The sequence below is a fragment of the Neorhizobium sp. PAMB6630 genome (assembly GCF_058242775.1).
In genome coordinates this window covers 1,280,745-1,394,370 of the sequence record NZ_JBZAYV010000002.1, presented here as the reverse complement: position 1 = coordinate 1,394,370, position 113,626 = coordinate 1,280,745, and the positions used below count along the sequence as shown (strand labels likewise).

At 60.3% G+C, this 113,626-nt stretch carries 106 protein-coding genes and 2 pseudogenes (2 of these 108 only partly in view); 32 read left to right on the top strand and 76 right to left on the bottom strand.

What is annotated here, in order from left to right:
* A protein-coding gene (locus AC4CWF_RS25080) for a hypothetical protein (RefSeq protein WP_491286540.1) crosses the window boundary here: on the top strand, positions 1-1,511 show its 3' portion. The gene continues 1,405 nt to the left of window position 1, outside the view; 1,511 of the gene's 2,916 nt are visible here — the last part of the coding sequence; its start codon lies off the left edge, out of view; its stop codon occupies positions 1,509-1,511.
* Positions 1,511-4,285 carry a M16 family metallopeptidase gene (locus tag AC4CWF_RS25075; protein ID WP_491286538.1) on the top strand — a complete coding sequence of 925 codons (2,775 nt, stop codon included), beginning with the start codon at positions 1,511-1,513 and terminating at the stop codon, positions 4,283-4,285. Before AC4CWF_RS25080 ends, AC4CWF_RS25075 begins: the two co-directional genes overlap by 1 nt.
* 209 nt (positions 4,286-4,494) lie before the next feature.
* Here the strand turns inward: AC4CWF_RS25075 and dld are convergent, their stop codons facing one another.
* From dld to AC4CWF_RS25045, 6 genes are all read right to left on the bottom strand, one after another.
* On the bottom strand, positions 4,495-6,180 hold the full coding sequence (gene dld, locus AC4CWF_RS25070; protein ID WP_491286537.1) for a D-lactate dehydrogenase: 1,686 nt from the start codon (positions 6,178-6,180) through the stop codon (positions 4,495-4,497).
* 79 nt (positions 6,181-6,259) lie between these two features.
* Positions 6,260-7,537 carry a TRAP transporter large permease gene (locus tag AC4CWF_RS25065; protein WP_491286536.1) on the bottom strand — a complete coding sequence of 426 codons (1,278 nt, stop codon included), beginning with the start codon at positions 7,535-7,537 and terminating at the stop codon, positions 6,260-6,262.
* A complete protein-coding gene (locus AC4CWF_RS25060) occupies positions 7,534-8,025 on the bottom strand; it encodes a TRAP transporter small permease (RefSeq protein WP_491286534.1) in 492 nt (163 codons plus the stop codon). Before AC4CWF_RS25060 ends, AC4CWF_RS25065 begins: the two co-directional genes overlap by 4 nt.
* Positions 8,022-9,002, bottom strand: coding sequence for a TRAP transporter substrate-binding protein DctP (gene dctP, locus AC4CWF_RS25055; RefSeq protein ID WP_491286533.1), 981 nt, complete (start codon positions 9,000-9,002; stop codon positions 8,022-8,024). The genes AC4CWF_RS25060 and dctP overlap by 4 nt, the downstream gene beginning before the upstream one ends.
* Positions 9,003-9,080: 78 nt before the next feature.
* Positions 9,081-10,595 carry an aldehyde dehydrogenase (NADP(+)) gene (locus tag AC4CWF_RS25050; protein ID WP_491286532.1) on the bottom strand — a complete coding sequence of 505 codons (1,515 nt, stop codon included), beginning with the start codon at positions 10,593-10,595 and terminating at the stop codon, positions 9,081-9,083.
* A gap of 24 nt (positions 10,596-10,619) precedes the next feature.
* Complete coding sequence (locus AC4CWF_RS25045) at positions 10,620-11,756, bottom strand: iron-containing alcohol dehydrogenase (protein ID WP_491286530.1); 1,137 nt, start codon at positions 11,754-11,756, stop codon at positions 10,620-10,622.
* A 161-nt stretch (positions 11,757-11,917) separates the two neighbouring features.
* Here AC4CWF_RS25045 and AC4CWF_RS25040 point away from each other — a divergent pair, with 161 nt between their 5' ends.
* Positions 11,918-12,853, top strand: a complete 936-nt coding sequence (locus AC4CWF_RS25040) for a LysR family transcriptional regulator (RefSeq protein WP_491286528.1) — start codon at positions 11,918-11,920, stop codon at positions 12,851-12,853.
* Positions 12,854-12,996: 143 nt separating this feature from the next.
* Here AC4CWF_RS25040 and AC4CWF_RS25035 read toward each other — a convergent pair whose 3' ends face one another.
* Complete coding sequence (locus AC4CWF_RS25035) at positions 12,997-13,497, bottom strand: helix-turn-helix transcriptional regulator (protein ID WP_491286527.1); 501 nt, start codon at positions 13,495-13,497, stop codon at positions 12,997-12,999.
* 116 nt (positions 13,498-13,613) lie between these two features.
* Between AC4CWF_RS25035 and AC4CWF_RS25030 the strand changes: the two genes are divergently transcribed.
* The 6 genes from AC4CWF_RS25030 (at position 13,614) to AC4CWF_RS25005 (ending at position 20,229) form a co-directional block, all read left to right on the top strand.
* Positions 13,614-14,522: a LysR family transcriptional regulator gene (locus AC4CWF_RS25030; protein ID WP_491286526.1), complete on the top strand. Its 909-nt coding sequence runs from the start codon at positions 13,614-13,616 to the stop codon at positions 14,520-14,522.
* Positions 14,523-14,681: 159 nt separating this feature from the next.
* A complete protein-coding gene (locus AC4CWF_RS25025; protein ID WP_491286524.1) occupies positions 14,682-15,839 on the top strand; it encodes an ABC transporter substrate-binding protein in 1,158 nt (385 codons plus the stop codon).
* A gap of 192 nt (positions 15,840-16,031) precedes the next feature.
* Positions 16,032-17,021, top strand: coding sequence for an ABC transporter ATP-binding protein (locus AC4CWF_RS25020; RefSeq protein ID WP_491286522.1), 990 nt, complete (start codon positions 16,032-16,034; stop codon positions 17,019-17,021).
* A complete protein-coding gene (locus AC4CWF_RS25015) occupies positions 17,018-17,968 on the top strand; it encodes an ABC transporter permease (RefSeq protein WP_491286520.1) in 951 nt (316 codons plus the stop codon). Before AC4CWF_RS25020 ends, AC4CWF_RS25015 begins: the two co-directional genes overlap by 4 nt.
* Positions 17,958-18,773 (top strand): ABC transporter permease, encoded by an 816-nt coding sequence (locus AC4CWF_RS25010; RefSeq protein WP_491286518.1) that lies wholly within the window; start codon positions 17,958-17,960, stop codon positions 18,771-18,773. Before AC4CWF_RS25015 ends, AC4CWF_RS25010 begins: the two co-directional genes overlap by 11 nt.
* 28 nt (positions 18,774-18,801) lie before the next feature.
* Positions 18,802-20,229, top strand: a complete 1,428-nt coding sequence (locus AC4CWF_RS25005) for a gamma-aminobutyraldehyde dehydrogenase (protein ID WP_491286517.1) — start codon at positions 18,802-18,804, stop codon at positions 20,227-20,229.
* Between the two features lie 112 nt (positions 20,230-20,341).
* Here the strand turns inward: AC4CWF_RS25005 and eutC are convergent, their stop codons facing one another.
* The 18 genes from eutC to AC4CWF_RS24915 all read right to left on the bottom strand — a co-directional run bounded on the left by eutC (position 20,342) and on the right by AC4CWF_RS24915 (position 42,024).
* Positions 20,342-21,061, bottom strand: coding sequence for an ethanolamine ammonia-lyase subunit EutC (gene eutC / locus AC4CWF_RS25000; RefSeq protein WP_491287811.1), 720 nt, complete (start codon positions 21,059-21,061; stop codon positions 20,342-20,344).
* 85 nt (positions 21,062-21,146) lie between these two features.
* Positions 21,147-22,538 (bottom strand): ethanolamine ammonia-lyase subunit EutB, encoded by a 1,392-nt coding sequence (locus AC4CWF_RS24995; protein WP_491286515.1) that lies wholly within the window; start codon positions 22,536-22,538, stop codon positions 21,147-21,149.
* A gap of 8 nt (positions 22,539-22,546) precedes the next feature.
* Complete coding sequence (hisN, locus tag AC4CWF_RS24990) at positions 22,547-23,335, bottom strand: histidinol-phosphatase (protein WP_491286513.1); 789 nt, start codon at positions 23,333-23,335, stop codon at positions 22,547-22,549.
* Complete coding sequence (locus AC4CWF_RS24985; protein WP_491286511.1) at positions 23,335-24,270, bottom strand: phosphotransferase; 936 nt, start codon at positions 24,268-24,270, stop codon at positions 23,335-23,337. The genes hisN and AC4CWF_RS24985 overlap by 1 nt, the downstream gene beginning before the upstream one ends.
* A 26-nt stretch (positions 24,271-24,296) precedes the next feature.
* A complete protein-coding gene (locus tag AC4CWF_RS24980) occupies positions 24,297-25,262 on the bottom strand; it encodes a phosphotransferase (RefSeq protein WP_491286509.1) in 966 nt (321 codons plus the stop codon).
* Complete coding sequence (locus tag AC4CWF_RS24975; protein WP_491286507.1) at positions 25,259-26,548, bottom strand: Zn-dependent hydrolase; 1,290 nt, start codon at positions 26,546-26,548, stop codon at positions 25,259-25,261. The genes AC4CWF_RS24980 and AC4CWF_RS24975 overlap by 4 nt, the downstream gene beginning before the upstream one ends.
* Positions 26,541-27,302, bottom strand: coding sequence for a DeoR/GlpR family DNA-binding transcription regulator (locus tag AC4CWF_RS24970; RefSeq protein WP_491287809.1), 762 nt, complete (start codon positions 27,300-27,302; stop codon positions 26,541-26,543). The genes AC4CWF_RS24975 and AC4CWF_RS24970 overlap by 8 nt, the downstream gene beginning before the upstream one ends.
* 56 nt (positions 27,303-27,358) lie before the next feature.
* A complete protein-coding gene (locus tag AC4CWF_RS24965) occupies positions 27,359-29,200 on the bottom strand; it encodes a dipeptide ABC transporter ATP-binding protein (RefSeq protein ID WP_491286505.1) in 1,842 nt (613 codons plus the stop codon).
* Positions 29,197-30,117 carry an ABC transporter permease gene (locus AC4CWF_RS24960; RefSeq protein WP_491286504.1) on the bottom strand — a complete coding sequence of 307 codons (921 nt, stop codon included), beginning with the start codon at positions 30,115-30,117 and terminating at the stop codon, positions 29,197-29,199. Before AC4CWF_RS24960 ends, AC4CWF_RS24965 begins: the two co-directional genes overlap by 4 nt.
* On the bottom strand, positions 30,117-31,097 hold the full coding sequence (locus AC4CWF_RS24955) for an ABC transporter permease (protein ID WP_491286501.1): 981 nt from the start codon (positions 31,095-31,097) through the stop codon (positions 30,117-30,119). Before AC4CWF_RS24955 ends, AC4CWF_RS24960 begins: the two co-directional genes overlap by 1 nt.
* A 73-nt stretch (positions 31,098-31,170) precedes the next feature.
* Positions 31,171-32,754 (bottom strand): ABC transporter substrate-binding protein, encoded by a 1,584-nt coding sequence (locus tag AC4CWF_RS24950; RefSeq protein WP_491286499.1) that lies wholly within the window; start codon positions 32,752-32,754, stop codon positions 31,171-31,173.
* A gap of 602 nt (positions 32,755-33,356) precedes the next feature.
* Positions 33,357-34,811 carry an amidase gene (locus AC4CWF_RS24945; RefSeq protein ID WP_491286497.1) on the bottom strand — a complete coding sequence of 485 codons (1,455 nt, stop codon included), beginning with the start codon at positions 34,809-34,811 and terminating at the stop codon, positions 33,357-33,359.
* Positions 34,812-34,892: 81 nt separating this feature from the next.
* Entirely contained in the window at positions 34,893-36,119 is a 1,227-nt protein-coding gene (locus AC4CWF_RS24940; RefSeq protein ID WP_491286495.1) for an MFS transporter, read from the bottom strand.
* 11 nt (positions 36,120-36,130) lie between these two features.
* Positions 36,131-37,072, bottom strand: coding sequence for a SphA family protein (locus AC4CWF_RS24935; RefSeq protein ID WP_491287807.1), 942 nt, complete (start codon positions 37,070-37,072; stop codon positions 36,131-36,133).
* 109 nt (positions 37,073-37,181) lie between these two features.
* Positions 37,182-38,156, bottom strand: a complete 975-nt coding sequence (locus AC4CWF_RS24930; protein ID WP_491286493.1) for a helix-turn-helix domain-containing protein — start codon at positions 38,154-38,156, stop codon at positions 37,182-37,184.
* A 201-nt stretch (positions 38,157-38,357) separates the two neighbouring features.
* The gene (locus AC4CWF_RS24925) at positions 38,358-40,352 is read right to left on the bottom strand and encodes a primary-amine oxidase (RefSeq protein ID WP_491286491.1); all 1,995 of its coding nucleotides are present in this window, start codon (positions 40,350-40,352) and stop codon (positions 38,358-38,360) included.
* 65 nt (positions 40,353-40,417) lie between these two features.
* Positions 40,418-40,588 (bottom strand): hypothetical protein, encoded by a 171-nt coding sequence (locus AC4CWF_RS24920; protein WP_491286490.1) that lies wholly within the window; start codon positions 40,586-40,588, stop codon positions 40,418-40,420.
* Complete coding sequence (locus AC4CWF_RS24915) at positions 40,585-42,024, bottom strand: APC family permease (RefSeq protein WP_491286488.1); 1,440 nt, start codon at positions 42,022-42,024, stop codon at positions 40,585-40,587. Before AC4CWF_RS24915 ends, AC4CWF_RS24920 begins: the two co-directional genes overlap by 4 nt.
* A gap of 121 nt (positions 42,025-42,145) precedes the next feature.
* Here AC4CWF_RS24915 and AC4CWF_RS24910 point away from each other — a divergent pair, with 121 nt between their 5' ends.
* On the top strand, positions 42,146-43,159 hold the full coding sequence (locus AC4CWF_RS24910) for an AraC family transcriptional regulator (protein WP_491286487.1): 1,014 nt from the start codon (positions 42,146-42,148) through the stop codon (positions 43,157-43,159).
* A gap of 99 nt (positions 43,160-43,258) precedes the next feature.
* Here the strand turns inward: AC4CWF_RS24910 and AC4CWF_RS24905 are convergent.
* A pseudogene (locus AC4CWF_RS24905) lies at positions 43,259-43,495 on the bottom strand (GntR family transcriptional regulator); the annotation flags it as partial.
* Between the two features lie 444 nt (positions 43,496-43,939).
* Between AC4CWF_RS24905 and AC4CWF_RS24900 the strand changes: the two are divergent.
* The 3 genes and pseudogenes from AC4CWF_RS24900 to AC4CWF_RS24890 form a co-directional block, all read left to right on the top strand.
* Positions 43,940-44,776 (top strand): alpha/beta fold hydrolase, encoded by an 837-nt coding sequence (locus tag AC4CWF_RS24900; protein WP_491286486.1) that lies wholly within the window; start codon positions 43,940-43,942, stop codon positions 44,774-44,776.
* A 79-nt stretch (positions 44,777-44,855) separates the two neighbouring features.
* Complete coding sequence (locus AC4CWF_RS24895; protein ID WP_491287805.1) at positions 44,856-45,533, top strand: gamma-glutamylcyclotransferase; 678 nt, start codon at positions 44,856-44,858, stop codon at positions 45,531-45,533.
* A gap of 34 nt (positions 45,534-45,567) precedes the next feature.
* Positions 45,568-45,699, top strand: a pseudogene (locus tag AC4CWF_RS24890) (MFS transporter); the annotation flags it as partial.
* 5 nt (positions 45,700-45,704) lie between these two features.
* Here the strand turns inward: AC4CWF_RS24890 and AC4CWF_RS24885 are convergent.
* The gene (locus tag AC4CWF_RS24885; RefSeq protein ID WP_491286484.1) at positions 45,705-47,030 is read right to left on the bottom strand and encodes an NAD(P)/FAD-dependent oxidoreductase; all 1,326 of its coding nucleotides are present in this window, start codon (positions 47,028-47,030) and stop codon (positions 45,705-45,707) included.
* Positions 47,031-47,265: 235 nt separating this feature from the next.
* Between AC4CWF_RS24885 and AC4CWF_RS24880 the strand changes: the two genes are divergently transcribed.
* Positions 47,266-47,742, top strand: coding sequence for an Lrp/AsnC family transcriptional regulator (locus AC4CWF_RS24880; RefSeq protein ID WP_491286483.1), 477 nt, complete (start codon positions 47,266-47,268; stop codon positions 47,740-47,742).
* Positions 47,743-47,794: 52 nt separating this feature from the next.
* Here the strand turns inward: AC4CWF_RS24880 and AC4CWF_RS24875 are convergent, their stop codons facing one another.
* From AC4CWF_RS24875 to AC4CWF_RS24845, 7 genes are all read right to left on the bottom strand, one after another.
* The gene (locus tag AC4CWF_RS24875) at positions 47,795-49,447 is read right to left on the bottom strand and encodes an ABC transporter ATP-binding protein (RefSeq protein ID WP_491286481.1); all 1,653 of its coding nucleotides are present in this window, start codon (positions 49,445-49,447) and stop codon (positions 47,795-47,797) included.
* On the bottom strand, positions 49,448-50,290 hold the full coding sequence (locus AC4CWF_RS24870) for an ABC transporter permease (protein WP_491286479.1): 843 nt from the start codon (positions 50,288-50,290) through the stop codon (positions 49,448-49,450).
* Between the two features lie 2 nt (positions 50,291-50,292).
* Positions 50,293-51,276, bottom strand: coding sequence for an ABC transporter permease (locus AC4CWF_RS24865; protein WP_491286478.1), 984 nt, complete (start codon positions 51,274-51,276; stop codon positions 50,293-50,295).
* A 117-nt stretch (positions 51,277-51,393) separates the two neighbouring features.
* The gene (locus tag AC4CWF_RS24860) at positions 51,394-53,004 is read right to left on the bottom strand and encodes an ABC transporter substrate-binding protein (protein ID WP_491286476.1); all 1,611 of its coding nucleotides are present in this window, start codon (positions 53,002-53,004) and stop codon (positions 51,394-51,396) included.
* A gap of 80 nt (positions 53,005-53,084) precedes the next feature.
* Positions 53,085-53,798 (bottom strand): HAD-IA family hydrolase, encoded by a 714-nt coding sequence (locus tag AC4CWF_RS24855; protein WP_491286474.1) that lies wholly within the window; start codon positions 53,796-53,798, stop codon positions 53,085-53,087.
* Between the two features lie 249 nt (positions 53,799-54,047).
* The gene (locus tag AC4CWF_RS24850; protein ID WP_491286473.1) at positions 54,048-55,424 is read right to left on the bottom strand and encodes an aspartate aminotransferase family protein; all 1,377 of its coding nucleotides are present in this window, start codon (positions 55,422-55,424) and stop codon (positions 54,048-54,050) included.
* A gap of 13 nt (positions 55,425-55,437) precedes the next feature.
* Positions 55,438-56,277, bottom strand: a complete 840-nt coding sequence (locus tag AC4CWF_RS24845) for a GNAT family N-acetyltransferase (protein WP_491286471.1) — start codon at positions 56,275-56,277, stop codon at positions 55,438-55,440.
* A gap of 328 nt (positions 56,278-56,605) precedes the next feature.
* Between AC4CWF_RS24845 and AC4CWF_RS24840 the strand changes: the two genes are divergently transcribed.
* Both AC4CWF_RS24840 and AC4CWF_RS24835 read left to right on the top strand, forming a co-directional pair.
* Positions 56,606-57,274: a haloacid dehalogenase type II gene (locus tag AC4CWF_RS24840; protein WP_491286470.1), complete on the top strand. Its 669-nt coding sequence runs from the start codon at positions 56,606-56,608 to the stop codon at positions 57,272-57,274.
* Positions 57,275-57,288: 14 nt separating this feature from the next.
* A complete protein-coding gene (locus tag AC4CWF_RS24835; protein ID WP_491286468.1) occupies positions 57,289-58,563 on the top strand; it encodes an NAD(P)/FAD-dependent oxidoreductase in 1,275 nt (424 codons plus the stop codon).
* Between the two features lie 85 nt (positions 58,564-58,648).
* Here AC4CWF_RS24835 and AC4CWF_RS24830 read toward each other — a convergent pair whose 3' ends face one another.
* From AC4CWF_RS24830 to AC4CWF_RS24805, 6 genes are all read right to left on the bottom strand, one after another.
* Positions 58,649-60,106, bottom strand: a complete 1,458-nt coding sequence (locus AC4CWF_RS24830) for an NAD-dependent succinate-semialdehyde dehydrogenase (protein WP_491286466.1) — start codon at positions 60,104-60,106, stop codon at positions 58,649-58,651.
* 22 nt (positions 60,107-60,128) lie between these two features.
* A complete protein-coding gene (locus tag AC4CWF_RS24825; RefSeq protein ID WP_491286464.1) occupies positions 60,129-61,169 on the bottom strand; it encodes a tartrate dehydrogenase in 1,041 nt (346 codons plus the stop codon).
* Positions 61,170-61,182: 13 nt separating this feature from the next.
* The gene (locus AC4CWF_RS24820; RefSeq protein WP_491286463.1) at positions 61,183-62,646 is read right to left on the bottom strand and encodes an aldehyde dehydrogenase family protein; all 1,464 of its coding nucleotides are present in this window, start codon (positions 62,644-62,646) and stop codon (positions 61,183-61,185) included.
* Positions 62,647-62,820: 174 nt separating this feature from the next.
* A complete protein-coding gene (locus AC4CWF_RS24815) occupies positions 62,821-63,171 on the bottom strand; it encodes a cupin domain-containing protein (RefSeq protein ID WP_491286461.1) in 351 nt (116 codons plus the stop codon).
* A 23-nt stretch (positions 63,172-63,194) separates the two neighbouring features.
* Complete coding sequence (locus AC4CWF_RS24810; protein ID WP_491286459.1) at positions 63,195-64,118, bottom strand: 2-hydroxyacid dehydrogenase; 924 nt, start codon at positions 64,116-64,118, stop codon at positions 63,195-63,197.
* Positions 64,119-64,150: 32 nt separating this feature from the next.
* Positions 64,151-64,522: a hypothetical protein gene (locus tag AC4CWF_RS24805; RefSeq protein ID WP_491286457.1), complete on the bottom strand. Its 372-nt coding sequence runs from the start codon at positions 64,520-64,522 to the stop codon at positions 64,151-64,153.
* Between the two features lie 126 nt (positions 64,523-64,648).
* On the opposite strand from AC4CWF_RS24805, the gene AC4CWF_RS24800 reads away from it, so the two are divergent.
* Positions 64,649-65,548, top strand: coding sequence for a GNAT family N-acetyltransferase (locus AC4CWF_RS24800; protein WP_491286455.1), 900 nt, complete (start codon positions 64,649-64,651; stop codon positions 65,546-65,548).
* Positions 65,549-65,742: 194 nt separating this feature from the next.
* Here AC4CWF_RS24800 and AC4CWF_RS24795 read toward each other — a convergent pair whose 3' ends face one another.
* The 6 genes from AC4CWF_RS24795 to AC4CWF_RS24770 all read right to left on the bottom strand — a co-directional run bounded on the left by AC4CWF_RS24795 (position 65,743) and on the right by AC4CWF_RS24770 (position 69,875).
* Positions 65,743-66,339: an NADPH-dependent F420 reductase gene (locus AC4CWF_RS24795; protein ID WP_491286453.1), complete on the bottom strand. Its 597-nt coding sequence runs from the start codon at positions 66,337-66,339 to the stop codon at positions 65,743-65,745.
* A 68-nt stretch (positions 66,340-66,407) separates the two neighbouring features.
* Positions 66,408-67,370 (bottom strand): glutathione S-transferase family protein, encoded by a 963-nt coding sequence (locus tag AC4CWF_RS24790; protein WP_491286451.1) that lies wholly within the window; start codon positions 67,368-67,370, stop codon positions 66,408-66,410.
* Positions 67,363-68,412, bottom strand: coding sequence for an LLM class flavin-dependent oxidoreductase (locus tag AC4CWF_RS24785; protein ID WP_491286450.1), 1,050 nt, complete (start codon positions 68,410-68,412; stop codon positions 67,363-67,365). Before AC4CWF_RS24785 ends, AC4CWF_RS24790 begins: the two co-directional genes overlap by 8 nt.
* A gap of 81 nt (positions 68,413-68,493) precedes the next feature.
* Positions 68,494-68,889: a DoxX family protein gene (locus AC4CWF_RS24780; RefSeq protein ID WP_491286448.1), complete on the bottom strand. Its 396-nt coding sequence runs from the start codon at positions 68,887-68,889 to the stop codon at positions 68,494-68,496.
* Positions 68,890-68,954: 65 nt separating this feature from the next.
* The gene (locus AC4CWF_RS24775; RefSeq protein ID WP_491287803.1) at positions 68,955-69,566 is read right to left on the bottom strand and encodes an FMN-dependent NADH-azoreductase; all 612 of its coding nucleotides are present in this window, start codon (positions 69,564-69,566) and stop codon (positions 68,955-68,957) included.
* 135 nt (positions 69,567-69,701) lie between these two features.
* A complete protein-coding gene (locus AC4CWF_RS24770; protein ID WP_491286447.1) occupies positions 69,702-69,875 on the bottom strand; it encodes a hypothetical protein in 174 nt (57 codons plus the stop codon).
* 146 nt (positions 69,876-70,021) lie between these two features.
* On the opposite strand from AC4CWF_RS24770, the gene AC4CWF_RS24765 reads away from it, so the two are divergent.
* The 3 genes from AC4CWF_RS24765 (at position 70,022) to AC4CWF_RS24755 (ending at position 72,219) form a co-directional block, all read left to right on the top strand.
* Positions 70,022-70,936, top strand: a complete 915-nt coding sequence (locus AC4CWF_RS24765) for a LysR family transcriptional regulator (protein ID WP_491286445.1) — start codon at positions 70,022-70,024, stop codon at positions 70,934-70,936.
* Positions 70,937-70,986: 50 nt separating this feature from the next.
* Entirely contained in the window at positions 70,987-71,433 is a 447-nt protein-coding gene (locus AC4CWF_RS24760) for an Rrf2 family transcriptional regulator (RefSeq protein WP_491286443.1), read from the top strand.
* Between the two features lie 141 nt (positions 71,434-71,574).
* On the top strand, positions 71,575-72,219 hold the full coding sequence (locus AC4CWF_RS24755; protein WP_491286441.1) for an NADPH-dependent F420 reductase: 645 nt from the start codon (positions 71,575-71,577) through the stop codon (positions 72,217-72,219).
* An 87-nt stretch (positions 72,220-72,306) separates the two neighbouring features.
* On the opposite strand, the gene AC4CWF_RS24750 is transcribed toward AC4CWF_RS24755, so the two are convergent.
* On the bottom strand, positions 72,307-73,203 hold the full coding sequence (locus AC4CWF_RS24750) for a LysR family transcriptional regulator (RefSeq protein ID WP_491286438.1): 897 nt from the start codon (positions 73,201-73,203) through the stop codon (positions 72,307-72,309).
* 107 nt (positions 73,204-73,310) lie between these two features.
* On the opposite strand from AC4CWF_RS24750, the gene AC4CWF_RS24745 reads away from it, so the two are divergent.
* Genes AC4CWF_RS24745 through AC4CWF_RS24730 form a run of 4 tightly spaced genes read left to right on the top strand, consistent with a single transcriptional unit; the run spans position 73,311 to position 75,827 of the window.
* Positions 73,311-73,982, top strand: coding sequence for a DsbA family protein (locus tag AC4CWF_RS24745; RefSeq protein ID WP_491286437.1), 672 nt, complete (start codon positions 73,311-73,313; stop codon positions 73,980-73,982).
* A gap of 6 nt (positions 73,983-73,988) precedes the next feature.
* Positions 73,989-74,474 (top strand): GlcG/HbpS family heme-binding protein, encoded by a 486-nt coding sequence (locus AC4CWF_RS24740; RefSeq protein ID WP_491286435.1) that lies wholly within the window; start codon positions 73,989-73,991, stop codon positions 74,472-74,474.
* 52 nt (positions 74,475-74,526) lie between these two features.
* The gene (locus tag AC4CWF_RS24735) at positions 74,527-75,426 is read left to right on the top strand and encodes an MBL fold metallo-hydrolase (RefSeq protein ID WP_491286433.1); all 900 of its coding nucleotides are present in this window, start codon (positions 74,527-74,529) and stop codon (positions 75,424-75,426) included.
* Between the two features lie 5 nt (positions 75,427-75,431).
* On the top strand, positions 75,432-75,827 hold the full coding sequence (locus tag AC4CWF_RS24730) for a nuclear transport factor 2 family protein (protein WP_491286430.1): 396 nt from the start codon (positions 75,432-75,434) through the stop codon (positions 75,825-75,827).
* A gap of 101 nt (positions 75,828-75,928) precedes the next feature.
* Here the strand turns inward: AC4CWF_RS24730 and AC4CWF_RS24725 are convergent.
* The 8 genes from AC4CWF_RS24725 to AC4CWF_RS24690 all read right to left on the bottom strand — a co-directional run bounded on the left by AC4CWF_RS24725 (position 75,929) and on the right by AC4CWF_RS24690 (position 84,673).
* Positions 75,929-76,875, bottom strand: a protein-coding gene (locus tag AC4CWF_RS24725) for an IS630 family transposase (RefSeq protein WP_491285028.1) whose coding sequence is annotated in 2 segments (ribosomal slippage) — positions 75,929-76,536 and positions 76,536-76,875 — 948 coding nt in all. Because the reading frame shifts where the segments join, the coding sequence is not laid out codon by codon here.
* An 86-nt stretch (positions 76,876-76,961) separates the two neighbouring features.
* Entirely contained in the window at positions 76,962-77,378 is a 417-nt protein-coding gene (locus AC4CWF_RS24720; protein ID WP_491286429.1) for a cyclophilin-like fold protein, read from the bottom strand.
* A gap of 149 nt (positions 77,379-77,527) precedes the next feature.
* Positions 77,528-78,565, bottom strand: coding sequence for an alpha/beta hydrolase (locus AC4CWF_RS24715; RefSeq protein ID WP_491287801.1), 1,038 nt, complete (start codon positions 78,563-78,565; stop codon positions 77,528-77,530).
* Between the two features lie 145 nt (positions 78,566-78,710).
* The gene (locus tag AC4CWF_RS24710) at positions 78,711-79,946 is read right to left on the bottom strand and encodes an MFS transporter (RefSeq protein WP_491286427.1); all 1,236 of its coding nucleotides are present in this window, start codon (positions 79,944-79,946) and stop codon (positions 78,711-78,713) included.
* Between the two features lie 56 nt (positions 79,947-80,002).
* The gene (locus AC4CWF_RS24705; protein WP_491286425.1) at positions 80,003-81,433 is read right to left on the bottom strand and encodes an adenylate/guanylate cyclase domain-containing protein; all 1,431 of its coding nucleotides are present in this window, start codon (positions 81,431-81,433) and stop codon (positions 80,003-80,005) included.
* 164 nt (positions 81,434-81,597) lie between these two features.
* Entirely contained in the window at positions 81,598-81,969 is a 372-nt protein-coding gene (locus AC4CWF_RS24700) for a c-type cytochrome (RefSeq protein ID WP_491286423.1), read from the bottom strand.
* Positions 81,966-84,212 carry a xanthine dehydrogenase family protein molybdopterin-binding subunit gene (locus tag AC4CWF_RS24695; RefSeq protein WP_491286421.1) on the bottom strand — a complete coding sequence of 749 codons (2,247 nt, stop codon included), beginning with the start codon at positions 84,210-84,212 and terminating at the stop codon, positions 81,966-81,968. The genes AC4CWF_RS24700 and AC4CWF_RS24695 overlap by 4 nt, the downstream gene beginning before the upstream one ends.
* 14 nt (positions 84,213-84,226) lie before the next feature.
* Positions 84,227-84,673 (bottom strand): (2Fe-2S)-binding protein, encoded by a 447-nt coding sequence (locus tag AC4CWF_RS24690; RefSeq protein ID WP_491286419.1) that lies wholly within the window; start codon positions 84,671-84,673, stop codon positions 84,227-84,229.
* 156 nt (positions 84,674-84,829) lie between these two features.
* Here AC4CWF_RS24690 and AC4CWF_RS24685 point away from each other — a divergent pair, with 156 nt between their 5' ends.
* Positions 84,830-85,720, top strand: coding sequence for a LysR family transcriptional regulator (locus tag AC4CWF_RS24685; protein ID WP_491286418.1), 891 nt, complete (start codon positions 84,830-84,832; stop codon positions 85,718-85,720).
* Positions 85,721-85,889: 169 nt separating this feature from the next.
* A complete protein-coding gene (locus tag AC4CWF_RS24680) occupies positions 85,890-86,033 on the top strand; it encodes a hypothetical protein (protein ID WP_491286416.1) in 144 nt (47 codons plus the stop codon).
* Between the two features lie 295 nt (positions 86,034-86,328).
* Here AC4CWF_RS24680 and AC4CWF_RS24675 read toward each other — a convergent pair whose 3' ends face one another.
* A complete protein-coding gene (locus AC4CWF_RS24675) occupies positions 86,329-86,781 on the bottom strand; it encodes a toxin-activating lysine-acyltransferase (RefSeq protein ID WP_491286413.1) in 453 nt (150 codons plus the stop codon).
* Positions 86,782-86,984: 203 nt separating this feature from the next.
* On the opposite strand from AC4CWF_RS24675, the gene AC4CWF_RS24670 reads away from it, so the two are divergent.
* The 5 genes from AC4CWF_RS24670 (at position 86,985) to AC4CWF_RS24650 (ending at position 91,759) form a co-directional block, all read left to right on the top strand.
* Positions 86,985-87,236, top strand: coding sequence for a hypothetical protein (locus tag AC4CWF_RS24670; RefSeq protein ID WP_491286411.1), 252 nt, complete (start codon positions 86,985-86,987; stop codon positions 87,234-87,236).
* A gap of 216 nt (positions 87,237-87,452) precedes the next feature.
* Entirely contained in the window at positions 87,453-88,277 is an 825-nt protein-coding gene (locus AC4CWF_RS24665) for a hypothetical protein (protein WP_491286409.1), read from the top strand.
* A 41-nt stretch (positions 88,278-88,318) separates the two neighbouring features.
* The gene (locus tag AC4CWF_RS24660; protein ID WP_491286407.1) at positions 88,319-88,771 is read left to right on the top strand and encodes a hypothetical protein; all 453 of its coding nucleotides are present in this window, start codon (positions 88,319-88,321) and stop codon (positions 88,769-88,771) included.
* A gap of 2 nt (positions 88,772-88,773) precedes the next feature.
* The gene (locus tag AC4CWF_RS24655) at positions 88,774-90,429 is read left to right on the top strand and encodes a peptidase domain-containing ABC transporter (protein ID WP_491286405.1); all 1,656 of its coding nucleotides are present in this window, start codon (positions 88,774-88,776) and stop codon (positions 90,427-90,429) included.
* Positions 90,430-90,487: 58 nt separating this feature from the next.
* Complete coding sequence (locus AC4CWF_RS24650) at positions 90,488-91,759, top strand: HlyD family type I secretion periplasmic adaptor subunit (RefSeq protein WP_491286403.1); 1,272 nt, start codon at positions 90,488-90,490, stop codon at positions 91,757-91,759.
* A 221-nt stretch (positions 91,760-91,980) separates the two neighbouring features.
* On the opposite strand, the gene AC4CWF_RS24645 is transcribed toward AC4CWF_RS24650, so the two are convergent.
* The 15 genes from AC4CWF_RS24645 to AC4CWF_RS24575 all read right to left on the bottom strand — a co-directional run bounded on the left by AC4CWF_RS24645 (position 91,981) and on the right by AC4CWF_RS24575 (position 107,843).
* Positions 91,981-93,471, bottom strand: coding sequence for an amidohydrolase family protein (locus AC4CWF_RS24645; RefSeq protein ID WP_491286401.1), 1,491 nt, complete (start codon positions 93,469-93,471; stop codon positions 91,981-91,983).
* Positions 93,472-93,548: 77 nt separating this feature from the next.
* Positions 93,549-94,598, bottom strand: a complete 1,050-nt coding sequence (locus AC4CWF_RS24640; protein ID WP_491286399.1) for a questin oxidase family protein — start codon at positions 94,596-94,598, stop codon at positions 93,549-93,551.
* A gap of 41 nt (positions 94,599-94,639) precedes the next feature.
* A complete protein-coding gene (locus AC4CWF_RS24635; protein ID WP_491286397.1) occupies positions 94,640-95,122 on the bottom strand; it encodes a nucleoside deaminase in 483 nt (160 codons plus the stop codon).
* A complete protein-coding gene (locus AC4CWF_RS24630) occupies positions 95,112-96,800 on the bottom strand; it encodes a CocE/NonD family hydrolase (RefSeq protein ID WP_491286395.1) in 1,689 nt (562 codons plus the stop codon). Before AC4CWF_RS24630 ends, AC4CWF_RS24635 begins: the two co-directional genes overlap by 11 nt.
* Positions 96,801-96,802: 2 nt before the next feature.
* On the bottom strand, positions 96,803-97,621 hold the full coding sequence (locus AC4CWF_RS24625) for a creatininase family protein (RefSeq protein WP_491286393.1): 819 nt from the start codon (positions 97,619-97,621) through the stop codon (positions 96,803-96,805).
* Complete coding sequence (locus AC4CWF_RS24620; RefSeq protein ID WP_491286391.1) at positions 97,618-99,132, bottom strand: NAD(P)-binding domain-containing protein; 1,515 nt, start codon at positions 99,130-99,132, stop codon at positions 97,618-97,620. Before AC4CWF_RS24620 ends, AC4CWF_RS24625 begins: the two co-directional genes overlap by 4 nt.
* Positions 99,129-99,926, bottom strand: a complete 798-nt coding sequence (locus AC4CWF_RS24615; protein WP_491286389.1) for an ABC transporter permease — start codon at positions 99,924-99,926, stop codon at positions 99,129-99,131. Before AC4CWF_RS24615 ends, AC4CWF_RS24620 begins: the two co-directional genes overlap by 4 nt.
* On the bottom strand, positions 99,923-100,801 hold the full coding sequence (locus AC4CWF_RS24610; RefSeq protein WP_491286387.1) for an ABC transporter permease: 879 nt from the start codon (positions 100,799-100,801) through the stop codon (positions 99,923-99,925). Before AC4CWF_RS24610 ends, AC4CWF_RS24615 begins: the two co-directional genes overlap by 4 nt.
* Complete coding sequence (locus AC4CWF_RS24605) at positions 100,801-101,883, bottom strand: ABC transporter ATP-binding protein (RefSeq protein WP_491286385.1); 1,083 nt, start codon at positions 101,881-101,883, stop codon at positions 100,801-100,803. Before AC4CWF_RS24605 ends, AC4CWF_RS24610 begins: the two co-directional genes overlap by 1 nt.
* Before the next feature lie 2 nt (positions 101,884-101,885).
* On the bottom strand, positions 101,886-102,860 hold the full coding sequence (locus tag AC4CWF_RS24600; protein ID WP_491286383.1) for an ABC transporter substrate-binding protein: 975 nt from the start codon (positions 102,858-102,860) through the stop codon (positions 101,886-101,888).
* 249 nt (positions 102,861-103,109) lie between these two features.
* Complete coding sequence (locus tag AC4CWF_RS24595; RefSeq protein WP_491286381.1) at positions 103,110-104,099, bottom strand: LysR family transcriptional regulator; 990 nt, start codon at positions 104,097-104,099, stop codon at positions 103,110-103,112.
* Between the two features lie 694 nt (positions 104,100-104,793).
* Positions 104,794-105,546: an SDR family oxidoreductase gene (locus AC4CWF_RS24590; protein ID WP_491286379.1), complete on the bottom strand. Its 753-nt coding sequence runs from the start codon at positions 105,544-105,546 to the stop codon at positions 104,794-104,796.
* Positions 105,546-106,187: an isochorismatase family protein gene (locus AC4CWF_RS24585; protein WP_491286377.1), complete on the bottom strand. Its 642-nt coding sequence runs from the start codon at positions 106,185-106,187 to the stop codon at positions 105,546-105,548. Before AC4CWF_RS24585 ends, AC4CWF_RS24590 begins: the two co-directional genes overlap by 1 nt.
* Positions 106,188-106,197: 10 nt before the next feature.
* Positions 106,198-107,058 carry an isocitrate lyase/PEP mutase family protein gene (locus tag AC4CWF_RS24580; RefSeq protein WP_491286375.1) on the bottom strand — a complete coding sequence of 287 codons (861 nt, stop codon included), beginning with the start codon at positions 107,056-107,058 and terminating at the stop codon, positions 106,198-106,200.
* Positions 107,059-107,096: 38 nt separating this feature from the next.
* A complete protein-coding gene (locus AC4CWF_RS24575) occupies positions 107,097-107,843 on the bottom strand; it encodes a maleate cis-trans isomerase family protein (RefSeq protein ID WP_491286373.1) in 747 nt (248 codons plus the stop codon).
* A gap of 184 nt (positions 107,844-108,027) precedes the next feature.
* On the opposite strand from AC4CWF_RS24575, the gene AC4CWF_RS24570 reads away from it, so the two are divergent.
* Positions 108,028-108,804, top strand: a complete 777-nt coding sequence (locus tag AC4CWF_RS24570; RefSeq protein WP_491286372.1) for a GntR family transcriptional regulator — start codon at positions 108,028-108,030, stop codon at positions 108,802-108,804.
* Between the two features lie 89 nt (positions 108,805-108,893).
* Here AC4CWF_RS24570 and AC4CWF_RS24565 read toward each other — a convergent pair whose 3' ends face one another.
* The 5 genes in view from AC4CWF_RS24565 to AC4CWF_RS24545 are tightly spaced (at most 29 nt apart) and all read right to left on the bottom strand, a layout consistent with a single transcriptional unit that may run on beyond the window.
* Positions 108,894-109,772, bottom strand: coding sequence for an MBL fold metallo-hydrolase (locus AC4CWF_RS24565; RefSeq protein WP_491286371.1), 879 nt, complete (start codon positions 109,770-109,772; stop codon positions 108,894-108,896).
* Between the two features lie 13 nt (positions 109,773-109,785).
* Positions 109,786-110,622, bottom strand: a complete 837-nt coding sequence (locus AC4CWF_RS24560; RefSeq protein WP_491286369.1) for an SDR family NAD(P)-dependent oxidoreductase — start codon at positions 110,620-110,622, stop codon at positions 109,786-109,788.
* A 5-nt stretch (positions 110,623-110,627) separates the two neighbouring features.
* Complete coding sequence (locus AC4CWF_RS24555; protein ID WP_491286367.1) at positions 110,628-112,136, bottom strand: aldehyde dehydrogenase; 1,509 nt, start codon at positions 112,134-112,136, stop codon at positions 110,628-110,630.
* A 29-nt stretch (positions 112,137-112,165) separates the two neighbouring features.
* Positions 112,166-112,885, bottom strand: coding sequence for a GntR family transcriptional regulator (locus tag AC4CWF_RS24550; protein ID WP_491286365.1), 720 nt, complete (start codon positions 112,883-112,885; stop codon positions 112,166-112,168).
* Positions 112,882-113,626, bottom strand: partial view of a polysaccharide deacetylase family protein gene (locus AC4CWF_RS24545; protein WP_491286363.1) — the 3' portion only. It continues 170 nt past the right edge of the window; 745 of the gene's 915 nt are visible here — the last part of the coding sequence; the start codon falls outside the window, past its right edge; its stop codon occupies positions 112,882-112,884. The genes AC4CWF_RS24550 and AC4CWF_RS24545 overlap by 4 nt, the downstream gene beginning before the upstream one ends.

Genomic DNA, 113,626 nt, shown 5'->3' with positions numbered 1-113,626 from the left:
TGCAATCCAAGCTGGGCTTCAGCACCTCCAATTCGCTGAACGATAAAAGCAGCAATATTGGTTACGTATATGATCAGGCGCTCTGGCGCGCGGGGCAGTTGATATGGCAGGCAACCGAACAGTCCAGTTGGTGCCAGACGGGCCTTCCGATGACGAGCGGCACGCAGGTTTGTTATGAAGGTGCCACTGGCGGGGATCTGGAACAGGGGCAGGAGAGGTGGGACTGGTCACAGGAACTGAACGGGGATGTGGGGAACGGCACGTTTCTGCTAGGCGCCGACTATTCTCATGTGACAGCCCATCGCCGTCGACCGGAAGAAGCCGTCTACTTCTCCAATTACACCACGCTTGGCGAGGTGACGGGTATCTCCGCGTTCAACTGCGGGAATGCCGAAGCCTGCTCACCGGAGCAATTTGCTGTCAGCAAGACGATCTACAAGGCCTTCAACACCAAGGCTTCTCTGAACAGCTTTAACACCTACGGCGAAGTCGAGCAAAAATGGGACTGGTTCACACTGCGCGCCGGTGCCCGCCTTTCCTACGACGACTACATGAAAAATCTGGACATTGCGCCGCGTGTGGTCGCAACGGTCACGCCATGGCAGGATTTTGCGGTTTCTGCCGGTTACAACCGGTATTACGATGCAAAGTCGCTGGCTTTCGCCATTCGTGACGGACAACCGCGCCCGCAGACATTTACGCGCTCCCGCACCGGTGCGACGGTTCCGGATACCTGGAAGCCAACCACTGCCACCTATTACGTCAACAGCGCCTCCGGTCTCGACACCCCCTATACCGACGAGTTCACCCTGTCCCTATCCGGCACGGAACCGCTCCTGGATGGCGACTGGCGTATCCGCTATCTCGACCGACGAGCGAAGGACCAATACGCGACGCAAAACCCCACCTCGTCGGGTCCGGCTATTCTCACCAATGATGGAACCGGTGCCTATCAGTCTGTCTCGGCGGAATATACCAGGGAACTCGCGACGCCCGGCATTGCCGGTCTGGACGGGCTTTCCGTCAATGCGTCGGTGACGTGGTCGCAGCGCGAAGTGTCCAACAACAGTTATTTCGAGAGTGATCTGGACGACGATTATGTCTGGTACAAGAACCAGTCCTACACCAAGGAGGGGTTCAACGTCGTCACGGGCAACATGGATATTCCCGTGCGCCTGCAGGCGGGGCTTGCCAGTACCTGGCTTGAGGAGCGATTGAACGTCAATCTCTCCGCCAACTACAACTTTGCCTATAAGGGCGTGAAGACGACCAACCAGAACATCAACGTGAACGGAATTTCCCACGAAATCTACGAGGATTTCGACTTCGATGGTCTGGTTACCTTCGATCTGGCCGCCAGCTACATTGCCTATAAAAAGGACGACCGTAGCTTCTCGGTGAACATCAAGGTCGAGAACCTGTTCAACGAGATCGGCAATTCCACTGCGGATGAAGATCACCCGTGGATCATCGGTCGCACGGTCTGGGTCGGCGCGAAGGCGACCTTTTGATGAGTATTGTACGCTTCTTCGCCGGGCGAAACTTGTGTTTTCTGTTGATGGCAATCTTAACGGTTGCCACGGATGTGCCGGCCCATTGCAGTCCCGCGCATGAGCCTGAGTGGGATCCACGTCTGGTTCAAGGGCAGCTCCCCAATGGCCTGACGTATTACATTTACGATAGCGAGAAGCCGGCAGACCCATACAATATCCGCCTGATCGTTCGCGCGGGCTCGGTTGATGAGGAGCAGCCGAGCGGCATCGCTCACATCATCGAACACATGGTGTTTCAATCGACGGCATCCCATCCGGAAACTGTCCACCGCTATCTGGATCGGATCGGCTGGCGCACAGGGCGGGAGATCAATGCGATGACCCGCGAGACCGAGACCCAGTTCATGATCCGCACCCGCCCGGGCGATCGCAGCGGCGCAGACGTTGCGTTGTCGTTGCTGGCCGACATGGTTCTGTATCCAAGCTTCAAGCGGTCTGACTGGGAGAAGGAGCGGCTCGTCATTCTGGAAGAGTTGAGGCTTGGGGAAGGAGCGGCTGACCGTATCAATCGACAAAAGAAGGCCGTATTGCGGGCAGGTTCCCGCTATGTGGACAGACCGACGATCGGTACCCGCGAAGGGATCATGGCGGCAAGCGTGCACACGATGCAGGACTTCCATGATCGTTTCTATACCGCGTCGAACATGGTGTTGATCGTATCGGGTCGGGTTGATGCGCAAGCCGTCCGTTCCGCAATCGAACAGTCTTTCGGGCGCGCCCAAGCTCGTCCGAAACCGGACCGCAGCTATGTCGCCTTTCCCTTGAAAAACGAATTGAGTGGCGGCGTTGTCCAGAATGAAAAAGGTTCGACCTCGCAAGTCACTTACGCCTTTCGCCTGCCGATGCCGGACCGTGCCAGCAGTGCAGGTTCCAAGGCTTATCTCGAAAAATATCTGCTGGACCGGCTGATCCGCCAAAAGATCGGAAGGCTTGCCACCGCCTATTCTGACAAACTGGATGGCCTTAGCTTCGTACTCCAGGAGCCGACCGAAAATCGACTGATTCTTGCGCTCAACGGAAAGACCAAGGATCATCAAAACGCCGCTGAACTGCTCATGGACGTCGCCGAGCGCCTTCGGCGAGAGGGTATCGCGCAAGCGGATTTCGAGGCTGTGATGGCCGATGCCAAAGCCATCAATGCGCGCAATCCAGACGCTGCCCGAACGCGCACCTTCACCGAGTGGGAAGACCGCATCGCTTCGGCCGTTCTCATGCAAGGCATCCTGTCTGATCCGCAACGACGTACTGAGCGCACAGGCGAACTGCTTGAACAGATCAGCCTTCAGACAGTGAATGACAGACTGGCTTGGATGCTGGGCGCACCCGATCAGGTGATGCTCTATCAGTTTCCCGGCGCGCAGCGCGCCATCGCGCCTGATCTTGCCGTCCTGTCGGCACAACGCGAGCGTCTTGCGCGTCTGGCGCAGCTGCCGCCTCTGCCCATGCCTGATAAACCGCTGCCAGCGGCAATGCCGGCGGCCATTCCCGATTGGCCGCAGAAGGGGGCAGCGCTGCCCTCTGGCGGGGTGATCAGCGTCGAGCAAGATCCTCATTCGACGGTAACCGAGTGGCGTCTGTCAAATGGCGACCGCTTCGTCTGGCTGGATCATCAGACGCCCGCGTCAAAAATCTATCTGTCCGGGCGTTCGTCCGTCGGCTACCGCAACCAGCAATTCGGCAGCCTGCTGTCTCAGGCGGCACTCCAGCTGTGGACGCAGAGCGGTTTTGGCTTCTGGTCGCAGGCCGAGTATGACCGGTGGCAGGAAAAACAGACGCAAACCTGGTCCTGGGCCCTGCATGCCGGCCATCTGGATGTCGGCGCTGTGGTCGAGCCTCAGCACTTGCCGGACCTGATGAGGAACTATGCGGCCACGGTTGAGCACGGTCTGGTGCGTGATGCGGCCGTTCCTGCCTTTGCCGAGTCTAGAGCGAATCTCAGCGCGAGGACCGACGCCTTCAGCGATCTGGTCTATGGTCCCGATACTGACGAACAGGACGACACGCAGGCCGTCACGGGTGAAAGGCTGGAGGCGGCTGCACAGGCCTTGCTGCGTCAGCCCGTAATCTGGTTTGCAGTTGGCCCCAAACCGGATGATGCGGCTCTTGACAAGGTCTTTGCAATGGCAGGCGGCCTGGACAGGCGGGCCGTTCTGACGGCATCTGCACCCCAGCAGAAGAGCGATATCAAGTGGCAAAATCTTCACACGAAGGGCGATGATCGGGCGCAGGTTCGGATCAGCTTTTCCTCGCGACACGACTGGACGCCGGAGGCCGGTTTCATCCTGTCGACATTCAACCTGCCGACCCAACAAGCGCTGAAGGCAGAGCTGCGGCACCGCCTGAGTGGCGTCTATTCTGTCAACTTTGACCTGAAGCTCGATAAAGATACCGACCGTGTTGTGGGGGAGCTGTCTTTTTCCTGCGCTCCGCAGCGTGCCAACGAGTTAAGCCATGCAGCCCTTGAAACGCTGAAACGCATGCCGGAAATTCTTGGCGATGCTGATATAGCAGCTTTGCGCAAAGATATTGCCGATGCCGAGCAGCAGCGAAAGACCGATCCAGCCACCTTGTTGCGCAGACTGGCGCTCAGCTACGAGCGATACGGGGACGCTGGTTATCTGAGGCGCGTGCAAGCGCTGGGTGACAAGCTGACCGCCGATGGAATGAGCCGTCATGCCCGGCATGTTTTCGATCTCACCAACCTTGTGGTGCTTATCGAAACTCCGGAATAACGGATGCCATGACGCTGGGCGTGCCCTGATCTGGGTGCGCGCTCGGCAATCTCTGAGGTCTATGCCAGGGAGGTGGCAACGTGACTTTGGCCCATGACCGTCGCTATTGAACATCAAGTTCCAAATTCCGCTAAGTTGACGATGCCTGCGTGCGGCGGTCGACATGAGCTGCCTGTGGAAACTTGGGTTCAAGATTGCATTTTTCGGCTTCAGTGCCAGTGACGGCACTTGGAGGTTTTACCGATCCCGGGATTGAAGGTGTTTGTGGGATCAAGGCTGCGGTAGAAGTCTCGCAAGGCTGACTTTGCCTCATAGAGGTGGCCGACATTGTGTTCGGCGGGGTATTCCGCGCCGCGCGCATCCAGCAGGGCGCAAAGCTCATGTTCGAGCGCCTCGCAGTCCTCGCCTTTCCGGACCAGATATTCCTGATGCATCACGTGGCAGAGAAAATGCCCGACATAGATCTTCAGCATCATCTTGTCGCAAATCGATTGTGGCAGGGTCTCGAACCAGTCAAGCGTGTCGCGCGGCAGGGCAACGTCGAGAGCGACGATATCCTCGACGGTGCGCCGGTGAACGGCCCGATAACGCACCACGGCGCTGCCCACGGTGAAGCGATTGAGGAACGCAGCCTTGCCTTCGGCCTCGCTGCATTCGATGAAATTGCCGCGGGCGCTCGGAAAGATCGAGGAAAGGTAATGTCGCATCTCGGCGATGCAGGCATCTCCCGCCCGGATCATCAGGTGATGCGGATAGGTGTTCCGGTAGTCGATCAACCGTTTGGGCATGTGTTCAGGCAGCAGGCGGCTGGCGAACTGGAGCAGATGGTCGGAAATGGTCTTGCCCAGGCCAAAGCGCTCCGTCAGGCCGTCGAACCAGCTTTTGGCGGCAAAGGCGCGCGGCACGTTGAGGGTGCCGAACGCGCGAATGAAGAGATAGAGATCCTTGCCCCAGACCTGTGCTGCCCGGAAGGCATCGGCATGCATGTATTCTCCGGCAATCGGCAGATTCTGGAGGTTTGCCAGAATGTGCCTGCGGATTGCCTCCAGTTCGGCGGGATCGCTGGTGCCGATGTAGAAGACTTTTTCCTGCTCTGCCAAGGCAAACGTGTCCAGCCGCACGGCGAACACGCCGATTTTTCCCGCCGAGCCAGAGGCCTCGTAGTGGCGGCGCGGGTCTGCGTTGAAGCGGGCAGGGGTGGAGGCGCGAATGTCGCGCACGTGGTTCTTGTATTCGATGTCCGATGCCTGCGCCCCTTGGGGAAAGTCCACTTCGGCGGCAGTATAGGCACCACAATCAAGCCGCTCGAGGATTTCCGCCGGATTGCTGCCAAGGCGGATGCCGAGATGGTTTACCAGATGCAGACGGCCTTCGGCATCCACCTGGGCGAACAGGGAAAGTTCGGTATAGGCCGGGCCGCGCTGGACGAGCGAACCGCCGGAATTGTTGCAGATGCCGCCAGTGACGGAAGCGCCGATACAGCTTGAGCCGATGACGGAATGAGGCTCGCGGCCCAGCGGCTTCAGGCACCGTTCCAACTGGTCGAGTGTGGCCCCCGGCATGCAAAGCACCTGCCGTCCGTGATCCAGCAGATCGATCCGCTTGTTGCGAAGGGTGGAGACGATAACGATGGGCCGGTCATAGCCTTCGCCAAAGGGTGTCGAGCCGCCGGTCAGGCCGGTGTTCGCCGCCTGGAATATGATGACGACATCGGCGATGACGCAGGCTTGCAACACCTGCCATTGCTCAAGCAGCGTACCCGGTTCGACAGCTGCCAGCACCTCGCCGTCACCGTAGCGGTATCCTCGCCGGAAACGGCGGGTCCGGCGCGCACCGGTGTGGACGAAACGGTGGCCGACGATTTCCTGTAACTGGTGGATCAGGGATCCGCTCATGGCAGCGCAACTCTTGTTTTCGTGGGCATGGAGACCCGCCCCGCAAACGGGGCAGGTGATTTTCGACGGATGGGTGGCGTCAGTTTCCGATCAATGCCGGCAATGTCATGCTGATGGCGGGCACAAAGGAGATCACCATGAGGCACAGTACAATGACCGAGACGAATACCAGCAAGGGTTTTAGCATCTGGGTGAGGGAGCAATTGGCAATCTGGGCCGCCGCAAAGAGATTGACACCGAGCGGTGGCGTAATCATGCCAAGCGCGAGGTTGACGACCATCACCGTTCCGAAGTGCACCGGCGCGATGCCGACGCGGGCAGCGGCATCCTGGAGAATCGGCGCAAGCACGATGATGCTGGCTCCGGTCTCGATGAACATACCGATCACGAAGAGCATGGCATTGATCGCCAGCATCAGTGAAACGGGACCATCGAAGGTGCTGGTCAGCCAAAGGGCGGCGGCATCGGGAACGCCTTGCCGGTTCAGCAGGTAGCCCATCAGACTGGCCGTACCGATGATGAACATGATGACGGCCGAGGTGATGACGGATTTGCGGAAGGCGTTGAGCAGATCCTGCCAGGACATTTCCCGGTGCAGGAACAGACCCACGAGCATGGCGTAGACCACTGCAATGACGCTGGCCTCCGTCGGGGTGGTGATGCCGCCATAGATGCCGCCCATAATCAGCACCGGCATCAGAAGTGCCCAGACGGCACGCCGCGTTGCAGTGGCGCGCGGCAGGCTACCTTCGCCATCGCGTTTGCCCCAACCCTTGACCCTGCACCAGATAACCGCCGTCAACAGCAGCGCCCCGGCAATCATCAGGCCGGGCATGATGCCCGCGAGGAAGAGCTGCGGAATGGAGGTCTGGGTGGCAACGCCATAGAGGATCATCGGAATGGAGGGCGGGATGATGACGCCCAGCTCCGCCGACGTAGCCATGAGTGCCGCGACAAAGCCGACCGGATAGCCAAACTTGCGCATGGCCGGGATGAGAACGACGCCGACTGCAAACGTGGTCGCGACGCTGGATCCGGAAATGGCGGAAAACAGCATGCAGGTCAGCACGCAGGTGGCGGCAAGACCGCCCTGGATCTGCCCCACAAATGCGCGAGCAAATTCAACGAGACGGCGGGAAAGGCCGCCCACTTCCATCAGATTGCCAGCCAGAATGAAGAACGGAATCGCCGCCAGGGGAAACTTGTCGAGGGCGATATAGATCTGTTGGGGTATCACGATGGCTGGCAGGCTTGTGAAGCCGAAGAGCCCGATCATCGAGGCAAGGCCGATAGAGATAGCGATGGGCACCGAAATGGCGAAGAACACCAGCATCGCGGTGATAATTGCACCGGTCATCGCGCAGCATCCTTTCCGGTTTCGACGAAGTGAACGATTGCGCCAAGGGCTGCAAACAGTGCCCCTATGGGAATGGCGGCGTAGCCCCAGGCCATCGAGATCTCAAGCCCCGCCATTTCCTGCATACGCACGCGCTGGGCCGTGGCAATGCCGAACCAGAACAGCGTTGCAAACATGATGAGGCAGGAGATGAGCGTCGTCGTTTCCAGGCTTCGGCGCAGCCTGCCGGTTGCTGCTTCCCGGGCCAGGTCGATTGCGACCAGCGCGCCCTTGCGTATGGCCATCGAAATGCCAAGCAGCACCATCCAGACCAGTGCCAGACGGGTCAAGGCTTCGGACCAGCTTGCCGGTGCGTGAAAGACAAAGCGACCCAGTACCTGCCAGAAGCTTGCCGCCACGGCGATGGCCAGTGCAAGAGAGGCGGCAGCTGCCACCCCTCCTGCGATAATTGCGTCTGCGCGACGGATCAGTCTGGCCACTGAACTCATTGCGCTTTCCAGTCACGGATGCGCTTGATGAGGTCCGCGCCGAACTGCTTTTCAAAGCCTGCATTTGCAGAGGCCATGGCTTCACGATAAGCATCGCGGTCGTTGACTTCGATCACCTCGATGCCGCGCGAGCGCAGGGTCTCTATGCCCGCATTTTCGTCCTGCTCAACGCGCGCGCGGTTGGCGGCCGTTGCGGCTTTTCCACCCTCTTCCACCGCCTTCTTCTGTTCCTGCGTCAGCCCGTCAATGAAGCTCGGATTGCAGACGAAAATACCGGGCGAATAGACGTGGCGCGTGAGGTAGAGGTGCTTCTGCATCATGTCGAGATTGTTGGCGAGGATGACTGGAATGGGGTTTTCCTGTCCGTCGACCGTGCCTTGCTGAAGCGCCGAAGGCAGCTCGGAAAAGGCCATTGGCGTTGGCAGAACACCGGCTGCCTGCCATGCCTGCATATGCACCTGATTTTCCATGGTGCGGATCTTCATGCCACGCAGATCCGCGGGCGCATTCACGCTTTTGGCACCTGTCGTCAAGTTGCGGAAGCCGTTTTCCAGCCAGGAAACGCCATAGAGACCGCGTGCCGGGAAGAGCGCCAGCAATTCGCCTCCAACATCCGAATCCAGCACGCCGCGCGCATGTGCGTAGCTGTCGAACAGGAATGGAACGTCGAGAACACGGGTTTCGGGCACGAAGTTGCCGAGCGGACCGGCAGATCCCATGGCGCATTCCTGCGAGCCGAATTGAACGCTTTCGATCGCCTCGCGCTCGTTGTCCACACGTTGAATGACGACATCCAGCGTGCCGCCTGATTTCTCTTCGGCGATCTTCTTGAAGGCGGCAGCGCCAACGCCGAAGTGGCTATCGGCGGGCGAGGAATGGGTAAGCGTCAGGGTGGTCTGGGCCGATGCGTTTGAAACGCCGACAGCCAGCACCATACCCGCCAACACTGCTGTCCGGGCCAAGTCTCTGGATTTCATGGAAATTTCCTCCTCCGTTTTGGGTGCATGCCCCGTTGGGGCATGCGATTGATTGGGCAGTGCCGGAGGCCGTAAAGGCTACAGCACGCCTTCTGGCAGCAATTCTGCCGGGAAGTTCTGGTAGCTGACCGGGCGCAGGAAGCGCCGGATGGACAGCGTGCCAACGCTTGTGGCTCCGAAATTGGTGGAAGCCGGGTAGGGACCGCCATGCACCATGGAATCGACCACTTCCACGCCGGTCGGGAAGCCATTGACGAGCACGCGTCCGGCCTTTCTCTCCAGCACGGGAAGCAGCGTTTTTGCCAGCGGCAGGTCAGCGTCGTCCATGTGCAGCGTGGCCGTCAGCTGTCCCTGGAAGCTCAGGGCGATGCTGCGCATTTCTTCGGGCGTTGCCACCCTCACGACGAGCCCGAGCGGCCCGAACACTTCTTCGGACAGGCTATGATCGGCGAGGAACTGGCTGGCCGTGGTTTCATAGAGGTTGGGATTGGCGCTGCGGCCCTGCGAAACCGTTTCGTAGACTGGCTGAGCCGTGTCGCAGCCTTTCAGGCGGGCCTGACCGGCCTGATAGGCACGGGCAATGCCTTCGGTGAGCATCACCTGCGGCCCGGTCTTGCTCAGGGCTTCCTTTGCGGCTGCAACGAAGCTGTCGGCGTCGGCACCGGCAATCACCACTGCAATGCCGGGATTGGTGCAGAACTGGCCAGCGCCCATGACAAGCGATGCGGCCCAGCCCGCACCCATGGCCGCCGCGCGTGCCTTGGCGGCTTCGGGAAGAACGAACATCGGATTGACGCTGCCCAGTTCGCCGAAGAAGGGGATGGGCTCGGGGCGGCTTGCGCACAGGTCGAACAGGGCACGTCCGCCCGAAAGCGAGCCGGTAAAGCCCACAGCCTTGATGAGCGGATGGGTGACAAGCGCGCTTCCAACGTCCCGATTGCCGCCCTGCACAAGGCTGAATACGCCCGGATCAATCCCGAGCTTGCCGATGGCTGCATGGATGGCCTCGGCGATGATCTCGCCGGTTCCCGGGTGGGCCGAATGACCCTTCACCACGACAGGGCAACCGGCAGCAAGAGCCGCTGCCGTGTCACCGCCCGCCGTTGAGAAGGCGAGGGGGAAGTTGGAGGCTCCGAAGACGGCAACCGGCCCGACCGGGCGCTGCATCAGGCGAATCTCCGGACGCGGTGCCGGTTGACGCTCCGGCAGCGCAGCGTCGATGCGCCGGTCAAGATAGTCACCCTTCTCGATATGGCTGGCAAAAAGCCGGAGCTGAGCCGTGGTGCGGCCTCGCTCGCCCTCCAGGCGGGCAGCGGGAAGGCCGGTTTCAATGCAGCCGATGTCAGTGATGGCGGCACCGCGCGCCTCGATTTCGTCGGCAATGGTGCGCAGCAGGGCCACACGTTCTGCCACAGAAGAGTAACCGTAGGACCAGAAAGCCTTTTCAGCGGCTTCTGCGGCAAGGTTGACCAATTCGACAGTTCCCAGCGAGAATGCCGTTGAGGCACCGGAAACGGGTTCGTTGGTGAATGTATCGGCTGTTGCCAGCCATTTCCCCGCAATGAGGTGCTTGCCGTGCGGCGTGTAGGTCATGCGTTTGCTCCAAGCGTTGTTGTCTTACAGCGCTGCCTGTAACATGGCGTGATAGTCTTCGGCAGACGCCTCACGCGGGTTGGTGCGATGACTGTGGTCGGCCAGCGCACCTTTCACCACCCGGTCGAACAGGTCTGCGGTGACACCCAGTTCGCAGAGGCGGGCCGGCAGCCCGATGGCGCGGGTCATTTCCTCTATGGCGGCTCCAATGTCTGCGTTGGCGGCAAGCCCCATCGCATCGGCAAGGCGCGCATATTTGCCTTCCTCCACGCTCGTCCGGGCGCTCTGGTTAAAGGCAAGTACAGGCGGCATGAAGATGGCATTCAAAGTGCCGTGGTGCAGCTTGGGGTTGATGCCGCCCAGCGAGTGACTGAGGCTGTGGACGCAGCCAAGGCCCTTCTGGAAGGCCATGGCGCCCATGGTCGCCGCAATGGCCATGTTGGCGCGGGCATCGCGATTGCCTGGTTCTTCTACCGCAAGGCGAATATTGGCCCAGCCGCGACGCAGGCCTTCGAGCGCAATGCCGTCGGCCGGCGGGTTGAAGGAGGGGGCGAGATAGGTTTCGATGCAATGGGAGATCGCATCCATGCCCGTCGCAGCGGTCAGCATCGGCGGCAGGCTCAGCGTCAGTTCGGGATCGACAATGGCCGCCTTGGGGATCAGGAAGGGGGAGAGTAGCCCCACCTTGCGGCCGTCTTCCAGGATGATGATCGCCGCCCGACCCACTTCGCTGCCGGTTCCTGCGGTGGTGGGGATCGCAATGGTCGGGAAGGTGCGGGAGGTGATCTTTTCCAGCCCGCCTTCGATGGCGGCATAGGTCTTTAATGGTCCTTCATGCGCCGCCATCACGGCCACGGCTTTCGCAAGATCGAGGGCCGAGCCGCCGCCAATGGCAATGATGCCATCGCCGTCAGCCTCACGGAAAACAGCCGTTGCCTTAATGGCAGCCGCTTCATTGGGGTTGCCGGGTGTCTCATCGAAAATGGCAGCAGGCGTTATACCCGTCGCCGCTTCGACCCGCTCCAGCATGCCAAGCGCGCGCACACCCTTGTCTGTGACAATGACCGGGCGGGTGATGCCTGCAAGAGCGAGTTCCGCCTTGAGATTTGCGATTTCGCCGTATCCGAACTGGACCCGCGTCACGTAGTTGATCAGGCTCATACGGTCCTCCTGCGTTGCTATTCCAATTTGATAACCGGCTTGGGCAAAACTTTACGTTTTGCGGCGGTATTTTCATTTGTCACGGCAAAATAACGGCGGAAAGGCCGCTGTAAATACGCTATTGTTGGATACGGATATAACAAAAAGGAAATATGACGTCGATGCCGCGTACCCATTCCATGCCGATGTTCCGCCTTTCCATGCGCCAATTGCTGCTGATTTCCGCAATCGACGACAACGGTTCGTTGAAACGGGCATCCGAGCTGATCGGCATGAGCCAGCCCCGGGCCACCAAGGCCTTGCAGGAGGCTGAGGGTCTGACGGGAACGAAGCTTTTCAACCGCACCAATCGCGGCCTTATTCCGACGCCTGCCGGTGAATGCATGATCCGCCATGCCAAGACCATGCTGTCGCAGTTGACGGCCATGGCGCAGGAGATTCACACCGCTTCGGATGGAGAGTGGAGCAGGCTGCGCATCGGCACGATCATGGGCGCCGTGCCCTATGTAACGGAGACGATCAGCAATTTCCTGAGGCGTTTTCCCCGTACGTCGATTGAGATTCTGGAAGATACCAGTGTCGAACTGCTGCGCCAGCTGGACCGCGGACTGCTGGATCTGGTGATCGGGCGCAGTTCCATGAGCGCGACCCCGCAACTCTATAACGTCACCGCCTTTCACGACGAGTTGCTGGCCGTGGTCGCCAATCCGGCCCATCCGTTGATTGACCGCAAGCGGGTGCGCCTCAAGGATCTCGCGGATTCGCGCTGGATCGTCTACACCGCCTCCATGCCGATGCGCCTGTCGCTTGAGCAGGAATTCCGCCAGGCCGGGCTTGAAATGCCGCGCGCCCTGCTGGAAACCCGCTCGGCGCTGACCACGATGTCACTGATGCAGGCGGAACCGAACACCGTGGCCCTGCTTTCCAGCGACGTGGCGGCCTTTTTCGTCAATTTCGGCATGGCCAGCATCCTGCCCATGCACCTGCGCTCAAAGAGTGAGCCCTATGAAGCTATCACACGCCGTTCGGCGGAGCAGGCACCCCATACGCAAGCCTTTATCAAAGATCTCGTGGCCGGTACGACAAGACGTCTGTGAAAATCGACAAACCCATGGCCTGCCATTCTTGTCTTCTGATCAGTTCATGAAGATCCAGTTTCCCAAGACGCATCTAGGCCAGCAATCAAGGGTCCCCGGGTCAATACCCGTCAAGGCGAAGGCATTTACAAGTCTCCATGCGCTCAGGCCCCCGCAACCAAATCAAACATAAAAGTCTCACCGCTTCCATTTGATGAGGGCGGTTTTTGTGTTTCTGGGGCTAATTGACGGTGTGATGGCTGTGACCTCACGAAACGCGCACGAGACCGAAGCGGTGTTGGCAAAACCGAACTCGGAAGGAACGCGGGCACTGCATCCTCTCGTGACAGCCTGTTCATCACCTGCACGATCCTTACAAGCTTTCGCCAGGCCTTCAGCGTCAGCCTCGTTTCCAATGGAAAAAGTCGGCTTACGGTCCGGACCGAGGTCGCGGCGCGTGACGCCAGGTCGTCGATGTTCAGCCGGTTCTGGCGGTCTTTGAAGGCTAGATCAGCAACGCGCCGCTCGATGGAGCTTATCGGCAGGAGCAAGACGGTCTGCGCATGAACTGTTTCGGTCAGTTCGTCGAGCATCAGCCAGGCGACAAGTTCGGCCTTGCCCGATCCGATGTTTGCTGGGAATGCCGCCTCAACGAGGGTGTGCATCAGCGGCGTGACCCGTTGCGTGAACGGTCGGTCTCTGCGTTGGGGACTTCGCCTGTCGTCTGACAAGGGGCGAAGCCGCCTTGCCTGTCGCCGCCCGTCCGTGCTTTGAGTAGCGCATGGCCTTCACATTCCGTCAGTTGCAGTATTTTGTCGCCGTTGCCGAGCAGGGTTCGGTGACCCGCGCGGCGCAGAACCTGTCCATTTCCCAGTCCTCCGTGACCGAAGCGATCAAGGAGCTGGAGGGCGATCTTGGCGTCGAGCTGTTCGAGCGTCACCCGCGCGGCCTTTCGATCACCCATAACGGCCACCAGTTCCTGCGCCACGCGACAAAAATCCTCGCCACCGTCTCCGATGCCCGCCATGTCTTTGCCGAAACGAAGAGCAATACCGGCGGCACGCTCAACATCGGCGTCACCTCGCTCGTTGCCGGTTATGTGCTCTCCGACCTGCTCGCCCGTTACCGCCGCGCCTGCCCCGGCGTCGAGGTGTCCGCCATCGAGGACAACGGGTCCTATCTCGAACATCTGCTGATCGGCGGCGAGTTGGACGTGGCCGTGATGGTGATTTCCAACCTGCGCGACCGATTGGCGCTGCAGGCCGAAATCCTCGAAACCTCGCCCTACCGCCTCTGGCTGCCGATCGGTCATCCGCTGGTCTCTGCCGACATCATCTCGATTGCCGACATCGCCAAGGAGCCGCTGATCATGCTGACGGTGGATGAAATCGAGGAAAACACCGGCAAGCTCCTGTCGGCGCTCGGCGCCCGCCCGCATGTCGCCTTCCGCACCCGCTCGGTGGAAGCAGTGCGCAGCCTGGTGGCAACAGGCGCCGGCGTGTCACTGCTGCCCGATCTCGTCTACCGCCCGTGGTCGCTGGAAGGTGACCGCATCGAAAGCCGCGACGTATCTGGCGCACTGCCAGTGGTTCAGGTCGGCATGGTCTGGCGCAAAGGCTCAAGCCTGTCCCAGGCGGCACGGGATTTCGTCGGGATTGCCGAGGCGAGCCGAAGTGGGCGAGTGCGGTAGCTGTTGACCTTGGCGATGCTTCTACCGCCCCTGCCATCGGAAAAACCGATAGCGGCATTCTGACGAATGAATTTGCGAAGGCAGGTCATTCGCGGCACCTTTCTCGCCGGGAACATAAGGCTGCGAAAACGCGGCCGCTCACAACGGGGAGATCTCGCGATGAAGTCGATATTGAAATCCTGCACCGTCCTTGCCTGCGTACTCAGCCTTGCCACCGCCGCCGTCGCCCAGGAACCTTTGAAGACGCTCGGCCCTGGCGAAGGCGCGCTCTCCATTGTCGCCTGGGCCGGTTATATCGAGCGCGGCGAAACCGACAAGAATTACGACTGGGTCACCGATTTTGAAAAGAGCACAGGCTGCAAGGTCTCGGTGAAGACGGCCGCCACCTCCGATGAAATGGTCGCCCTGATGAACGAAGGCGGCTTCGATCTCGTCACCGCCTCGGGTGACGCGTCTCTGCGGCTCGTTGCCGGCAAGCGCGTCCAGCCGATCAATACCGCCCTTATCCCCTCATGGAGCACCATCGACGAGCGCCTGCAGAACGCTCCCTGGCACACCAAGGACGGCGTCCATTACGGCACGCCTTATGTGTGGGGCGCCAATGTGCTGATGTACAACACCGATGCCTTCAAGGGCGAAGCGCCGAAGAGCTGGAAGGTTGTCTTCGAAGAGCAGACCCTGCCCGATGGCAAGTCGAACAAGGGCCGCGTTCAGGCCTATGACGGCCCGATCTATGTCGCCGACGCTGCCCTCTATCTGATGGCGCACAAGCCGGAACTGGGCATCAAGGACCCTTACGAGCTGAACGAGGACCAGTACAAGGCAGCCCTTGAGCTGCTGCGCGGCCAGCGCCAGCTCGTCGGCCGTTACTGGCACGATGCCATGATCCAGATCGACGACTTCAAGAACGAAGGCGTCGTCGCCTCAGGTTCCTGGCCCTTCCAGGTCAACCTGATGAAGTCGGAAGGCGCCAAGATCGCCTCGACCTTCCCTGAGGAAGGTGTGACCGGCTGGGCCGACACGACCATGCTGCATGCCGAAAGCGAACACCCGAACTGCGCCTATATGTGGATGGAGCACTCGCTCTCGCCAAAAGTCCAGGGTGACGTTTCCGCCTGGTTCGGCACGGTTCCCTCCGTTCCCGCCGCCTGCAAGGGCAATGCGCTCTATGGCGACGAAGGCTGCAAGACCAACGGCTTTGAGAACTTCGACAAGATCAAGTTCTGGCGCACTCCGACTTCGAAGTGCAGCACGGGCGAATGCGTGCCCTACCACCGCTGGGTTTCAGACTATATCGGCGTGATCGGCGGACGGTAATCTCTTCCCCTTCTCCCCAGCGGGGAGAAGGTGGTCCGCAGGACCGGATGAGGGGGAGGCGAAGCCTCTGGTCTCTCGTGGGGCCTCATGGTCTTCGGCCGCCCTCATCGCCTCGCTACGCTCGGCACTTCTCCCCGCTGGGTAGAAGAGGCCGCCTGTCGGCGACACATCCCACATACCTCTGGAGCCCCCATGACCGAAGCCGTCTCCTTCTCGAAGGTCTCGCGCCATTTCGGCAGCGTCAAAGCCGTCGACAGCGTCGATCTGACCGTTGCACCCGGCGAGTTTTTCGCCATGCTCGGCCCCTCGGGCTCTGGCAAAACGACCTGCCTGCGGCTGATTGCCGGCTTCGAGCAGCCGACCGATGGTCATATCGAAATCTTCGGCGAAACGGCCGAGGGCGTGCCGCCCTATCGCCGCAACGTCAACACGGTTTTTCAGGATTACGCCCTCTTCCCGCATCTCAATATTCTCGACAATGTCGCCTATGGCCTGATGGTCAAGGGTCTGGGCAAAGCCGAGCGCTGTCGTGAGGCCGAAAAGGCGCTCGAACTGGTGAAGCTCCCCGGCTACGGCGCCCGCAAGCCCGGCCAGCTTTCCGGTGGCCAGAGGCAGCGCGTGGCGCTCGCCCGGGCGCTGGTCAACAAGCCGAAGGTGCTGCTGCTCGACGAACCGCTCGGCGCGCTGGATTTGAAGCTGCGCGAGCAGATGCAGGAAGAGCTGAAGAGCCTGCAGCGTGCGCTCGGCATTACCTTTGTCTTCGTGACCCACGACCAGGGCGAAGCGCTCTCCATGGCCGATCGGGTCGCCGTCTTCAACGATGGCAAGATCGTTCAGGCCGGCACGCCTGAGGACATCTACAACCGCCCGAAGACCCGTTTCGTCGCTGATTTCGTCGGTTCCTCGAATGTGATTGCGCCTGCCGACATGAAGGCGCTGGGCGGCGAGGCGCGCTGGACGAGCCTGCGCCCCGAAGCCATCCGCATCGCAAGTGACGGAGGTGTGCCGGCTCTCGTCCGCTCGACCACCTTCCTCGGTGCTGCCACCCGCCTCTTCGTTAATGCCGGCGCGACGCCGCTGTCGGTGACGATCCCGGCCGGCCATCCCGTGCCGAAACCCGGCGAAACAGTTGGGCTCACCTGGGGCGCGACTGATGCCCACACCATGGAGGATGATGCATGAGCGCGTCCGCCTCCACCGTCATCCTCGATGGCCGTCAGGGCCTGATGGGGCGGCTCTCGGATCTGTTCTGGCGGCGGCCCAACCTGCTGCTGGCGCTGATGCTGGTGCCGCCCCTGCTCTGGCTCGGCATCATCTATGTCGGATCGCTCTTGGCGCTGTTGCTGCAGAGCTTCTTCTCGATCGACGAATTCTCCGGCCTGATCAATTACGAGTTCACGCTGTCGACCTATGGTCAACTGCTGGCGCCGGCGAATTTCGATATCATCCTGCGCACGCTTCTGATGGCCGCCGCCGTCACGGTCGCCTCGGTGGCGCTGGCCTTCCCCATTGCCTATTACGCCGCCCGTTACGCGCAAGGGAAATGGAAGGCCGTCTTTTATCTCGGCATCATGCTGCCGCTCTGGTCGAGTTATCTGGTCAAGGTCTATGCCTGGAAGCTGATCCTTGCCAAGGAAGGCATCCTCACCTGGATTTTTGCAAAGCTGCACCTGACATGGCTGCTCGATGGACTGCTCGCCATCCCGGTCATCGGCGGAAGCTCGCTGTCGATCAGTTATATCGGCACCTTCATCGTCTTCGTTTATGTCTGGCTGCCCTTCATGATCCTGCCGATCCAGGCCTCGCTGGAGCGCGTGCCCGGCAACCTGATCGAAGCCTCCGGCGATCTCGGCGCCGATCCGCGCCAGACTTTTCGCCACGTGCTTTTGCCGCTGTCGCTGCCCGGCATCGTGGCCGGATCGATCTTCACCTTCTCGCTGACGCTCGGTGACTACATCATTCCGCAGATCGTCGGCACCTCGCGCCTGTTCATCGGCCAGGCCGTTTATGCCCAGCAGGGCACGGCCGGCAATATCCCGCTCGCCGCTGCCTTCTCGGTCGTTCCGATCGTCATCATGGGCATCTATCTCACCATCGCCAAACGCATGGGGGCCTTCGATGCGCTCTGACCGTCCCCAATCCGCAAGCATCCCGCTGAAGATCGCAGCCGGCCTCGGCCTCGCATTCCTGCATCTGCCGATCCTGCTGATCTTCGTCTACGCCTTCACGACGGAGGAAAAGAGTTTTCAGTGGCCGCCGCCGGGCTTCACCACAAAATGGTTCGCCGTTGCCTGGAACCGCCCGGACATCTGGGAAGCGTTGGGCCTCTCGGTCCGCGTCGCCAGCATCGCGACCCTGATTGCGCTCGTGCTCGGCACGCTGGCGGCTGCTGCCGTCGCGCGTACAAAATTCTTCGGCCGCGAGGTGGTTTCGCTGCTCGTCATCCTGCCGATTGCGCTGCCCGGCATTATCACCGGCATTGCGCTGCGCTCCGCATTTTCGCTCGCCGAGATCCCCTTTTCGGTCTGGACGATCATCCTGGGCCACGCCACCTTCTGCGTCGTCGTCATCTACAACAATGCCGTGGCCCGCTTTCGACGTACCTCCGGCTCGTTGATCGAGGCCTCGATGGATCTCGGCGCCGATGGCTTCCAGACGTTTCGCCATATCATCCTGCCGAACATTGCGACGGCGCTGCTTGCTGGCGGCATGCTTGCCTTCGCGCTGTCCTTCGACGAGGTCATCGTCACCACCTTCACCGCCGGTCAGCAGACAACGTTGCCGATCTGGATGCTGGAAGAACTGATCCGCCCGCGCCAGCGCCCGGTCACCAATGTGGTGGCGATGGTGGTCGTTATCGTCACTTTCCTGCCGATCCTGGCCGCCTATTATCTGACCCGTGATACCGACCAGGTGGCCGGCAGCGGCAAATAGACCATCGAGAACAATAAGGGAGAACGACATGGACACCCAGATGCTGATCGGTTCGAAATTCGAAGCCGGCACCGAGACGGACGAAAAGATCCTCAACCCGAAGACAGGCGAGATGATCGTCGAGCTGCCGGAAGCCTCGCTCGCCCAGGTCGATGCTGCCGTCGATGCCGCCGACAAGGCCTTCGACAGCTGGTCCTCCACCACGCCCGGCCAGCGCTCGGCCTATCTGCTCGCCATTGCCGACGCGATCGAGAAGGATGCGGCCGGTTTTGCAGCGCTCGAAAGCCTCAACTGCGGCAAGCCGATCAATGCCGTGTTGAATGACGAGATCCCGGCGATTGTCGACTGCTACCGCTTCTTCGCCGGCGCGATCCGCACGCTGCAGGCGCCTGCGTCAGGCGAATATCTGCCCGGCTTCACCTCGATGATCCGCCGTGACGCGGTCGGCATCATCGGCTCGATTGCGCCGTGGAACTATCCGCTGATGATGATGGCCTGGAAGCTGGCCCCGGCGCTCGCCGGCGGCAACACGGTTGTCTTCAAACCCTCCGAGCAGACGCCGCTTTCGGCCCTGAAACTTGCCCGCACCATGGCGGAAATCCTGCCGGAAGGCGTAGTCAATGTCGTGCTCGGCCGCGGTGAAAGCGTCGGCAATGCGCTGATCAACCACCCGAAGATCGCGATGGTCTCGATCACGGGCGATATCGCCACCGGCAAGAAGGTGCTGACGGCAGCGGCCAAGACCGTCAAGCGCACCCATCTGGAACTCGGCGGCAAGGCCCCTGTCATCATTTATGACGATGCCGATGTCGACGCGGTCGTCCAGGCGATCCGCACCTTCGGCTTTTACAATGCCGGCCAGGACTGCACGGCCGCCTGCCGCATCTATGCGAGTGACAAGGTCTATGACCGCTTCGTCGCCGATCTCGCGTCCGCCGTCTCGACCATCAAGTTCAACCAGGCCGACGACACCGAAAACGAGATCGGCCCGCTGATTTCCAAGCGTCAGCGCGACCGCGTCGAAAGCTTCGTCACGCGCGCCGCCGAACACAAGCACATGGAGATTGTCGCCGGCGGCAAGATCGGCTCCGACAAGGGTTTCTTCTACACCCCGACGGTGATTGCCGGCGCCACCCAGGACGACGAAATCGTCCGCCGCGAAGTTTTTGGGCCCGTCGTTTCCGTCACCCGCTTCAAGGATGTCGGCGATGCCGTCACCTGGGCAAACGACAGCGACTATGGCCTGGCATCCTCCGTCTGGACCAAGGACATCTCCCGCGCCATGCAGACCGCCGCCAAGCTGCGCTACGGCTGCACCTGGATCAACACCCACTTCATGCTCTGCAACGAAATGCCCCATGGCGGCATGAAGCAGTCGGGTTATGGCAAGGACATGTCGGTCTACGCGCTGGAGGACTACACGGCCGTGCGCCACGTGATGATCAATCATGGTTGATTGAACGAAGAGGAGACTTGAGTCTCTTGTCTTGCTCAAAAAATGCCAGATGGCTGGGTCCCGGATCTCCCTCCCATGACAATCGAATCTGGTCTCCAACCGGGCATTCTCTTCAACTTGCCCAGTTGGAAAGCTTCGAGACGGCAGCCTTCAGCGCAACGCCACTGACATTTGTGCGCAGCATGTCGCGCACGAGAGATGCGATGATGTCGGCGGCCTCGTGGATGGCATGGCCGCCGTCGCGGATATTGGACACGCAGTTGCGGCTGGAATCGCTGGTGCCGGGCTTCGGATCGAGGGTCACATAGGCGCCGAGGCTGTCTGCGGCGGAAAGACCGGGGCGTTCGCCCACCAGAACGATCGACAGTTTTGCGCCAAGGGCCGCGCCCACCGGATCCCCGATCGCAACCCGCGCCTGGTTTGCCAGAACGACCGGTGCGGGTTTCAGCCCAAGGCTCGCAAGCTGCGGGATCAGTGCTGCGATCAGCGGCACAGCATTGATATCGACAGCGCTCGATGACAAGCCGTCGGCAACGATGATGGCAATGTCATAAGTGCCTCGCGCTGCAAGTCCTTTCAGGCGGCCTTCAGCGTCCTCTGACAGGAGCCGCCCGAGATCGGGGCGGCGGACGTAGATGCTGCGGTTTTCTGCCAGACTGTCGGCCTGAACGACGGCGAGACCCGCCTGTTCCAGCCGCTCGGTGAGCACGGTCCACTCGACACTTGCCCAGACCGCTTCGCGGGCCCTTGCATGATCGAGCAGGAAGGAGAGTTGCGCCTGCGTCGGGAGACCTCCGCCATGGCGGCCAAGCGAGACGCGGGCATCCGTCATGCTGCGCAGGTCAGGAACCCGCCTGTCGTCTCGCGCTTCGGTTTCCACCGTGAGGACTGGTGCGGAATTAATCGGCTTTGTCATCTTAGGCCCCGATCAATACGCTGCTGCGAACATAGTTTGACAGGGCAGCCGGCTCGCCCACCAAGGTGCCTTCACGATCCGTCAGACCTATCTCGGCAAGCCATGTCTCGAATTCCGGTGCCGGCGGCCGCTTCAATGTCTCGCGGCAATAGACGGCATCGTGATGGGAAAGCGATTGATAATTCAACATGATGTCATCGGCGCCGGGCACCGTGATGACGAAGTTCACATTGGCCGCGCAGAGCAGCGTCAGCAGCGTATCCATGTCTTCCTGATCGGCATCGGCGTGGTTTGTGTAGCAGACATCGACACCCATCGGCAGGCCGAGCATCTTGCCGCAGAAATGGTCCTCGATGCCGGCGCGAATGATCTGCTTGCCGTTGAACAGATATTCGGGGCCGATAAAGCCGACGACGGTGTTGACGAGCATGGGATTGAACTCGCGCGCGACCGCGTAGGCGCGCGTCTCCATGGTCTGCTGGTCGATGCCGAAATGCGCATCCGCCGAAAGCGCTGCACCCTGGCCGGTTTCGAAATACATGATATTCGCGCCCGGCATGCCGCGCTTCAGCGAGCGACCCGCCTCATGCGCTTGCCTCAGAAGCGCCAGATCGACGCCAAAGCCCCTGTTGGCCTTTTCCGATCCCGCCACCGACTGGAACACGAGGTCGACGGGAGCATGTCTTTCCATCGCCTCGATCGCCGTCGTCACATGGCCGAGGCAACAGGTCTGGGTTGGGATTGCGAGCTTTTCGCGCAGCTCGTCGAGCAGGGAGACGATGCGGATATAATCTTCGGTGCTGTCGGTTGCCGGGTTGACGCCGATCACGGCATCTCCCGAGCCCATCAGCAATCCATCGATTGCCGATGCAATGATCCCGCGGCTGTCATCGGTCGGGTGGTTTGGCTGGTTGCGGGTCGAAAGCCTTCCGCCAAGCCCGACGGTATTGCGAAAGCGGGTCACCACGCGGCGCTTGGCTGACACCGCAATCATGTCTTGCAGCCGCATGATTTTCGAGACGGCCGCCACCATTTCCGGCGTCAGCCCCCAGCAGACCGCTTCCAGGCGATCCTGCGTCGTCTCCGGCCTCAGCAACCATTCCCGCAATTCTCCGACGGTCAAGGTCGAAATCGCGGCAAATGCACGCGGATTATGCTGCTCCAGGATCAGCCGGGAAACCTCGTCCTCATCGGCTGGAATAAGCTCCTCGTTCAGGAACGCCTTGAGCGGCAGATCGGCCAGCGCCATCTGCGCTGCCAGCCGTTCCACCGGTCCATCGGCGGCAATGCCGGCCAGCTGATCGCCGGAACGTTCCGGCGTGGCCTTGGCCAGCAATGTCTTCAGGTCATCGAAGCGGAAAACCGTCTGTTCGATTGTCGTCTTGTAGGTCATGTTACGGCTCACCCGTTGATCAGCGCCAGCGCTGCGTCATGCAGTTTCGAGTTGGCCGATGCAAGAACCCGGCCATCTGAATGGACCGACAGAGCCCTTCCATCCCAGTCGGTAATGCAGCCGCCTGCACCCTCCACGACAGGCACAAGCGCCAGGTAATCATAGGGTTGCAGTCCGGTCTCCAGAACAAGGTCACAGTGTCCGGAGGCGAGAAGGCCGTAAATGTAGCAGTCGCCGCCGAAGCGGCGCAGCCGCGTTGCCCGTGAAAGCCGCTCGAAGCGTTCGGCATCGGTGCCGATGAACATGTCGGGCGAGGTGGTGTAGAAGCGGGCCTCCGACAGGCTTTCGCAGCCGCTGCTGCGGGCGATGCTTCCATCAAACAGTGTCTCGCCCGGTGAACCGATCCACCGCTCTCCGGTTGCCGGCATATCGATCAGGCCGCAGAACGGCTTTTCCTCATGGGTCAGCGAAATCAACGTGCCGAAAAGCGGAAATCCGGTGATGAAGCTCTTGGTGCCGTCAATGGGGTCTAGCACCCAGGTAAAGGCGTCACCCGGCTTGATGCCCATTTCTTCGCCATGGATGCCATGGCTCGGGAAACGGTCTTCGATCATGTCGCGAAGCCGCTTTTCGATTGCACGGTCAGCCACCGTGACGGGGCTTTCATCGAGCTTGGAGATGACGTCCAGCGGTGTGCGGAAATAGGAGAGGGCGAGGGGACGTGCGGCGTCTGCCAGTTCAACGGCAAAGGAAAGATAGGTCGCGGCATCCGCCGGCCTGATTGGATCGATGGGCATCAGAGAGCCTTCAGGAAAAGCGGCCAGCGGGGATCGTGGATGATGGAGCGGGCACGCATGTGCTTCCAGATCCCGTATTTGTAAAAGTCGAAGTCGAGCGTCGAGATGCGGTTCTGCACCATGGCCCAGGTGCTCCACTTGATATCGGCAAGCGCCTTGTGGACGATAAAGCGGGCATGCCGGGATTTGTCGTAACGGCCGAAATATTCCTCGATAATGGCGCAGTCGATGTCTTCGGAGAAAAACATCTCGCCGCTCCAGATCGCGAGATCGTAGAGGCGCTCGTTGTTCGAGGCATATTCGAAATCGATCAGCTTGATCGACTTGTCGTCGCCGATCAGGAAATTGCCCGGCATCGGGTCGTTGAAGCAGGCAACGAGATCAAGGCCTGAGGCTTCCAGCGCTGCGCGCGCCTGCTTGTAGGAGCGATAGAGCCAGTCGTGATCCAGCGGCCAGTAGCCACCGAGTTCGCGCACCTGGGCGAAATGTTCCTCGATCATGTCGAACACGGTCTTGGTGAGCGGCAGGGCCGGGGCCTGATGGAAATGGCGATAGACCCGCACGGCTTCGTTGCGGATGGCCGGATCTGCGAAATCGCGGTGGGTGGACGGTCGCCGTCCCTCGATGAACTCGGCAATTTCGATGTCGAGATGGTTGAGGTAGTCGAATGTTCGTGGGCCGACGCCAATGGTTTCCGCTTGCTTGCTTGCGGCGGCCGCTGCCTTGCGATCGATGAACATTTCCGTGCCGCGGCCGGGTATCTTCAGAAAGTAGCCGAGGTCTTCTCCCTCGACATCGATGCGGAAATTCGTGTTGCTGATCCCGCCGGATACGGCGCGGTAGCTGAGGCGTCGCCCCTTCCATGGCTCCACCTGCACGATGGCAGCTTCCACCGCCCGCTCGGCATCGGATCGCGCCATTCCCAGTTCCTTCATCACCATGTTCCCTTTTTTGTATTTTTTTAGAGAGCCCGCAGCTTTGCCTCGAAATCCGGATGGCCAAGCAACATCCGGCATCGAAGAAACCGCCAGCCGGCATATTTGAGGAATTCGATGCCGCGCGGTGGCAAGCGCAGTTCAAGAACCAGGCTGCGCAGCGCCCAGTAAAAATCGTCGGCGGCGGCATAAGCGCGGCATCGGTTGAAGGCGCGCTCGCTGAAGGTTCCGTCGTGCATGTCGAGCAGCGGCTTCATCTGGCTTTCGAACTGGTAAAGTTCGTTCATCTGCACGCCCAGCTGGTAATAGGGATCAATGTCTGCGGCCATGTCGAAGTCGACAAGCTGGATCGCGCCGTTCGGACCCAGCATGACATTCGATGAATGGGGATCGCCATGGGCGGGCTTCAGATCGATGCCGGAGGCTTCGATGGCCTGACGGATCGGCCCCATCCAGGACAGCAGCCACTCGGCATCGCCGGGCAGATCCATCGCGCCCTCCGTGACGATTTCCCAGAGCTGTGTGATCCCATCGAAAACGGACCAGTTGCGGCCGAACGATACGCCTGCGGCAATCTCTTTTTGCACACCGATAAGCCGCGCGACGGTTTCCGACGGCATCAGGTCGTCGATCTTCGCCGCTTTCCAATCCTCGCCGAGACCGGTGAAAAGCGTGCTGTGGCTGGCGGCGTCGTAGCCAAGCGGTTGTGGGGCAAAGCCCAGCTGATGAAGGCGCACCGCCGCGGCAAAGGCTGCCTCGCCGTCCACGAGATCGGCAACTTCATCCAGACCCAGCCGCAGAAAGAAAGGCGTCTCGCCATCCTTGGCTGAAACGAGGAAACTTTGCGATTCCACGGCGTGATAAGAGGGTGAGGCGACAGCCGGCATGGCCGGTGCGCAGGAGGGGGCGTCTCCCAGCCTATCGGCGAAGGCGGCAAGCGCCTTCTCGACCCGGCTTTGCACCCCAGTTACGGCAGATCCCGGTTTCGTCATTCGGCCGCCTCGCTGACTTCCATCACCTGAAGGCCCTCGCAGGCAATCCTGTAGAGCATGTCCGCCAGGATTTGCGTTCCCAGCGCCTGATCTTCCGGCGAGGTGAATTCGGTCGGATGATGGATGACGCCGTCACGGCTGTGGACGGCCAGAACCACCGAGGGGCAGGTATCCGACATGGCCACCGCATCATGACCGCCGATTGTATCGAGCGGGCGAGCCGTCTCGCCAAGCCGGGCGGCTGCATCTTGCGCCAACGCGATCAGGCCGGAGGAAAACGAGCCTGCCTTGCGGCGATCAATGGACCGTACCAGCGATGTCACGCCAGCCTTCAGCGCGGCGTCCTCGATCCGGGCCAGCATCTTGCGCTCGGCCTCTGCCAGAACCTCAGGGACGGCGGAGCGCAGTTCGATGAAAAGCACGGCTTCCGCCGGGACCACGTTGGGAGAATTGGGGTAGACCTCGAGGCGGCCGACTGACGTGTGCAGTTCAAGGCCATGTTCGGTAGAGATCTGCTTGAGATCGGCAATCAGATAGGCCGCGGCCAGCAGGGCATCTTTCCGGTCTGCCATCGGGGTCGCCCCGGTATGGGCCTGGCGGCCAAGGAAGGCGAGACGATATTTCGTCGCCCCCCAGAAGCGCGTGAAGATGCCGAACCGCTCTCCGGCATTGCAGAGCGTCGTGTCGCCTTCGATATGCAGTTCGATCAGCGCCTCTGGAATTTCCACTTGGTCGGTTCCGGCATAGCCGATCTCGTTCAGCGCCTCGCGCACGGAAATGCCATGGCCATCGGTGCGATCCAGTGCCCATTCCAGATCGGCGGCACCGGAAAAGACGCTGCTGCCGAGAAGGCTCGGCTGAAAGCGTGCGCCTTCCTCATTGGTCCAGTTGACGATCTGGAAATTGCAGGCCGAAAGGCGGCCTTCCGCCTTCAGCCGTTCCTGAACGGACATCACGGCCTCACAGGCAGCGATCACGCCGAGTGCGCCATCAAAACGGCCACCGTTCGGCTGGCTGTCGAGATGCGATCCGACCATGATAACAGGCGCGTTCTGGCCGGCGAGCGTCAGTTTGCCGAACTGGTTGCCGATGGGGTCCACGGCCTGTTCGAAGCCGTTTTCGGCAAACCAGCGGCCCAGCCAGTCGCGCGCCATGCCATCCTCGCGGGAAAGCGTCTGGCGGTTCATGGAGCCATCCGGTCCACCTCCGAAGGTGGAGACGGTTTCCATGAGTGACTGGAGCCGTTCGGCGTTGATCGGGGTCGGGGAGGCGGGGACGTCAGGCATGTATGATTTCCACATTGGATTGATTGAACTGGTCGGAAAATTCCCGGGCCATTACACCGCTCGTCACGACGGCATCGATATCGGTGAGGCCAAAGGTATGGATGGAACCGAGCCGTCCGAACTTGGAGCTGTCGGCCACCACGACGGAACGTTTCGCCTGCGCCTTGGCGACGCGGCGCAGGATCGCCTCGTCCTCACCGAAATCCATGAAGCCCCGCTCGCTGTGAATGGTGCTGATGGCGATGATGGCGAGATCGAAGAAATGCTCCTTCAGCGCGGTCACTGTCTCGTGTCCGTAGGTCGCCTGATATTCGGGGCGCATTCTGCCGCCGAGCACGCGGATGCTGGCCTGCGGCATGTGGAAGAAATGGGCGGCAACGGCCAGCGAATTGCTGACGATGGTGATGTCCTTGCGCGCTTCCAGGTGCTTTAGGCAGGCAAGCGTCGTTGTTCCGGTATCGATGAACACTTTCATACCATCCTGAACCAGCGCGGCGGCGGCTTCGCCGATCCGGGCTTTTTCCCGCGCGCCGAGGCGCAGGCGGTCCGAAAAGGGTTGGTCGCTTTCCTGCAGTTCAAGAACCGCCCCGCCGTACACGCGCCGAGCATAGCCGCGCGTCTCCAGTTCCTTGAGGTCGCGCCGGATCGATTCCTGGCTTACCTGCAGATGGTCGGCAAGCGCATTCACATGCACACGCTGCTTCTGCTTAAGCATGTCCAGAATGACCTTGAGGCGATTTTCCGTGAAACTCATGAATGCACCTTGGATGAGCAGTGGCGCGGCACCGGCAAACCGGGGCGCGACGATTTTCAGGCCGAAACCAATTTCGGAGCGGGTGGCACGTCCCCGCCGGCAACGGATGGAACGAGATGACAGGCTGCGAAATCCTGGCTGCCGCGAACGGTGAGCACAGGTTGCAGGCTGCCGCATTTCTCCATGGCACGCGGGCAGCGGGACTTGAAGCTGCAACCGTCGGGAATGTTGATCGGGCTTGGGGGCTCGCCTTCCAGCAGGCAATCCTGCGGCTGGTATCGACGTTCTTCCAGCGTCGGCATCGCGCTCAGCAGGGCCATCGTGTAGGGATGGCCTGGGTCGAAGAACAGGCGCTCGTTATCCGCGAGTTCGAACACTTCGCCCAGATACATCACCGCGACTCGGTTGCAGACCTTCCGGACCATGGCAAGATCGTGCGAGATGAATATGTAGGTGAGATTGTATTCCTTCTGTAGTTTCTGGAAGAGATCCAGCAGCTTGAACTGCTCCGTCTGGTCGAGCGCCGAGAGCGTTTCATCCATGATGAGGATTTCTGGCTCCAGAACCAGCGCACGGGCGACATTGATGCGCTGGCGTTGCCCGGCACTCAGGCCCAGCGGCAATTCCTCGTAAAGATCGGCGGAAAGCCCGACCTCACCCATCACCTTCAGGATACGCTCGCGGATCTTTGCGCCGTCTTTCCAGCCATGCGTACGCAGCGGTCCCTCCAGCATCTTGCCAACGGAGGTGCGTGGCGGCAGTGAACCGAACGGATCCTGAAGCACCATCTGGAGCCTCTTGCGAAAGGCCAGAAGAGCCTTGCCGCCGAGCCCTGCGATATCATCCCCGCCGCACAGGATCTGGCCGGCACTTGGCGTTTCAAGCCGGCTCAGAAGTCGCATGAGCGTGGACTTGCCACAGCCGGATTCGCCGACAATCGCAAAACTGTCTCCGCGGCGGATATCGAAGGTCACGTTGCGCACGGCGCGCACGTGGTTGAAGCCGCCGAAGCCGGTGCGCTTGCGGACCTTGTAGACCTGCGAGACGTCGCGCAGGCTCAAGACCACGTCACGCTTGTCGTCAAGGCGCGGCATTTTGGTCTTGCCGCTCCATATCTTCGGCGTCTGTTCGACAAGTTCGCGCGTGTAGGGATAAAGGGGAGAAGCAATCAGCTGCTCCGTTTCCTGCTCTTCGACAATCCGGCCTTCCTCCATCACGAGGATGCGGTTGCAGGCTTCGCGCGCGACGGGCAGCGACGATGATACGAAAAGAACCGCCGTATCGAAACCGGCAGAAAGCTCCTTCATCAGCCGGATGACCTGGGCCGCAACGGTGACATCAAGCGGCTGGGTGACGTTGTCGGCAACCAAAAGGGCAGGATTGGTCGCCAGCGCATCGACGATCAGGGCCCGTTGCATCATGCCGCCGGAAAACTGCGAGGGATAATCGCCGAAGCGGCTGGCGGCCGAGGGAATGCGCACGGCATCCAGCAGTTCTATCGTGCGCTGCCGTGCCTCCTGCCGGGACGTGCCCGGCACCACGGCACAGATCTTTTCGACGATCTGCACGCCGACCGGCAAGGTCGGGTCAAGCGCGCCCATGGGGTTTGCCCCGACATAGGCGACGCGCCGGCGCAAGGTGCGCATCTCCATCTCGGAAAGGCCGTAGATGTCCTTGCCTTCGAACAGCACGGTGCCGGAGGAACGGGCAAGCGGCGCGTCCAGCCAGTTGACGACCGCCTTCGACAAGACGGTCTTGCCCGAACCGCTGGCGCCGACGACGCCGACGATTTCGCGGGGGGTGAGCGTGAAGGAGATGGCGTCCAAAATAGTCCTTGCCGTGCCGGCTCGACCGGCGGCAACGGACAGGTTTTTCAATTCGAGAAGCGGCTGGCTCATTGGTCGGACCCTCCGTGAATGGTGTTGCGGGCACGTTCCAGCGAGGCGCCGACAAGGTTGATGCTGGTGAGCGTCAGGCCGAGGAAAACGCCGGGCATGGTGGCAATCCACCAGGCATTGAGAAGGTATTTTCGGCCATCCGCGATAATGTTGCCAAAGGTGGGCGTGGGCGGCTGAACGCCGAGGCCGAGAAAACCGAGGATCGATTCGAAGATCATCATGCGGGCAACATCCAGCACCGAGGTGAAGATAACCGGCGGCAGAAGCAGCGGCAAAAGCAGGCTGAGGATGATGCGGATGTCCGTCGAGCCCCCGAGCTTTGCCGCGCGCACATATTCGCGCTGTCTTTCGGTCATGACGATGCTGCGCATGATACGGGCATAGACCGGCCAGCTCGACAGCCCGAGAACCAGAATGATGGCGGGAATGGTCGGCCGGGATACGCCAAGCACGGCGATGGCAAGGATAATCATCGGGATCGACAGCTGCGCATCGGTGAGGCGCATGATCAGCATGTCGATCCGCCCGCCGAAATAGCCAGCGATCGTGCCCAGTGCGCAGCCGATAAACAGCGTGACGGCGACCGAGGACACGCCGATCAGGAAGGAGTAGCGAAGCCCGACCAGCGAGCGAACCAGCATGTCGCGGCCGATCTGGTCGGTGCCGAGGGGGTGGAGCCAGCTCCATTTGTCGCCAAGGAAGAGGGGCGGCAGAAGCCGGGCGCGGACATCCATCTTCGTCGGGTCGATGCCGCTGATTTCCGGATAAAGGGCAGCGGCAAGCGCCAGAATGAGAAATATCGCAAGGCCGACGCGGAAGCCGGGCGCCGACACGGCGCGATCAAGGATACGCCGCGAAATGGAGCGGCTGGCAGCCTTGGTCACGACAGGGGTTTCCAGTGCGGATGTAAGGGCCATCAATATTCAAGCCTCGGATCAATGGTGGTTGCGACGAGATCGACGGCAATGTTGATGAGCACGAAGATGGCGCTCGTGACGATGGCGATGCCCTGGATGAGCGGGAAGTCGCGCTGGAGCACGGCATTGATGGTCAAAAGCCCAAGGCCCGGATAGTCGAAGATATATTCGACGATGATCACGCCGCCGAGCAGGCTGGAAAACTGCACGCCGAGCAGGTTGAGAAGTGGCACCGATGCATTGCGCAGGGCATGGTTGACGATGATGCGCGAACGCGACAGGCCGCGCACGCGCCCGACCGAAACATAGGGCTCCATCATCTGTCCGGATACTGAGCTTACCAGCGTGCGGATCAGCACCGGCGACAGTTCGACCGCAAGAACGATGGCGGGCAGGATTGTATAGGCAAAGCCCTGATATCCGATGGCAGGCAGCCAGGCGAGCTTGACCGAAAACAGCAGCGCCAGCACGATGCCGAGCCAGAAATTCGGCAGTGAGATGAAGATCGAGGATATGTAGAAGGCGAGCTTGTCGGGCCAGCGGCCGATGGCCAGCCCACCTGCAATGCCGATGATTGCGGAAAACACAAGCGCGATCACCAGCGTGACGGCTGCCAGCTGAAGGGTCATCGGCAGAGCGTCGAAGATCAGGTCGAACACTTCTGCCCGTTCGCCACGGGTGGTATCGTTGAAGTTCGCGCCGCCGGTCGAGGCGCCATTTGCGGGTCGCACGAAGGACTGTCCGAGGTCGCCGTGGACAACGCCGCCCATATAACGGCCGAATTGCACGAGGATCGGGTCCCGCAGGCCCATGTCGGTGGCAATCTTTTCGATCAGGGCTTCAGGCGCCATGCCGCCCGCCATCAGGCGCACCGGATCTCCCGGCACGACCCTCAAGAGGGTGAAGATCAGCAGGGAGACGAGGAAGATGATGATAATGCCCTGAAAAAGGCGCCGCAGCAGGAAATTCACGGTGAACATTCTATCGCTCCCCTCGAGGATTCACGGGAAAGACCGCACGCCGCGATGGCGCGGCGTGCGGGCGAGAAGCGTCTCAGGCCGCGGGCTTGGAGGCGTCGATCGACCCGTCCGGGTAGATGTACATGCCCTCAAAGTCCTTCTGCATCGCGTGAATCATGACGGAGGTGAACAGCGACAGGCACGGCATCTTGGAGGCGATAAGCGGCATCGTCTCTTCCTCAAGAACCTTCTTTCGCTCTTCGAGCGTGGGTGCATTGCGTTCCTTGTCGAGGCTGGCGTCGAGGTCCTTGTCCTCGATGCCGCAAATGCGGTGCGATGAGGAATGGAAATGCGTGCGCAACACGAGGTCGGGTTCCGGAGAGGCCGTCGACCAGCCGCAATCGACCATGTGGCCGGGACCACCGCCTGGGCGATGATAAAGCTGCTCGTTCCAGGCTGCCGGTTCAAGCACCGTCAGGCTGACGTTGAAGCCCTGCTCCTGAAGCATGGCGGTGACCAGTTCGCCATATTCCTTGGTCTTCGGATAAAAGCCGACGGAGGTGATGTATTCGAGCGCCGGCAGGCCCTTGCCCTTGGGAAAACCCGCTTCGGCCAGCAGGGCCTGCGCCTTTTCCGGATCGTATTTCGGGTAGTTCGGCAGGTCAACATAACCGAACTTCACCGGCGAAACGAAGTTGGACGAGGCGTGGCCGGCCGAGCCCATCAGTTCCATGATCATCTCACGGTCGATGGAGTGGCAGGCGGCGAGGCGAATGCGCGGATCGTCGAAGGGAGGCTTGGAGCAGCGGAACCACAGATACTTGTTTTCGACCGAGACGACCTTGTTGATGTAGATCGCCGGATTGTCCTTGATCGAATCCACCTGTTCCGGCTCTAGACGCTCCACGATGGAGGCCTGTCCGTTCATCAGCGAGAGCATGCGCGTGGTGGAATCGCCCGTGAAGGTGAAGTTGATGCCGGGTATGGCCGGCTTGCCTTTGAAGTAGCCGTCGAAGGCTTCCATCACCGTGTCATTGCCGCGCTGGGCGACGAACTTGAACGGGCCGGTGCCGTTGAGACGCTGCGACAGCGGGCCGCCGGGACCGCCGGCCACATCCTTGGCCGACATGATCGGCAGGAAGGAAGCGAGGAAGATGAAGAGGTGTGCCGGATAGCCGCCCTTGGAGGTGTCCACGATGACTGTGTAATCGTCGGGTGTCTCCACGGTCAGCGTTTCGCTTGGCCCCGGATACCACTGGGCCGGCCGGTCGGTGCGGGAGCCGTATTCGAACGTCGCCTTGACGTCCTCGGCCTTGAACGGCTTTCCATCGTGAAACACGATGCCCTGGCGCAGCTTGATCTGGAGGCGATGCGGGTCCAGCAGCTTGATCTCGGTTGCCAGCTCGTAGACGACCTCGCCGGGGTTGTCGAGCTTCATCGGCGTGCGGGTGAGAAAACCCATGACGAAGCCTTCGATATTCTTCTGCGACAGCGTCGTGTGGGCCGTCGGATCCCAGTTGCCCGTGATGTTTTCAGCCGACAGGAAGGTCATGGTCTTGCCGGTCTGTGCAAAGGCCGACGAAATGAAAAAGTCAGGATTGATCTGCATGTAACCTGCAACGGCGGCTGCACCCGCGGAGCCTTGCAGGAAGCGACGACGATTAAATTCCGAACCCATTGAGTTCCCCTTTTTCTTTTGGAAACCGTCAGATCACTCAAAACGGTCAAAACAGTCATTGCAAAAGACGTGCCAAATGGAAGAATTGGGGGATTTGCGATCTATCGTGCAATAGCAGCTGTGGTTTTTGACTGCTTAAGTGGCCGTATGACGTTTTTTTAAGCGGTGCAGCAGATCGACCTGCGCATGACGGGGGGCAGGAGCGTGCTTCGTCATCGGACTACGCCCGAGTGCTGTGCGAGGCATGATCCTGGCTACAACTCAGACAGCACCGGTTGCCCGTCCATGGAAAGGCGATCACGGATTAAGGCGGCGAGGACAACGTGGAAGCGGAACATCGGTTACCCTTCAATGCCAGCCAGCTCCATTGCGAGAGCAAGGAGCATCGGTTCAACCCACATCTCTTCATATGAAGGATAGCGCCATACCCGCTAGACGCCTCGCCGAAGAAACTTCCGGTCCTGCTGAGTACCGCCTTCGCAGCGTCGCAGATGCGCAATTACCCGGAAACATGCACGGTGGGACCAGTGATGACGATTTGAAAGCCGACATCAACAACCGGACATATGCGACGCCGGATGAAGCCTATCACGCGCTGCTCCTTACGCTTTGACCGGTTGATCGGGCCTGCTCAACACGGGAGGCGTGCGATGCGCCCATGGGCTCGCCTGTTCCAGTTGCGCCGCAAGCGCATACAGCCTGTGCTCGCCTGCAAATGGTGCGGCAAAATGCGAGCCGATCGGCAGGCCGGCAGCATTCCAATGCAGGGGAACGGACATGGCGGGCTGGCCGCTTGCATTGAACAAGGCGGTGAAGGGCGAAAACGAATGGAACGTCTCGATGAGATCGGACAGGCACTGGTCATCCTCGACGGTCAGTGTTCCGATCAATGCCGGCGGTTTTGCCATCGTCGGCGTCAATATGAGATCATATCTGTCCATCAGGGCTGCCATGCGACGGCCGAAGGCGTGAATATAATCAACCGCCGCCGCATAGTCCGCGCCTGACCGATCGCCCTTTTCGCGCAGGATGACGCGGTGGCGCGGCTCCAGCGCTTGCTCGTCCATCGGCTGGCCCGCCATGCGCGCCATCATGGACAGGAGGCTGCGGGTCTGGCAGCCGATAATGGTGAAGACGGTATCGTAAAATTCAAGAGCATCGACCGGCAGTGTAACTTCTTCCACATGATGGCCGAGATCCTCGCAAAGCGCCGCCGTGTTCATCACCGCCTGCACGCAATCGGGATGGCTGGCCCAGGGTGTCAGGTGCGTGACAAGGCCAATCCGCAGCCCCTTTGGCGCAGCGCCGGTCGCAGCGTTCAGGAAGCTTCCGTCGTAAAGCGGCGCGGCATAGGGCGCGCCTGGATCGGCGCCGGCCAGCTGGTCGAGCGCCGCGGCGCTGTCGCGCACCGAAAGCGTGATCACATGGCCGGTGCTCATTCCCGCCCAGCCCTCGCCAATGGCAGGTCCCATCGGCATCAGCCCGCGGGAGGGCTTCAGGCCGAACACGCCGCAGGCGGATGCGGGCACGCGCAGCGATCCGCCGCCGTCATTGCCATGCGCGACGGGAATGACGCGGGCGGCAACCATGGCGGCCGCACCGCCGCTCGATCCGCCGCAGATGTGATCGAGCGACCAGGGATTGCGCGTCGCACCGAACAGCCGCGATTCCGTCGTATACGAACTGCCGAATTCCGGCGAGGTGGTCGTGCCGAAGATCGTGAAGCCGGCCTTGCGGATGCGCGTGACAATTTCGGCATCGAAGGGCATCACGACCTGCTCCGACAGAAGCGACCCATTGGTCATCCGCGCGCCCGCAACCGGCGTGAACAGATCCTTGATGAGGATGGGAACGCCTGCGAAGGGGCCAGTGGGCGTGGGCGCGGACAAGTCTGCAATAGCCCGGTCCGACAGATCCTGCGCGAGTGCATTCAGCTGCGGGTTGACCTTGCTTGTCCTGCCGATGGCATCGGCAAGCGCTTCACCGGCACTGAGCGTGCCCTTTTTGATTTCTTCGGCAAGCGCCAGGCCATCGAGAGGTGGGGTCAGTTGCGACATATTCAGTCACCCATTCATTTGTTCATTGATCGGCCGCGCCGGCACCCCGGCGAGAGGATGCTGGCGTCATTGACGGTATGATCAGGACGCCGTCGCTCCATCGACCGGCCGTCCGCCCTTCGTAAGCCCAACCACCAGCCATGCGGCTGCAATCAGAAGCGTAAAGCTCGACCAGGTCATGATGCCAGCCGGAAGGCCTTGCGGCATGCCCCCGAAGGGAGCGGCGAGCGCCAGGACGATGAAAGGGCTGGCGAACTGCCCGAGATAGAGGAAGGATGCAAAACCACCGACACCGCGGGCGCGCAATCGGGGTGGAAGCTTGACCAGCAAGGGCAGCGATGCATTGGCAACCAGAAAACCGGCTCCAAAACCCTGGACGACCATTGCCAGCAAGACCACCGGATAGGAGGGGGCAAGCGCCAGGATGAACAATCCCGCCGCCATCGTCGCGACCAGAAAGGCATTGACGCCGGCGACACCGATGCGATTGCGCAGGATAGGCCAGGCAATGGAGCCGCCCAAGGTGGACAGGATCGACAAGCCGGCGGCAGCGCCGATCAGTGATGTGGACGTCACCCCCATGGCAACCAGCACGTTCGGTGTCATCACGGCAGCGATAAAGCTGGTGACCATTCCGGTAAAGATCAGGAAATAGGCCCCGGTCACGGTCAGCCAGAGACCGCTCTCTGCGCGGCCAGGCCCTTCGACATCCTCCTTGCGGCGTTCGGGCTCCCACAGCAGCAGCATGATCGCGGGAAGCATCAGGATGGGCGCGAGATACAGAAAGAAGGGTGTTCGCCAGGAGCCTTCTCCGGCGACCCCGCCAATGACGAAGAACAATGCACCGACGATACCAATCGTTACCACCTGACGGGAAATGTAGCGCATCCGCTCAGCCGGTTGCCAGTAATCGGCAATCAGCGTCGTGCAGCAGGTCATGATGATGGCTTCCGCGCAGCCAAACAGCAGGCGCGAGATGAGAATGAGGTTGATGTCGGCCAGAAGGGCCGGCATGACGCCGAAGAGGGCGTAGAGGACAGAGCCTATCAGCAGCATGGTCTTGCGCCCGACGCGGTCGGCAAGCAATCCGGCCAGCGGCGCAAACAGCGCAATCGCAAGCGCCGGCCCTGCAACGACAAGCGGGATCAGCTCGACCGACTGCGGGTTGATGGCGGCAAATTCGGCGGTGATTTTTGGCAGCATCGGGGCGATCATGACGGAGCCCATGATGGTGAGACTGCTGGCCAGTTGAATAATCAGCCCCTGCAGATGACCGGCCTGTTTGAGCGTGACGGAATGATGATCCATGATGCACTCCCTCAAAAAGACATGGCCACGCGCAGGGCAACGCTATAGCCTTCCGCATGGTTTTCGGCGCCGAATTCCTTGTAGGCATGCAGCGAAACCAGCGGCAGTCCAGGCTGGAAGAAGTTGATCGCAGGACCCGCCGCAAACACCCGTGACCGATTGCCATCCACGACACCTGGCCCCTCGTCGTCGGTCAACTGCTGATAGGCGTAACCTGCAAGCCCGATCGTCCAGGCATTGATATGCTGGCCTATGGCAAATTCCTGCATATATTCGACACCGCTCCGGTAATCGGTCGCCGGGTTGACGGTATTGAAGTTGACGCTCGCTTGCGTCGACACTTCAAAGCCGCTGTCGGAGAGATAAGTAGCGCCGACAAAGGGCGTGATTGTCCAGTGATTGACGCCACCGTTGAAGGCATTGGACGTATCGTAATGTCCGGTTGGCATCTGGACCTGCAGGCCCGCATTGACAAAGAGGTTCGGCGGCGCCTGCCAGCCGAGAAGGATCGGGATGATCTGCGCATCGCCCATCGAAAAGTCTTCGCCTGAGATATCCAGCGGACCAATCGGCGTTGAGACCGACAGGCTGCCATTGATCTTGATCATGGGAAGGACCCCGCCAAAGCCGACCTTGGCGCCGAGCAGTTCCAGGTCTGTCATGTAGAAATAGGCAAGACCCAGCGTTTCGACATCGAGGTTCAGATCGTTGTTCACGGTATGCCCGGAGGCATCCTTCGATTTGGTCGCGGAATAGTAGGTCACGCGAAGACCGAAGGTGCCGTAGGGTGTCGAAGGTGGGGTCATGCCCGCACCAAAATCGGTGACACCCATCGGCGTGATGTTGCTACCCTGCTCGACGGCGTGCGCCGGCGAGACGGCAAAGGCGGTCACGGATAGAGCAGACACAAGCAGTGTGGTCGCGCACAGGGCTGTGCGTTGCAATTGAGACATCATCGTTCCCCAGGTTTCTTAAATGAACCGATGGAACAATTGTAGAAACGCAAATGCGCGAAGCGTTATCCGTTTTGGGAAGTCGTAAGGCTGTTGTCGAACTTTTTTCTCAGTCTTGTGCCTGGCGGACCGTTTCTGAGGGAAGTTCGCCGAACATGTCGCGGTAATAGCCTGCAAACCGGCTGAGATGCCAGAAACCCCAGTGGGCGGCGATATCACCGATTGAGGGGACACGACCGGCGTCTCGAGCCGAAAAGAGTTCGCGACGCACCAGGTTCAGCCGCTCGGCCTTGACGAATTCCGTTGCGCCAATACCGACGGACAGATTGAAGCAGGTCTGCAGATGCCGGCGGCTGATGCCAAGTTGCGCTGCGACATCGGCAACCGTTACCTGTTCGCTGGCCGTGGACATGAGCATCATCCGGGCGCGATCGATCAACTGCTTGCGGCTGCTGTCTGCCACCGGCTCCAGCTTCCGCGCCGATGTGAATGCGAGCAAAAGCTTGTCGAGGATCGCATTTTGCGTTGAAGCGCGCCCGGGATCTGTTTGACTGTCGCCTGCCAAGAGAGGTGTAAACATCTGGTCGAGCCGAATGCTGTGATCATGCCACAGCGCAATCGAATGGTGCTGCTGGAGATAGCTGGCGAGCTGTTCAAACCCGCGCGTCGCGATCTGCTCGATCAGCCATCGCCGGTCGACGGTCAGGTAGAGGAGATCGAAGGCGCGCGGTGTGAGGATTTCCGGAAGCCGCTGCCCGTCCATGAGAATGCTGACCCGTGGCGCCATTTCGTGACCGAAGAGCCAGCCCGTGCCGTCGGCCTGGACGGCAATGCTGAGCACCAGCACGCCCGGCGGGCCGCTGCCGCGCTTCAGAAGCGTCTTGTCGGTCGTCTCCCTCAGCATCTGAATGGCGCCGAACCTTTGCATGGTCAGCGAATAATTGATCTTGCCGGGCGACATCTGGAGCGTTTCCAGCTGCCAGTCCTTCATCATGCGCGCGGCCGCATCGAGGGAATGAACGGTTGTCGCACCAGCCTGGCCGAGGCCTGGATGTCCGACAACCTGCGCGTCGCCTGCATTCACGAATGCCTCCACTTGACGAGGAAGGGAACAGCTTGGGCTTTATAAGAGCATCGGCAAGGATCTTGCACGGGGTTTGGCTGTCTGCCGGCGCATTCCGTGCGTGCGGTCGAAGAATGGCCGGTGCCGCCATACACGACACCTTGATTATGTGAGAGGAAGCCCGTGGCCTTGCCACGCGCTTCCAGGCTTCCGGGCGTCGCCTCAGCGGCAGCAACCGCTCTTCGTTTCCGGTTTGGCAGCGCAGCAATCTGCCTCGCGATTGTCCTTGCTGTGGCCGTTTCTGTCGGCCGGCAGGTCCATGGCGATGTTGGCTGCAAAGAAGCCGTTCGGCTTCAGCGTGAAGCCCGCATATTCAACCGGCATGATCGGAAAATCCTCCGGCTTGCAGACATGGGTGTGACCGAAGGAATGCCAGAGGACGATGTCGGCATTTTCGATAGTGCGGTTCTGGGCCACATATTTCGGCAGGCCGTCACCGCCGGCATGGACGTTCGGATAGTCGCCGGAGGCGTATTTTTCCGCCGGGTCGAAGGCCGTCACCCAGATGTGCTTCTTGGCAAAACCGCCACGCTGGGCAACGGTCGAGCCTTCCTGCGCCAGCATCAGCGGGCTCGGCATCACCACCATCTTGTAGCCCGGTGCCTTGCCGACGGAATTTTGCACATTCGGGTTCTGCACCTTCCAGTAGCGCCCGGTCTCGCCATTGGCCACGGCGGGTGAATCCAGCTCGCGCTTCAACACCTTGGTCTTGGTGTCGAAGACATTGCCATAGGGGTTGTCATCACCCCATGGGCGGGGAGCGAATTCATGCTCGGTGACGGTATTGCCGCCGCCATCGACATCCATGTGCAGGCGGGCGTTGAAGAAATGCTGGTGGGTCGGGCCGCCGAGATTGTCATCGACCATGCCGCCCCAGGCATAGGTTTCGCCCGGTGCCACGGCTGCCGTCTGGATGATGCCGGTGAGCTTGGCTTCGAGCTGGATCGTGCCGTCCTGATAGAGATACCAGTAAAAGCCGTAGTCGTAATTGCCGACCGTGGCGAAGAAGGAGATGACGAGGCGGCGGGACCGGCGGACCTCGAAGATGCCATTGCGGAATTCGTAATGCTTCCAGAGGATGCCGTAATCCTCCTCATGCATGCAGATGGCATTCTTCATCACCATCGGCTGGCCGAAATCGTCGGCCGAGGGCACGTCGAAATAGTGGATGTGGCCGAGGCAGTCGCAGCCGAGTTCGAGGCAATTGGCGAGACGCCCGAGCCCATATTCGCCGGCGTCGAAGGCGCTCTTCCAGAAGTGGTTGGCGGTCGGGTCGGCGTAAGGCACGACCATTTCCGTCACCGAGGCGCGAAAGATGATCGGGCGGATCTTGCCGCCGTCCTTGATGCCCAGTTCATGCAGAACGAGGCCTTCGCGCGGGGTAAAACCGACGCGGAAGGACCAGTTCTGCCATTCGACCTGCCAGCCATCGACGGTGAAACTCGGCCCTTCCGCCTGGACGATATCGAGCGGCTTCAAACCCTGCCGCGTCTCCGGAAAAGCCTCCTGACCGTAATTGCGCTTCTTCTTTGGCACCGGAATGATGCGACCGTCATCAACGAGATCGACCACCTGGTTCTTCACCAGATCGACCACGGCAACGACCCCTTCGATTGGGTGGGAATAGCCGTTGTCGCGCTCGTCACCACGCCAGTAGGAGACCGCACGCACGATACGCTGGCCCTTTTCAAATTCCAGGCCGAAATAACCGGATGAGAAGGGGTCGATCTGGACGAGCGGAATGTCCTCGTCGGTGATGCCGCGCTTCTTGACCGCTTCAACCCAGCGGGGATCGGATTTCACCGTCGCCTCGACGGTTTCGAATTCGCACAGCATGACCGGCGGCTGGCCATAGGGCAGTTCGTCATGGGCCAGCCGCTTGTGGTCGGCAACGGTCTTTGCCGACAGGTCAACGATGCTTTCAAACGTCGCACCGCTCGAAATGTCGAGCGAGAGGACGAAGGCCAAACGCGCCAGCGGCTGGCCGGCCCGAAATGCCGCGAGATCCGCCTTGGTCGGCTCTTCCAGCCGGATGATCGGGAAGCGGATGGTGTCAGTCAGCGCCTTCTCTTGCCGGAGGATGGCAATGGCTTGCGCGATCTCGGAAAGGCTCAAGGGATCGAGCGGGTGGAAAATGGTGTCGACGACGGCGTCCATGGAACGGTCCTTTGGCAATCAGGCGGGAGGAGAGGGTGGCGCTCATCACGCGCCACCCGGAAATGTCAGCCGCGGCTGGCGCAGATCTCGGTATCGACGACAGGCATGCCGTGGATGCAGAAGAGGGTGCAGAAGGCGTGTGCCTCGCCGGCGAGCAGGAGCGTCGATACGGTGAGGGCGACGAGCACGGCCTTGAGCAACCGGTCCGTCGGGCGAAAAGTCGAGAGCGCAGTCATTCGAAGGCCTTTCCGAGAGAAGCGTAGAGGGCAGGTTTTGCCTTCCTGATCTTGATGGCGAAGGCTGCCCCCAAGAGGCCGACCAGCACGATCAGAGTGGGGAAGGCTTTGACAACAAGGCTTTCGGACCCCGACAGCAGCGACAGGTTGTTGATGACCAATCCAAGGGCGCCAAGGAGGCCGATCAGCCCGAGTGACGGGGCGATCACCGTGGTCCAGAGACTGTAGCCGGTCTTCACCTTGCGGAAGAAGAGAAGGATAGCGACCGAAACCAGGGCCTGCACGGCAAGGATGCCGATGACAGCGAGGGCCGACATCCAGGAGAAAACGACCGTATAGGGATCGGCGCCGGCGAGGATGAAGAGGACGAGAACGAGCGCGGCAATCGCGCTCTGCAGCATGCCGGCGACATAGGGCGAGCCATGCATCGGATGCACCTTGCCGAGCAGCTTGAAGGCCAGGCCTTCGCGGCCCAGCGCAAAGAAATAGCGGTTCAGCGTGTTGTGGAAGGAGAGGATGCAGGCAAACAGGCTGGTGATCAGAAGGATGTTCATCACCTGCGAGGCCCAGGTACCGAGCACGCTGTCGGTCGCGGCGAAGTAGAAGCTCTCCAGACCGGCTGCTGCCGTCGGCTGCACGGCGGCCGGGCCGTAGAACTGGACTATTGCCCAGGTGGAGAAGGCATAAAAAACCGTGATCAGGAGCACGGCCAGATATGTGGCGCGCGGGATTGTCTTTTCCGGGTTCTCGGCTTCTTCGCCGAAGATCGCGGTTGCCTCGAAGCCGATATAGGAACCGACGACAAAGACCAGCGCCACGCCGAGGCCGGGCGCAAAGACGGTGGCTGGCGAAAACGAGGTGAAGCCGAACCCTTCCGGTCCGCCGCCGGCCACCACGATGCCGATGTCGAGCAGCAGCAGGATGGCGATCTCGGCGATCATGCAGACACCGAGGATGGCGCCGGAAAAGGCGATGTTGCGCTGGCCGCAGGCATGCACGATGACGAGCGCGGCAAAGGACCAGACCCACCAGGGCAGATCGGCGACCGGCGTCATGGCACCGGTCATGAAGACGCCGAAGAGCCCATAGACGGCGATCTGCACGGCGAAATAGGTGACGAGCGCCATCAAGGCGCCGCCGACACCGGCCGGCTTGCCGAGGCCCTGGGTGATATAGGTGTAAAAGGCGCCGGCGCCGCCGACATGGCGGCTCATGGCCGTGAAGCCAACCGAAAACAGCAGGTAAAGAATGCCGGCGAGCACGAAGGCACCCGGCACACCGGCGCCGTTGCCGAAGGCAAAGGCCGCCGGTGTCGCACCGACCACGGCGGTTAGCGGAGCGGCTGCGGCCACGACGAAAAAGACGATATGGGCAAGGCCAACGGAATTCTTCGCAAGGCGGTCGGGCGGACCATCCGCAATGGATTGTACTGTCATGGGAACCCCTCTTGTGCTTGATTTTGATCAAGAGGGTAGGTGCGGGTTTCTGGCACCGGAATTGCTAGTTATGCCAATGAATCGATAATTTGCGCCAGCAATGGCCTTCGGGGCGCTGAAAATGGCATATGCACCGCAATTGACCAGCCGAATGCCTGCAATTGCATCCATTCGCGCCTCTGTTCTTGCCCCGCTTGTCGAACAAATCGACAGGCGCAGCGGCAAGACCGACCTTTTACTTGCCGCGCACGGACTTCTGCGCAGCCAGCTCGACGATCCCTATGCGATGATCCCCATGGCGCGTTACATCGAGATCTTCGAACACGCCGCGCTGATCACCGAGGAACCATCGCTCGGGGCACGGCTGGGAACCCTGTTCAAACCGAGCGATATCGGGCCGATCGGCATCCTGTTTTCAATTTCCGGCACAATCCGGGCGGGCTTCGAGCGGCTGGCCAAATATGTCAATGCCGTGCAGAGCGCGACCAGTTCCGGCGTGTTCGAGGAGAACGGCAATCTCGTCTGGAGCTACAGGCTCGAGGATGACCGGATGTGGCCGAGGCGGCAGGACAGCGAGTTTTCCGTTGCCGCCTCCTGCCAGCTGGTGCGCTCGTGTTTTACCAAAAGCTGGAAGCCGCTCGAAGTCCATTTCGAGCATCTTGCGCCCCGCGATCGTTCGCTTCTTGAGCGCATCTTCCGCTGTCCCTTGAAGTTCGGAGAGTCTGCCAACCGCATTATCGTTGCCGGCAGCAACGCATCCCGCCTCTATCGCCACGAAGACCCTGCGCTGTCGGCCGTGATCGAACGGCATGTGGTCGAACTTATGAGCAATACGCCGCCTCCCACCAGCACCCGTGAGCGGGTCTGCGCCCTGATCGGCATCTATCTCGGGCACAAGCCGATCACGTTGCCAGCCATTGCGGCAGAGTTCGGCATCTCAGTGCGCACCTTGCAACGACGTCTGTCTGAGGAGGGCACATCGCTTCGCGACCTTGTCCGCGATGTGCGCCAGTCCATCGCGTCCACCCAGATCGAAGCCCATGTGCAGAAGGCCCGCATTGCCGAAGTGCTGGGCTATGCGGATTCCACCGTGCTCTGGCGCGCCCGCCGGGGATGGAGCAACCACGAAGGTTAGCAGCATCGCTCTTCGGCCGAGGACGCGCTGCTCTTGTTGCCGCCTTGGCCGCCGGTCAGCCACCTGGTGATCAAGACAGCAATGGGCGTCTATAGAAGTCTACAGAATATCGCGGCTTTTCCGGATGTGTTTCACGCCGCTTATCACGTTGGTCGCGGATCACCGTCTTGGCGCCCTTGGCATCTTTCACCAGTACAAGTTCGAAAAGCAGCTTGTGATCGCCGGCCACAGCTGTCCACGAACACTTTCAGCCAGCACGTGATAGCGCAGGAACCGGTCGAAGACCGGGGACAGGCTGGCCATCCGCGTTGCGGAATTACAGGTCGAAACGACAGCTGTGCTCACATCTTCTCCTCGGCAATTTGCATCGCCGCTACCGCCACCTTCTGGCTCTGATCAAGTGGGTCTGAGTTGGCTTTCGATCAAGATCCATCGCACGCTTGGCCCGTCCACGAGGCGCCCGTAGCCTCCAAGGACAGCCTCCCGACGGGGGCCGTCGGGCGCGTTTATTATTGCGAATTTTGAAATGAAATCCCCAATATTAATGCAGTTGTTGTTTCCCCGTTTCACCCGCAATATCTCCCCATCAGACGAACACACGGATCGCCTGACAGCTAAAAACCGAGACAGCGGGTTACGCACATGATCGAGAACAGCTTTTCCATCACCCGTCGCAGCGTCCTGCTCTCCGGAGCTGCAGCGACCGCTACAGCAGTATTTCCCACCACTTTTTCTCGTGCAGCAACAGCTGCCGCCAACCCCGATGAAGGAACCAGGACAATGAGCACGATCACAACCAAGGACGGCGTCGAAATCTTCTACAAGGACTGGGGCTCGAAGGATGCTCAGCCCATCATGTTCCATCACGGCTGGCCGCTCTCTTCGGACGACTGGGATGCGCAGATGCTGTTCTTCGTCTCGAAGGGCTACCGCGTCATCGCCCATGACCGCCGTGGTCACGGCCGCTCTGCCCAGGTTGCGGACGGTCATGACATGGACCATTACGCTGCTGATGCCTTCGCCGTTGTCGAGGCACTCGATCTGAAGAACGTCGTGCATATCGGGCATTCGACCGGTGGTGGCGAAGTGGCCCGTTACGTTGCCAAGCACGGTCAGCCGGCCGGACGTGTTGCCAAAGCTGTCCTCGTTGCAGCCGTGCCGCCGCTGATGCTGAAGACGGCATCCAATCCCGGTGGCCTGCCGATGGAGGTTTTTGATGGCATCCGCCAGGGCGTTGCCGAGAACCGCGCGCAGTTGTTCATCGATTTCCCGGCAGGACCGTTTTATGGATTTAATCGCCCCGATGCGAAGGTCTATCCCGGCGTCATCCAGAATTGGTGGCGGCAGGGCATGATGGGCAGCGCCAAGGCCCATTACGATGGCATCAAGGCATTTTCCGAAACAGATCAGACGGAAGATCTGAAGGCGATCACCGTTCCTGTTCTGGTCATGCATGGCGATGACGATCAGGTTGTGCCGATCGACAACGCCGGCAAGCTTTCCGTCAAGCTTGTCAAGAACGGCACGCTGAAGGTCTATCCCGGTTACCCGCACGGCATGCTGACAACGCATGCAGATGTTTTGAACGCAGACCTGCTAGCCTTCATTCAAAGCTAAACCTCCCAAGGGCCAAGGCCGCGACAGGTGACTGTCGCGGCCATACTCTTTGATCCTTGCTTCAACTTTTGAGACGATGATGCAGCTGACTTCCGAACTTGTTGCCCTGACGATCAGGGACATCCGTGATGATGGGCCGGAGCCGGGCTGGACGCCTCTTTCCGACCCGGAGCTGGATGCGCTCGTTGAGCAGATCGAAGGCGAAGCGGGTAACGATCCCCTGCTGATCTTTGCCTATGGTTCGCTGATCTGGAATCCGGAGTTTGAACCGGTCGACCGGCAACGGGGCACGGCTTATGGCTGGCACAGATCGTTCTCCCTCAAGATCGAGCGGTGGCGGGCAACCAGCGACGCGCCGGGCCTGATGCTGGCGCTGGAGCGGGGCGGTCAGTGCGATGGCATCGTGTTCGAGCTTTCGCCCGAGCGGCGGCGTCAGGATCTCCGTGCGCTTGTCGCGCGGGAAATCAGGTATCGCGAGGTCAGGGACATGGTGCGGTGGCTGTCTGTGCGAACCGCACACGGCACGCGCAGGGCGCTGACATTCTGGGCAAGTACGAGGCGGCTCGGGCTGACCCGTCCTTTGCCCGCCGAGGAGGCATCCGCGCTGATCGCAGCGGCATGCGGGCAGGGAGGCTCCTGCGCCGAGTATCTTCATAACACTATTGTCGATCTTCAGGCGGAAGGCATCCGCGACCGCAACCTGTGGCATCTGCAAGCCCTGGTCGCCGCAGACATCATCGCGCGCAAAAATGCGTAAGATCAGCCCTTGCGGGGTCTTTGCCGATGGCTTTTACCTTCGCCAGCATCGGCGTGCTTCGAACGCCGACGCCGACCTGCAGAGCAAGGTGCTGGCCTACCAGGATGGCCCTGAGAAGCCTGTTGTCCGCCACTTCCTGACGATCAATCGGCCAGGCGCGGCGTAAACAAATCAAAACTCTGCCACTTTGCCCCATGCGGATTGTGAGAAGCGGTTGGGATGATACGGGCGCGGATCGACCAGCGGGTCCGCTCCCGTGACGATATCGGCGATCAGATGGCCAGCACCGGGGCCAATGCCAAAACCGTGGCCACTGAACCCGGCGGCCAGGATGAAGCCGGGAACGGAGGGTGTCTCCCCGATAGCGGGCACACCGTCAGGGGTGGAATCGATATAGCCGGCCCAGCTTGCGGCGATGCGGCGCCCCTTCAGGGCCGGCAGCAGGTCTGTGGCGCGCTCATAGGTCAGCCGGATCGTGCCGTGATCGACGGCCGGATCGAGGATCCGCATGTGTTCCATCGGGGTCGGACGGTCGAGCCGCCAGCGCGAACGGCTCTCATGGCCGCTGCGCATGCCCTCAAGGCCGCCCGGCGAGAGGGAACGCCAGCGGCGCAGGAACATCGGCAGGAATTGTGGTGCAAAGCGGATCTGTTGTGGCGTCAGGTCCACCCGGCCACGGCCGCTGATGGCAAGCGTATGTCCACCGTCGCCCCGCCGGGTCACCGAGACGTCGGCGGTATGGAGCGCATCGGGAAGTGCTGCGTCACCCGCAGCGACAGAGAGAATCGACGACCGGATAGACGCCTGGGGAAACCGGATGCCGAGTTGGCGGCAGAAGGAGGACGCCCAGGCACCGCCGGAGAGAATTGCGGTTCCGGTGCGGATCGTACCATGCTCGGTGACAACGGCTGAAAGCCGGCCGCCTTGGGTCTCGATCCCGCGGGCTGCGCAGTTTTGAAGCACCGTTCCGCCGAGCTTGATGATGGCGCGCGCGACGGCCGGTGCGGCGCGCGACGGATCGGCTGTGCCGTCACTTGGCGAAAATACGCCGCCTTGCCAGGCGCGCCCGGTCGCCATCCCTCGTTCCGTGGCAGAGACGCTGTCCAACATATGGGTGGTGACGCCGACGGTGCGGGCGAAGTCCCGCCACTTCGACCAACCGGCCAGTTCTTCCTCATTATTGCTCAGATAAAGGAGCCCGCAGCGGCGAAATCCGGTGTCTTCCCCGCTGTCCTGGCCGAATTGTTCCCAGAGGTCGAGGCTTTTCGTTGCCAGGGGCAGTTCGCGCGCATCGCGGTTCTGCTGGCGGCACCAGCCCCAATTGCGGCTCGACTGTTCGGCGCCGACACGGCCCTTTTCCAGCAGGACGACCTTCATCCCTCTTCTTGCGAGATAATAGGCGGCAAAGACGCCGACAATGCCCGCTCCGATGATAACGGCATCGGCCGAGCGGGGCAGTTCATCTGGGCTTTCCACAAGCATAAGCGGCGCTGGCATGGCTGTCGGTCTCCTTGTCGCGCCACAAGCATACCGTCTCGTCCCTTCCAAGGATGCCGCATGTTCCCGTTGCGCAGCAGAAGATTCCGTAGCGGCGCATCAATGCCGATGATCGTGCGGCAAGCCTCTGGGCAGAATGGAATCGACAAGCTTGCCCATAGTGTTAAGCTCGTTCGAGAATTTCTGCAGCATATAATTCCGCAGCCTTTTCGGCGCCTATCGGAGACGAGCGTAGATGAAACTCGACAGGATCGACATCAAGATTCTCTATGAGCTGCAGAAAAATGGCCGCATCACCAATGTCGAGCTTGCCGACCTGGTCAACCTGTCGCCCAGTCCATGCCTGATGCGCGTCAAGAAGCTTCAGCAGGAAGGTTATATCGTCGGCTATTCCGCGCAGATCAATATTGGCAAGCTCGGTCAGACGCTGACGGTCTTTACCGAAATCACCCTGAAGAACCACCGCCAGATCGATTTTGCGCGGTTCCTCTCCGTTGTGGAGAAGATCGATCAGGTGATCGAATGCCATCTCGTGTCGGGCGGATACGACTATCTCATCAAGTTCGTCACCGCCGGCATCGGCGAATATCAGGGGATCATGGAACGGCTGACCGACATGGATATCGGTATCGACAAATACTTTAGCTTCGTCGTGCTGAAGTCGCCGATCGTCAAGGCGCATATGCCCTTGACCAGCCTGTTCCCGCTATAGGGTCTTTCGGCTCGATCTACAGAGTGCAGACGGCCGCAAATGGCCGCCCGCGTCAGGTGTGGCCATATGTCCTGACCAGTTCCGGATCAAGTTCGAGCGCATCCAGCCAGGCCGGATCGAGTTTCGGAACCGAAGAAAACAGCAGTTTCGAATAGGGATGCTGCGGTGCCTTGAGCTGTGCCGGTGTGATCTCCTCGACCTTTCGGCCTCCATACATCACGACGATCTCGTCGCAGATTGCTTCGACCACCGACAGATCGTGGCTGATGAAGATATAGGACAGCGAAAGCTCGCGCTGCAGCTCCTTCAGAAGACTGATGATGGCTGCAGCTACCACCGTGTCGAGAGCTGACGTGATTTCGTCGCAAATGATCAGCTTCGGTTCAGCGGCAAGCGCGCGCGCAAAATTGACGCGTTGTTTCTGACCACCTGAAAGCTCCTGTGGCCGCCGGTGGCGAAGCGATTTCGGCAGATGCACCATATCGAGCAACTGGTCGATGCGGGTGTCTTTCTGTTTGCCCTTGAGGCCGTGGTAAAATTGCAGCGGCCGGCCGAGGATCTCTTCTATCGACTTTTCCGGATTAAGCGCCGTGTCGGCATATTGGAAAACGATCTGCATTTCGCGCAATTGCTCGCGACTGCGTTGCCGTACAGTGCCTGCAAGCTCTCGGTTGTCGAAAAGGAGATTGCCGGAATACGCAGGCAGGATCCCAGCAATCGTCCGGGCAAGCGTTGATTTCCCGCAACCGGATTCACCGATGATACCGAGATTGCGGCCCTTTTTGACTGTCAGGCTGACGTCCTTTACGGCCTGAACGAGCGGTAGTCCGTCCACCTGGATCGGGCCGTAGCCGGAAACAAGATCACTGACCTCGAGAAGGACTTTTCTGTCTTCCACCCCAATCTCATGGTCACGCGGCTTGGGTTCAAAGGCCGCCAACAGCTCACGTGTGTACGGATGCTGGGCGCGCGACAAGATATCAGCCGTTGTGCCGGCTTCCTGTACTTTACCATTGCGCAGGACGACGATGCGGTCGGCAATCTGCGCGACGACGGCAAGATCGTGCGACACGTAAACACCCGAAATGCCGCCCGCCTTCATCACCGACTTGAAGGCCCGCAGCACCTCGATCTGGGTGGTGACATCGAGGGCGGTTGTCGGCTCGTCGAAGATGACAAGCTTCGGGTCGCCGATAAGCGCCATCGCGGCCGATAGGCGCTGGAGCTGGCCACCGGACACCTGGTGGGGGTAGCGGCTGCCGATCGTTTCTGGATTGGGCAGCGAGAGCGCGCGAAACAGGTCGATGGCTTTGTGTCGCGCTTCATCGACCGGCATCAGATGATGGATGCGGGTGACTTCGATCACCTGGTCGATGATGCGTTTGGCGGGATTGAAAGCGGCGGCTGCCGACTGCGGCACATAGGCGACCTGGGTGCCCCGGATGCCGGCGCGTTCACGTTCGCTCAGCGTCACCATGTCCTTGCCGGCGATCCGGACCTGGCCGCCGCAAATGCGGCAACCCGAGCGGGTATAGCCCATGAGCGTCAAGGCGATGGTGGTCTTGCCCGATCCGCTTTCGCCAATCAGCGCAACGATTTCCCCGGGCGCGATATCCAGGCTTACGCCGTTGATAATGTCGACGCGACGGCCGGAATCGGTGGTGGCCTCGACTTTCAGATCACGGATTTCGACGAGATTTTCCATTCAGGCGCTCCGGTCGCGGATTTTTTGCGGCAGGTTGTCGATCAGGAGGTTCACGCTGATGGTCAGGCTGGCGATTGCCAGAGAGGGAACTATGACGGCAGGGGCGCCGAATGGCAGGCCGCCGACATTTTCATGCACAAGCGCGCCCCAGTCTGCATAAGGCGGTTGTACGCCGAGACCGAGAAAGGACAGTCCGGACAGCAGCAGCACGATGAAGACGAAGCGAAGACCGAGATCCGCAAGCACGGGCCCGATGATGTTCGGCAGGATTTCCGAGCCGATGATGTAGACCAGCCCTTCGCCGCGGGTGCGCGCGACGGTGATATAGTCCATGGTGTTGATGTTGACGGCGAGCGCACGGGCAAATCGATAGGCGCCGGGCGTGTAGATGACGGCAAGCGTGACGATCAAAACGGTAATGGATGAGCCGACCGCTGCAACAACAACCAGGCCTGACAGCTTGCCTGGGATGGAGTTCAGGGCATCGAGAAACCGGCTCACTGCCGCATCGAACCATCCGCCCACCACGGCCGCAGTCATGCCCAGCACGACGCCTGAAAAGCAGGCGATCGAGACGGCGGCAAGCGATATGCCGACGGTATAACGGGCGCCCATGAGGATCCGGGACAGCATGTCACGGCCCAGATAGTCCGAACCCAGCCAGAACCTGCTGCTGATGGCACCGAAATAGTCCTCGTCAACGATTTCGCCAACCGGGTGGGGAATGATATGTGGCGCAATCAGCGCCATGATCCCCCAGAAAAGCATGATCGACAGGCCGATCATGCCGACCCAGCTGAACCGGTAACCGAACTTTTGTGCAAGGGTGACGGATGGGGTCATGATCAACGCAGCCTCGGGTTGGCCAGGATGGCAATGATGTCTGCAAGCGTGATCAGGCTGAGATAGCCGACACAGAAAATCATCGCGCAGGTCTGGATGAGCGGCAGGTCACGGGTGGCCACCCCGTCGACCATCAGCTTGGCAATGCCTGGATAATTGAAGATGGTCTCAACGATGATCACGCCGCCGACAAGATAAGACAGCGAAAGAGCAACCGCATTGACGATCGGTCCAACCGCATTTGGCAAGGCGTGACGCAGCACCATACGGGGGCGGGAGGCGCCCTTCAGAAGCGCAGTTTCCACATAGGGTGTATTGATTGTATCGATGACGGCAGCGCGGGTCATGCGGATCATCTGTGCCGCGACAACGAATGTCAGGCTGATCACCGGCATGGCGAAGACTTTCAGCATTTGGCCGACCGACGTCACATCATTGGCGAAAGATAGCGCCGGAAGCCATTTCAGATAGACCGAGAACACCAGCACCGCCGAGGTGGCAACCATGAATTCCGGGATCGAGATGATGCCGATCGTCAGGATGGTGACAGCGCGGTCATAGAGCGAACCGCGAAACATCGCCGCCGTGATGCCAAGCGTCAGCGCCAGCGGTACGGAGAACAAGGCGGTGATGCCGGCAAGCCTCATCGTGTTGACAAAACGGCCGCCAATCAGGTCGGCAACTGCGACATTGTTGACGTAGGAAGTGCCGAGATCACCACGGAACAACCCGAAAAGCCAGCGCAGGAAGCGCAGGTAGGCGGGGTCATCGAGGTGCATGGCACTGCGCAGCCCGGCAACAGCTTCGGGTGTTGCTGCTTGGCCGAGCAGAATGGTTGCCGTATCGCCCGGCAACATGGCTGTGGCAAAGAAGACTGCAAATGACACGATCAGCAGTGTCAGGGCAGCGATCAGCAGTCGAACCGTAATGAGGTTGAGGACATACGTGCTCAAGAATGGGCCCCCTGCTGGATAGAGTTTTAACATGGCGGACAATGCCGCGGGGCGAAAGTCCGGCGGATGGTGATTTGTCGGCCAAATACCGATCCGCTATGGACGAAGGAGACAAGGCGCCGTCGGGGCACCTTGCCATCCCGTTGCGTGTCAGGCGTCCAGCCAGACATATTCGGCAAAGGCATAACCCATCTGGCCACCCAGCGGGTTGGCTTCCAGGCCTTTCAACTTTGCCGAAAGCGCGTCGACGTTGGACAGGAAGACGGGGATCACAGTGCCGGCTTGCTCGGAAATCATCACCTGCATTTCGTCATAGATCGCCTTGCGCTTTGCCTGATCGAGAAGGCCACGCGCCTCTACCAGCATTGCGTCGAATTTCGTCGACTTGAACTGGCTCTCGTTCCATGGCGCATCGGACGAATAGAGTAGCGAAAACAGGATATCCGGCGTCGGGCGGGGGTTGATATTGCCGAAATGCACGGGCGCCTTCAGCCAGTAGTTCGACCAATAGCCGTCGGATGGCACGCGCTGCACGTCAAGTTTCATGCCTATGTCTGCGCCCGCCTGTTGAACCAGTGTGGCCATGTCGACAGAAGCGGTTGCCGCATCGGACGCGACGACTGGGATCGACTGGCCGATCAGTCCGGCCTTCTGGAAATGGAACTTTGCCTTTTCCGGATCATAGGCCTTCGGTTTCAGGTCGGCATTGTAGTAGATGCTTGCTGGCGATATCGGCTGGTCATTGGCAAGTTCAGCAAGGCCGCGCATGACCGATTTCTGGATCTGCTCGCGATTGACCAGGTTCTTCATGCCGGCCACGAAATCGGCCTTGTTGCCCGGCTCCATGTCGAGACGCATGTTGAGGTTGGTATAGTTGCCGGACGTGGTCTGCGACAGCGCAAAACCGGGCTGGCTTTCCACCAGCTTCATCGAGCGCGGCTTGATGGATGCTGCCAGATGAATGTCTCCCGAAAGGAGCGCATTGACGCGGGCATTGTCATCGCTGATGGCGAAATATTCAAATGAATCGAGATATGGGCCCTGGGATTTGAAGTAGTGAGGGTTCTTGACTGCAACGGACTTGACGCCCGGCTGGAAGCTTTCAAGCTTGAAGGCACCGGTGCCAATGCCCTTGGAAAAGTCCGTCGTACCATCCTGAACGATCATGAAATGGTGCATCGCCAGGATTGTCGGCAAGTCGGCATTGGGGTTGGCCAGGGTGATCTCGACGGTCAGCGGGTCGACAGCCTTGACGCTGGTGATCTGCTTGGCGATCGAGTTGACCTTGGAGCCGACGTCGGGATTCAGGTGTCTCATCAGCGAGAACACGACGTCTTGCGACGACAATGTCTTGCCGTCATGGAAGGTGACGCCCGAGCGCAGCTTGACCGTCCAGACCTTGGCGTCCGCGCTTTCGACGCTCTCGGCCAGCTCCATCTGGGTCACGCCGCCTTTATCGAGGAAAGTCAGGCGATTGTAGAGTGCGCAGCAGCGCACGTAGTCGGTCGAGAGAGACGCCTTTGCCGGATCGAGCGTGTCGGCCGTCGATGCCGACCAGCCCGCAGCCTTCAAGTGTCCACCGGATGTCGGCGTGGCGGCGAGGGTGCTGGTCGCACGTCCGAGGATAGCGCCGCCGGCGGTCAGCGCCACGCCGCCGGCCAGCAGCATGTGGAGAAGCTCGCGGCGCGTGGCGCCGCGGCGAATGGCATTTTCAACCATCGTGTCGTCTGATGGGGTCCAATTGAGAGTTCTATCGGTCATGTCATTCCCCTTTTTTGTGGTCTGGTTATCGCGCCGCCCGTCTTGAAGCAGGCTTGGCTCGTCTTTGTGATAATGGTCGGTCAGCTCCGTGCGGCAGTCGCGGCATCGGCAAGGCCGGCCATTGAGGTGAAGTGGTAGTCCGGCTTGGTGAACTGCGCCGGTTCGATCGTTCCGCCATACCCCTTTTGGGCGTGGCGCCGTTCGATCCAGCAATTGGTCATGCCGAGGTCACGCGAGACGCCGATGTCGTGGTACTGGCTCTGGGCGACGTGCAGGATATCGTCCTTGCTGGCCCCTTCACCGGAAACGAAATCGAAGACGTGATGAAAGAAGGCCGGATCGGGCTTTTCGGTGCCGGTATCGTCGGCGGTGAACGCGGCATGGAAGGGATTGCCGAGTTCTGCCGAAAAGTGCTCAAATGCCCAGCGGCGGGCATTGGTCATGGCGATCAGCCGGTAGTCGCGGGCAAGCCGCGCCATGGCCTCGGCACTGTCTGGAAAGGCTTTCCACTTTTTTGCGGAATCGCGCAGACGCTCGCCATGGGCCGTATCAGCCGGCAGGCCGAGCTTCGGTGCGATGGCCAGGTAAACGCGCACCAGATCGTCCGGAAACAGATCGGCATCTTCGGCATAACGGGCAGACCGGTAGAGGCTCAGTGCTTCTTCGTCGTCAATCGTCACGCCCGCTTCCGCCGCCATCTCATTGAGGCAGGAGGTCAGCCCGCCTTCGAAATCGATCAGCGTTCCGACGACGTCGAAACTCATGTATTTGAATTCTGGCAGCGACTTGCTCAAGTTCAGATCCCCAGTTTCGGACGCTTGAATGCGCCATCTCGGCATGCACGACGAAAGATTATGCTGTTCCCGGTCCCGAACGTTGCCGGGCTTGTGTCAAGGCCCTGAAATCAAGGGGGCTGGGCCTTTGTATTGCTGAGAGCTTGCCACGTTGACCGTATTGTTTGCGCCGAATCGAGGCCACGGCACGGCACAAAATTCTAAAATGCAGGGCGCCGCGATATTTCGGGACAAACTGCCAAGCCCCCATCAGTCCTTCAACGCCCGGCGGACATCCGGATCCTCAAGCGTCTGGTCGAGGGTCTCGACGGTCCGCTCGAGAATGGCGTCGATATCATCATCGGTGCAGCACAGCGGCGGGGCATAACCCAGCACGCCATTGGCGAAAGCACGGATGATAAGCCCGTTGTTCCAGGCCCGGTCGAAGATGCGGCGTGCCGGCTGGGCTTCGACGGGCAGGGGCGCCTTCGTCTTCTTGTCGCAAACCAGTTCGATGGCTGCCAGCATGCCCCGGCCGCGCACGTCGCCAACCAGAGGGTGATCGCGCAGTGCCTCAAGACCGGCCATCAGCCGCGCACCGGCCTTTACGCCATTTTCCAGCAGGCCGTTTTCGTAAAGCCGGAGAACTTCGAGGCCAACGGCGGCGCTCACCGGATGCGCCGAATACGTATAGCCGTGGCCGACTGCCGATGCGCCGGCGCCATCTGCAATCACCTGATAGACATGGTCGGCCATGAACACGGCACCCATTGGCACATAACCGGAGGTCAGGCCCTTGGCCGTCGTCATGAAATCGGGAACGATTTCGTCCTCCGAACAGGCAAACAGCGGACCAGTACGGCCAAAACCGGTGATCACTTCGTCGGCGACAAAAAGAATATCGAGTTCGCGGCAGAGATCCCGCATGGCCTTGAGCCATCCCTTCGGGGGAACGATGACACCGCCAGACCCCTGGATCGGCTCGGCATAAAACGCTGCGACCCGGTCCTGGCCGATGGCCTCGACCTTGGCGCGCAGGGCTGCAAGCGACGCCTCGATAATCGTCTGTGCATCCTCGCCCACGGGATTGCGATAGGGATAGGGGGATGGAATTTTATGCTGCCAATCGAACGGAATACCGAACCCGGCATGAAAATTCGGAAGGGCCGTCAATCCCGCGCCGACCGTGGAGGAGCCGTGATATCCCTGTTCGATGGAAATAAACTGGTCGCGTTGGGGTTGGCGCTTGGCAATCCAGTAATAACGGATGAATCGGATCGTGCTGTCGATGGCGTCCGAGCCGCCAAGGGTAAAGTAGATATGGTTGAGGTCGCCGGGCGCGCGGTCGGCAAGTTCTGAAGCAAGACGGATCGCCGGTTCGCTGCCGAGGCCGAAATAAGCCGTCGCATAAGGCAGTTCCCGCATTTGGCGCGCTGCCGCTTCGACGATCGATTCATGTCCGTAGCCAGCGTTCACACACCACAGGCCGGCGAAGCCGTCGACGAGTTGCTGACCGGATGCATCGGTCACCGTCGCACCCTTGGCGCAGGTCAGGACACGCACACCTTGCTGTTCATGTCCCCGGTAGGAGGCGACCGGATGGATGAGGTGAGCGCGGTCAAGCTCGATGAGGGAATTGTTCAACATTGTCATCTCCGGGTCAGCCGAGTGCTTGATTGGCAAGGGCAAATGTGGTGACCGCCGACGTGGCGGGTCGAACGATCGCAGGCCGGGCCATGGCAATGCCGCCGCCGACAGGGGCAAGGCCCAGATCGGTGAGCCAGGGGGCAAGGCCGGTTTCAACGCCGGTATCGACGCGCAGGAAAGCGCCTGTCCGGCTGCTGATGAAATGGGAGACAAGGGACTTGGCGTCATCGAGATTTGCAGCGACCACAGGGCCGATCACGTCGCCCCGACCGAAGCTGCGAACGGCGGCAAATGCCGAAATCTGGCTGTCGCGGCGGATCACGGCATATTGGCCGACATCTGCCAGTTTGCGAATGAGCGAGGTGCGGTCGGCGCCGTAGGCCTGCCTGTCGAGGTCGAGAATGCTCGAAAGGTCTGCGGCATTTGCAACGTGAATGTTTTGCGGCGCCGCGATGGCAAGGGCAATGCCCTGATGCTGGACGATGGTGCCGGTTTCCCGAAACCCCAACCGTTCATAAAGCGGCAGTCCATCAGCCGTGGCGACAAGGCGCAACGGCCGGTCACCGGCAAGCGCCATTGCCGCTTCCATGAGCCGTCGCCCAAGGCCGCGTCCGCGCATGTCCTCGTCGACGATCACCATGTTGATCGTTGCACAGTCGCGACCGTAGGACGTGAGCAGGATTGTGCCAACGACATCGCCGGAGCCCGTGATCGCGACGAATCCATCGCTCAGTGCCAGGGCCAGTTGCCAGTCTTGCGGCCGATGCGGCCAGCCGGCCTGTCGCGACAGCCGGACGGCATCCTCAAGATGCTCCACGCCCATGGGCGCAATAGCGATGTCGATAATCTGCATGGGGTCGTACCTTCATTTCCTGAACACAAGTGTTGCGTTCAACGGGCCGGTGGATTGTCTGAAGGCAGCACCGGCTGCGATATCTTCAGCCGTAGGAGCAGGTGGTCGCCGCATCTTATGCTGTGAGCCGCGCATGAGCGCCGCTCGAAAGGAATTTCCAAACCCGACTGGGTGATCCGTGCCCAACCAAATGCCATTCCGGCCGACAGATACGGAACTTTCTGCTTTCAAATCCCGCGATTCAGTCGACGCGGTCGCCGGAAGACGACTTATGATCCAGTCATCAGCAAACCGGCTCCAAGGCCCCGCCCTATCGAGGACGACGCGCATGACAACCTTCCGCCCGAAATACATCACCTTCGACTGCCACGGCACCCTGATCAATTTCCAGATGGCGGAAGCAGCGCGCGACCTCTATGGAAACCGTCTTGATGAGCCGAAAATGCTGGAATTTATCAAAAATTTTGCCGCCTACCGTCTGGACGAGATTATGGGCGACTGGAAGCCCTATGCGGATGTGGTTCACAATGCGCTGGAGCGGGCCTGCAAGCGCAATAATGTCGCCTTCAGGGACGAGGACGCCCGGTTCGTTTATGAGCGGGTACCAGGCTGGGGGCCGCATGCGGATGTGCCGGCGGGTCTTGCCAAGGTCGCCAAAGAAATCCCGCTGGTCATTCTCTCCAATGCGATGAATGCGCAGATCATGTCGAATGTCGAAAAGCTCGACGCACCCTTTTATGCTGTCTACACGGCCGAGCAGGCAAATGCCTATAAGCCGCGCTTCCAGGCTTTTGAATATATGTTCGACATGCTCGGCTGCGGTCCAGACGATATCCTGCATTGTTCCTCTTCCTTCCGTTACGACCTGATGTCCGCCCATGATCTCGGGATCAAGAACAAGGTCTGGGTCAACCGCGGACATGAACCAGCCAATCCCTACTACGGCTATGTCGAGATCGCTGACATCTCTGGCCTGCCTGGTGTCGTCGGGCTCTGAGGAAAGGCACAACCATGAAATACCTCTCCTACTGGCACGATACGGCATCCGCCTTCGATGGCGCTGTCGAAGGGCCGATCGAAGGTCACTACGACGTCGCGGTGATCGGCGGCGGCTTCACCGGGCTTGGCGCGGCACGGCAGCTTGCCAGGGCCGGGACCAAGGTGATCGTGCTGGAGGCGGAAACCGTCGGTTACGGCGCGTCGGGGCGCAATGGCGGCCATCTCAACAATGGCCTGGCGCACAGCTATCTTGCGGCAAAGGCGGAGATCGGCAAGGAGCGCGCCATTGCGCTCTACCAGGCGCTGGATGCCTCGATCGATACGCTGGAGGCCATCATTGCCGAGGAGGGTATCGACTGCAATTTCCGCCGGGCAGGTAAACTGAAGCTTGCCTCCAAGCCGCAGCATTTCGACAGCATCGCGAAGAATTTCGAGGCTGTTCATGCCGAAGTGGACCCCGATACGGCACTGCTTTCGTCCGCTGACCTCAAGGATGAGGTCGGCTCGCCTTTCGATGGCGCGATGTTGTCGAAGAAGAGCGCGATGATGCATATGGGCCGTTATGTTGTCGGCCTGGCCGGGGCGGCACGCCGCAGCGGTGCGGTCATTGCCGAGAAGGCGGCGGTCACCGAGCATACCCAGCCGGGCGGCCGGCATGTTCTCAAGACTGCAAGGGGAATTGTGACGGCGGATCAGGTTCTGATCGCCACCGGCGCCTATACCCGCGCGAGTTTCCGCTACTTCCGCCGCCGCATCATCCCGGTCGGCAGCTTTATCATCGCCACACGGCCGCTGACGGATGCCGAAGTCGCAGCCACCATGCCGGGCAACCGCACCTGCGTGAACTCGATGAATATCGGCAATTACTGGCGCCTTGCGCCGGATAACCGGCTGATCTTTGGCGGCAGGGCGCGTTTCTCTGCCACGTCCGACCAGCGATCCGATGCCAAGGGCGGCGCGATCCTCCGCGACAGCCTCGTCCGGCTCTTTCCGCAACTGGCCAAGGTCGAGATCGACTATTGCTGGGGCGGGTTGGTCGACATGACCAGCGACCGGTTTCCGCGGGCGGGTTATCACGATGGGGTGTGGTTTGCGATGGGCTATTCCGGCCATGGCGCACAGCTGTCCACCCATCTCGGCATGACCATGGCCGATGCCATGCTCGGACGGCCGGATCGCAATCCGCTGAAGGGCCTCGACTGGCCGGCGGTTCCCGGCCATTTCGGCACACCCTGGTTCCTGCCGCTGGTGGGGCTCTATTACAAGGCGCTCGACCGGTTCCAGTAACGCCAAGTATGGTCTGGGGCTGGCACGCAAAAGGAGGAGTTGCATCGGCAACTTCCCCTTTGCTTTCATGAAGATTATAAAAGGCTCAGGCGAGCCCGCCGATGTGCAAGGATTTCATTTCCAGGTATTCCTCGATGCCGGCCCTTGCACCTTCACGGCCGAGGCCTGACTGTTTGACGCCGCCAAAGGGGGCGACTTCGGTGGAGATGGCGCCGGTGTTGAGGCCGATCATGCCGAATTCCAGCGCTTCGCCGACACGCCAGGCGCGCTTCAGGCTTTCCGTGTAGAAATAGGCGGCAAGGCCGTAGGGCGTGCCATTGGCGATTGTCAGCGCCTCTTCCTCGGTTTCGAAGCGGAAAAGCGGCGCCACCGGGCCAAAGGTCTCCTCACTGGCAAGCAGCATGTCCGTTGTGGCACCTGTCAGGACCATGGGCGCGGCATAGTGTTCGCCGGCCGGCATGTCGGTGCGGCTGGTCACAATCGTCGCGCCCTTGGCGAGCGCGTCTTCGACATGGCGGTTGATCTTGGCGATGGCGGCTTCGTTGATCATCGGTCCAATGGAAACACCCGCTTCGGTGCCGGGTCCGACCTTCATGGCGTTGACGCGGCTGCTGAGTTTTTCGGCAAAGGTCTCATAGACGCTGGCCTGCACGAGAATACGGTTGGCGCAGACGCAGGTCTGTCCGCCATTGCGGAATTTGGAGACGATGGCACCTTCAACCGCCAGATCGAGGTCGGCGTCATCAAAGACGATGAAGGGCGCATTGCCGCCAAGTTCGAGCGAAAGCCGCTTCACGCTGTCGGCTGCGCCGCGCATCAGCAGCGAACCGACACGGGTTGAGCCGGTAAACGAGATTTTTCGCACCATGTCGTTCGCCATGATTTCGGTGCCGATGTCTGTGGGCATGCCGGTGACGATATTGATGACGCCGTGAGGTATGCCGGCCTTTTCGGCGAGCCAACCAAGTGCCAGCGCTGAAAAGGGCGTGAATTCGGAAGGCTTGATCACTACGGTGCAGCCGGCGGCAAGCGCAGGGGCGATCTTGCGGGTGATCATCGCATTGGGGAAGTTCCAGGGCGTGATGATGCCGCAAACGCCGACCGGCTCCTTCAGGACGACGATTCGCCGGTCCGGGGTGGGCGAGGGGATGGTGTGGCCCTCGATGCGCCGGGCTTCCTCGGCGAACCATTTGACGAAGGAGGCGCCGTAGCGGATTTCACCGCGGGCCTCGTCCAATGGCTTGCCCTGTTCTGTCGTCAGGATCAGCGCAAGGTCATCGATGTGCTCAAGCATCAGCCCATGCCAGGCTTCCAGCAAGGCGGCCCGTTCGGCATGGGTTTTCTTCTTCCAGGGGGCATAGGCGGCAGAGGCTGCGTCGATGGCCGCGCGCGTCTCGGCCGTGCCCATGTCCGGCACGGTGCCGACCGCGGATTGGGTGGCCGGATCGATCACGTCGATCGTGTTGCCTGACGCCGCCGGCATCCACTGGCCGCCGATCAAGGCGTGTTGCCGAAAAAGCCCGGGTTCTTTCAAGGTCTGCATCGTTTTGTCCTGTCCCAATGGATCAAAGTGCCGCGAGAATGGCGGCGGTAATCGCTTCTGTCCGGTCCTTGCCTGGAATGGTGCCGATGCCGCGCGCCGTGGTGCGTTCGATGGCCGCCATGATGGCAGCGGCCGCGTCGGTTTCGCCCAGGTGGTCGAGCATCATCGCTCCAGACCAGATGGTGGCGATCGGGTTGGCAATGCCGAGATGGGCGATGTCGGGCGCAGACCCATGCACCGGCTCGAACATTGACGGTGCCCTTCTGTCCGGATTGATGTTGGCGGATGCGGCAAAGCCCAACCCGCCCTGGATGGCGGCGCCAAGGTCGGTGAGGATGTCGCCGAAGAGATTGGAGGCAACGACGACGTCGAGGCTTTCCGGCGCCATGACCATGCGCGCGGCCATTGCGTCTATGTGGTAGCTCGTCACTTCGATATCCGGATACTCGGCTGCGAGCTGATGGGTGACATCGTCCCAGAAAACCATCGAGTATTTCTGCGCGTTCGACTTGGTGACGGAGGCAAGTGTTCCGCGGCGGTTGCGCGCCTGTTCGAAGGCGAAACGCAGGATACGTTCAACGCCTGTGCGGGTGAAGATCGAGGTTTCGACCGCCACTTCATCGGCTGTGCCCTGATGGATGCGGCCGCCGGCGCCTGAATATTCGCCCTCGGTGTTTTCACGGATGCAGAGGATGTCGAAAGCGTCGGCCCTCAGCGGCCCCTCAACCCCCGGCAGCAGGCGATGGGGGCGGATATTGGCATATTGCACGAAGCTCTTGCGGATCGGCAGCAGGAGGCCGTGCAGCGAAACCGCATCCGGCACCTGCTGCGGCCAGCCAACCGCGCCGAGCAGGATCGCATCGAAACGGCGCAGTGTCTCGATACCATCTTGCGGCATCATCGCGCCGGTTTCCTTGTAGAAGGCGCAGGACCAAGGAAATTCGGTGCCATCAAGTACAAAACCGGCCGAGCCGGCAGTCTTTTGCAGCACGGACCAGGCAGCAGCGGTGACATCGCTTCCGATGCCATCGCCTGGAATAAGGGCAATCCTGTGGGTTTTCATCGTGGGCATGTCCTCAAAGTCTGATCAAGACGCTTTTGCTTTTGCGGTTGGCCAGGAAGGCTTCGCGGCCCAGATCCTTGCCGATGCCGGATTGCTTGTAGCCGCCGGTCGGCAGGATATGGTCGCGCGAGCGGCCGTAACGGTTGACCCAGATGGTTCCGGCCTGAAGGCTGCGGGTGAGCCGGATCGCCCTGGAAAGGTCGCGGGTGAAAAGCCCGGCGGCAAGTCCGTAGGTGGGATGCGCGGCCAGCGACAGCGCTTCGTCTTCCTCGCGAAAAGTCTGGAGCGTCAGCACAGGGCCGAAGATCTCCTGCGTCACGGCCGGCGATTTTTCGTCGACGCCCGCAATCAGCGTCGGTGCATAGAAATAACCGGGCGCATCCAACGGCGCGCCGCCAGTCAGACATTCACCACCAGCGGCAACGGCTGCCGACACAATCGAATGGATGCGCTGACGCTGCGGGTCTGAAATGATGGGCGAATATTGCGCTGCCTCATCCCAGGTCGGCAGGGGATGAACGGCATTCATGTGGCGCAGGATTGCGTCGATAAGCGGCGCTGCAACGCTCTCTTCGACGATGAGGCGTGATCCGGCAACGCAGGCCTGTCCGGCATTGCTGATGATGCTTGTGGCAATTGCGGCGGCCGCCTTGTCAAGCTCGGCATCGGCAAACACCAGTTGCGGGCTCTTGCCGCCGAGTTCTAGCGTCATGGGTTTGATGCCGGTGCGGGCGACGTTGTGCATGATAGCCGAGCCTGCACGCGTCGAGCCGGTGAAGCTGATCTTGGCGATGTCGGGATGGCCGGTGATGGCATTCCCGGTCACCTGGCCATCACCCAGGACAACATTGATCAACCCGGCCGGCAGGCCGGCGCGCACGGCAAGGTCGGCGAGATAGATGGCGGAAAACGGCGTCATCTCGGAGGGCTTCAACACCACGGCATTGCCGGCAGCAAGCGCCGGTCCGAGCTTCCACGCGGCCATGGAAATCGGGAAGTTCCAGGGCGTTATGGCGCCGACCACTCCGTAAGGCTCGGTCATGGTCATGCCGAGATTGCCGTCATCGGTCGGCACGAGGTCGCTGCTTTCCTTGTCGGCAAATTCTGCAAAGAAGCGGATCTGCTCGGCGGAAATGGCAATATCGCCTTCGATCAGGTGGCCGACCGGCCGGGTCGAGGACAGCGCTTCGAGCCGGGCAAGCGTCACCGCTTCCTTCTCTATCATATCGGCCCAACGATGCATCACGTTCAGCCGCTCGCGGGGGCGAACGCCGCCCCAGTTGCTTGTCTTCAGTGCGGCCTTGGCCGTCTCGACCGCATGGTCGACCATGTCAGCGTCTGCCCGCGGGCAACCGGCATAGGACTTGCCATCGGAGGGCCGGTGCATCGGGATGACGCCATCGGCCGGGATGAGGGTATCTCCGATGAAATGCCCGATCGGAAGGGACAGGCTGGCTGGATCGAAACTCAGGGTCATCGGAAGTACCTCGGATCGCTGTCTTGCGAGGCTAACGGATCGGCTGGAGTAGCTTGCCCCGATCACGGCAGGGGCGACGGATGAAAACCCTGTTTTGCGGCCGCCGCGCAGCGTATTCTTCGGCGCTCCGTTGTTGCAGCGGCGTGTCGGGATGACCGCCGCTGCCCCACGCCATCAAGCCGTTACGTAAATCTTGCGGACGGTTTCGATCGTCCGCCATGTGCCAACGAAGCCAGGCTTCATGACAAAACTGTCGCCAGCCCTGTAGGTCACCGGCTCGCCGCCTTCCGGCGTGATTTCCACCAGACCGGAGAGGATATGGCAAAACTCGAAGGTCTCGCCCTTGATCGAGTGCGTCAGGCCCGGAGTAGCTTCCCATACACCGGTGCGAATGGTCTCGTTGCGGGCGGCGTCCTGCGCCCAGGTCTTGAAGCTGGGGTTTCCGGAGATCAGCCGGTCCGGGGCCGGCACAGCTTCGCGCGGAGCAAAGGACGGGGTTGGGTCGATGGTTTTCAAAAGCGACATGGTTTTCCTTTCGGGTTGAAACTTCAGTATCCTCGGCGGCGGTCGACAAGGCCTGTCGGATCAAGACCGGCGTGCAGGCGTTTGATGTTGTCGATGACGGCCTTCGCCGCAGAATGCGGCTGCGTGACGCTGGCCACATGGGGTGTCAGCAGGATGCGGGGATGGCTCCACAAGGCATGGCCGGCCGGAAGCGGTTCGGGATCGGTGACATCGACGACGGCCCCAGAGAGTTGGCCGCTGTCGAGGGCCAAGATCAGGTCCTCGTGGTCGAGCTGTGGTCCCCGGCCTGTATGAACGAGGCCGGCCCCACGCGGCAGGCAGCGGAAGAGATCCGCATTCAGCAAACCGCGCGTTTCGGGCGTCAGCGGAAGCAGGCAGATCAGAATGTCGGTTTCAGACAGCATATCGGCCAGGCCATCGCGTCCCGCATGGCACGTCACGCCTTCAATCGCGTGGGGCGATCGGCTCCAGCCCGAAAGCGGAAAACCGAAGGGCTTCAACCGCTCGAGCACGGCCTGTCCGAGAATGCCAAGGCCAAGCACGCCGACACGCCGTTCAGGCGCCTGTGCCGGGGCAAGAGCCTGCCATGTGCCTTGCCGCTGCTGGTCCAGATAGGCGGGCAGGTCGCGGTGGAGCGAGAGGACGCCAAGCGTGACATATTCCTGCATCATGCGCACGATGCCTTCTTCCACCATCCGAACGACTTTCACATGGTCTGGCACGTCAGCGATGCGAAACTGGTCGACGCCGGCGCCGATGGAAAACAGCACTTCGAGATTGCGATAGCGCTTGAGGTCTTGCGGGACGGACCATGTGATCAGGTAACGAACGGTTTCCGGATCAACCGTGCCGGGGTCCATGGAAAAAGGCAGGTCCGGCAGATCCCGCGCAAAGGCCTCCCGGAAGATGGCGCCGCGGCGGACGTCGGAGTGAAAAAGGAAGGTCATGGGCAGGGGTCCGTTCGTTTTCTGTCGAGAAGTCAGGCGCAACAATGCTTGCCGAGCGACACGAACATGGACTGGCATGCGGAAAGTTCGCTTGCCCCTCTGTATTCGTGTGGCTTGCGGGCGCGTCCGATGGTGGCGAAGAGATTGGCCCTGTCGCCCTCGGGGCAGGGGAGACCATGCACGGTGATGCCGAAGCCCTCAAGAAAGACCCTGTCCCATTTGACGATGGCTGCATTGGACGTGCCGACGATGGACGGGAAGCGCACGAACGCTGTCGGGATATCGGTGGCATTCATTGCGCTGTTCCTCATGCGGTTTCTGCCACGCGCTTGCGCTCTTGGTTGCAGTTCGACTTGAATGATCAGGCGCGAACGGCATGAATGGCTGCCGAAAACGATCGCCATACGGTCAATTCTTGTGCCGGATGTGGTCGCTGAAGCGGAATGTTCTGCAGGGACCGGCTAGAATGCACGTAAAAGAAAATATTGAGCAGCTGGCGGCAGGCTCGCCTGGCGCCAGGGAGGCGGACGATGGATCTGAAAATACCCGACACCTTGCATGTCGACGCATACCAGATGCGTTTCGCCGACGTGGCCGATGTCGATCTGGAGCAGTTGCATGCGCTGTCGATCGCGGTCGGCTGGCCGCATCGGGCAGAAGACTGGCAATATCTGCGTGAACTCGGCCATGGTTTCGTCGCTCTCGACGAGATCGACCGTGTGATGGGGTCCGCCATGTGGTTCCCCCACGGAGAGCATTTTGCAACCCTCGGCATGCTGATCACATCGCCGCGGCTGCAGGCCAATGGGACGGCGAAATGGCTGATGCAGCGTGTTCTGGCCGAATGCCCCGGCATGGGCCTGCGGCTCAATGCAACGCGCGCTGCGCGCCGCCTCTACCGTTCGTTGGATTTTGTCGCGCAGCAGACGGTGTTCCAGTGCCAGGGGGAGGCCCGCCAACCGGTGGAGACGACTGACCTGTCCGCAGGACATGAGATCAGGCCGTTGCGGTCAAGCGATCTCGACGCGGTGATCGCACTCGATGCGCCAGGATTTGCGGTTGCTCGCCCTCTCCATCTCGCCCGCCTGTTCGAGAGTTCGCTCTCTTATGGGCTGTTTCGGGGCGACGAACTGTCGGCATATTCCATGAGCCGTGCCTTTGGACGGGGCCACGTACTGGGTCCGGTCGCCGCATTGTCCGTTGACGACGCGATTGCCGTTTCGCGGCCCCATATGGAAGCTCACGCGGGTCGTTTCCTGCGTGTCGATACCCATTTCAAGACAGGCCCCTTCGCCAGCTTTATCCAGCAATGTGGCCTGCCGATCTTCGATACCGTGACGACCATGACGCTCGGCAAAGGTGTCGATTACGGGACGGCCGGCAACGGCAATGGCGCTCTATTCGCTCTCGCCTCGCAATCGATGGGCTGACATGGCACAACCTCGCTTCGTGCGGGAAAATACGGATCAGGAACGGCTTGTGGATGCTGTCGAAATGATCTTTCGCCGGGCGCTGGCAGATGCTGGCAGAAAAGATTGCAGCCGGCATGAAATGACATGAATGCGCCGCGTGGAGCACTCTCTTCCCGGCGTTTTCTCCCATATGCATTGCGCGGTTTGCGCCATCAGTCCTTGAGCAGGCCCATCTTGGCAAGCGGGCCGGAAAACTGCTGCATCGGCGCTCCGAGACGTAATGGACCCAGATCGACGGGAAAGAACCCGAGGTGATCGATGAGGTTTGAAATCGCCTGGTTCGCCTCTGGATGATCGCCGGAGAGGAAAAGCACCCGCCGGCCCGCTGCCGTGTTGGGTTCTGCTGCCAGTGCTGGGGCTACCAGCGTATTGAAAGCCTTGACGACCCGGGCGCCGGGCACGAGTTCGGATACCACCTCGGTCGATAGTCTTCCGTTCAAGTCGCGTGGTGTGAAGTCAGGGAAGTTGATGGCGTTCGTCGCGTCGACGACGATGCGTCCTGCCCACCTGCTGCTCCTTTCCACGGCTGAGGCCACGGCATCGAAATGCATGGCGAGGATCACGATATCGGACTGCAGGGCCTCTTCAACGTTCACCGCGCGGATGCTGCCGCCGAAACGCACGGTGAATTCGATCAGTGAGGAGGGGCCGCGGCTGTTGGCGACCATTGCCGTCATGCCGGCGGCATGAAAGCGCTCTGCCAGTGCCGATCCGATCTTGCCAGAGCCAATGATTGCAATGCTCGTCATGGCGGATGTCTCCTTGTTGTCAGCTGACGTTGGGGCGTGAGCATGTGCCGGCAAAAAGGGCGGACTGTTCACGCAAGCGTTTCCCGGCCAGACGGAAACTCGAAATCACAATCAGGGCCTGCTGGGACGATGCCGCCTGGGTTAAGCCAGGGGTGACTTCTGTAATAATGGCTTTTGATGTGCTGAAAATCCACCGTCGGGCGGATGGCGGGATGGCTGAAGAGATCACGCGTATAGGCCCAGAGGGCAGGGTAATCGACGAGCGCCCGGATATTGCATTTGAAATGCCCGTGATAGACCGGGTCGAAGCGCACGAGTGTCGTGAACAGGCGGATATCCGCTTCGCTGAGCGCTGCGCCAACAAGATAACGTTGCCGCTTCAGGCGCTGTTCCAGCCAGTCCAGCGTTGCGAACACCTCGCCAACCGCCGTCTCGTAAGCCTCTTGCGTTGTCGCAAATCCTGAACGATAGACGCCGTTGTTCAGTGTCGAATAGACGCGGTCATTGACACTGTCGATCTCGTCACGAAGCTCTGCGGGGTAAAAGTCTCCCGCCGCAGCACCACAGCCATCAAAGGCTGAATTGAACATGCGCAGAATATCGGAGGATTCGTTCGAGACGATCCGCCGATGGTGCTTGTCCCATAAAACCGGAACCGTGACGCGCGAGGTGCAGGACGGATCCGAGCGCGTGTAGATCTCGTGCAGGAATTTTGCGCCATTCACGGCATCAGGCACAACGCCCGGGGCCGGATCGAAAGTCCAGCCGTTCTCACCCATCAGCCAATGCACCACCGAGACATCGATCAGTCCGTTCAAGCCCTTGAGGTTGCGCATGATCAGGGTGCGGTGCGCCCAGGGGCAAGCCAGCGACACATAAAGATGATAGCGATCTGGCTCGGCTTTGTACGGCGTGTCATCGGATGCCGTGATCCAATCGCGGAACACCGAAGGCGGACGGCGCAGTTCGCCATTGGCCAGCACGGTTTCCATGCCGCTTTTCTGCCAGATGCCGCCGATCAGTTCACCCATTGGATCGGCCGCCAAGCTCCGCCCGGATGGCGGGCGCAACGTCTGAACCCAGAAGCTCGATGGAGCGCTGCATGGCCTCTGTCTCCAGCATGGCCGAACTCATCTGGAAGGTCAGGCGGGAAATTCCGCCCAAGGCCTTGTCCGCGGCCAGGATCTTTTCACGAACCGTCTTGGGACTGCCGATCAGAAAGGCGCCATGAGGACTGCGCATGGCATCAAACTGTGCGCGCGTTGCCGTGGACCAGCCGCGCTCGCGACCGATTTCGGTAAACATATAGGCCCAGCCCGGAAAGAAGGCATCGGCAGCACTCTCGTCTGTATCGCCAACAAAGCCCATCGCATGAACCCCGACCTTCAGCGTTTCCGGCGCATGGCCGGCGCGCTGGCCTGCCTCGCGGTACAGATCGACAAGCGGACGGAAGCGGTCGAAGGACCCGCCGATAATGGCAACCATCAGGGGAAGGCCAAGTGCACCGGCACGGGCAAAGGATTGCGGCGTTCCGCCGACCCCGAGCCAGATCGGCATTTTTGCCTGGTGCGGGCGCGGATAGACACCTTGGCCGGAAAGTGCCGGCCGGAAGCGACCTTTCCAGGTCACGTTGGTCTCGTCGCGAAGCGTCATCAGCAGATCGAGTTTTTCGACGAACAGCGCGTCATAATCGTTCATGGCAAAGCCATAAAGCGGATAAGCCTCGCCAAATGAGCCGCGTCCCACGACGATTTCAGCGCGGCCTTTCGAAATGAGGTCGATCGTCGCAAAATCCTGGAAGACCCGCACGGGATCGGCAGCGCTCAGAACGGTCACCGCGCTTGCAAGGCGGATCTGCTTCGTGCGGGCTGCAGCAGCAGCCAGAATGATGGCGGGCGCGGAATCGAGAAACTCCTTGCGGTGATGTTCGCCAATGCCGAACACATCAAGACCGACCCGATCGGCGGTTTCCACTTCCGCCAGAAGTGCCTCCATCCGGTCGCTTGCCGGTACCGTCAGACCCGTGGCGGGATTGGGGATGGTGGCTGCAAAACTGTCGATGCCGATTTCCATGTTGTGTCCATTCATGTCGTGAGGGGGGTGAGTGGTTCCGCCAGCGGGGGGTGGCGGTGGACGGCAGAACCACTCCTCGACTTACGCGGCCCGAAGGCGGCGTGCGTCAAGACTAAGAGAGCCTGCACCGAATGCAGCCACCTGCAGAAGGCCACCGATGATCGAGATGTTCTTCATGAAGTGGATCATCTGGTTCTGATCGGCGAAATCTGTGTGGAAGACCACGGCGGTAACAAACGTGAAGGCTGCAAGAGCAAGGCTCACCAGCTTTGTCTGGAAACCGAGCACCAGCAGGATGCCGCCGCCCAGCTCAACCACGACCGCAACCAGGTAGGACAGAAGCGGGAAGGGGAGGCCGACAGAAGCGATAAAACCCTGCGTGGCGTCCGGTGCTGCGATCTTGCCAAAGCCGCTGAGGATGAACATGAGGGCGAGCAGAAGACGGCCGGCAGATGCCAGCAGATTGATGTTAGCCATGGGGGAAGAGCCTTGAGAGTTGGCGGATCGGGTGAGGGTGCGGCTGGACCGCACTCCTGGGTTGATCAGGCCGCGAGAGCCTGGATTTCTGCCTTTGCGCCTGCAATCGCAGCCGTCTTTGCGTCCTCGCCAAGGGCCAGGCCTTCCGCACGAATGACTGTCACGTCCGTGATGCCGATGAAGGCCAACACGCCCTTCAGATAGGATTCCTGATGCTCCATCGCGGCTGCCGGGCTGTCGCCGGTATAGATGCCGCCACGTGCGGAAGCGATGAAGACCTTCTTGCCTGTGACCAATCCTTCCGGACCGTTCGCGCCATATTTGAAGGTGCGGCCGGCCACGCAGACGCGATCGACCCAGGCCTTCAGCTGAGTGGGGATGGTGAAATTGTACATCGGCGCACCGATGATAATGATGTCGGCTGCAAAAAGCTCGTCGACATAAGCGCCACCGGTTGCCAGATCCTGGCCAAGCGCCGCATTGCCGACTTCGCCACCCTGAAAGACGGCTATATGGGCGTCCGACAGGTGCATGGCGGCATCGACCACCAGGTCGCGGCGGATGACGCGGGCGCCCGGATGCAGCGCCTGCTGCTTTGCGACAATCTCAGCCGTCAGGCTGCGGCTGACCGAGTAGCCGCCGAGAATGCTTGAATCGATATGGAGGATGGTTGTCATCGGAAATGTTTCCAAGGGTTTTGCCGGGCTGGCGTTGCGGGTGAAGCGGTGAAGAAGGCTTTGGATGATTTTGATCATGGCCATCTGATTGCCATGGCCGGTTCATCACCGATAGCCAGTATGTTCGAATGGTATCTATCGGTGTGCCCGATGGGTCGAATGGGCGCGGTGGTCATCAATGACTGCGGGATAATTGCGCAGGTATTCGTAAAGCGCCTCGCGTCGTTCCAGCCGCCTGGGCGATCCCTGAGGCGCAAAGGGAAACTCGGCGACGACAGTGCCAGCGCAAAGCTCCGACCAGCCCTTCATGTCACTATCCGTTCCCAGGGTTCGTGTGTGCTGTTTCGTCGGTGAAGCAGCAATTGCGTGGATGTGTAAGTGCCACGCTTGCATTAACGGCGGCAGCCGGTATTTTTCGATGTTATCCATCGGTTCTGGCGATAGAGGAGGCTTGGATGCTTGACGGCGTGTCCCTGGACCAATTGCGCACATTCGTGGCCGCGGCAGACGAGGGGAGTTTTTCGGCGGCCGCACGGCACCTTCGCCGGACACAGTCGGCTGTCAGCGAAACGATCGCCAATCTCGAAGGGCAGTTATCTGTCGTTCTTTTCGATCGCTCAGCCCGCTACCCCAAGGTGACCAAGCAAGGCGAAATCTTGCTGGCCGATGCGCGCTCCGTGGTGCGCGCCGTTGATGGCATGAAGGCGCGCGCAAAAGGCATCGCTGGTGGGCTTGAGCCGGAGCTTGCCGCCGTCATCGACGTCTTTTTCCCGATCAGTACGATTGCAGACGTCTCCCACGAGTTCCGCCGGGAGTTTCCGGCAACACCGTTGCGGCTTTATGTCGAGGCATTGGGGGGAGCGGTGCAGCCGGTGATCGACGGCCGTGCGAGTTTCGGGCTTGTTGGTTCACTGCCCACTTTGCCGCCGGGACTGGTGGCGGAACGGATTACCAGCGTCGAATTTGTCATGGTTGCCGCTGCCCGGCATCCTCTTGCCGCGCATCAGGGCCTCATTCCCCGCGAGGAACTTGCCCGCCATGTGCAACTGGTCCTGACGGATCGATCGGATCTTTCGCAAGGACGGGAATTTGGCGTCATGTCGCCCTCGACCTGGCGGCTCGCCGACCTGTTTGCCAAACACGCCTTTCTTGTCAGTGGCCTTGGATGGGGTGGAATGCCTCTCCATGCCGTGGAAAAGGACATTGCCGAAGGGCGGCTGATCGAATTGCCCATCGAGGATACGGCCGGCGGTTTGAAACTGCCGATGTCAGCGGTCTACCGGGTTGACGCGCCCCCTGGTCCCGCGGGCCGCTGGATGATTGATCGTCTCAAACACTGCTCGGAAGAAAATTCGAAACTTGCTGATTGACAGGATCATGAGTATGTAATAGTGATGGTTACACACAAGCGGATAGCGTCATGCCAACCAGCACTCGATTTGTTGTCGCCGTTCATATCCTCACCGGCCTGGCCGTCAGTGACGGCAAGCCGATGCGCTCGGAGGATCTTGCCTACTCCGCCAATACCGGCGCTGTCGTCATCCGCGGGCTGCTCTCGCGGTTGAATGATGCAGGGTTGACGCGGTCGCAGCTTGGGGCAGGGGGCGGCGCCTTGCTGGCAAAACCTGCGGAAAAGATCAGGCTGCTCGATGTTTATGAGGCGGTTGAGGATACGGAACTGTTTTCCACACATCGCACGCCACCTTGCGAGAACTGCGCGGTGGGCGGCAACATTCTGGAGGCCATGCAACCTGTCCTGACAAGGGCCCGCACCGCCTTGGAAGCAGAGCTCGCCAAAACCACAGTCGCTGATATGGCAGCGGACGTTGCGCGGCTGGGGAAATTCTCCATACCGCTGGTCTGGTGATTTTTTGCCTATAAATGTCACGATATCGACGACACACTGACATAAACTGCAATCCTGCAGTCATCGTTCGGATCTGTTCAGCCTCAGGGGCGCTGACGGTTCTCATCTTTCCAGCCCCCCCAAAAAAACCTGGAGTACATTATGAGCATTGGTATCATCGGTTCTGGCGCGCTTGGCTCAAACCTTGCCCGCATCTTCGCCAAGGCCGGCATTGCCGCCACGATTTCCAACAGCCGCGGTCCGGCTTCGTTGGCAGGTCTTGTGGAAGAACTTGGTCCTTCCATCACAGCCGGCACTGTCGAAGACGCCGCGAGCGCAGACATCGTTTTTGCGGCCGTGCGTTGGGTCGATGCCGAAAAGATCATGACCAGCTTGCCTGCCTGGAATGGCCGTATCGTCGTTGACGGTACCAACCCGGTTGAATTCATCGATCCGAATTCACCGGATGCCAGTGATCCGACCAATCCGCTTGCCGCCTACGGCATCAAGGCGGTGGATCTCGGCGAAAAACACTCGAGCGAAGTCTTCAGTCAGTATGTGCCCGGCGCGCGCGTCGTGAAGGCCTTCAATCATCTCGACGTCAACGTTTTACCGGAACCTGCAACGGCAGGCGGCCAGCGTGTTCTGTTTTACTCTGGCGATAATGCCGATGCCAAAGCCGAGGTGCGCAAGCTCATCGAGGCAACAGGTTTTTTTGCCATCGATCTTGGTTCGCTTGATGTCGGTGGTCGGCTTGCATCGCTACCTTTCGGAGCACTGTCTGCGCATAACTTCATCAAGATCTGACGGTTAGCAGAAGGATGGAGGCGGCAAGAGCGGCCTCCATCCCTCCTGTCATTTGACGGCGAACAGAGGCGCACAACGCATGGCGCCTCATCTTTTGAGGCTTTCGACCAGCATTTCGACGAATGCCGTCACCTTTGGCGGGCGAAACCGGGCCGCCGGATAGACCGTATAGACCCCACCTTGCGGCAGATGCCAGTCCGTCAAGACAGGGAGTAGTTCGCCATTGGACAAGCCTGAAGCTGCGAGAAAATCGGGCAGGACGGAAAGACCGGCGCCGCCCATGACAGCCCTCATCACGGCCGGCGTCATGTTGATTGCAATGCTGGTCTCGAAGCGGATTGTCTGGGTGGTCCCGTCGCGCTGCGTAAACGTCCACTCAAGTGGTTCCCGCAAGGCGTTGTTGGAGACAAACGGCAGGCCCCTGCAGTCTGCCGGTTGCCGCAGCGCCGCAATCTTGTCGGCAAAGTCCGGCGAACCGACCAGAAGCTGGCGAAATCCGCCGATCCGTCTCGCCTGCAGGCTGGAATCTTCGAGCCAGCCGACCCGGATGGCGATGTCGAGATTGTCGGCAAGAAGATCCACCATCGTGTCACTGAGGTTCAGTTCGACCCGGCATTCGGGATAACGGCGGGTGAATGCGGTGACCACTGGCACGATGACCGAGGTTCCATAGTCGTGGGGTGCGGTCATTCGCAGCGTACCCTTCGGCTCCGCTCTCGATTGCGCCAGTTCTGCCAGGGCTTCTTCGGCCGCACGCAGGATCGAGACGCAGCGGGTGTGGAATATTCTGCCCGCTTCCGTTGTCTGCAATCGACGGGTGGTGCGCAGGAGAAGCGTGGCGCCGACCTCCTGTTCCAGCCTTGCAACCTGCTGGCTGACGACGGCCTTCGTGATGCCGAGACTGGCCGCTGCCTTGGTGAAGGACCCCGCATCGACGACCGCAACAAAATAAGAAAGGCGATTGAGATTGGTGGCGTCCTGCATGGGGATCTCCGATTTGATTGTCATCTCCTAGCATACATTCTGTCTGTTTCATCGATCTTCTCATGCCAATGCCCGCATGACATCTTTGCTGCACCAAGGAGCCAGACATGACCGACACGACACAGATCACCTATCTCTTCGATCCGCTTTGCGGCTGGTGTTACGGTGCATCACCCCTGATGGCGCAGCTTGCAGCGGCCCCCGGCGTGACGGTTGTCGCTCAGCCGACAGGGTTGTTTTCCGGCGCCGGCGCACGACCGATGGACGCCTCCTTTGCCGCTTACGCCTGGTCGAATGATGAGCGGATCGCCGCCCTGACCGGTCAGCGTTTTACTGAAGGCTACCGCACAAACGTGCTGTCCAAGGGCGGCAGGCTGGATTCAGGTCCGGCAACGCTTGCACTGTCGGCCGTGGCACTGACAGCGCCCGATCGGGAACTCGATACCCTCCGGGCGATCCAGGAGGCCCGATATGTCTCCGGTCTCGATTTGACAGCCGTGCCGGTGCTCGTTGCAGTGTTGGAAGGGTTGGGGCTTGAGGCTGCGGCATCGCACCTCTCGTCGCCGACTGGCCAGCTCATTGCCTTTCACGAGGATCGCTTGCGCGCGGCAGAGGCTCTGATGCGAGAGTTTGCAGTCCGGGGTGTGCCGGGTGTCATCGTCGATAAAGCCGGCAGCAAGACGCTTCTGAAGGCGCAGGACCTGTTCGGCAACAGTGCGCTTTTCTCCAGGCTGATCGGTTCCGGCACTGCCCCTGCACATCTCGCGAACCAAGGGTAACGTCAAATGCCGATCCGTATGATCCGCAAGTCACTGTTCATTGCCGCTGTTGGCGCGATCTTTGCGACGCCAGTTTTCGCCCAGAATGCACCGCCCTACGGAGCGCCAATCAGCCTGCAACAGGCCCGGCAGGTTGCCGCAGCTTCCGTTGCAGCGATGCAGAAGGGCGGCTTCGACATGACCATTGCGATTGTCGATTCCGGCAGCAACCTTGTTTACCTCGAGCGTGCGGATCAGGCCGGCATCGGCACGATTGATGCGGCTCTTGGCAAAGCCAAGGCCGCCAACGGCATCAAAACACCGACCAAGCTTATCGGTGACCTGATCCTTCAAAACAACCAGCTCAATCTGCTGGCGGTGCCCGGTGCCTTTCCCGTCGAAGGCGGTGTTCCGCTTGTGCTGGACGGCAAGGTTATCGGCGCAATCGGGGTCAGTGGTGCAATGCCCGCCGATGATGGCGCAATCGCCAATGCCGGCGCTGCCGGGCTTTGAACCACGCTTCTATCCCCTCCAGACGTCTTGAAAAACATCGAAAGGACAGATCATGTTTACCAGGAGAACCATCATGAAGACCACGCTTGCTGCCGGCGCAACCGCCGTCCTTGCTCCGGCCGGTCTCGGCCATGCCGCCGGCTCGAGCCTTGCCTGGAAACATTTCCCCGCCGGCCCGAACGGTTTTTTCCGCGCACCTGTTCTGGTGTCCGGTGCCAAAGAAGCAATCCTCATCGACGGTGGGTTCACGCTGTCCGATGGCAAGGCTCTCGCCGATGCGATCAAGGCGACCGGCAAGACATTGACCACGATCTATGTCAGCCAGTCCGATCCCGACTATTACTTCAGCCTTGGCCCGATCAAGGCGGCCTTCCCGGATGCGAAAGTCATTGCCGCAAGCGAAACGGTCGCGGCCATCAGGGCAAGCGTCGAGAAGAAGCTTGCCGTCTGGGGCCCGCAGCTGAAGGAAAACGGCCCGCAGGCCTTGGCCGACGTCGTCATACCCATTGCCTTTGATGAAAAGACGCTGACGGTGGACGGTGAAATCATCGAGATTGTTCCGGCCGAGAACCTGCCCAATCGGCGCTTCCTTGTCGTTCCGTCGCTCAATGCCGTGTTTGGCGGCGTGATGATCTTCAACGGCGTGCATGTCTGGACGGCAGACACCAACAGTGCCGAATTGCGGGCGTCCTGGATTGCCAATCTCGAAAAGCTTGCAGCGTTGAAGCCATCCGTTGTTGTTGCAGGGCATATGGCTCCCGCTGCTGCAACCGACTTTTCGGGTGTCGAGCACACGATCGCCTATCTGAAGGCTTTCGAGGAAGAGCTGGTCAAGGCCAAGGGTTCGGCCGACTTGAAGGCTGCCATGGAAGCGCGTTTCCCGGGGCTCGGCATGGGCGTGGCGCTGGACATCGGCTCCAAGGTGGCGACCGGCGAAATGAAGTGGGGCTGATGACCATGGGTGCCAATCTTGAAACCATCCGCGCGACCTATGAGGGTTCCTCCGAAGACAATGGCCGCAACCTGCTTGCGGCTCTTGCGCCGGATGCCACGTGGACGGAGGCCGAAGGCTTCCCCTATGCCGGCACCTATGTCGGTCCGGATGCGATCGTCGCTGGCGTGTTTCAACGGCTTGGCACCGAGTGGATCGGGTACCGCGCCGATGTTCACACCTTCATGGAGGACGGCGACCGGGTCGCTGCCTTCGGTGTCTATCACGGCACCTACAAAACAACGGGCAAGTCGATGACAGCCAGTTTTGCCCATCTCTATCACCTCAGAGATGGGAAGATTGCCAGCATGGTGCAGTATGTCGATAGCCATATGGTGATGCAGGCGCTCAGCGCCGACTGAGGCCCCGGCTTGTTTCGGCACGGCCCAGTGCTGTGCCGAAACAATATCAGGTGCGTGCTGTATTGTCCTCACGCCGCGAGCGCCTCTAGAGCGTTTCCCTGTCATGTTGGATCATATCCGCAGGAATTGAAGTAGTTCTGAGCCTCTTGCGGTTCGACCATATCAATCAGCTTTCCGATGCGATCCCACAGTCCGGTGACGGTTCTCTCCGCAGCTTTTCGCAGGAGAGCCTTGAGCTTGGAGAAGGCCTTCTCGATGGGGTTGAAGTCTGGGCTGTAGGGCGGAAGGAACATCATTGTCGCGCCGACCGCCTCGATCAGCTCCCTTGCTGCCGGTCGTTTGTGGCTGGACAGATTGTCGAGGATGACAACATCCCCTGGTTTCAATGTCGGAACCAGAACCTGGGCGACATACGCCTCGAACCACTCACCGTTGATCGGTCCGTCTATGACAAGTGGCGCGACCATTCCCGTGTTACGGAGGCCCGCAACCAATGTGGTCGTCTTGCGATGACCGTGAGGGAAACCCATCCTCAATCGCTCGCCCTTGCGGCATCGCCCGTGAGTACGGGCCATATTGGTCGCGGTCCAGGTTTCGTCGATGAACACGAGCCGCTCTGGATCGAGATCGAGTTGCTCCTCGAACCAGCATTGCCGCTTTTCCAGAACGTCCGGGCGGCTTTGCTCTACCGCATGGCCAGTCTTTTTTTGCGCGTTTGTTCGTGCCGGACAAGAAAGCGATGCAGCGCCGACTTGCTGATGGAAATGCCTTGGTCAGCCAAGGCTTTGCGAAGCTCGAAAAGGGTGCCGTCCCGGTGCTCGCCGAGCCAGGTCATGATCAGATCGGCATGCGCTTCTGTCTTGTGGGAATTGCGGTCGCCGCCGAGTGGACCGGGTCGAACATTTCCCTGCTGGATTTGCAAGTGACGCCAGCGGCTCACGCTGGCTGCGCTCACGCCAAAACGCTCGGCAGCCTCTCTATGAGATGCGCCGCCGTTCACGGCAGCCAGCACACGTATGCGAAGATCAACGGAAAGGGCTTTCGACATATCTGCCGACCTCCATCGGCAGATAGTTTGAATCAGAAGGAGACTGATTTGCAAAGCCATCCGATTCAATCAGTTAGGGAAACGCTCTAATCACCCTGAATGCTGATCGTCACCTTGCCGGGACGGTCAAAGATCGAGATATCGCCCTGGACCTTGCCCAGTATGACGATGCCGGGCGACGGCACGCGTCCATCACGGTAATAAATGACGAAGTCTCCCGAACTCCAAAGACCAAGCGTGCCTGCCGAAAATTCTCGCTGGCGTGACGCGGCCGGCAAGGCAGCCGGCAGCTTGCCTGTCTTTTCCTGGCGCAGATGATCGTCCATCTCGATCGTGAGCGGCAGCATTTCCGACAGGGCGCGAGCAGCCACGTTATCGGCCAGCTCGGCCGTAACGTTGCCCCAGTCGGAGGAAATCGAAATGCGATCTTGGGCCAAAGCGGATCCTTCCATTGGCATTGCAAGCGAGGCGGCAACGAACGCTGCTTTTGCAAGATATTTCATGTCCCACCATTCCTTGATCGAGAACGACTTGTTCGGCGGACTTCAAACCAGCCATTGGATAATAGGAGAGAACGGCGGCACCAGCGACGGCCGCCGTCCAATGTGAAAAATAGCGTCACCGACGTGGTGAAGTCAGTTCCGCTACCTGCTCAAGCAAGGTGCTGATCGAAGAAACCCTTCAGCCTGTCGAACGGGATGAGATCAACGCGATCGTAGAGATCGACGTGGCCGGCACCCTTGATCCAGACCAGTTCCTTTGGTTCCGCAGCACGGTTATAGGCGTCCTGGCTGAATTCCTTCGAATGCGCCTGATCGCCGGAGATGAACAGCATCGGGCGAGGGGAGATCGTCTCGATATCGTTGAACGGGTAGAAGTTCATGAACTTGACGGCGCTGCTGAGGGTCGGTTTCGTCGTTGTTTCTCTGGCAACCCCTGCAGGCGTGAACTCACCGCGCGGCGTGCGGTAGAAGTCATAGAACTCACGCTGGATCGGGTCCGTTTCGGCCGTCAGTTCGAGCGTGGTGCCGCCAATGTATTGAATGTCTGCGCCATCGACCTCTGCCCAGCGCTGTTCGGCTGCCGTTGCGATGAAGGCTTTGCGTTGCTCGACCGTCTGGGACTTGTTCAGTGCATCGCGGAAGGCCGCGCCCATGTCGTACATGCTAACGGTTGCGACGGCCTTGATACGCGGATCGATCTTGGCAGCGCTGATGACGAAACTGCCGCTGCCGCAAACGCCGATGGCGCCGATATTGGCGCGATCAACGAAAGCCTGAGAGCCGAGGAAGTCAACGCCGGCGCTGAATGCTTCGGCATAAATTTCCGGCGAAACAAGGTTGCGGGACGCGCCTTCGCTTTCACCCCAGAAAGGCAAGTCGATCGAGATAGTGACAAAACCCTGTTCCGCCATCTTGGTTGCGTAGAGATTGGCGCTCTGCTCCTTCACCGCACCCATCGGATGGCCAACGATGATGGCCGGGTTCTTCACTGCGCGGTCGAGGTTTCTGGGAAGGAAGAGATTGCCAGCGACAGTCATCTGGTACTGGCTCTTGAACGTGACCTTCTGCAGGCTAACACGATCGCTGGTATAGAAATTGGACGCGCCGTTGGACATGTCTTGCGCCTTTGCAGTTGTGGAATCGAACATGGACAGTGCTCCAAGGGCGGCAACGCCGGCGCCCGTCATTTTGAGCAGGTTTCGCCGATCAATGCCGGGCTTCAACGGTTGAGTGTCATTTTGAATGTGGTTGGTCATCTGCATGTCTCCTTGAGTGGTGATGCAACGGGATTTGAGGTGAATGGAATGGAGCTGGATGGAATGGCCGCCGGTTTCATCGGCGGGTTGAAAGCCGCCATGCGGCGACGGCGAACAGGAACGATCCGACAAGCAGCGCTGCGGCGAGCAGGAATGTGCTCCACCAGCCGTAGCCGTCGAACAGCATGCCTCCGATGGATGCGCCAAGGGTGATCGCAAGCTGGATAATGGCCACCTGGAGCCCGCCACCGGCCTCCGCATCATCGGCCATGGTCCGGCTGAGCCAGGTCCCCCAGCCAACGGGAGCAGCCGTGCTGAACAGACCCCAGCCGATCAGAAGGACGGCAGTGATGTTTGGGGATGATCCGAATGCGATCAGGCCCAATGCAATCACGGCCATGATCAGCGGGATTGTGCCAAGAATGACGAACAACCGCTGTTGAAGCAGGTGGCTTATGATTGTGGTCCCGGCGACGCCCGCCAGGCCCATCAACAGAAGAAGCAGCGAGAGGGTCGAGATCGAGACGGACGTGACGGTTTCCAGGAAGGGGCGCAGATACGTAAACAGCGCGAACTGGCCCATGAAGAGAAACATGATCGAGGCCATGCCGATAGCCACCGGTGGCCGAAGCAGCAGACGGAAGACATTCGACGAGCCCTCGCTTCGACGCGGCGGGAGAGACGGCAGGCTGATCCACTGCCAAACGAGCGCCAGCAGTGCCAGCGGAACGACGGCAAAAAACGCGCCGCGCCAGCCAATGTAGCTGCCGAGCAGGCTTCCCAGAGGCGCTGAGATCGTCGCGGCGATGGCGTTGCCGGCGTTGAGCATCGCAAGGCCCTTTGGCACCGAGCCTTCCGGAACCAGCCGCATAACGATCGAGGTGGACATCGACCAGAAGCCGCCGATCGCGATACCCAGCAAAGCGCGGCCGATCATCAATGCGAGATAGTTCGGGGCGAATGTGACGATCGTTCCCGAGATCACCAGGATCAGTGAAAACGAAGCAAGAACCAGCCGCTTGTCCAGCCGACGCGTCAGTCCAGCCACGCAAATACTGGTGACAACTGCAAAGATGCCGGAGATCGAAATCGCCTGGCCGGCGCGGCCTTCCGTTACACCCAATTCCAGTGCGATTGGAGAGAGAAGGCTGACGGGCATGAACTCGGACGCGATGAGGACGGATACGCATAAGGCCATCGAGACAACAGCGCCCCAGGCGGCAATCGGCACATCCGAGATGGGAGTAATCGCGACCGCATCTTTAATGTCGGGGGTGTTGACGTCAGATCGGGTCGGAGCTTGTTGTGTCATGGCGGCAAGATATGCCGATCACAGTTCGAAGATTAGCCATCGTAATCCGCTTGGACTTATCGATCTGAGCCATCAATCGGGGACGATTGCAGGAGGCCATGAGGCGGGAAGACGTCATCCGTTTTCGCGGGGCAGAAGACGTCTATCGGGCTACGCAGATTGCGGATTGCAAAAGTTCCCACGCGCATCAGGGGAGGGGAACCCCTTATCTGCTGTGCAGTCGTGCCACAGATCAGGCAGGATGTACCGGTTTCCTTGTTGAGTTCCTGCAATCTCTGAGCAAGATTCACGGCATCACCATAAAGGGTATAGGTCTGGCGAGCGCCTGCGCCGACCGTACCGGCTGCGATCAGCCCTGTTGCGATGCCAATACGCAGGCGCATCTTTTGCCCGTCGAATTCCCGCTGCTCTATCATTGCCAGAATGTCTTGTGCGGTTTTTACTGCTGATGCAGCGTGATCCTCCTTGGACAGCGGCGCGTTGAACGAAATCAGCAACGCATCCCCAAGGTAGTTGATGACCACGCCGCCGTGCTCATCGACGATGTTTGTTACGGCACTGAAAAACTCGTTCAGCAAATGGACGAGTGTGGTGGGGTGCAGCCCCTCTGACAGACGTGTGAAACCTGCAATATCGGCAAACATCAATGTCGCCTGGCGGGCCTGGGGAATAAGATGCCCCTCGTCCAGCAGTTCGCGTAATATCGGTGCCGGCACGTAGCGTCCGAAAAGGCTTTGCAATCTATGCCGGTTGGCTTCTGCTTGTGCATGCTCGCTCACCACACGACGTGCGCGATGAACCGTCAAGGCCGCGATCGCCGTGACAAGTGTCAGGATAAGAGCTTCCTGCAGGCGGGAGGCGATGCCTAAAAAGTCAGGATCGAGGACTGTCTGAATGTAAATGTCCGGGGATGGAGAGATCGGGAGACTGTTGTAGCTCACCACCTTCTCCATGCCCGACAGGATCCACCCGGTGGCAAAAAGCAGTCCGATGGCTGCCCAGGCACCCGTCCACAGCACCAGTGGCGGCGACAGCGTTAGAACCGCCGCTGCAATCACCACATAGTAATACTGGACGGAACTGGTGAGAAATACCATGTTTTGAGGCACGTCCCCGCCACTGCTGAGCGGGATGAAGGCCAGAAGCACAGTCACCACTGTCGCATCAAAGGCGAACACGGCATAGCGAGCGTGGCGTTCGTAGCGGGTGCGGACGGCTGCCAGCGATAACAGCCCGCCCAAGGCGATCAAGGATGTGATCGCAGCAATGCCAATATTGATGGGAAAGTAGTAGCTGAGCAACAGCGCAAAAGCGATCATCATCACGGCGACCGTTCGGCCGATCATCGCAATCCGGAACCCTTTTCTTTCCGCGTTGGATAACGCAGTCGCTATGGTACTGGCTTGTTGCGCAACCGCGCCATCAATAGCCAAAGTCGCTCCTTCCGCGATAGTCGTTGGCAATATCGGATCCTGGGACAGTGTCATGGACCCTTGAAACTGCGGACACGCTCTGCGTCCTCCGCTCAGCGTGCAATCGAATAGTCCGCCGGGCCGCATATCCGCGCTTCCAAGCAGACATGGGCCCGGCCTGACGTGTCGACCTGCCGGCTTGACCAGGGTCACCTCTGTCCCGCCGGAAAGCAGTTCAGTCAGCGCGTCGCGAGGAAGTCGATGATTGCCTTGCGTTCGTCAGCCTTGGCAAAACGCTGGGTCATGCGCGTTCCCTTCACCAGCCCACCCGGATTGGTGAGGAATATGTCGAGCTGGGCGGCATCCCAGGTGATGCCCGCGCCCTGCATGGCGGGCGAATAGCGGAAGCCTTCGACGCTTCCGGCCGCTCTGCCGATCACCCCTTGCAGATGCGGGCCGACGCCGTTGCGGGTGCTGTCGATCTGATGACAGGCACCGCAGCGCTGTTGGAACAGCTTCTGTCCGTCTGCCGCATCCTGGGCATGAGCCTGAAGTGCCAAGACAACGGTGGCGATCACTGCGGCGGCGATCTGCTGGATAAACCTCATCATCCCTGCTTCTCCTGGAATGTTGTCTTCGACAGCGGCAGGCTGCGCGGTCGTTCTGTGGCAAGGACGGCCACGGCATTGGCGATGGCGGGAGGTACGCCCGGCAGGCCGGGTTCACCAATACCGCCGATCGGCGCACCGCTTTCGATGATGCGGACATGCACTCTCGGCATGCGGTCCGGCGTCAGGATCGGATAACCGTCGTAGTTGCGCGCCTGGGGAAGACCATCGACATAGACGACCTCTTCCAGAAGTGCGGAGGAAACGCCGAGTGCAACGGCGGAGTTGACCTGATGCTCGATCACCCTCGGATTGACCACCGTGCCCGGATCGATGGCGACCCAGACGTCATGCACCACGACCTGACCATCCGAAAGCGAGACTTCCGCAATCGTCGCCACTTCGCTTCCGAAGGGAGAGGCCATGGCGACGCCGCGGGCGCGGCGTGTGCCATCCTCTGCGGCGAAGGGCCCGCGTTTCCAGCCACCGGAAAGCGCGGCCACAGCCTGCAGCAGCGTGAGATGGCGCGGGCTGTTTTGCAGGAGCGCAAGGCGGAGTTCATAGGGGTCCTTCGTGCCGGCATCCGCCATCTCATCGAAGAAGGTTTCCGAGAAGAAGTCGTTCATCGAATGACCGACCGAGCGCCAGAATCCGATGATGGCGGGATCGTCGACATGGATCTGGGCGATCCGCTTGTTGGGGATCGCGTAGACCTTGCCGGCAATGCCCTCGACGGCAGAACTGTCGACCTTGTCGGGCTGGCGGCCATACCAACGTCCCGTCGCACCTTCGCCCACCGCAACCGCTGAAAACGCCGTCGGATTGCCGTTCTGGTCGAGGCCTGCGCGGAAGCGAACCGCTGCCATCGGCCGCAGCGTGTCGCGCAGAAATTCCTCCTCGCGGCTCCAGACGAGCTTGATCGGACGCCCGACCGCCTTTGAAAGCAGGATGGCCTGCGGATAAGGATTGGCGCTCTGGTAAAGGAAGTGACGACCGAAAAAGCCACCCAGCATCGGCGAGTGGACGATGACCTTCTCAGGCGCGATGCCCGCCACCTTGGCCGCATCTGCCTGAAACATTTCCGGCGCCTGGTTCGGTATCCAGAGTTCGAGCGTACCGTCCTCGTTCCAGCGGGCCACCGCCGATGGCGGTTCCAACTGGCCATGGACGAGATGCGGCGCGTCATAGGTCGCTTCCACCACCTTGGCAGCCGATGAAAGCGCAGCGGCTGTATCCCCTTCTTCCTCGAAGGTTACGCCGTCGCCGTTGGTTGCCTTGAGCTTTTGCATGTGGTCGGCGCTGGAGAAACTGGCAGGCATGGCATGAGGCGTTCCTGCAGCCGCTTCCGTCCAGGTGACTTGCAGGGCCTCGACTGCCATGCGTGCGCGCCACCAACTGTCGGCGACCACGGCGACAGCACCGGGCAGCGTGTGCACCGAATGCACGCCGTTGCGCCCCTTCACCTCCGCCTCATTGGCGAGGCTGCCGGGCTCACCACCAAGCCTTGGACTGTGCTGGACGGCGGCAAAGAGCATGCCCTCGACCTTGGTATCGATCGCATACTGGGCCTTGCCCGTCGACTTCGCCCGGATATCCAGACGTTCGACCGGTTTTCCGATCCAGCGAAAGTCCTTGGGCGCGCGGAGCGTGATGGTTTCCGGAACCGAAAGCAGCGCCGCAGCCTCTGCGATCTCGCCATAAGCAAGGCTACGGCCGGACGCTCCATGCAGCACACGACCCGGCTCGGTCGAAAGCTCTGCAACCGGTGCCGACAGTCTCTCGGCGGCAGCCTGCAGCAGCATGGCACGCGCCGACGCACCGAGCTTGCGCATGAGGTCATAGCTTGAGCGAACCGAAAAACTGCCGCCGGTGAAGCGGAAACCGCCGATCAGGCCATAGTCCGGACCGGGCGGTGCCGCCTCGACCACGAAATTGGCGGGGTCGACATCGAGTTCTTCGCCAACGATCTGTGCCATGGCGGTGAAGATGCCCTGACCACCCTCGATGAAGGCGCTCCGGAAAAACACCGTGCTATCGGGGCGGATCTCGATGAAGGCGGGGACGCGGGTTCCCGGAGCCGCTGCTGCAGTGGCGGCTTGAGCGAGCGCCGGGCGGATCGCGCCGGGGAGGGTCACGCCGAGAACAAGTGCGCCGGCCACCGAGCCGAGGAACCCACGGCGCGAGACCTTGAACGGTGTGTCATGGCTCGTGGCATTGCCGGCAGCGTCAATATGGACCTGGTTCATGGTGATCCTCCCGATCAAGCCTGCGCCGCTTCGCGCACGGCAGCAGCGATGGCGTTATAGGTTCCACAACGACAGAGATTGACCATGGCGGCGGCAATGTCGTCGTCCGTCGGCTGGGGCGTCTCTTTGAGCAGTGCGGTCGCGGCCATGACCTGGCCGGACTGACAGTAACCGCATTGCGGCACCTGATTTGCGACCCAAGCCTCGACCACCTTCTGGCCAACCGGATCATTGGTGATCGCCTCGATCGTGGTAATTTGCGTGCCCACCAGCGCGTCGACCGTCATGACGCAGGAGCGGGTCGGCTGCCCATCGACGAGAACCGTGCAGGCGCCGCATTGCGCAACGCCGCAGCCATACTTGGTTCCGGTCATTCCCAGCGTATCGCGAAGCACCCAGAGCAAAGGCGTATCAGCTTCGATATCGACAACGTGCTGTCTTCCGTTGATGTTGAGTTCCATGCTGTCGTCCTTCGATCGGTTCCTGGGGGCGTGGGGACAGTGCAGGACTGATCCATGACACAGCCTATCAAGTACTTTTGATATGCATTAGTGGTCTGCAATCGCTTAGATTTATCGACCTGCGCCATAAATGGCTGTCGACATGCGGAGTGACGAATGCCCAGGGAAGATTTCAACGACTTGCTCTGGTTTCTGGCGGTTGCCGAAGACCGCAGCTTCACCAAGGCGGCGGCAAAGCTTGGGATTACGCAGTCGACGCTCAGCCACACCATCAAACGGCTGGAAAATCGCTTGGGATTGCGCCTTTTTACGCGCACCACGCGAAGCGTCTCACTGACAGAAGCCGGCGACAGGCTGTTCTACGCGCTGCTGCCGAGCATCAAGGAAATCCGAGATCAGCTCGAGGCGCTTTCGGATCTTCGCGACAAGCCTTCGGGCACTGTCCGGATTACCTTGTCTGACCACGCCCTGGAAACGGTCGCCTGGCCCAAGCTCGAACCCGTTCTCAAAGCCTATCCGGAAATCCGCGTCGAACTCAGTCGAGACAACGGCTTGCGCAATATCGTCGAGGACGGTTTCGATGCAGGTGTCCGCTTGGGCGAGAGTATCGAGAAGGATATGATCGCTGTCCGTATCGGTCCGGACTGGCGGATGCTGGTGGTCGCTTCGGCGCAATATCTTGCGGACAAGTCGGTGCCGCAGCACCCGCAGGATCTACTTTCGCATAATTGTATCAACATGCGTCAGGCAACCGCGGGCGGTCTCTACGCATGGGAGTTCGAGAAATCCGCGCAGGAGATCAGGGTTCGCGTTGCCGGTCAGCTGACATTCAATAGCTCATATCCGATGGTCCAGGCAGCAGTGAAGGGCCTCGGGATCGCCTATGTGCCTGAAGATCTCGTCGGCACTCAACTCGCTTCCGGGGAACTGGTAACCCTTCTGGAAGATTGGACGCCAGCTTTTCCTGGCTACTATCTATACTATCCGAGCCGTCACCAGAATTCTCCAGCCTTTCGCATCGTCGTCGAGGCGCTCCGTCAGCGGTAAGCCATCCCGAATGACTTTCGGCGAAAGCAATCCTCGACGCAGTGCCAGTTCGTTGTCAATAGCCTTCCGAGGAGCTGGATCCGCAACGGCATTCACAGGGTGTGCTGTCCCAGACCATTGCACTGGAAAGCCTTCCCTGCCTGCCGAATGTTCCTGTAAGGACCGCATGATGCCTGAAGTTTTGCCCGGTGGTGAGCTCGATGCCTTTCTCGTACGTCGCATTGCAGCGCTGACGAAGCAGGACGAGGCGTCCATCGGCCTTGAGACCTTTCTCGAGGATTGGGGCTTGCAGTCCATCGATGCGGTGCTGTGATGCGGTGAGGTGGAGGACGCATTTCAGGTGGAGCTCGACCCGGGGCTGATCTTCGACCACGAGGACGTCGGCAGTTTTGCTGCGGCGGTGCCTGGTTCTCACCGCTCTCCGACGCCCTGGCCCTTGTTCTGGATGGGGAAGGGGATGTTGGAACCGTCTTGGCCTATGTGATTGAGGATCGATTGCTGAAACGCCGTTGGCGGTTTTGGGGGCCAGGCAGTTTGAACGCCTTCTATGGCTGACTGACCTTTCGTTGCGATGCGGCTTGACGTGCACACGCCTTCAGAGGACGGCGCTATTGCGTACTGAGCGCGTTTCTCCAGGTGCATATTCGTCTGACGCCGCCAACCGAGTTGCGTCTGATCGAATAGGCGTGCCTGTCGGGGAAGATGTTCTTCTGAATGTCTCGGACGATTGCCCTGACGTCGCCCGCAGGCGCTACCAGATCGGTGAACCAGAGGTTCGAGCCTGAATTCCATGCACTGGCAGGCGGGTTGATCCCCTCGTCGTGCAGGGCGCGATGATGCTGCTCATCGACCAGGGCCCAGGTAACGAACGCGGCCGGCCGGCCCCTGCTGTCGAGATAGACCTTGAACTGGTGCGCATCCAGCGGCGGAATAAGGTAACTGCCCAACTGTTCGACGCTATAATGGCGATAGTGAGAATCGAGAGAGATCGCGGTCATCATTCCGAAAATCTCGAAAAAGCCGTACACGCGCCCCTCTGGCGCCCCTTCGACCAACCTCATTCCATGCTCCAATGTCTATTGCCGGTGTCGCGGCGCCGCACCGGGCAGAGGCGCGTCGGCATCGCACGCAAACACGAAGAATTGCGTTTTGCCTGGAACTTTAGGGCGCCCCTCGGCTTTATCCAGCATGATGCATATCAAATATGCATCATATCGATGACCTAACTGGAATTACGCTCGCATTTTTGAAGAGGAGAATTCGAATGGGAAGCGGAAACTCAAGTGGTGGTGGCGATAACGTCAACCAGAGAGACAAGACCGGCCGGCTTGGCAACAACCGCGACGGCATGACCGATACGGGGAGAAGCGCCAGAGACCGCGATCCCGACGGCAATTTTGGTTTCAATGATCACACGTGGAGTTCGTTGAACGGCAATGGCTGCAGCAGTTGCCACTCAAGCGATCCGGGGCAGTTCTCGCAAGGCGGTTATAGCCGCTTTGACGGAGGAAGATAATTCTCATCTTGACCAGTTTTGGTGCCCGGGCGGCGGTTTTCGCCCGGACGCTTTTCAGGAGGTGGGATTATCGCCATACAAAAAACGATCCTCGCAATATCTGCTGTCATCGGTGCGGTGTTTGTGGCCGTAGCGGCTGTGCATCTTTCGTCGGTCAGATCCAGTTACAACCGTTTCGTCGATCGCGCCCTTTTCGAGAATGGCGTGCAGATCAACATGATCACCAGCAGCGCATTTTCGCGCGAGGAGGCGCCGCAGGTCATCCGCGTTGGCATTAACGGGGATGCATCTGCAGAGAGCAAAACCCTTGTACGGTCGGCTTATGGCTTTCTTGGCGATCTCAGCGGCCGCACAGTGGACCTGACAGAAGACGCCGGAAATATGTTCGGGCAAGACCGGTTTGTCTATGTGGCCTCGCCCTCGAGGACGCTCGACAGCGGCGTCATTGATTTCGTCAGCAAATTGCAGGGCACCGTCCGCCAGGTCTATCCCAATGAACGCGCGGAAGCCTTCTGGGCTTATCTGTCTGCCACCCTGCGCAATTTCAATGGAACACCGTTTTTCTTCAATTCCGAATTTGCCAAGATCGACTTCGATAACGTCATCCGGAACGGTGCGGCGTACCGGCTTGCCGATACGAAAATCGAGCGCTCCGTCGTTTATGTAAACACGCCGTTTCTCCAAGGCCTGTCCGCGCCTCAAAACCAGCGTTTCACCAACTCCGTGACGCTCCAGGAGATCTTCCAGGAGTACAATCTTGCGTCCGACGTCAACGATCCGGAATTCAAGCTGAAGACCATCCTCTATGATCATGACGAAGCGCTGGGAAACCTGACCGGCGCTGCAAGGCGTGACGAATTGCAGAAGAACGCCGCAAGCGGACTATGTCCGTTCGACGTCATGCTGACCAGTCAGATCGGCCAAAGTGGCGGCAGCAATCCTGCCCCGGTCGGCCTCTTCGGGTTCCTGAAACTGCAGATGTCGGCCTACTACCACCGCTGGGGCAGCAACGACGATCTGTTTGACGAACGCTGCTGGTAACTTCGCCTTGCTGCCAATGGCAGGCAACCCGGGAGGCCGAAATGATCGATTTCACCGCTGCGCTCATCACGCTGTCGTTGTACATCCTGATCTGGGAAAAGCTGCCCTACTGGGGCACCTGGTTCAACACGCTTCTCGACAGAAGCCCGCGCTGGCTCCAGACGCTGTATGGACAATGGCGATGCGCTTTCTGCGCTGCGTTCTGGATTGCCCTCCTCCTGCATCTGCTCCCCGGCCTGTCGACGCTCACCGGTTTGCAGGCGACCACAGCGGATGCGGTATGGCCGGTCCACGTCCTGATGATCTTCCTCGACAGCCTCAGTTGCGCCACCCTGGTCTATATCGGCAACCTGTTTATCAGTGCCATCCTTGCCGCTACCCCGCGTGGCCATGAACTGCGGATCGATTACGCGCGGAAGGTTTCCCCTCGAACGTCCGGCGATGATGCCTGGCTGCCGCCAGGGCATCCGTCGGCGGCGGCGTCCGGGGCCTGAGCATGCAGCACGCCCAGTCCCACACCAAGGCCGAGGTGCCGCTGAAATGGTTTGCCGATGCGATATGGAATTATCGCTCGATCTATGCCGAACTGCTGGGACTGGCGATATGCCTGAGGCTGATCGCGCTCGTCGAACCCTTTATCTTCCAGGTGATCATCGACCGTGTTCTGCCCTTTCAGCGCGAGACGACGCTGACCGTCGTACTTTTGATCTTCACCGCTGTCAGCCTTTTCCAGGTCGGATTTCAGATGCTCTCGGCCTATCTGGGGATTATCGGGTCCAACCGCGTGACGCAGGAGCTTGGAAGCCGGATTTTTCGGCATCTGTTCAGCCTTCCCTATTCCTACTTCCGGAAATGGAACATCGGCGAAACGCTCTCCCGTCTGTCGGAGACCGATACGATCCGGAACTTTCTGATTGCGGCAACGGCCGGCGTCTTTCTCGACGTTCTGTTCGTCGCGATCTATCTGGCCGTGCTTTTCTCCCTCTCCGCGCCACTGACCTGGCTCATCATCGCAGCACTGCCTATTCAGGCCGCCGTTTATTTCGTCTTCGGACCGTTTCTACGACGGCATCTACGGGCCCGCTTCGATGCCTCCGCCCATCACCAGTCGAAGATGGTCGAGTCACTGACGGGTATTGCAACCGTGAAGTCGCTCGGCGCCGAAAGGCAGGCAATCGACCAGTTGAACACTACATTGAGCCGGCTGCTGGCGACGGGGTTGAATGCCGGCAAGATCGACATCTATTCGGCGCAGCTGAATTTCGTCGTCAACCGCGGCCTGACGATCCTCGTTTTGCTGATCGGGTCCAAGCTGGTATTTGCCGGAAGTCTCACGCTCGGTCAGCTGGTGGCCTTCTACCTGATATCAGATAAGGTTCTGGGTCCAATTGCCACCTTTTCCGAACTGTGGGAGCGCTGGCAGAATGCGCGGGTGTCCCGCCAGCGACTGGCAGACGTCCTCAACGCGCCGACGGAGCCGTTCGACACCCTGCCGAGGCTGCCCGACACGGTGGAACCGAGCCTGACCCTGTCCTCGGTTTCCTTCAGCTATGTGGACGGCGTGCCGGTTCTCAGCGACTTCGCGTTCCATGCCGAAGGCCGCAGCCTGAACCTCGTTGTCGGCCCGTCCGGGACGGGAAAATCGACATTCGGCCGCCTTGCCGCCGGTCTCGAAATACCCTCTTCCGGCAGCGTCACCATCGGCGGCCTTAACCTTCGGGATCATGACCCCCACGACGTCCGGTCCAAGATCGCCTATGTCCCGCAAGAGGCCTATCTTTTCGAGGGCTCGATCCTCAGCAACTTGCGGATGGCGTCAGATGATGTCAGCGACGACGAGATCAGGGCCGCCCTTAAATCCGCCGCCGCGCAAGAGCTTGTGGATTCGCTCCCCAAGGGCATTCACACCGAAGTGGGTGAACGGGGAAGCGCCCTGTCCGGCGGCCAGCGGCAGCGACTGGCGATTGCGAGAAGTATTCTCACCCGGCCGAAAGTTCTCATCCTGGATGAGCCGACCAGTGCCGTCGACAACGATACACAGGCACGGCTGGCAAGGGAGTTCGCCGCGCTCAGTGCAAGCGTCACCATCATCATCATAACCCACAGGCCGCAGGCATTTCCCAATCCCAGCCAGATCATCGAGTTCCAGTGAGATGCGAACCAACCCAATCCAGCCAACGGTCTCGCCCACCATACACATTACGGTTCTTTTGCTGATCGCGGCCTTTGTCACGGCCATTGTGCTTGCCTTCGTCCTGAAAATCGAGATTACCGCCAGAGGCAAAGGCCGGATCGTTCCGTTGACACGGGTCCAGCAGATCCAGCCGGATACGCCCGGCAAGGTCGTCGCCATCCATGTCAAGAATGGCGATCGCGTTGCCGCCAACACCGTCCTGATCGAATTCGATGCGACCCAGGCGGCCGCGCAACTGGCGATGCTTTCCCGCGAGATGAGGCATCTGGAGATCGAACGCTTCCGTCTCAAGGCGCTGACGGGTTTCATCGACAGATTGGCAGCGGATGACAATGCGGATGCCGGCGCGGCGCTTAGCGAATTCACCGGCGACAATGCCTCAACCCGCGAACCCAGCTATTTCGAGGAACAAAAAAAGCTGCTGGCGGCCGAGGTCGGAGAGTTGAAAGACAAGATCCGGCAGCAGTTTTCGAAGCGGGACGAAAATCTCAAGAGCCAAGCTGTGAGCCGGGCGAACCTGGCGCAAATCGAGGCGTCGTTGCCGATCAGGCAGGAACGCCTCAATACGTCGGAGCAGCTGCGGCAGCAGGGGGCCGCAAGCGGAACCTCCTATCTCAACTACCTCGAGGAGTTCGTCAGCCTGGAGAAGCAGATCGCCGTCCGCCGCAGCGAACTGGAGGAAAAGGCCTCCCATCTCGCCCGTCTTTCTTCGGAAAGAAGCGAGTTGCTATCGAGCGCCTTGAGCCGCAGCAGACAACGGCTTGCGGAGATCGAGAGCCGGATGCTGGCAGCGACCGAAGAGCTTCGGGTTGCCAACCTGAACTTTAAGAACAAGACGCTCGTCGCCCCGGTCGATGGCATCGTCGACGGCCTTAATGTCCATACGATTGGCGGGGTTTCCGATACCGGCGATGAATTGATGCGCATCGTCCCCCATGCGGCCGGCCTCGAAGTCGAGGCAGTCTTTGCCAATGAGGATATCGGATTTTTGCAGATAGGGCAGGATGCCAAGCTGAACCTTGCCGCTTTTCCGGCGGAACGCTTCGGCTTTTTGTCCGGCAAGGTGACCTATGTCTCCGCTGATGCAGTGCGCCAGGCGGACGACACATGGGGTTATATCGTCAAGGTCAGTCTGGACCGGAACGTTCTCGATGTCGCAGGTTCGCAGTATCTTCTTCAACCGGGCATGACCGCGTCCATCGACGTTGTCACCGGAGAGCGACCCTTGATCGGATATTTCTTCGCGCCGATCGTCGAGTCCGTTCAGGGCAGTCTCGGCGAGCGTTAGCCATCAACGACCTGTGTCGATTTCCCGCAGCATTTCACGCCCGCGCCCGGATTAATGACATCGTAGAAGCGTTTATCGTGTGCCCGCCATTCTACGCAGCAGCACGTCAGACAGAGCTATGCCTTATCTGGTCAGCCGGCGGCTCGGGGCACATCCTCGGGGGGCGACGGCACGGTGCTGTCTATAGAGGACTGATCTTCGTCACGAAGCGCAGACCGCTTCTACTCGCCGTCGGCCATAACGTTATAGCGATAGGGGCGATATCCGGCTGTCGGTGTGGAATTGCGTTGATAGGCCGCAAGGTGGGGAATAAGGGCATGGACCGCATCCCAGGCCTGCTGCTCGCCCTGCGTCTCCGGTTGTTCCAGCCGTTCGCCGATTTCACCGAGCACCGCCTCACGGTCTATCGTGATGACTCTGCCGTCATCAACGACCAGGCGGCCGGCGACGAATACCTGCGTGATCGCATGGCGTCCGCCGCGATGCAGCACGCTCTCCGCCACCGGCGTCCGGGAGTTCACATGCGGTCGTCCAATTTTGCGGCGATCCATCAGCACGATATCGGCCTGCTGGCCCGGTTCCAGCCGGCCCGTAAATCCGCCGAAGCCGACGGATTGGGCGCCGTGTTCCGTCGCCATCTGCAGCACGGCGGCCGCATCGGGTCGATCGTTCCACAGGCCTGTTTCCCGGTGAAGCGCCCAGACCAGCTTCATTTCCAGCGTCATGTCGCGATCGTCGGCGATGTTGGACTGGTCTATGCCAAGGGCGACCGGAATGCCGCGGCGACGCATTTCGTTGACGGGGGCGATGCCGCTGCCGAGCCTGAGGCCGGATGAGGCGTTGTGGCATATGCGGCAGCCGCAATCGGCGACGATATCGAGATCCTCGCGGCTCATCCAGTTGCCGTGTCCGAGCGTGACGTTGGGCCCGAGGCATTCAAGCGCCTTCAAATGCTGAATAGCACTATGGCCAAACCTGGTGTGGGAGAAATGCGATTGGCGCTCGGTCTCCAGAAGATGCATATGGACCTGCGCGTCGGTTTCGCGGGCCGTCGCGAAAATCGTCTGCAGGCATTCATCCGTACACCAGTGCAGATTGGCAGGGGCGAGATTGATGCGAACATGATCCGGCCGGGCATCGAGCCAGTGTTCCCTGAGCGCACGGTAAAATGTCATCAGGTCTGCAATCGGGATGTTCGACGCCTCGAGTTTCGGCGCAATCCAGGTACGCAGCCCCTCCGGGAGGCTGGCCAGGAACGTGGCATCGTCGTCATAGGTCAGAATGTTGCGGTCGCGGATCATGAAGGAAAAGCCGGCCCGCATGCCGATCTCGCCATAGGCCTCCAATGTGGCGTTTGCCGTCGCCATCCAGTTTTCCGGGGCGCCGACCATTCCGCTGTTGATATGCTGCACCGTCGTCGTTCCGCTTTCCAGCATCTCGATGGCGGAGTAGAGCGTATCGAGCCGGACATCGATCTGGCGCATCGCCCGGAATTGCGGCAGCCATAATTCCAGCGGAGCAAAGGGTACGCCCTGCATCAGGGGTGTAATTCCGAAATGATGATGGCTGTTGACCAGACCCGGCATGGCGATCATGTCGCAAGATCCAAAACGGGGCAGATGATCGTTGCCATAACCAACAGCAGTAAGAGGGCCAATCTGCGCAATCATGCCGGACGCGACACGGATGCCCACATCGTGACGCATGGACATGCTACCGTCGGGCAAAACGCCGCACAAAACGGTTCCGGCTTCAATGATGCAATCGGCAGGCGTTTGCTCTTTGAGGCTCATTTCGTGTAGTCTCCGATCAGGCCGAGGCGGCGGGCGACCACGACCCGATAGAGCGGATCGCCATAAATTTTCATTTCTTCGCAGGCGGAAAACGCAAGGCTGATATCGTGTTCGTCGTAGCTTTGCGCGGCGATCGCATGAATCTCTCGCCAATCGGGCACCTCTATGTGGCGCCAGCGATCGACGGCTTTTCTGTCCGGCATGTCGGGAAATCCAAGCTCGCCCATCAGCGCGGCGATCCCTTGCCAGAACACCCGTAACATCCGATGCAGGGTTGCCTCATCGCAATGCGGTTGAAGCAGACGGATCCAGTGTAGCCCCGTGATGATATGCAATGCGGCGAAATGCTGGGTTGCCGCAAAGATGACGAGCGCGGTTGCCGCCATTTTTTCCATCGTGTCCGGCCCAATGTCCAGCCAATCGACGACGGGCGCAAATTCGGGCACGTTGCCGGCGTCGCGCATGTTCTGCCAGAGAAGATCGTGAAGTTTCAGGCCATGCAGCGGCTGGATAGCCGCAGTCATGGCCAGGACTTCCGCCGGGTCGTTCGTGATCGGTGACGCACCCTGCGGCTGCGGAAGCTGCAGATAGGTGGCCGCCCAGTAGGAGAGCGCAATGGCGATATCGGTCTCGTCGGCGCGAAGCACACCATAGGCTGTTCGCATCAGCGCGTGAAAGGCGCTGGCGGCGATGCCGCCTGCCAGATGCGGCAGATAACGTTCCAGGGCTGCATGGTGCCCAAGCCGCGCCACCTCGCCGGCAAAGAACAGGCGCAGGTCCGGCTCGCCCTCGCGCTTGCCGATGGCGGATTTCCAGTTCCTTTCATCGAGCAGCTCTTGCGGCTGGGCGAAGGGCAGGAGCCGCTTTGCGTCCCGGTAGTGATGGAAAAACCGCCGGAGCTGCACCGGCGCACCGCCGATCCGGTGCAGAGCAACGAGGACCATCGGCGCATGGTTGGCGAATGTGTGCGAAAATTCGGATCCCCATTCCGGCATGCCTGCCAAAAGGGTGTTCAGTTCGTCCGAAGTGCTTTCGTTTGGAACCATGGATCTCAACTCCTCCTTCAAACCGGAATGCCCGCAGGCTTTCACGCGCTTGCTTGCCAGGCATCCAGGTGAACAGCCTCGGCTTCCGCCTCAATCAAGGGACCGATGACCTCGATCTTTTTTTGGCCGGCCGCAAAAACATCGCGGCATGGCAGGTCCATGGTCGGGTTGTCCGGGTGGTCGCCGGTCATGACCTTCAGCCGATGTTCGGAAAGGCCATAAACGACCCGGCCGATGCCAACCCAGTAAATGGCGCCAGCGCACATGGCGCAGGGTTCTGCCGAACTATACAGGGTGCATTCGGCCAGAAACGGCTCCCGGTAGAGCTTTGAGGCGCGCGTCGCCAACAGGCGTTCGGCATGGGCCGTCGCATCGAGATCGGGAAAATATCCGTTTTCTTCCTCGAGAAGAATTTCACCGTCGGGACCGGCCAACAGCGCGCCGAAGGGCATATTGCCGTGCGCTTTTGCCCGATGGGCAATTTCGAACGTCAATCTGAGGAGATTTTCGTGATCAAGGCTCATGTTCGTTATCCTCTCCGGTGTTGGATCGGCTGTCTTTTCCATCGGCTTGCCGCATCATGGGCAAGTGCAGAGTGGAGCTGTCGCCATCGCCTGAGCGGAGCACCAAGGTCGTGACCAGTCGATCCGTCACACTTGCATCCTCTGGACGCACGCCGGTGCCCGGATTGACGGGAAAAGCCGGGAAGGACGCCGCTTGGATAGACAGACGCAGGCAATGGCCTGCCGGCACCGTGACATGGATGGGCCGCAATGTGACGGAGATCGGTGATCCTGTCTCGCCCGCCTGCACGGTTTTATGTCCCGACGTCACGCTGATCGCGGCACCATCCGGGGTAACGACACTCAAGGTGCAATCCAGATCAAAACTCGGCCTGTCGGCGGTAATCGAGAGGGTTACTCTGGCGGCTCCTGCCAAAAGCAGCGCTCGGTCGAGCGGATTGCAGGTATAGACCAGCACATCGCCCCTGTCGTCCACTGCCGCCCTGTCGGCGAAATCTGATGGCGTCCCGAGATGCAAGCCGACGCTCGGGGCTGGCCGCCAGGGATCGTGGACGAGATAGTCCGCGCTCGCAGGTCCCGGCGTCTCGGAAAGCATGCCATCGACACTCGTTGCCGCCGCCCTGCCAGCTGATGAGAGATGAAACACCCGCGCCTCGGCTGTCGGCAGCCTTTCGAACCCGACCCATGCCTTTTTGACAACATCGTAGAGCCGGACCGTCGGATAAGGATTTTCACGGCCTTTGAGCGCCTCGTCAAAGAATGCGAGGATCTCGCGATCGATACCGTCTGCCGCGTCTGGTCCGGCGTCCAGCGCTCCGACCCGTCGTCCCCACGGAATGTGCGACCACGGACCCACGGAAAGCCGCTGCAGGCCGCTGCCGCCGGAAAATGCCTCGAAGGCGGCGAACGTGCCCTCGAGCATGATGTCGTTCCATCCCCCGATATGCAGGACGGGAATATTGAGGTCCACGCCCTCAAGCTGCGAATGCGGAGAGCGTGCCTGCCAATAGGAGGGATCGTCAGCCAGCCATTCATGATAATGCGTATAGCGCGCCGCTTGCTCCAGCACCTCCGGCCGGGCCGGCACCGGGCCGAAATGCAAAGAAGGCAAAGCCGCCAGCAACCTATGGGCGACATCGAGATCGCCGGCCCGCCGGGCATTTTCGACGGCCATCTGGCACGCCCAGAATTGATTGGACTGAAGACGGAACCCGTTGCCTTCAAAGGCCCAGTGTTTGCGCACATCGAAAGCCGCCATGGCGATCGCCATCGCATCCGGCATTTTCCCGCCGGATTTTTGCGCGCCGGCAAGAGCCAGGAACTGGTTCATGCCATGGTAGCTGAAGCCGTAGCTCGCCACCTTGCCATTGCCGCCGTCAAGGTCGGCCGCCAGCGACAGCGTCTCAGCGCCATCTGCGACATCGTCCTCCAGAACTCTGAAGATCCCTTCCGAATCCCCACGGCCGCGAACATCCTGCACCAGAACGACATAACCTTGGGCCGCATACCATGCGGGGTGGGCCAGAACGACCGTCGAGGCAACTTTTCGCCCGTAGGGCAGACGCATGACGAGAACGGGATAGTGCTCCGGGCCGACGGGGCGATAGACGTCTGCTGTCAGATGCACGCCGTCCGTCATGCGCATCCGAAGCGTTTCGATGTCGCGAAGTGGCAGCATGATTACCTCGTGACCGAAAAGCGGGTTTCAGAGGTGAACCTCGTCATGTCGAAATTGCGCGTTGCCTCAATCAGGCGCAGCAACCCGGTTGCTGCCCGATCCAGAACCAGGGCGCCTTTGGTGGCATCGGCATTGGCGGCATTGCCGCTGACGCCTGAGGGATGAAGATCCTGCGCCTGCCAGCCGAAACCGACCGCACCTTCCGCCGTCAACGGGCTACCGGAATTTTCGATCTCGACGGTCAGCGGCACGAAATCCTCGGCCTTGTCCATGGCGACCAGTTCAGGTGCAATGGCCAGCATCATGCTGGTTTCGATATCGCCGCCGTGAATACCTTGGGTGATTTCCGTCGCAGAAAACAGATCGTCGACAGGTGCAATCCTGAACCAGGAACACGCAACGGCCAACATGTCGAGTTCGACGCGAATATCGCGGCACGTCATCTCCATGAGGGAGATCTGCCCGCCATGTGAATTGAACAGGATCATCTTTCGCACACCAGCGCGCTTGACGCTTCTGGCGATGTCGAGCCAGACGAGGCGAAGAGTTTGCGCCGAGATGGTGAGTGTCCCCGGAAAGGCGAGGTGCTCATCCGATTTACCGACACCGAATGCCGGCAGGATGAGGACGTCAGCGTTTGCCTCCAGCAACGGCACCATTCGCTCGATGATGGCAGCGTTGATGGCGGCATCGACCTGTACGGGGAGATGGGGGCCGTGCTGCTCGACTGCCGCAATCGGCAGGATCACGACAGTCTCGCTCAGGTCACGGGATGCAAATTCGGCGGTCGAATAATCGGCCCAGTAGAAAGAGTGTGTCATGTGCCGCTCCTGACGGCCGGCATGTCTGTCTCGGGCGTGCTTTCCGATTGCCTGTTGGCCTCGGCGATCGCGCTCTCGAAATCATCCGGAATAGGCAGATCCGGTGACATGTAGGATTCAAGTTCCGGCACGATATCCGCTTCCCGATCGAGCAGAAGCCGGCGCAGGACACCACGCACGAGCCGTGGAACGGCATGCTTGTGCCCGCTAATCGAGGTGGAGTGCGGACCATGACTGACGAAACTGCTGCTGTTGAAAGCAAACACCCGGCTGACCCATGTCTCATCCGGATGTTTGGGGATGAAACCGTAGAATCCATCGAGATAAGGATACCGTGCAAGGCGGGCATCCGCAGTTCCATCCAGCGGCGTGTAACGCTCGCCCCAAAGCGCGATTTTGTCGGCTATGGTCTTCAGTTCAGGCCTGACGGCGAGATCGACATCCATGCCCGTCGCAAGAAGCAGGTGATCGAATTCCAGAATGCCGTCCGGTGTGGTGACATGGATCGCATCGGCCTTTTGCGAGACGTCCAGCCATGGCGTTGCGGGGCGGAGCCTGAACTTTTCAAAGCGCATCGCGGTCTCGAAACTGCGCACTGGCGGCGGCTGGTCGGCACTTCGGAAGAACCGGGCGATATCCCAGCGCGTGGTGTCGGAGAGGTCGGGATAATGCGTCATCATGCCGGGCGTTTCGATGGCACGATGGGGATTGGTGCGCGGCAGGCGCGCACGCCGGAAGCAGAGATCGACGGAGGCAGCACCGGCTTCCAGCGCCTTGATCGCATTGTCGAACGCAGAGGCGCCGTGGCCGAGCATGCCGACGCGCAATCCCTTCAACGCGCCGAAATCGACCGGACCATTCGTGTGATCGAATTTTTCCGGTGCAAGGGCTGCGGAAACCAGTGGCGGGACACGCCATGCGCCAGCGCCATCATATCCCGTAGCCAACACGACGGTTCGCGCCAAGGTTTTTTCGATTTTGCCGCCAATCATCATGGTAACGGCGATCAGGCCGCCTTCCGGGGCGACATCCAGCACCTCGCAATGATTGGTGATTGCGATGTCGAACACATCGGCATACCAGTCGAGATAGGCCTTCCAGTCCGTGCGCGGAATGCGAGACAGGTCTGCCCACGCCTGGCGCCCGTAGCGGGTTTCGTACCAACGGCGAACGGAGAGGTTGACGATATTGAACTCGCTGCCGACCGTTGTCTTCGGGGTGCGCAACTCCTCCATGCGGGCGAATGTCAGCCATGGCCCTTCTTCACCCGCTGCACCACGATCGAGCACGCGGATATGGCCCAGCCCGTCCCATTTCAAGGCCGCAGCAATCGTCACGCCGGACTGACCACCACCGACAATGATGACATCGGCAATCTCAGCCGCGTCGGGTCTCTGCAGAACGCTCAGCCAGGGTGCGCTGGGGTAGCCAAGCGCTGCAAGATCGCCAAGTGCCTCCTGCTTCAGGTCGTTTAGCGTCATGCGCGGTGCTTCCAGTGGGGCAATCATCATCGGTCATCTCGTCCATGGGCCAACCGTCCGCGCAGGCGGCGTCGGCGATTGAATTCGGTCAGTGCCACGATGAGGGCCGTCAAGACGAGAACGGCAACCTGCATGGCATTCAGGTCTGGCTTCAGCTCGCGCCGGAATTCAGATGCGACGATGAGCGACAGCGGCTGCGTGCGACCGGCGAGGAACATCGAGACGGTCAGATCGGCCAGCGACAGGATGACCCCGATGGAATAGGCAGCACTGAGCGCCGTGCTCAGCTGTGGCAGCAGAACGCGCCGGAAACTCTGCCATGGGGTTGCGCCGAGGTCCCGTGCCGCTTCCTCAAGCCGCGGATCGAGCCGTATCATGACGGCCGCGATGATTGTGGTGGTGAACGGCACGGCGACCAAAGTCTGCGCCAGGATCAGCGCCGTTGCCCCACGCCCCAGTCCCACCCAGTTCATCAGCATGGCCTGCGCAATGGAAAGCACCGTCTTCGGCACCAGAAAGGGAACGAGGATCAGAACGGCAAATGCGACACGAAACTTCAGGCGCGGCGATGTCACGGCCAATGCCGCCATCAGTCCGATCAGCGCGCCGAGCACGCCGACGGGCTGAGCGATCAGAAAACTGGTGATGAAGCCGCTCAGAAACGCTTTGTTGCCGAAAAGGTCGGCGTACCAGGAGAGGGTAAAACCGCTCAACGGGAAGGCCATCGTACTTGCGGCGTTGAAGGAAAAGATCCCGAGAACGACGATCGGCAGATAGAAGAAACAGCCCGCCAGACCGAGCGTGAGGATGACCAGACGGCTCATCGCGCCCCCCGCCGAAAGACGGCCCGCGCACCATCAAACCGAAGTAGGACGCCCACGAACCCGGTGGCAAAGACGAGCAGAACGACAAGCAGGCTGAGCGAGAGTGCCGAGGCCAGCGGCCAATCGAAGGCGGTGCCGAACAGGTTGTCGATCATGGCCATCGGGGTCGCGCCCGACGTCCCGCCCAAAAGGCTTGGCGTCATCATGTCGCCGGCGGCAAGCGCAAAGACCGTAAAAACGCCGACGGCCAGACCAGGCGTGGTCAAAGGCAAAATGATCTTGAAGAACGCATCTATCGGGCGAGCGCCGAGATCACGCGCGGCTTCGATCAAACGTTTGTCGATCAGTTCCGCAGAGATCCAGATGGCCAGCACCATAAAGGGCAGATTGTTGTAGAGAAGCACGAGATGCGTGGTGAACGGTGAAAACAGCAGGAATTTCAATGGCTCCGAAATTGCTCCCAGCCATTTCAGAGTGGCGTTGACCAGGCCTTCGGAGCCCAGAACAACCCGCCAGGCGTAAATCCGGACAATCTCACCGGTATAGAGCGGTGTGAGAAGAACGATACTGCCGACACCCTTCCACAGAAGGGGAAGGCGCGTCATGGAGACGGCGATCGGGTATCCGATGATTGCTGCCAACACCGCCGTACCCGCGCCGGAAACGACCGCCTTGCCGATCAAAAAAGCGAAAACCGGGTTGGCGAACATCTGCACCCAGTTCTGCCCGGAAAAGGCCGGGACGAGCGTGAACGCATCGAGATCCACCTCGAAAACGCTGAAGACCGCAAGCAGGGCAAGCGGAAAAATACATCCCAGCATCAGAATGCACGCGACGGGGATAGCAAGTTGCCCCCGGTGAAAAGCCGGAGCCATCAGTCTATCCTTGTGATGAATGCGCGGTCCTGATCGATGACAAGCCCGACAGTCTCTCCAGATGTCAGAGGATTATCCGACATGAACCGCAAGATGACACCGTTGACCTCGGCCTCGACGAGGTAGCGGTCGCCTTTGAACACCACATGCCGGATTGTCGCCTTGAGACCGTGGGCACCTGTGCGCACATGTTCTGGCCGAATGGCAAGCACTGCCTTGTCGCCTTTGGATAGGCCCTCAACCGCAGGACATTGCACGATACCGATGGCCGTTTCTATCGAAGCCAGGCCGGCGGCTCCGCCATCGATGATGTCGCCGGGAATGAGCGTTGCTGCGCCAATGAAATCGGCAACGAAGGCGGTGGCCGGACGCGCATAGATCGTCAGCGGCGCAGCCTTTTGCACGATGCGCCCCTTGTTCATGACGACGACGATATCCGAGAGTGCAAAGGCCTCTTCCTGATCGTGCGTGACGTAGACGAAGGCGATGCCGAGGCGTCGCTGCAAGTCCTTCAGCTCGATCTGCAGGTGCCCGCGCATCTTCTTGTCCAACGCGGACAGAGGCTCGTCCAGCAGAAGCAGATGCGGCTCGGCAATGATGGCGCGGGCGACCGCGACCCGCTGCTGCTGGCCGCCTGAGAGTTGGTGTGGATAACGATCGCCGAATTCCGCCATATGCACGGCATCCAGGGCTCTTCTGACCCGCGCTGCCACATCGACATTGCTTTGGCGGCGCAGGGTCAGGGAGAACGCAACATTTCCGAATACGGTGAGATGTGGAAACAGTGCGTAGCTCTGAAACACGGTGTTGACGGGACGCCGCTCCGGCGGAACACCGGAAAGCGACCGTCCGTCCAGCACGATCGAACCCGCGTTTGGTGTTTCGAAGCCGGCTATCATGCGCAAAATCGTCGTCTTGCCGCATCCGGAAGGGCCGAGAAATGTCGTGAAGGCCCTTTCCGGAATGTCGAGATCGATGCCATCGACCACGCGCTGCCCACCATAGTTTTTGGTCAGCCCGCGAGCGGAAAGCAACAATCCCGATCCAGAGACATCTGGCGCCCTGTCAGGCGTATTCACCATGATCAGCTTGCCTTGACTTCATTCCAGATCTTCAGCCACTCGGAGTAATTTTCCGGTGCGACGGGCCACATGAACGACTTCATCACATCCATGTCGTCGACGAAGATCGCTTCCTGCTCTTCCTTTGACAGCGTGTCGCGGATGATCGGGGACGTCGTCGCATAATTGCCGATCTTGGCAACCTGTGTCGCGTATTCCGGGCCCAGCAGATAATTGATGAATTTGTAGCCGATCTCGCTTTTCTCAGCAGACAAAGTGGCCGGCATGGCAAAGCAGTCGCACCACCCCATGATGCCGGCCTTCGGTTTTGCCATGCCCATCGGCAGCTTGTCTTTCAGGACGTCGAACGGAACCCGCCATGAAAAGGCACAGGAGACCTCGCCGGTCGCAAACAGGTTGGTGAGGTCGCCGATCGTCTGCCAATAGGTGCGCAACAGCGGCTTTTGCGCAATCAATAGCTTTTTGGCCTCCGCCAGTTCCTTGGTCTCCATGACGAACACCTTGTCACGCGGCACCCCGGCAACCAGACCCGCAATGGCAACAGACTCCAGCGCATAGTCGCGCATGGCAAGCTGGCCCTTATATTTTGCGTTGAACAACGTCGTGTAGTCGGGCTCGCTCTCGAACTTGTCCTTGCGGTAGACGATGGGATTGAGGCCCCAGAGATAGGGGACCGCGAACTGCTTGCCTGATGCATCGAGAACCTTGGGGGTTGTCTTGAAAACATCGTACATCTTGGCGGCGTTGGGGATCTTGCTCATATCGAGTTGTTCGAGCAGCCCTGACTTGATGTAGCGCCAGCTTCCGTTCAGCGACGGGTTGATCATGTCCCAGTCAGACGCCGTGCCGGTTTTCAGTGCTGCGAACTGTGCATCTTCGCTGGAGAGATAGGAGAGCTTCACCTTGACGCCCGTCTGCGCTTCGAAGGCAGCGACATATTCCGGATGCCCGTTCGAATCCCAGGTTGCCCAAACCATCTCGGCAACCGCAGCCCTGGCGCTGCTTGACGAACCGAATATCCCTGCCGCCGTGCCAGCGGCCATTCCTGCAAGCACGTCACGTCGGCTAAATCCTGAACCTGCCATCATGCCCTCATCTGGTTGGGATTGAACAGCCAGCAGTGTGGTATGTTTGGGCGAGGATGCCTATAACGGAACTCCAATAGACTATATTGCGCTTTGTCAGTTTTGTGCGGATTGACGGCTTCAGGCGGCCTGAAGCGTCGCTCAATTGTAGACCGGCGCCTGGGGAACAAAACGTTCGATCGTTGCCGGTTTCTGATCATAAACGCGTATTGCGGCGGCCACTGACTTGATCATTTGCCGCAGCCAGATGTGGTCAGGAGACTGGTGCTTGCATTCGTGCCAGAGCATGTAAAACTGCATCTGACCAAGCTCGCGTGGGGCTTCCAGAATCTCGAGCGGAAATGACTGGGCAATCTGCTCGGCAAATATTCGACCGGTGGTGAAGACGAGATCCGATTGCGTCAGAACGTAAGGTGTGATGGCGTATTCAGGCACGGACACGGCGATACTGCGTTTGAGCCCAAGCTCTATTAATCGCCCGTCAATCGGGCTCAGTTGCGCGCGCTTGTCGGATGTCGGAGAAAGATGCTTTTCCTTCAGGAATGCGTCCATCGTGATCGGCCCATCATGACTGGCCAACCGGTGATCTGAGCGAACCACGCAGACGATGTCTGTCGTCAACAACGGCGACATCCGCAGATATTCGGGCGGATGCGGCCAATTGCCGATGACAGCATCGATGGATCCATCCGACAGTTGGCTGATCAGGTCCTCGTAGCTCGGCATGTGCGACGCATCGACGCCGACACTGGGCGCTCCTTGTGCAATTTTTCCGACGAGTTGCGGCAGAAAAACAGCTCCGAGGCAATTGTCGGCGACGATACGGAAGTTTCGCTTTGCGGTCGCCGGGACAAAGGTGGCATGGGGCGCAAGATGGGCGTCGATCTGACCGAGAATGTCGCGCAACGTCTCTTTCAGGGCAAGACCTCGCTCCGTTGGCACCAGCGCCCCTCCGGACCTCACCAGAAGCGGATCGTCCAGCAGTTCCCGCAGTCGTTTCAGCGTCAGGCTGACCGTTGGTTGGGCCTGCCCCAGAATGTCGGCGGTTTTCGAAACGCTGCATTCCGTCAGCAAGGTCAGGAGCGTGCGCATCAGACGCACATCCATCATCCCATTCGCCTGTCGCGTCATGATCGAGCTTTCCCCTTGTTGAACGATGCAACAAGCTTGAGAAGACGCATATTTCATGCCAGCTGAGTGGCAGTTATACCGTTATGCATGATCATTGCAGTCGAGACCGTCTAAAGCCAGCTGTCAGGCGGCTGATGGGCTCTGCTCTCCATGGCCATTGGCGGACAGTGCCCTTTATCGCAGCACTCAGGTGCGATCTTTTCGATGCTCCATGGGCTCTCAACGGTCCGATCCATGCCACCGCTTTGCTGACCTATGGGGAATAGAAACGGGTCAAGACTTTGTCGCCCAACGACATCGTCGTCCTCGACAACTTTGGTCGCCACACAGGCCAGGCCGCTTGTTTCGGGAGAGGCTTTTCAATCAGTGACCGGATTCGTCGGTTGTGGGCCCCCCGCAACCAAGTCCTGCATCGAATTGGCGTTGAGTGACGTCCCCAAATGAAAAGGAAGTGCGTTGGCGAGCGCCCTGTGCGGGGCCGGCAAGGCCGGTTCAGGCGGCCCACGGTAAACGCGCCACTTCTTTCTGCGGCTTTGCAGTCTGCAATCTCTGGCGCTGGATTAAGACATCGGCGATCATCGTCATGAGGGTGTGCCCGTCGCAGTCACGGAACGCCATTCGCACATCACATTCCCCATCCGATAATCGACCTAGTCGGGCGCATCATTTTAACTGGCGCGCGCACCACACCGTGTCACGGCATGAAGCCGCCGCCGTTTACCCAGAGTACCTGTCCGGTCATGAAACCGCTCGCAGGCGACAGCAGGAAATCGATCGGGCCGACGATATCCTCCGGCAGCGCCAGCCGCTTCATCGGCGTCATGGCGCGATAGGCCTCCAGCGGCACGATGGACGCCTCGTCCTCATCGGAACGTCCCGTGCCGCCGCGCAGGAAGGCCGTATCGACGAGACCGGGTGCCACGACATTAAAGCGGATGCGCGGTGCGTTTTCCACGGCAAAAGTCTTGGTCAGCGCGATCACGCCGGCCTTGGAGGCCGAATAGGCGCCGTAGCCCGGTCGGATATTCGAAGCCAGGCCCGAGGCGACATGGACCACCGCCCCGCCTTTTGCCATCAGCGGCAAGACTGCCTTTGCGGCAAGAAAGACACCGCGCAGATTGCCATGCGTGATTTCGTCGAAATAGTCTGCGTCGGTTTCTGCAAGAGGCTGCAGTTTGCTGTTGTAGCCTGCAAGATTGACGAAACCATCCATTTCACGCCACAGGCCAGCCAGCTCTAAAAATGCAGAGCCGACCGCTTTCTCGTCGCGGACGTCGATCGGGATTGATTTCACCCCGCCTGTCTGTGGGTGCCGGTCCAGCGAACCCGCAAGATCAAGCACGATGACGTCGTCGCCTCTGGCCTTCAGATGGGCGACGAGCGCGCGGCCGATGCCACCGGCACCGCCCAATATGGCGATGCGGCGACGCTTTTCAGTGTCGACCATCAGGCAACCTTTCCCGCATCAAGCGACCGGAAGAAGGCAACGATCTCCTCTTCGGAGACGACATCGGCGTATTTCGCGTTCATATCGAAGAGGTTCGCCTCGTGTGGTGCCGGATGCCGATCCCCGCAGGCCTCGCGCACCACGCTGGTGATGAAGCCATGCGACATGGAATCGACGCAGGATGCCCGTACACAGCCGCTGGTGGTGAGGCCCGTCAGCACGACATTGTCGATCCCCATTGCCGTGAGCGTCGAGGCAAGCGAGGTGCCGAAGAATGCTGAGGGATATTGTTTCGAGACGATGATCTCATCCTCGCGCGCAACCAGGCCCTTGGCGAAAGCCGCGGTTTTCTCGCCCTTTACGAAGGAGGCGAGGGGCTTTGCCTTTTCAAAAAAGCGCCCGCCGTTGAGGCCCCCCTTCTGATAGGTGACCTCGGTCAGGATCACCGGAATGCCCATTTCATGCGCCACGTCGCGGATCCGCAACGCCGAGGCCAGTGCCGCGTCCACACCGGCATAAAGCACGCAGTCGGGATCAAAATAGGCGTCTGCGAAGTCGATCAGGACAAGCGCTGGACGCTTTCCAAAACCGACCCGGTTGGCATAGGCGATTTTGTAGTTGTCATCGAGATCCTCGGTCATCGTCAGTCCCTCAGATTTCTGCAAAGCGGCGTTCGAATTCCCAGACATCCTCAAAGCCAAGCAGTTTGTTGAATTCTGAGAAGGAATAAAGGTCGATATCCGGCGAGGTGATGCCGTTGGCCTTGAGATCCTTGAAAGCCTTGTCGAGAGCGGCGCCGACGCTGAGGAAACCGAGTGCCGGGTGGATGGCAATGGCATAGCCGAGTTCCTTCAGTCGCGCCGCCGACAGAAGCGGGGTGCGCCCGCCATTGACCATATTGGCAAACAGTGGCGCCTGAATGCGCTCGGCAACCGTCTTCATTTCCGCCTCGCTTTCCGGCGATTCCACGAAAACGACATCGGCGCCAGCTTCCCGATAGGCATCGCCACGGCGGATAGCCTCGTCGAGGCCAAGGCCGGTGCGGGAATCGGTGCGGGCGATGATGAGGAAATCACGGCTTGAACGCGCGTCGCTCGCGACCTTGACCTTGCGGACCATATCCTCCAGCGGAATCACCCGGCGGTTTGGCGTGTGGCCGCATTTCTTGGGAAATTCCTGGTCCTCGATCTGGATTGCCGTCACGCCAGCGTCTTCATAACCGCGCACGGTATGGCGCACGTTGAGCAGGCCGCCATAACCGGTATCGGCATCGGCGATCACCGGGGTGCTGGTCATCTTCACGATCTGGCCAATCCGCTCGATCATGTCGCGATAGGTGGCAAGACCGGCATCGGGCAGGCCAAGATAGGAAGCGACCGTGCCGTAGCCTGTCACGTAGAGCGCCTTGAAGTCCTGGCGATCGGCAATCAGCGCCGAAATCAGATCGAAGACGCCGGGGGCGAGAATGAAGTCCTTGGCCTCAATGGCCTGCCTGAGACGGGGATCCGCCATGGTATTCCTTCCTATGTTTTCGTTTTTCGTTGATGTCGTTAATGCTGGGCCAGCAGCCTGCCATAGGTGTCGAAGCGGTCCTTGATGCCGCAGGCGCGCAGCATGGCCCAGAAGGTTGCCTGATTGGATGTGACGACCGGCACGCCATGGCGTTCCTCAAGCGCTGCAATCAGCGGCAGGGTGGGGAAATCCGTGCAAGTGATGAGAATGGCGTGGCTGCCGGGCACAAAACACCTGTTGACATGGGCTTCGATCGCCTCGAGCGGTGTCTCGGCGATGCGGACATAGTCTGCAGGTCCGCTCTCTCCGATACCAAGCCCGATCAGCCTCGCCACCTCGAAACCGTTTTCGACGAGGAATTCCGTTTCGTGATGGTTGAGCTTGTCGTGATAAGGCGTTGCGACCGAGAGGCGCGTCACGCCAAGCGTCTTCAGTGCGCGGATGATCGCAGCTGAGGTGGTGACGGCCTTGACCCCGGTGGTGCGGCTGAGGCCATCCGGCAGGCTATCGACCGGATTGATCATCGAGCCCGCCGTGCAGGCATAGGCGATTGCATCAACGCGCGCCTGTTTCAGCATTGCGAAAACGGCTTCAAGGTCGCGCATCAAACCGGCCTTGCCTTCTGCGCTGACGGTGTCGGCGTGCAGCGGCATGCGATGGGTATGGAAGGTGACGCCCGCTGGCATCATCCGCTGCCATTCGGCCTCGTTCACCGTGTTTGTCGGCGGTGTGATCAGACCAAGCTTGGCGCGGCTTGAGTAGACGGATCTATGGCGTTCTGACATGCAATCTCCAAAAGGTAGGTATGTTTGAATATATTTACTGAGATTTGTCCATACATCCAAAGGCGCTGATTTCGATCTTCCCCACCGCGTTGCTTCGCGACCGGTGTTACCCCGGCGAGAATTGTTGTAGAGGAAGGGCGATTGAACGCGTAAAACGCCGAGCTGCGCCAACTGAAAGTGACGCATGACAACAAAAGAGGATGATCTCGCTCTGGACCGCCCGACCGACGGCTTGCCGCGCTATGCGCAGATCCAGAAGATCCTGGAAGACAGGCTTGTCAGCGGCACCTATCCCGTAGGCAGTCTGATGCCGCCTGAACTGGAACTGGCCGTCGAATTCAACAGCAGCCGCACCACGATTCGTGAAGCGCTGCGTTATCTTCGCGAGCGCGGTTATGTCGAGCGACGCCAGGGTATCGGCACGCGCGTGATCTCTGACGCGTCGCGCACCACCTTTTACCAGTCCTTCGGTTCCCTTGAGGAACTCTTCCAGGTCGCCGTCGAAACCTACTATGTCGTCATGGACATCAAGACCGTGACGCTGGACGCAGAGCTTGCGGAATTGGTCGGCGGAAAGGCCGGCGAGGAATGGATCTTGATCAACGGCGTGCGCTGGACCGAGCCGGGTGGCAAGCCGATCTGTTATATTCAAAGCTATGTGCCGAAGCGGTTCGAACATGTCGTGGCGCAGTTTCACGACCACCAGGGCCCGTTCTTTGCGCTGCTCGAACGTTATTCCGACGGTCCGATCGAAGAGGCCGTTCAGGAAATCCGGGCCATGCCCATGCCTGGCGAATTCATCCGCCAGCTGGGACTGAAGCCGGGATCGTGGTCTCTGCAGTTGCTGCGCCGTTATGTCACCCAAAGCGGTGTGCTGATCGCCTCGTTCAACTGGCACCCTGCCGAGCAGATGGCCTATCGGATGCGCATCCATCGTGCCAAGGAAGCGGGCAGCGAGTGAACTCCTTGATGCCTGGCGTATCAGGGCGACCCATCGCGCTGGTTGCCGCGCTAAACCAGGCGCTCCCGCGCATCTAGCCAGCGTTGTCGTCATGGAACAAAGACCGGGTGGTAGTTGCCATGCCCATCCCGCCTGACCTGCATGGCTGCGAAATGCCGGAGATGGGCCGGAATGAGCAGGTCTTGGCGCGCAACCGCCTGTTCGAGCAGCGCCCGACGCGTGGCAATCGCCCGTTCGGGATCGCTGCAGAAGCGGCTCGCCCAGTCCGGATGATACACCTGCACCGGCGTGTGGATGGCATCGGCACAGAAGATCGCCCGGCGCTCCTGCTGGCAGAGGCAGAGCCCGAGTTGGCCGCGGCTATGTCCGGGCAGGGCCACCAGATCGAGGCCTGCAGCGAGAGAAAACCCTTCATCGACAAACTCCGCGCGGCCGTCCTCGACCACCGGCATGACACTGTCGACGAAGGAGCCGTGATTGTGCTGGCCCGGCGCCTGTTCCTCTTCGGCGCGCCATTGGGCGAACTCGGCACGACCGATCAGATAACGTGCTTTGGGAAAAGTCGGCACCCAGCGGCCGTCGATCAGCTGCGTATTCCACCCCATGTGATCGGCATGCAGATGGGTGCATAGCACAATATCGATATCCTCCGGCCGCAGACCTGCGCGCGCCAGGTTTTCGAGATAACCGGTTGCCGCGCGCTCGTGCCAATCGGCGCGGCGAGGGCGCGGTTTGTGTTCACCGACGCAGGTATCGATCAGCACATTGAGGCCGCCGACCTGCAAAAGATGGCTCTGCACGCCAAGCAGGATCGAGCCGTTGTCGAAATCCACATGATGTGGCGCAAGCTGCGCCTCCTGCGGGCGAAGCGTTTCCACGCTTTTCCCGGGAAAGAGCAGGTCAACCGGCAGCGCGAAGGGATCAAGATCGCTGATCGTCGTTATGCGTGCGGAGCCGAAAGTGAACATGAGCGCGCCGTTCCTACATAATCGCCGGTTTTTCGATCGGTGTGGACTGCGCCTTGAGCGCCGCCTGGGTGGGGTCGATCTGCTCATCGAAAAGTCGGGCTATGAAACGGGCGCCGCTGATGCCGTTCGACTCGTCGGCCGAGAGCCACCCGATCATCCGGCGCATGATCGACGCCGGCAGGAGATTGCCGTCCGCCCCCTTTTTGTCCGGGCTTGGCGGCAACAGATCCGTGTCGGCCGCGCCGCCGGGCAGATAGACATTGACGTCGACCCCGGTGCCGGCGAGATCCTGCGCCCAGATGCGTGAAGCCGCTTCCAGCGCCGCCTTGCTCGGACCATAGGGCGCGTAGCCCCGCCTCACCATGGTCTGGTCGCTGGTGGAGATGTTGATGACCTTGCCGAAGCTTCTCGCCACCATCTGGGGCACTGCGGCCCGCGCCATGTTGAAGGCGCCGTTGAGGTTGGTGTCAATGATCTCGCGCCAGGCCTCCGGTTCCGTTTCCCAGAAACGTGTCGGCTGCGTGTTGAAGGTCTCCGACACGCGGCGCATGCCAAGCCCTGCATTGTTGATCAAGACGTCGACGCGGCCGAAGGCGGCGATTGCTGATGCGACGGCCGCCTCGCACTGGGCATAATTCGCAACATCCGCGACAAGGGCGAAAGCCCTGCCGGGACCCCTGCGGTTTGCTTCGGCGACGGTGTCGTCCAGCGCAGACCCCGCGCGCGAACCAATGACTGCGACCGAGGCCCCGGCCGCCGCCAGTGCCAGTGCCATTTCGCGGCCGAGGCCGCGCGAACCGCCGGTGACGATGACCGGGCGGCCGGAAAGGGAAGGGTAGGTCTTGCCCATCGCCATCATTCCCCGCCCATGCCCATCCGCGGCATCGCGCGCGGCGCGCGGGCGATGATGGTGGTCTTCATCTCGGTAAACATCGCCTGCGAGCCCTTGGCGCCCTCGCGGCCGAGACCCGATTGTTTGTAGCCGCCGAAACCGGTGCGAAGATCCCGCACGATCGGCGTGTTGACGAGCACAGTACCGGTGCGCAGCGCCGAGGCCGTGCGCATGGCGCGTTCCAGATCCTGGGTCCAGACATAACCGACAAGTCCGAAATCACTTTCATTCGCCTTGGCGACCACCTCTTCCTCGTCATCGAAGATCTGGATTGCGGCAAACGGGCCGAAGATTTCCTCGCGGCAGATGGCAATGTCATTCGAAGGTGCCAGCATCGCGGTCGGCTCGAAGAAATAGCCGGCATTGACATTGCTGTCGCGATGGCCGCCGCAGAGCAAGGTGGCGCCTTCGACCTTGCCGGTCTCGGCGTAGCGCGCCATGCGCTCGCGTTGCGCATGGTTGATCATCGGCCCTATCTCGGTGCCCTGCACGAGGGGATCGCCGATTTTCAGCGCCCGTGTGCGCTGCGTAAAGCCGTCTATGAAGCGGTCTGCGATGCGACGCTCGACGAAGATGCGGCTGCCGGCCAGGCACATCTGGCCGTTGTTCATGAAGGAACTCATCATCGCCCCGTCGAGCGCCTGATCGAAATCGGCATCCGCAAAGACGATATTGGCCGATTTGCCACCGAGTTCCATCGCCGAGCCCTTGATGCCCTTGGCGAGCGCGGTGAGGATCGCAGCACCCGTCACGGTGCCGCCGGTAAACGAGACCATGTCGATGCCGGGATGCGAGACCAGTGCGGTGCCGGTGACCTGGCCGCGGCCGTTAACGAGGTTGATCACCCCGTCCGGCAGGATGCCCTCGATGATCTCCACCAGCCGCGTGACAGTAAGCGGTGTCAGTTCCGAGGGCTTCACCACGCAGGCATTGCCGAAGGCAAGCGCGCCGGCGATCTTCATGGCGGTCAGCCCGAGCGGCATGTTCCAGGGACCGATCAGCGCACAGACGCCGATCGGCTCATAGGTGACGATGCTCATCAGGCCGGGCTCCTGGGTGAACACATCGCCGCCGGCCTGGTTGATATATTCGGCGAAGAAACGGAAATTATAGGCCGCGCGCGGCACATGGACGTTGCGGGTCTGGCTGAGCGGGATGCCGGTGTTGATGGTCTCGAGTGCTGCCAGTTCGTCGGCATGGGCGAGGATCGCATCATGGATTGCCAGCAATGCAGCCTGACGCTCGGCCACGCTCGAGCGCCCCCATGGCCCCTTGTCGAAAGCGCCGCGCGCCGCAGATACGGCGCGATCCACTTCGTCAGCGGACGATTCGTAAAGTGTGGCAACACGCTGTTCGGTGGTGGGGTCGATCACGGCGATTTCTTCCGTGGCGGATGGACCGCTGAAGCGCCCGGCGACATAGCCGCTGATGGGCAGGGGGCTGCGGCTCAATTCGTCGCGTTTTTGATGCACTGGCTGTTCCTCAAGCGTTGATCGCGTTTTTATCGATGCGGGCCGCGGTTTGGATCGCGCGGCCTCGGCTTGGTGGAGAGAATGTGGCCGGACATGGCGGCTGCCGCCCACTCGCTGTTGCGGGCACTCAGTGCGGCATGGATGTCGCGATGCTGCCGGTTGGAGCGAACCACATCGACCCGCTGCTCCATCACGAACTGTTTGACGAGGATCAGCGGCAACGCTGCCGCCGGTGCCGTCAGCCGCTTCAGCTGCGCCGAGCGGGTTGCATCGATGATGAGGCCGTGGAAATCCGTATTGAGCGACAGGAAACGTTCCGCCACCGCACTGCTCGTATCCGTCTCGATCTCGGCCATCGCGTCGATCAGGTGTTGCAGCCGGACAAGTTCGGCCGGCGTGATCTTCTGTGCCGCGATCGAGGCGGCATAGGCTTCGTGCTGCGCGCGAATGTCGAAGATGATCGACACTTCTTCCGGAGAGAAATGGGTAACGAAACGATGGCGGTTGCTGACCGTGGCCAAACCCTCGGCGGCGAGCCGCCGCAGCGCCTCGCGCACCGGGGTGCGGCTGGTGCCGGTCATGGTCGCCAGCATTTCCTCGGGAAGATGATCGCCAGGCTTCAGCTCGCCGCGCAGGATCGCTTGGCGAATGCCCTGATAGGCCTTTTCAACCGGCCGCTGCAGATCGGTATCTTCAATCTCGATACCCTCGGAGCCCCCGGACAGATCATCTTCCTCAGCTTTGTTCATCGTGTCTTCACCTCGATATGGTTGGCATGGTTTTGCCTGTACCAGGTTGCGATTTCCTCGCGGGTGGTAAACCATACATCGTCAAATTGCTTGGCGTAGCGGATGAAATCCCGCAATGCGCGTATCCGGTATGGCTGACCGATGACGTGCGGATGCAGACCGATGTTCATGAATTTGCCTGTCGTCTCGCTTTCGGCATAAAGCCAGTCGAACTGCTCCTTGAACATCTGCAGCCCGCCTTCCGCACCGAGCCCCTGGCGCAGGAAGCTGAAGTCATTGACCTCAGACGTGTAGGACACGGAGACCATGGGCTTGCCGCTGCGGGTCTCGACCATATAGGGCTGGTCGTCATTCAAGAGGTCGCAGATATAGATCAGTCCTTCCTCTGCAAGGATGTCGATGGTGTTGAGCGTTGAACGCAGCGAACTGGAGAGCCAACCCTTGGCCTTGAACCCGCAGAATTCCTCATAAACATTCAGGGTGGCGCGGATCACCTCGCGCTCCTTGTCCTCATCGAACATGTTGTCGGTGAGCAGTTCGGACTGCACATAGTTATGGGCAACGATTTCCCAGCCGCGGTCGAGCGCCGCGCGCACCACCTGTGGCCGCTCCAGTGCCATCTTGGCATTGATGGTGCAGCTCGATGGCACGCCCTCTGCGTCAAAGATATCGAACATGCGCCAGACGCCGACGCGCTGGCCGTATTCGCGCCAGGTATAATTGGCGTTGTCATAGACATTT

Coding starts and splice junctions, on each gene's coding strand:
- AC4CWF_RS25075 (WP_491286538.1), top strand. CDS start 1,511: ATGAGTATTGTACGCTTCTTCGCCGGGCGAAACTTGTGTTTTCTGTTG.
- dld (WP_491286537.1), bottom strand. CDS start 6,180: ATGAGCGGATCCCTGATCCACCAGTTACAGGAAATCGTCGGCCACCGT.
- AC4CWF_RS25065 (WP_491286536.1), bottom strand. CDS start 7,537: ATGACCGGTGCAATTATCACCGCGATGCTGGTGTTCTTCGCCATTTCG.
- AC4CWF_RS25060 (WP_491286534.1), bottom strand. CDS start 8,025: ATGAGTTCAGTGGCCAGACTGATCCGTCGCGCAGACGCAATTATCGCA.
- dctP (WP_491286533.1), bottom strand. CDS start 9,002: ATGAAATCCAGAGACTTGGCCCGGACAGCAGTGTTGGCGGGTATGGTG.
- AC4CWF_RS25050 (WP_491286532.1), bottom strand. CDS start 10,595: ATGACCTACACGCCGCACGGCAAGCACCTCATTGCGGGGAAATGGCTG.
- AC4CWF_RS25045 (WP_491286530.1), bottom strand. CDS start 11,756: ATGAGCCTGATCAACTACGTGACGCGGGTCCAGTTCGGATACGGCGAA.
- AC4CWF_RS25040 (WP_491286528.1), top strand. CDS start 11,918: ATGCCGCGTACCCATTCCATGCCGATGTTCCGCCTTTCCATGCGCCAA.
- AC4CWF_RS25035 (WP_491286527.1), bottom strand. CDS start 13,497: ATGCACACCCTCGTTGAGGCGGCATTCCCAGCAAACATCGGATCGGGC.
- AC4CWF_RS25030 (WP_491286526.1), top strand. CDS start 13,614: ATGGCCTTCACATTCCGTCAGTTGCAGTATTTTGTCGCCGTTGCCGAG.
- AC4CWF_RS25025 (WP_491286524.1), top strand. CDS start 14,682: ATGAAGTCGATATTGAAATCCTGCACCGTCCTTGCCTGCGTACTCAGC.
- AC4CWF_RS25020 (WP_491286522.1), top strand. CDS start 16,032: ATGACCGAAGCCGTCTCCTTCTCGAAGGTCTCGCGCCATTTCGGCAGC.
- AC4CWF_RS25015 (WP_491286520.1), top strand. CDS start 17,018: ATGAGCGCGTCCGCCTCCACCGTCATCCTCGATGGCCGTCAGGGCCTG.
- AC4CWF_RS25010 (WP_491286518.1), top strand. CDS start 17,958: ATGCGCTCTGACCGTCCCCAATCCGCAAGCATCCCGCTGAAGATCGCA.
- AC4CWF_RS25005 (WP_491286517.1), top strand. CDS start 18,802: ATGGACACCCAGATGCTGATCGGTTCGAAATTCGAAGCCGGCACCGAG.
- eutC (WP_491287811.1), bottom strand. CDS start 21,061: ATGACGGATGCCCGCGTCTCGCTTGGCCGCCATGGCGGAGGTCTCCCG.
- AC4CWF_RS24995 (WP_491286515.1), bottom strand. CDS start 22,538: ATGACCTACAAGACGACAATCGAACAGACGGTTTTCCGCTTCGATGAC.
- hisN (WP_491286513.1), bottom strand. CDS start 23,335: ATGCCCATCGATCCAATCAGGCCGGCGGATGCCGCGACCTATCTTTCC.
- AC4CWF_RS24985 (WP_491286511.1), bottom strand. CDS start 24,270: ATGAAGGAACTGGGAATGGCGCGATCCGATGCCGAGCGGGCGGTGGAA.
- AC4CWF_RS24980 (WP_491286509.1), bottom strand. CDS start 25,262: ATGACGAAACCGGGATCTGCCGTAACTGGGGTGCAAAGCCGGGTCGAG.
- AC4CWF_RS24975 (WP_491286507.1), bottom strand. CDS start 26,548: ATGCCTGACGTCCCCGCCTCCCCGACCCCGATCAACGCCGAACGGCTC.
- AC4CWF_RS24970 (WP_491287809.1), bottom strand. CDS start 27,302: ATGAGTTTCACGGAAAATCGCCTCAAGGTCATTCTGGACATGCTTAAG.
- AC4CWF_RS24965 (WP_491286505.1), bottom strand. CDS start 29,200: ATGAGCCAGCCGCTTCTCGAATTGAAAAACCTGTCCGTTGCCGCCGGT.
- AC4CWF_RS24960 (WP_491286504.1), bottom strand. CDS start 30,117: ATGGCCCTTACATCCGCACTGGAAACCCCTGTCGTGACCAAGGCTGCC.
- AC4CWF_RS24955 (WP_491286501.1), bottom strand. CDS start 31,097: ATGTTCACCGTGAATTTCCTGCTGCGGCGCCTTTTTCAGGGCATTATC.
- AC4CWF_RS24950 (WP_491286499.1), bottom strand. CDS start 32,754: ATGGGTTCGGAATTTAATCGTCGTCGCTTCCTGCAAGGCTCCGCGGGT.
- AC4CWF_RS24945 (WP_491286497.1), bottom strand. CDS start 34,811: ATGTCGCAACTGACCCCACCTCTCGATGGCCTGGCGCTTGCCGAAGAA.
- AC4CWF_RS24940 (WP_491286495.1), bottom strand. CDS start 36,119: ATGGATCATCATTCCGTCACGCTCAAACAGGCCGGTCATCTGCAGGGG.
- AC4CWF_RS24935 (WP_491287807.1), bottom strand. CDS start 37,072: ATGTCTCAATTGCAACGCACAGCCCTGTGCGCGACCACACTGCTTGTG.
- AC4CWF_RS24925 (WP_491286491.1), bottom strand. CDS start 40,352: ATGGACGCCGTCGTCGACACCATTTTCCACCCGCTCGATCCCTTGAGC.
- AC4CWF_RS24920 (WP_491286490.1), bottom strand. CDS start 40,588: ATGACTGCGCTCTCGACTTTTCGCCCGACGGACCGGTTGCTCAAGGCC.
- AC4CWF_RS24915 (WP_491286488.1), bottom strand. CDS start 42,024: ATGACAGTACAATCCATTGCGGATGGTCCGCCCGACCGCCTTGCGAAG.
- AC4CWF_RS24910 (WP_491286487.1), top strand. CDS start 42,146: ATGGCATATGCACCGCAATTGACCAGCCGAATGCCTGCAATTGCATCC.
- AC4CWF_RS24900 (WP_491286486.1), top strand. CDS start 43,940: ATGAGCACGATCACAACCAAGGACGGCGTCGAAATCTTCTACAAGGAC.
- AC4CWF_RS24895 (WP_491287805.1), top strand. CDS start 44,856: ATGCAGCTGACTTCCGAACTTGTTGCCCTGACGATCAGGGACATCCGT.
- AC4CWF_RS24885 (WP_491286484.1), bottom strand. CDS start 47,030: ATGCCAGCGCCGCTTATGCTTGTGGAAAGCCCAGATGAACTGCCCCGC.
- AC4CWF_RS24880 (WP_491286483.1), top strand. CDS start 47,266: ATGAAACTCGACAGGATCGACATCAAGATTCTCTATGAGCTGCAGAAA.
- AC4CWF_RS24875 (WP_491286481.1), bottom strand. CDS start 49,447: ATGGAAAATCTCGTCGAAATCCGTGATCTGAAAGTCGAGGCCACCACC.
- AC4CWF_RS24870 (WP_491286479.1), bottom strand. CDS start 50,290: ATGACCCCATCCGTCACCCTTGCACAAAAGTTCGGTTACCGGTTCAGC.
- AC4CWF_RS24865 (WP_491286478.1), bottom strand. CDS start 51,276: ATGTTAAAACTCTATCCAGCAGGGGGCCCATTCTTGAGCACGTATGTC.
- AC4CWF_RS24860 (WP_491286476.1), bottom strand. CDS start 53,004: ATGACCGATAGAACTCTCAATTGGACCCCATCAGACGACACGATGGTT.
- AC4CWF_RS24850 (WP_491286473.1), bottom strand. CDS start 55,424: ATGTTGAACAATTCCCTCATCGAGCTTGACCGCGCTCACCTCATCCAT.
- AC4CWF_RS24845 (WP_491286471.1), bottom strand. CDS start 56,277: ATGCAGATTATCGACATCGCTATTGCGCCCATGGGCGTGGAGCATCTT.
- AC4CWF_RS24840 (WP_491286470.1), top strand. CDS start 56,606: ATGACAACCTTCCGCCCGAAATACATCACCTTCGACTGCCACGGCACC.
- AC4CWF_RS24835 (WP_491286468.1), top strand. CDS start 57,289: ATGAAATACCTCTCCTACTGGCACGATACGGCATCCGCCTTCGATGGC.
- AC4CWF_RS24830 (WP_491286466.1), bottom strand. CDS start 60,106: ATGCAGACCTTGAAAGAACCCGGGCTTTTTCGGCAACACGCCTTGATC.
- AC4CWF_RS24825 (WP_491286464.1), bottom strand. CDS start 61,169: ATGAAAACCCACAGGATTGCCCTTATTCCAGGCGATGGCATCGGAAGC.
- AC4CWF_RS24820 (WP_491286463.1), bottom strand. CDS start 62,646: ATGACCCTGAGTTTCGATCCAGCCAGCCTGTCCCTTCCGATCGGGCAT.
- AC4CWF_RS24815 (WP_491286461.1), bottom strand. CDS start 63,171: ATGTCGCTTTTGAAAACCATCGACCCAACCCCGTCCTTTGCTCCGCGC.
- AC4CWF_RS24810 (WP_491286459.1), bottom strand. CDS start 64,118: ATGACCTTCCTTTTTCACTCCGACGTCCGCCGCGGCGCCATCTTCCGG.
- AC4CWF_RS24805 (WP_491286457.1), bottom strand. CDS start 64,522: ATGGCGATCGTTTTCGGCAGCCATTCATGCCGTTCGCGCCTGATCATT.
- AC4CWF_RS24800 (WP_491286455.1), top strand. CDS start 64,649: ATGGATCTGAAAATACCCGACACCTTGCATGTCGACGCATACCAGATG.
- AC4CWF_RS24795 (WP_491286453.1), bottom strand. CDS start 66,339: ATGACGAGCATTGCAATCATTGGCTCTGGCAAGATCGGATCGGCACTG.
- AC4CWF_RS24790 (WP_491286451.1), bottom strand. CDS start 67,370: ATGGGTGAACTGATCGGCGGCATCTGGCAGAAAAGCGGCATGGAAACC.
- AC4CWF_RS24785 (WP_491286450.1), bottom strand. CDS start 68,412: ATGGAAATCGGCATCGACAGTTTTGCAGCCACCATCCCCAATCCCGCC.
- AC4CWF_RS24780 (WP_491286448.1), bottom strand. CDS start 68,889: ATGGCTAACATCAATCTGCTGGCATCTGCCGGCCGTCTTCTGCTCGCC.
- AC4CWF_RS24775 (WP_491287803.1), bottom strand. CDS start 69,566: ATGACAACCATCCTCCATATCGATTCAAGCATTCTCGGCGGCTACTCG.
- AC4CWF_RS24770 (WP_491286447.1), bottom strand. CDS start 69,875: ATGAAGGGCTGGTCGGAGCTTTGCGCTGGCACTGTCGTCGCCGAGTTT.
- AC4CWF_RS24765 (WP_491286445.1), top strand. CDS start 70,022: ATGCTTGACGGCGTGTCCCTGGACCAATTGCGCACATTCGTGGCCGCG.
- AC4CWF_RS24760 (WP_491286443.1), top strand. CDS start 70,987: ATGCCAACCAGCACTCGATTTGTTGTCGCCGTTCATATCCTCACCGGC.
- AC4CWF_RS24755 (WP_491286441.1), top strand. CDS start 71,575: ATGAGCATTGGTATCATCGGTTCTGGCGCGCTTGGCTCAAACCTTGCC.
- AC4CWF_RS24750 (WP_491286438.1), bottom strand. CDS start 73,203: ATGCAGGACGCCACCAATCTCAATCGCCTTTCTTATTTTGTTGCGGTC.
- AC4CWF_RS24745 (WP_491286437.1), top strand. CDS start 73,311: ATGACCGACACGACACAGATCACCTATCTCTTCGATCCGCTTTGCGGC.
- AC4CWF_RS24740 (WP_491286435.1), top strand. CDS start 73,989: ATGCCGATCCGTATGATCCGCAAGTCACTGTTCATTGCCGCTGTTGGC.
- AC4CWF_RS24735 (WP_491286433.1), top strand. CDS start 74,527: ATGTTTACCAGGAGAACCATCATGAAGACCACGCTTGCTGCCGGCGCA.
- AC4CWF_RS24730 (WP_491286430.1), top strand. CDS start 75,432: ATGGGTGCCAATCTTGAAACCATCCGCGCGACCTATGAGGGTTCCTCC.
- AC4CWF_RS24720 (WP_491286429.1), bottom strand. CDS start 77,378: ATGAAATATCTTGCAAAAGCAGCGTTCGTTGCCGCCTCGCTTGCAATG.
- AC4CWF_RS24715 (WP_491287801.1), bottom strand. CDS start 78,565: ATGACGGGCGCCGGCGTTGCCGCCCTTGGAGCACTGTCCATGTTCGAT.
- AC4CWF_RS24710 (WP_491286427.1), bottom strand. CDS start 79,946: ATGACACAACAAGCTCCGACCCGATCTGACGTCAACACCCCCGACATT.
- AC4CWF_RS24705 (WP_491286425.1), bottom strand. CDS start 81,433: ATGACACTGTCCCAGGATCCGATATTGCCAACGACTATCGCGGAAGGA.
- AC4CWF_RS24700 (WP_491286423.1), bottom strand. CDS start 81,969: ATGATGAGGTTTATCCAGCAGATCGCCGCCGCAGTGATCGCCACCGTT.
- AC4CWF_RS24695 (WP_491286421.1), bottom strand. CDS start 84,212: ATGAACCAGGTCCATATTGACGCTGCCGGCAATGCCACGAGCCATGAC.
- AC4CWF_RS24690 (WP_491286419.1), bottom strand. CDS start 84,673: ATGGAACTCAACATCAACGGAAGACAGCACGTTGTCGATATCGAAGCT.
- AC4CWF_RS24685 (WP_491286418.1), top strand. CDS start 84,830: ATGCCCAGGGAAGATTTCAACGACTTGCTCTGGTTTCTGGCGGTTGCC.
- AC4CWF_RS24680 (WP_491286416.1), top strand. CDS start 85,890: ATGCCTGAAGTTTTGCCCGGTGGTGAGCTCGATGCCTTTCTCGTACGT.
- AC4CWF_RS24675 (WP_491286413.1), bottom strand. CDS start 86,781: ATGAGGTTGGTCGAAGGGGCGCCAGAGGGGCGCGTGTACGGCTTTTTC.
- AC4CWF_RS24670 (WP_491286411.1), top strand. CDS start 86,985: ATGGGAAGCGGAAACTCAAGTGGTGGTGGCGATAACGTCAACCAGAGA.
- AC4CWF_RS24665 (WP_491286409.1), top strand. CDS start 87,453: ATGATCACCAGCAGCGCATTTTCGCGCGAGGAGGCGCCGCAGGTCATC.
- AC4CWF_RS24660 (WP_491286407.1), top strand. CDS start 88,319: ATGATCGATTTCACCGCTGCGCTCATCACGCTGTCGTTGTACATCCTG.
- AC4CWF_RS24655 (WP_491286405.1), top strand. CDS start 88,774: ATGCAGCACGCCCAGTCCCACACCAAGGCCGAGGTGCCGCTGAAATGG.
- AC4CWF_RS24645 (WP_491286401.1), bottom strand. CDS start 93,471: ATGTCCATGCGTCACGATGTGGGCATCCGTGTCGCGTCCGGCATGATT.
- AC4CWF_RS24640 (WP_491286399.1), bottom strand. CDS start 94,598: ATGGTTCCAAACGAAAGCACTTCGGACGAACTGAACACCCTTTTGGCA.
- AC4CWF_RS24635 (WP_491286397.1), bottom strand. CDS start 95,122: ATGAGCCTTGATCACGAAAATCTCCTCAGATTGACGTTCGAAATTGCC.
- AC4CWF_RS24630 (WP_491286395.1), bottom strand. CDS start 96,800: ATGCTGCCACTTCGCGACATCGAAACGCTTCGGATGCGCATGACGGAC.
- AC4CWF_RS24625 (WP_491286393.1), bottom strand. CDS start 97,621: ATGACACACTCTTTCTACTGGGCCGATTATTCGACCGCCGAATTTGCA.
- AC4CWF_RS24620 (WP_491286391.1), bottom strand. CDS start 99,132: ATGATGATTGCCCCACTGGAAGCACCGCGCATGACGCTAAACGACCTG.
- AC4CWF_RS24615 (WP_491286389.1), bottom strand. CDS start 99,926: ATGAGCCGTCTGGTCATCCTCACGCTCGGTCTGGCGGGCTGTTTCTTC.
- AC4CWF_RS24610 (WP_491286387.1), bottom strand. CDS start 100,801: ATGGCTCCGGCTTTTCACCGGGGGCAACTTGCTATCCCCGTCGCGTGC.
- AC4CWF_RS24605 (WP_491286385.1), bottom strand. CDS start 101,883: ATGGTGAATACGCCTGACAGGGCGCCAGATGTCTCTGGATCGGGATTG.
- AC4CWF_RS24600 (WP_491286383.1), bottom strand. CDS start 102,860: ATGGTTTGGGCAACCTGGGATTCGAACGGGCATCCGGAATATGTCGCT.
- AC4CWF_RS24595 (WP_491286381.1), bottom strand. CDS start 104,099: ATGACGCGACAGGCGAATGGGATGATGGATGTGCGTCTGATGCGCACG.
- AC4CWF_RS24590 (WP_491286379.1), bottom strand. CDS start 105,546: ATGGTCGACACTGAAAAGCGTCGCCGCATCGCCATATTGGGCGGTGCC.
- AC4CWF_RS24585 (WP_491286377.1), bottom strand. CDS start 106,187: ATGACCGAGGATCTCGATGACAACTACAAAATCGCCTATGCCAACCGG.
- AC4CWF_RS24580 (WP_491286375.1), bottom strand. CDS start 107,058: ATGGCGGATCCCCGTCTCAGGCAGGCCATTGAGGCCAAGGACTTCATT.
- AC4CWF_RS24575 (WP_491286373.1), bottom strand. CDS start 107,843: ATGTCAGAACGCCATAGATCCGTCTACTCAAGCCGCGCCAAGCTTGGT.
- AC4CWF_RS24570 (WP_491286372.1), top strand. CDS start 108,028: ATGACAACAAAAGAGGATGATCTCGCTCTGGACCGCCCGACCGACGGC.
- AC4CWF_RS24565 (WP_491286371.1), bottom strand. CDS start 109,772: ATGTTCACTTTCGGCTCCGCACGCATAACGACGATCAGCGATCTTGAT.
- AC4CWF_RS24560 (WP_491286369.1), bottom strand. CDS start 110,622: ATGGGCAAGACCTACCCTTCCCTTTCCGGCCGCCCGGTCATCGTCACC.
- AC4CWF_RS24550 (WP_491286365.1), bottom strand. CDS start 112,885: ATGAACAAAGCTGAGGAAGATGATCTGTCCGGGGGCTCCGAGGGTATC.